This is a genomic window from Aeromonas bestiarum (assembly GCF_000819745.1).
In the GTDB taxonomy this organism is placed as follows: Bacteria; Pseudomonadota; Gammaproteobacteria; order Enterobacterales; family Aeromonadaceae; genus Aeromonas; species Aeromonas bestiarum.
The window spans coordinates 1-115343 of the sequence record NZ_CDDA01000025.1 but is presented as its reverse complement, the minus strand read 5'-3'; the positions used below and the strand labels follow the sequence as shown (position 1 = coordinate 115343).

The window sequence follows — 115343 nt, the reverse complement described above, 5'->3', positions numbered from 1 at the left end:
GTCGACCCAACCATGCCATGCACAGGGCCGACTCGTTTAACCATCAAGGAGGAGACATGGCACTGGAACAGCTTAAACGGGAGTTGGAGCAGTTTGGCGAATACAACGACAGCCAGCAGCAGGCCCGTGGCAGCAAGATGCTCAACATCACCCGCGATACCGGCGAACTGCTGGCGGTGCTGGTGCAGGCCAGGGGGGCAGACGCCGTGCTGGAGATAGGCACCTCCAACGGTTACTCCACCCTCTGGCTGGCCGAGGCGGTACGCAGGCTCGATGGCCGGGTCACCACCATCGAGCTTGATGAGGGCAAGCGGGTCATGGCTGCTGCCAACTTCCAGCGCGCCGGCCTAGGCCCCTGGATCACCCAGCTGGCGGGCGAGGCGGGGGCCCTGCTGGCCGAGCTGCCGACGGAAGGTTATCAGCTGGTCTTCCTGGATTCAGATCGTCAGCACTATCGGGCCTGGTGGCCGCAGATCCGGCGCCTGCTGGCCCCTCGTGGCCTGCTGGTGGTGGACAACGCCATCTCCCATCGGGACGAGATGGCCGAGTGGATGAGTGAGGTGCAGCGCGATCCGGCCTTCCAGAGCACGTTGGTGCCGGTGGGCAAGGGGGAGTGGCTGGTGGTGCGTCTGTAGGGAGAGTGAGCATGGAATTCAAGACCATGGAACCAAGAGCTGTGGTAGAGGCCTATTGGCAGGCCATGCAGAGCAACGATTTTGCCAAGGCTGCCAGGTGGTTGTGTGAGGATTATGTCTGTGACTGGCCGCAGTCCGGTGAGCGGATTGCGGGGCGCTGCAACTTCATCGAGGTCAACCGCCGCTATCCGGCGGCGGGCCCCTGGAATTTTGAGGTGGTCCGGCTGATGGAGCAGGGGCGGGAGGTGGTGACCGAGGTGTTGATCACCGATGGCCTGGTGCATGCCCGCGCCATCACCTTTCACACGGTGAGCGGGAATGCCATCCTGCACCAGACCGAGTTCTGGCCCGATCTCTACGAGGCCCCCCACTGGCGTCGTCCCTGGGTGACCCCGATCCCCCGGGAGTCGCAACTCGCCTGATCCCGGCCCCCAGGGTGAGCCATGCCGCCCTGGGGAAATGATTATTTTGTGTTGTTGCCTTACTCTCATCCATCTCATCCATCTCATCCATCTCATCCATCCTCGTTATCCATTATTTCGCTAAATATCCCCACATTTCATTGTTTGGCAATGGAATGGTCCGCGTTATGTTTTGTCCATGCCGATAGTCCGCAGAATTAATCTTTGATGTTGCAGCGAATGAAATTAATCAGCCGGCTATGGATTCAGGGTTGGAAAATAATGATTGCATGGCGCCAATGTTTTTATTTGGCAAGCGTTCTGGATATTTATAAATATAACGAGGTGGATCATGAAAAAAGTACGCTCCCTGTTTTTGCTGGCGGCGCTTCCGCTGGCTCTGATGACATCGGCCGAGGCCCAATCCAGCCTCGCCGCTATCCATAGCGCCGGGGTGATCAAGATCGGCACGGAAGGGGCCTATCCTCCGTTCACCTATCACGACAAGAGCGGCAAGCTGGTGGGTTTTGACGTTGAGATTGGCGAGCTGATTGCAAGCGGTCTCGGGGTGAAGCCGGAGTTTGTCGAAGGCAAGTGGGACGGGCTCATCGCCGGGGTGGATGCCAAACGCTACGATCTGGTGCTCAACGAAGTGGCTATCACCCCGGAGCGGCTGAAAAAGTATGACTTTTCAGATCCCTACATCACCTCCAAGGCAGTCGTGGTGGTGCACAGCGACAACAAAAGCATCAACAGCTTTGCGGATCTGAAGGGCAAGAAATCCTCCCAGTCCCTGACCAGCAACTTCGCCCAGCTGGCCAAGGCGTCGGGGGCCGAGGTGGTGGCTACAGAGGGTTTCAACCAGTCGCTGGCGCTGGTGCTGACCGGGCGGGTGGATGCGACCATCAACGACAGTCTCTCCTTCCTGGACTTCAAGAAGCAGAAGCCGGATGCCAAGTTGAAGGTGGCGGCGACCGAGGCGAAGGGGGATCAATCTGCCGTGCTGCTCGCCAAGGGGCAACCCGAATTGCTGGCCGCCATCAATCAGGCGCTGCGTACCGCGAAACAGGATGGCAGCTATCAAAAAATATCGGTTAAATATTTTGGCACCGACGTCTCGCAATAATATTGCGACAACATAATAACAATCGAGGGAATTAACGTGCCAGCTTGGTTACAGTTAATGATCGACTCTTTTTGGCCCCTGCTCAGTGCGGGGCTTATTTTTACCGTGCCCTTGACCCTGATCACTTTCGTATTGGGAATATTGCTCGGTTTCCTGGTGGCACTGGCAAGGTTATATGGTCCCACTCCGCTGGTCGTACTGGTGCGCTTTTATGTCTGGCTTATTCGGGGGACGCCGCTGCTGGTGCAACTCTTCCTTATTTTCTACGGCCTGCCGAGCGCCGGCATAGTGCTGGATGCCTTTACCGCCGCCGTCATCGGCTTCACCCTCAACATAGGTGCCTACAGCTCGGAGATCATCCGCGCCACCCTGGCGGCGATCCCGAAAGGGCAGTGGGAGGCAGCTTACTCCATCGGCATGAACTGGTCCCAGGTGATGTGGCGGGTGATCCTGCCACAGGCGGCGCGCATCGCTGTGCCGCCGCTCTCCAACACCTTCATCTCGCTGGTCAAGGACACCTCGCTGGCGGCGGCGGTGACTGTGCCCGAGCTGTTTCAGGCGGCCCAGCGACTCGCCTCCGTCACCTATGAGCCGCTCATCCTCTACATAGAGACGGCCATCATCTACCTGCTGTTCAGCTCTGTACTCTCCACCCTGCAAAACAGGCTGGAGCGTAGACTGACCCACAAAGAGACCCGGGAGCTTGCCCTATGATCCGATTGAGCGGCATCGAGAAACAGTTTGGCGGCCAGCGGGTGCTCAAGGGGATAGACCTTGCCATGGCAGCGGGCAGCGTCACCGCCCTGATAGGCCCCTCCGGCAGCGGCAAGAGCACCTTGCTGCGCTGCGTGAACCTGCTGGAGCGACCGGACGCGGGGCAGCTGGTGCTGGGGGGGAGCGAGCTCGACTTTGCCCATAACCTGTCCCGCCAGAGCGTGCTGAGCCTGCGTCAGCAGACCGGCATGGTGTTTCAGAACTTCCAGCTGTTCCCGCACATGACGGTGCTGGAAAACGTGACGGAGGGGCTGGTGACAGTGCTGAAGTGGCCCAAGGCGAAAGCGCAGGCGCGCGGCTTGCAACTGCTCGACAAGGTGGGGCTCAGGCACAAGGCCGAGGCGGTGCCCGCCACCCTCTCCGGCGGCCAGCAGCAGAGAGTCGCCATAGCACGGGCGCTGGCACCGGCGCCCAAGGTGCTGCTCTGTGACGAACCCACCTCGGCGCTGGATCCCGAGCTCGCGCTCGAGGTGGTGGCCGTGCTGCGCCAGCTGGCACGTGAAGGCACCACCATGCTGATCGCCACCCACGACTTGCGTCTGGCATCCCAGATAGCGCAACAGGTGATCTTTCTGGAATCCGGCGAGGTGGTGGAGGCGGGCAGTGCGCGCCAGATGTTCACCACTCCCAAGCGGACCCGCACCTTCGAGTACATCTCCACCCTGACCGAGCGGTTGCCGGAGAGCTGGAGCATCTAGCGGCGCTTGCCCGGACGACAGCCATATAAAAAAACAGCCCCGCAGATGCGGGGCTGTTTGCTTGGGGAAGCCTTGGACGGCAGCTTACACGGCCAGGTAGTCCATGATCCCCTCGGCGGCCTTGCGGCCCTCGTAGATGGCGGTGACCACCAGATCCGAGCCACGCACGGCGTCACCACCGGCGAACACCTTGGGGTTGCTGGTCTGGAAGGCATGTTCGGCCTGCTCGGGGGCCTTGATCCTGTCCCGGCTGTCGAGCTCTATGCCGTACTCCGCCATCCAGGGCTGGGGGTTGGGCTGGAAGCCGAACGCCATCACCACGGCATCGGCGGCCAGCACCTGCTCGGAGCCTTCGATCACCACAGGATTGCGGCGGCCGTTGGCATCGGGCGCACTGAGCTCGGTGCTCACCACCTTGATGCCGCAGGTACGGCCATGGGCATCGAGTTCGACGCCGACCGGCTGCAGGTTGAACATGAATTCCACCCCTTCCTCCTGGGCGTTCTTCACCTCCCGCTTGGAGCCCGGCATGTTCTCGGCGTCGCGACGGTAGGCGCAGATCACCTTGTCGGCGCCCTGGCGGATGGCGGTACGGACGCAGTCCATGGCGGTATCGCCGCCGCCGAGTACCACCACCTGCTTGCCGGCGAAGTCGATGTAATCGGCCTGTGCCTTCTCAAAGCCCAGCAGCCGGTTGGCGTTGGAGATGAGGTAGGGCAGGGCGTCGTACACACCGGGCGCCGTCTCGTTGTCGAAGCCACCCTTCATGTACTTGTAGGTGCCGACCCCGAGGAAGACGGCATCGAACTCGCCGAGCAGGTCGGCGAAGGTGACATCCTTGCCCACCTCGGTCTCGAGGCGGAACTCGATCCCCATGCCCTCGAAGATCTCGCGCCGACGCTGCATCACCTCTTTTTCCAGCTTGAAGGAGGGAATGCCGAAGGTGAGCAGGCCGCCGATCTCCGGATACTTGTCAAACACCACGGCGCTGACACCGCTGCGCGCCAGCACGTCGGCGCAGGCGAGCCCGGCTGGGCCCGCACCTATGACGGCGACCCGTTTGTCTGTCTTGATCACCTTGGAGAGATCCGGGCGCCAGCCCATCTCGAACGCCTTGTCGGTGATGTATTTTTCGATGTTGCCTATGGTGACGGCGCCGAAGCGATCGTTCAGGGTGCAAGCCCCTTCGCACAGTCTGTCTTGCGGGCAGACCCGGCCGCACACTTCCGGCAGGCTGTTGGTCTGGTGGGAGAGCTCCACCGCCTCCAGAATGCGCCCCTCGTTGGCCAGTTTCAGCCAGTTGGGGATGTAGTTGTGCACCGGGCACTTCCACTCGCAATAGGGGTTGCCGCAGTCGAGGCAGCGATCCGCCTGCATGCCGACCTGGGCCTGGTTGAAGGGCTCGTAGATCTCCACAAACTGGATCTTGCGGATCTTGAGCGGCTTCTTGGGCGGGTCGACCCGCTGGACATCGATAAACTGGAATACGTTCTGGCTCATAGGGTTCCCTCCTTATTGCGCCTGGATTCTGAGTTCTGCACTGGAACGGCTGGTGTGGCCAAGCAGGGACTTGACGTCGCTGGACTTGGGTTTGATCAGCCTGAACTTGGGCACATAGGCGTCGAAATGGGCCAGGATCTCCTCGGCGCGCGAGCTGCCGGTCTCATTGAGGTGCGCCGTTATGATACCGCGCAGGTGCTCCTGGTGGATGGCGAGATCCGCCACGTCCAGCAGTTCCACCAGCTCGGGGTTGGTGCGCTTGGCAAAGTTGCCGCACTCGTCCAGCACGTAGGCAAAACCGCCCGTCATGCCCGCCGCGAAGTTGACACCCGTGGTGCCGAGCACGGTGACGATACCGCCTGTCATGTATTCACAGCCGTTGTCGCCAATCCCCTCGACCACCGCCAGGGCGCCGGAGTTGCGCACCGCGAAGCGCTCGCCCGCCGTGCCTGCCGCGTAGAGCTTGCCGCCGGTGGCGCCATAGAGGCAGGTGTTGCCTATGATGGCCGCCTCGTGGGACTTGAACGCTACGCCGACGTGGGGTTTGACCACCAGCTTGCCGCCTGTCATGCCCTTGCCCACGTAGTCGTTGGCGTCACCCGTGAGTATCATCTCGAGGCCACCCGCGTTCCAGACGCCGAAGCTCTGGCCTGCGGTGCCGTTGAAGTGAACCCGTACCGGATCGGCCGCCATGCCCTGGTTGCCGTGGCGTTTGACTATCTCGCCGGAGAGACGGGCACCCACGGAGCGATCCGTGTTGCGGATGTCATAGCGGAATTCGCCGCCAGACTTGTGCTCGACCGCCTCCAGCAGGTCTTCCACCATCTTGAGGTTGAGCGGACCCTTGTCGAAGGTCGGGTTGTGCTGCTGGCTGAACAGGCTGGAGCCTGCCGGTGCCACCGGGCTCGCCAGCAGGCCGGAGAGATCCAGCTTGGCCTGACGAGCGGTGAGGCCGGGCAGGGCCTCAAGCAAATCGGTGCGACCGATCAGATCCGTCAGCTGGGTCACCCCCAGCTGGGCCATCAGCTCGCGTGTCTCCTCGGCGATGAACTGGAAGTAGTTCATCACCATCTCCGGCAGGCCGGTGAAGTGCTCGCGGCGCAGCTTCTCATCCTGAGTGGCGACGCCGGTGGCGCAGTTGTTCAGGTGACAGATGCGCAGGTATTTGCAACCGAGCGCCACCATGGGGCCTGTGCCGAAGCCGAAGCTCTCGGCGCCGAGGATGGCCGCCTTGATGATGTCCAGACCCGTTTTGAGGCCGCCATCCACCTGCAAGCGCACCTTGTGGCGCAGGCCGTTGGCTACCAGCGCCTGCTGGGTCTCGGCCAGGCCCAGCTCCCAGGGGGAGCCAGCATATTTGACCGAACTCAGCGGGCTGGCGCCTGTGCCGCCGTCATAACCCGAGACTGTGATGAAGTCGGCATAGGCCTTGGCCACGCCGCAGGCGATGGTGCCGACGCCGGGCTCGGAGACCAGTTTGACCGACACCAGGCAGTCCGGGTTGATCTGCTTGATGTCGAAGATGAGCTGGGCCAGGTCCTCGATGGAGTAGATGTCGTGGTGCGGCGGTGGCGAGATCAGGGTCACGCCGGGCACGGAATAACGCAGTTTGGCTATCTGGGCCGTGACCTTGTCACCGGGCAGCTGGCCGCCCTCACCGGGCTTGGCGCCCTGAGCCACCTTGATCTGCACCACGTCGGCGTTCATCAGGTAGTGGGGGGTGACGCCGAAGCGCCCCGAGGCCACCTGCTTGATACGCGAATTCTTCTCGGTACCGAAACGCTTGGGATCTTCGCCACCCTCGCCCGAGTTGCTCTTGCCGCCGAGCCGGTTCATGGCCACCGCCAGCGCTTCGTGGGCCTCAGGGCCCAGCGCGCCTATGGACATGGCGGCGGAGTCGAAGCGGGGGAACAGCTTGGCCGCAGGCTCCACCTGATCCAGCGCCACCGGGTTGTCGACCTTCTTCAGGGCGAGCAGATCGCGCAGGGTGGAGACAGGGCGCTCGTTCACCAGACGGGCGTACTCCTTGTAATCTGCGTAGTCGCCGGAGCGCACCGCGGTTTGCAGGGTCTGCACCACGTCCGGGTTGTAGGTGTGGTACTCGCCGCCGTGGACAAACTTGAGCAGGCCGCCCTGGGTGAGGGACTTGCGCGCCAACCAGGCCTGGCGGGCCAGATTGAGCTGATCCTGCTGGATGTCGGCAAAATCGGCGCCCTGGATGCGGCTGGAGACGCCGCGGAAGCACATGGCGACCACGGCGCTGGAGAGCCCCACCGCCTCGAACAGCTGGGAGCAGCGGTAGCTGGCGACCGTGCTGATGCCCATCTTGGACATCACCTTGTAGAGCCCCTTGTTGATGCCATTGCGGTAGTTGAGCATGGCTTGGCGCAGGCTCATCTTGAGCACGCCTTCCTCGACCTGCTTGGCCAGGGTCTCGTAGGCCAGATAGGGATAGATGGCGGTGGCGCCAAAGCCCAGCAGCACGGAGAAGTGGTGCGGATCGCGCACGCTCGCGGTCTCCACCAAAATGTTGGCGTCGCAGCGCAGGTTGTTGTCTACCAGGGTGCGTTGCACCGCGCCCACCGCCATGGCAGCCGGAATGGGCAGGGTATTGGCACTGACGTCCCGATCCGACAGGATCAGCAGCACTGTACCGCCGCGCGCCTTGTCGGCGGCGTCCTTGCACAGCCGTTCAAGGGCCGCTTGCAGCCCCTCTTCCGGCTGGTAGTTCAGGCTCAGCACCGCATGACGATAGTGTTCCCCTTCCAGCGCCAGCAGCTGGTGGAAGTCGGAGTAGAGCAGGATCGGCGACTGGAACAGCACCCGGTGGGCGTGGCCGAAGGTCTCGTTGAAGACGTTCTGCTCGCGACCGATACAGGTGGCCAGCGACATGACGTGGTTTTCCCGCAGCGGATCTATGGGCGGGTTGGTCACCTGGGCGAACATCTGGCGGAAGTAGTCATACAGGGTGCGCTGGCTGGAGGAGAGCACCGCCATCGGGGTGTCATCCCCCATGGAGCCCACCGCCTCCTGGCCGTTCTCGCCGAGCACGCGGATGATCTGATCCAGCTCCTCGTAGGAGTAGCCAAACAGCTTCTGGTAGGTCTTGAGCTGGTCGTCCGAGAACTCGCGGGCGCCTGTGCTGGCGTCATCCATCTGCTCGAACGGCACCAGCCGTTTGCAATGCTTGTCCATCCACTGCTTGTAGGTGTGACGGCTCTTGAGATCGTCATCGATTTCGAAGCTGGTCCACACCTTGCCGTTGCGGGTATCCACCACGAACAGCTCGCCCGGGCCGACCCGGCCCTTCTCCAGCACCTCGTCCGGGGTGTAGTCCCAAGTGCCGACCTCAGACGCGAGCGTGATGAACTTGTCCTTGGTGATGACATAGCGTGCCGGGCGCAGGCCGTTGCGGTCCAGCGCGCAGGTAGCGTAACGGCCATCTGTCATGACGATACCGGCCGGGCCGTCCCAGGGCTCCATGTGCATGGAGTTGAAGTCATAGAAGGCGCGCAGGTCGTCATCCATGTTCGGGTGTTTTTGCCATGCCGGCGGGATCAGCAGGCGCATGGCGCGGAACAGGTCCATGCCACCGGCGAGGAAGAGATCCAGCATGTTGTCGAGGCTGGAGGAATCCGACCCCGTGGTGTTGACGAAGGGGGCGGCCTCTTGCAGATCCGGAATGAGCGGGGTGGCGAACTTGTAGCTGCGCGCCTTGGCCCACTGGCGGTTGCCGGCGATGGTGTTGATTTCGCCGTTGTGGGCCAGGTAGCGGAACGGCTGGGCCAGCGGCCAGCGCGGGCTGGTGTTGGTGGAGAAACGTTGGTGGAACACGCAGATGGCTGCCTGCATGCGAATGTCGGCGAGATCCAGGTAGAAGCGCGGCAAATCCACCGGCATGCACAGTCCTTTGTAGACTGTGACCAGATTGGAGAGGCTGACCACGTAGAAGTAGTCGTCGCTGATGCGTTTTTCGATGCGGCGACGCACTATATAAAGGCGGCGCTCGAGATCCTTGTCGACCCAGCCGGGGGGCGCGTTGACAAAGACCTGCTCGATGCTTGGCAGGGAGGCTTTGGCAATGGGACCGAGCACATTGGTATCGATGGGCACCTTGCGCCAACCGACCAGACTCAAGGTCTCTCTTTCCAGCTCCTCGTCTATGATGTCGCGGGTCTGCTGGGCCAACAGGGGGTCCGGATTCAGGAACAGCATGCCGACCGCATAGTTGCGGCCCAGGTGCCATCCTTTCTCTTCGGCGATCGCGCGATAGAAGCTGTCCGGTTTTTGCAGCAGCAGACCGCAGCCATCGCCGGTCTTGCCATCGGCGGAGATGCCGCCGCGGTGCTGCATGCGAGCCAATGCTGACATCGCGAGACGGACAAGCTTGTGGCTGGCTTCACCTTCCATGTGGGCCAACAGGCCGAAGCCACAGTTATCCCTCTCCAGCTTTGGATCATATAGTGACATTGCATTTCTCCCTTGCTCGGCCTTGCATCGCAAACTGCATAAATTGCGATTGGCTCTTGTGGTTCCGTCCGCCTGACGTGGCGAATCTCCAAACTAATGGGATTTTTCGGCAAGGTCAATTGGACATCCCGGCTGTTTTCATTATTACAAAGTCATAACAAAATGTCGGGGTGCGGGTGTATATGGGGCTTGAATTGGCTATTGCTCTGGCTGTTTTTGTTTTTGCAGGATTTAATACTGATATCCTGGGTTTTGTTGGTTGACTCAGTGGGGGCGGGGATTTGTAGTAATTTTACCAATCAATCCGGCCAGTGAGAGGTGGCGATCACAATTACGCACCCTGTGTCTTGCATTTGTCGCCAACGGGGCTATGAGGAAAATTTCATTGCTCAACAGGTGGTTAGCTGGTCGTTATTCGGTTGTGGCCTGGGCGCTGTTTTTAGCTGACGGGTTTCGAAAGCGTCAATAACTACCCACTTGCAGATATTTATCCAAATATTGGTGAATATTTATATGTTTTCTGACCCTCGCCTCCCTTGATCCAGCTCAGCGCCCTGTTTGTGCAAGCTCGTACAATGGCGCTCCTTTAGCGGAGGTGTCATGCAGTTACACGAACTCGTCAATACATTCGGTCAGGATCTCAAGCAACGCCACGGCCAGAAGATCCACAAGCTCTCCATTCACGGCGCTTTTACCTGCCCCAATCGGGATGGCACCCTGGGCCGCGGTGGCTGCACCTTCTGCAATGTCTCCTCTTTTGCCGACGAGTCGGCCCAGCAGCTCTCCGTGGTGCAACAACTGCTGGCGCGCCGGGATGAAGTGACCCGTGCCAAGCGCTACCTCGCCTATTTTCAGGCTTATACCAGCACCTATGCCGAGGTTGAATATCTGCAGCGCATGTATGAAGAGGCGCTGTCGGTGAGCGACATGGTGGGCTTGTGTGTCGGCACTCGCCCCGATTGCGTGCCGGATGCTGTGCTGGACTTGCTGGCCGGCTATCAGGCCCGTGGCTATGAGGTATGGCTGGAGCTGGGGCTGCAGAGCGCCAATGACAAGACCTTGCAGCGCATCAATCGCGGGCACGGCTACGCAGCCTATGCCGATGCGGTCGAGCGTGCCCATCGGCGTGGCATCAAGGTCTGCGCCCACCTGATCGTCGGCCTGCCCGGTGAAGTACCCATGGACAGCCTGAATACGTTGCACCGCATAGTGGAGACGGGCGTGGAGGGAATAAAGCTGCACCCGCTGCACGTGGTGGAGGGGAGTACCCTCGGCAAGGCCTGGCAGGCAGGGCGGCTGGAGGTGCTGACTCTGGAACAATACGTGGAGGCGGCGGTGGCCATGATCCAGCACACGCCCCCCGAGGTGGTCTATCACCGCATCTCGGCTTCGGCTCGCCGTCCGACCCTGTTGGCGCCGGTCTGGTGCGAGAATCGCTGGACAGCCATGGCCGATATTGCTAGTGAACTGGCTCGCTCCGGCGCTCAGGGACACAGCCTGGGGCGACCTTTTTCCCTCGCAGGATGTATTGAGTGAGCAATCAAATTTCGTCAAAAAAACAGAGGGTTATTAGATGAAATTCAGTCTTTGCGGTATAGTTTCGGTAAAATTGTCTTGATATAGTACTGGGCTTGAAAAAGATATCATTATCAATAAGCTTGTATTATTTCCAATTTAGGCGGGATATATCGGACATGGCGCCATCTTGTGTCGCTATCGAGTGCCGTACCGCTTTTGGGCATAATGCCTCTCAGGTCTGACGATGACATCCAGTGTCATTTACCTGTGCTTTAACATTAATCAGGCTGTTGATCTCTTGCCGTGGAGTCCGGGTTATTTATTCCACGAGATCGCGTTCGCCGGACAGCGATGTGTGACCACCACAGTCGGCCTAATCATGCAGTGACAGGATGCTATGCAAGCAGAAACTAACCGTATTGATGAGTTGTTGGAGTGCCTGGTCTTCCTGACCCGCTTTTATGGCGTACCCAACAGCAGGGATGCCCTGACCACTGGATTGCCGCTGGTGTCCGGCCTGCTGACCCCGAACCTGTTCAGTCGCGCCGCCGAGCGGGGGGGACTGTCTGCACGAGAAGTGATCCAGCCCCTTGCCGATATCTCCTCCCTCTTGTTGCCTTGCGTGCTGCAGATGCGCAACGGCGGTGCCTGCATACTGCTGGAGTGGAACGAAGACAGAACCCAGGGCAAGGTGATTTTTCCTCAGGCAGGGGATGCGACCGAGTGGCTCGGCATTGCCCAGCTGGGTGATGAATATCTGGGTCGGCTTTTCTTCGTCAAAAAGCAGTTCAAGTTTGATGATCGTTCCCCCAAGGTGCTGGAGACCCGTGATGGACACTGGTTCTGGAGCACCTTGTTTGAATCCCGTGGCATCTATCGGGATGTGCTGATCGCCTCCGTCTTGATCAACCTGTTTGCGGTGGCCAGCCCGCTGTTCACCATGAACGTCTATGACAAGATAGTGCCCAACCTGGCGTTCGAGTCGCTCTGGGTGCTGGCGGTGGGCGCCATGGTGGTGTTTACCTTCGATTTCGTGATGCGTCAGTTGCGCAGCTATTTTATCGATATCGCAGGCAAGAAATCGGACGTGCTGCTGTCGGCCAAGATCTTCGCCAAGGTGATGGGCATGCGGATGGAGTCAAGACCGGCCTCCACCGGCGCCTTTGCCAAACATCTGCAGGAGTTCGAGTCGGTGCGGGAATTTTTCACTTCCGCGACGGTTTCTACCCTTATCGATCTGCCCTTTGCGGTCTTCTTCCTCTTTATAATCTGGATGTTTGCCGGCGTCATGGTGGTGGTGCCCATCGTCGCCATGTTGATCCTGGTGGCCTACAGCTTCTATATCCAGGCGCCCCTCAAGCAGTCCATCGAAGAGGGCTCGCGGCTCGCTTCCCAGAAAAATGCCAACCTCATCGAGAGTATTTCCGGGCTGGAGACCGTCAAGATCTTCGGCGCCGAGAGTATGTTCCAGCACCGCTGGGAGCAGGCTGTATCCCATATATCGACCTGGGGCGTGCAGACGCGCCGCATCACCAACTCAATGTCGTCCCTGGCCAGCTACATCCAGCAGGTGGTGACAGTGGGCCTGGTGATCGTTGGTGTCTATCAGATATCGGAAGGGCTGGTCACCATGGGCGGCATGATCGCCGCCGTCATGCTGTCGAGCCGCGCTATCGCCCCCATGGTGCAACTCTCTGTGCTCTCCACCCGCTACAACCAGGCCAAATCCGCGCTGGAGATCCTGGAGAAGATCATGATGACGCCGGGCGAGCAGGAGGAGGGTAAGCAGTACATTCATCACCCTGTCATCGCCGGCCGGATCGAATTTGACAATGTGTCGTTCAAGTACCCCGGGATGGAAAGCAGCACACTGCACAACATCAATCTGCGGATCGAGCCAGGCGAGAAGGTGGCCATCATAGGCCGGATCGGGGCGGGCAAGACGACCCTCGAGAAGATCCTGATGGGCCTGTATCGGCCGACCGATGGCTCGGTGCGCATCGACGGGTTCGAGCTGGATCAGCTGCCGGCATCCGTGATCCGGCGCAACATAGGCTGTGTGCCGCAAGACGTGACTCTGTTTTTTGGCTCGGTGCGCGACAACATAATGCTCGGCAACCCGCTGGTGGACGATGTGCGGGTCATGCGCGCGGCCAAACGAGCCGGGGTGACCAATTTTACCAACCGGGACCCGAACGGTCTGGACCGCCAGATAGGTGAAGGGGGGCGGCAGCTCTCCGGCGGTCAGCGTCAGGCAATCCTGCTGGCCCGGGCCCTGCTCAACGATCCCCCCATTCTGGTGATGGACGAACCCACTTCCAACATGGATAACCAGTCAGAGATGCAGGTCAAGCATGAGCTGGCACGACTGGGACCGGAGACGACCCTGATCCTCATCACTCACAAGACCTCCATGCTCGATGTCGCATCGCGGGTCATCGTCGTGGAGCAGGGGCAGATAGTGGCAGATGGACCCAAAGAGGTGGTGTTGCAACAGTTGAAGGAAGGCAAGGTGCGAGTGCAGGAGGCGTCCAATGGCTAGATTTGGCCTGTTCAAGAAGTCGCCGTCCGATACTGTGCTGCCTGCCCCCGAGCATCTGGAGTTTGTCGACGATGGCGCCGCCGCCGTCCTGCTGACTACCCCGACTCGGGCCAGAGCGCTGCTGTGGGCCTGCTTCCTGTTCTTCATGAGCGCCATCATCTGGGCAGCCTGGGCCGAGCTGGACGAGGTGACGGTCGGGCAGGGCAAGGTGATCCCGTCCCGTCAGCTGCAGGTGATCCAGAACCTGGAGGGTGGGATCGTCAAGGAGATCTTCGTCAAGGAGGGTGACATAGTCGAGAAAGGGCAGCCGCTGCTGCGCATCGATGACACCCGTTTCCGTTCCGATTTTCGGGAGCGTGAGCAGGAGCTGGTGATCCTCAAGGGCGATATCGCCCGGCTAAGGGCCGAGATCCAGAGTGTGGTGGTCAAGACCGCGCCCAATCTGGGCTGGCGTGAGCAAGTGGCCATTGACAAGCAGCCGATCGATTTTCCTGATGGATTCGAGAACGTGTTTGCCGAGTATGTTGCGCGTGAAAAGTCGGTACAGGATGAGCGACTCAACAACCTGAACAACCAGCTCTATATACTCGGCCAGCAGATCGAGCAAAAAGAGCAGGAGACCATAGAGCTCAACGCCAAGATCAGAACCGTCGGGCGCAGCGTGGATCTGGCTCGTCAGGAGCTGGATATCAGCCGCCCGCTGGCCAAGGAGGGGATAGTACCTCAGGTCGAGCTCATCAAGCTGGAGCGTCAGGTCAACGAGATGCAAGGGGAGCTGGAGAGCAACCGGCTGCTGATCCCCAAACTGAACTCAGTGCTGCGGGAGACCATCTCCAAGCGCAACGACATAGCGTTGAAGTTTCGGGCCGACTCACAGACGGAGCTCAACGAGCGGCAGGGGAAACTGAGCCAGCTCTCCGAGGGGCAGGTAGGGCTGCGGGACAGGGTCGACCGTACCAGCGTGATTGCGCCGCTCAAAGGCACCATCAAGAAGCTCAAGATCAATACCCTTGGGGGTGTGGTGCAACCTGGGATGGATCTGATGGAGATAGTGCCGCTGGAAGACACCCTGCTGGTCGAGGCCAAGGTCTCCCCGAAAGACATTGCATTCTTGCGGCCAGGGCTCGAGGCCGTGGTCAAGATCACTGCCTATGACTTCACTATCTATGGAGGATTACATGGAAAGGTTGAACAGATAAGTGCCGACTCCATCCAGGATGAGGAGGGGAACTCCTTCTACCTGGTACGAGTTCGCACCGAGAAAAGTTACTTGGGCGATGAGCTTAACGCACTTCCCATCATCCCCGGTATGTTAGCCAGTGCAGATATTATTACTGGTAAAAAAAGTGTCCTAGACTATTTGCTTAAGCCGATATTACGGGCTAGGCAGTCGGCACTGAGAGAACGATAAGCCAACAATCTAAAAACAACATGACTGGAGATACCATGAAGAAGACGATTGTTGCCATGTTAGTAAGTGGCGCCGTGCTGTTCCCGGGCCTTACCCAGGCTCAAACGCTGGAACAGTCAGTGGCACAGTCACTGGCTACCCATCCGAAAATCAAGGAAGCTTTTGACCTCTATCAGGCTCGACTGTATCAGCATGATGGCGCCAAAGGCGGTTATTACCCCACCATAGATCTGCGCGGTGGTGTCGGTTATGAAAAGACCGACAGCCCGTCCACCCGTGCAGCAGGTGCCAATTCGACCACCATAGATGACTCTATGACCCGTAAAGAGGCCGGGATCAGCCTGCGTCAGATGCTGTTTGACGGTTTCAATGTCAGCAGCAACGTGGCCCGGACCGATGCCGAAGCCAACGCTCAGCGTCTGGCCATGATCTCCGAGGCGGAGAACACGGCGCTGCGTGTGGCTGAGGTTTACCTCAACATGCTGCGCCAGCAGGAGATCCTGGAGCTGTCCAAGCAGAACCTGGAAACCCATGAGCAGATCCGCAGCGACATCAGCAAGCGGACCGACTCGGGCCTGGGCTCTACCGCAGACCAGACCCAGATCGATGGTCGTGTTGCCCGTGCCTATGCCAACCAGGCTGCCGCCGAGAACAACTACCGCGATGCCGAGAGTGAGTTCATTCGTGTCGTCAACGAGATGCCAAAGGATCTGGTACAACCCGTTCCCAATGGAGAACTTGTTCCCGCCAGTCTGGATGCCGCATTGAAAACGGCTACCGAAGTGCACCCGACTCTGCTCTCCTCTCTGCAGGATATCGAAGCGGCCAAGTACCAGCATGAGGGCTCCAAATCCGGTTTCTATCCGAATGTGTCGTTCGAAGTGGATCAGAACTGGAACGAGGATATAGATGCGGTCAAGGGACATAACGACGATCTGACCGCCATGGTGAGGATGCGTTACAACCTGTTCCGTGGTGGATCTGATCTGGCCGAAAGCAAGGCAACCTCGGCCCTTTACTCCCAGGCGAAAGACATTCACATGAATGCTTTCCGTCAGGTTGAAGAGGGAACACGCCTGGCCTGGAACGCCAAGGAGTCGCTGACCAAACAGAAGACCTTCCTGAAAGAGCACGTTGACGCCAGCTATGACACTGTACAGGCGTACAAGAAGCAGTTTGGTCTGGGCCAGCGTACCTTGCTTGACGTGTTGAACACCGAGAACGAACTGTTTGAGGCGCGCCGCAGCTACATCACCGCCGAGTATGACGCTCTGCTGGCTGACTATCGCATCCTCAACGCCACAGGCAGTCTGCTCAACGCGTTTAACGTCCAGCAGCCGGCTGACTGGCAAGCTAAACAGTAATGGAGATCGCATCAGGCTTGATGCGATTGAAAGGGATGGTTGCAGCCGTGCTGCCGCCATCCCTTGTCTCTCACGGTCACCCTAGACCGGGGCAGTGACTGTCATTGGATGCCAGAGGATGAGCGTGACTGTGTGGTGGAAGGCAAGCGGTTGCAGCAGGGGGTCAGCCTCAGGGTTGGGCCGGCGTTTACGCGCTCGCTGGTTGCGTTACTCGCTGTGGTTGCTGCTGGTTTCACTTCCGCTGCTGCTCTGTGCCAGTCAGCCTCTGACACCCGAAGATCTCAAATTGGTCCAGCGCGCTCAGGAAACCTATGGGGTCAGGGCGGGCAAGCGTGTGACGACCTGGCGTACGCTGGTCATGCAAAATCGTGCTGCAGGGCTGAACGAGCGCCAGAAGCTGGAGAAGGTAAACCAGTTTTTCAACCAGATGCGCTTCATCGATGACATCAAGTTGTGGCGCAAAAAAGATTACTGGGCCACCCCGCTGGAGTTTTTGGGGGCGGCAGGCGGTGATTGCGAAGACTTCAGCATTTCCAAGTATTTCACCCTGCTGGAGCTTGGCATTCCGGATGAAAAAATGCGGATGGTATATGTCAAGGCATTGGATTATAACCAGTTTCATATGGTTGTTGCCTACTATGACACGCCTTCCTCTGTGCCTGTGATTTTGGATAATTTGATCGGTTCGATCCGCCCTGCCAGTCAGCGCAGGGATCTGGTGCCGATATACAGCTTTAACGGTAGTCACTTGTGGTTGATGAAGGCGCGTGGCCAAGGGGAACTGGCCGGGCAGTCGTCACGCTTGGGATTATGGAGTGATTTACGCAATCGCATGACTTCAGGGCGATTGGCTCAGCCTGTGGTGAATTTGGATGATTAACCTATGACGCTCTACAGACAATTATTGGCAACCATGTTGATCCTGTTCGGATTGTTGTTTGCGGCCACTTATTGGGTGCAGTTCAATTCGACTCGAACCTATCTGGCGCAGCAACAGGAAACCACCGTCATCAATACCGCTACTTCGCTGGGGCTGGCGCTTACCCCGTATTTGGAAAACGGTGACAAGGTGGGGGCTGAATCAGTGATCCAGGCCATCTTTGATGGTGGTTATTACCGGTTGATCCGGCTGGATCTGCTGGCTTCCAAGGATGTCATCGAGCAGGAGAACACCAATAACATTCAGGGTGTGCCGCAATGGTTCATTGGTCTGGGTCTGTTTCCCGAGGTATCCAACGAGTCAATTCTGACCTCAGGCTGGCTGCAACTGGGCAAATTGAAAGTAGTGGGTCACCCGGGGCAGGCCTATTACGAGCTATGGCGAGGGATGAGTGAACTGGCAAGCTGGTTCCTGATCGGTTTTTTGATCACCACCATTTTGTTGATGAGAGCATTGAATTATCTGCTCAAGCCGCTCAAACAGATCTGTGAGCAGGCGGTGGAGATTGAACTGCACCACTTTGGCCACGCCATTCCAGAACCCAAGACCCATGAGTTGAAACAGGTGGTGCAGGCCATCAACACCCTCTCCAGCAAGCTGGCGCTGCAGTTTAAAGAGCAAGCGGAAGAGGCCGAAAAATTGCGGGAGCGTGTCTATGTGGACGCCGTTTCCGGCTTGGGTAACCGGGCCTATTTTGTCGGCCAGGTCAACGCATGGATTGCCGAAGCGGGGCAAGGTGGAGTCATGCTGGTGGCGGTCGATATGCTGGATGACCTGTACCGTGAAGAGGGCTTTGCCGCGCGGGACAACATGGTCAAGTCGATAGCACAGACCTTGAAAGAGCAGTTGAAGGGGTGGGATGGCTCGGCTTTGGCACGGATCTCCGCCACGGAATATGCGCTGCTGTGTCCTACCGATGACCTGGCTCAGCTGAAGGAGCTGGCCGAAGCCATCAACGCCCGTATTGCGGACCTGGTCGTGAATCCCATGGGAGAAGGGGATGCCCTCTCCGTCATCGGTATTGCGGGACGTGACGGTAATGACGATCTCTCGGCCTTGCTGACCAAGGCCGACAACGCCTTGGGCAAGGCGCGCAATGAGCGCCGTGGTGCCGTGGTGATGGAAGGTGGTACCGATCAGGGCTTGATGGGGCGTCTGGCCTGGCGCGATCTGGTGCAAGATGCCATTGTCCGGCACTTGTGGCGCTTCAAGGCCCAGCCGGCTTGCCGTTTCGACAATGGGGTTCGACTGCATGCCGAGTTGTTTGCCTCTATTTCACGCGACGGTACCGACTATTTTGCCGGCCAATTCTTGCCAGCCATCGAGCAGTTCAAGCTGGGCAGCGAGTTTGATCAGGCAGTACTGGATGCCTGCGTGCCCCTGTTTGAACGGCAATCAGATCTGGTGCTGGCCATCAATATCACGGCAGGCTCTCTCTGTTCTGATGAGTTTCTGACCTGGCTGACGGGGTATCTGTCGACTCACGCCGAATTGAAGGACAGGTTGCTGTTTGAGATACCTGAGGCCGCCATCATGAAGCACAAGGAACATGTGACCGCCTTGGTGAACACCTTGCAGGAGCATGGGTTCGAGTGGGGTGTCGATCATTATGGTCGTCACTTCCAGTCTCTGGGGTATCTGGAGGAGCTGGCGCCAGCCTATGTCAAGGTTGACCATGGTTATACCAGTCAGGTCATGGAGCCAGGGGCCGATACCTCCTTCCTGGCCGCAGTTTGCCGCGCCGCTCACAATGCGGGTGTGACTACCATCGCAACCCGTGTTGAGGATCAGCATCAGGTCGAGTTGCTCTCCAAGTTGCATATCGATGGTTATCAGGGCTTCGTACACCCCGCTTTTCCTTTGTCCTGAGCCATTAGCGCCAAGAATGGGCCCCATGAGGGCCCTTTTTTTATGCGAATTAAACATAAGTATTAAGACTTTCAGCTGAGTAATCGCGTAAGGGCTTACTCGAATCCCTATCAAGTGACTGATTCAACAATATAAAAAAAGACCCTTCGATTTAATGCGCAGCATTGCTCCCGGTTTGAACCCATCTTGTACATTTTTGCAACGGAAGCGAGGCGGACAGGCATCTATGGTGTAGACATCAAGATCTGTCATGTTGGAGCAATGGATATGCGTACCCAAGTAATCGACAAAACCGTGGTGGTTTCTTCTGTTGAAGGCAACGTTCAAATATTGCTGGCCGATGGTAGCAGTCGCCCTCTGCAGAAAGGTGAAATCCTTCAGCCCGGCGCCAAGCTCAATATTGCAGATGACGCCAAGCTGACACTGGCCCTCTATGACGATTCTCCTGCTTCCGCCACGCCAGATGCCGCAGCCCCGGATGCCCCGGTGCCGGGACAGCCACAGGCTCCGGATGCAGGGAGTGCGACCTCTCCTGATATTGCCGCATTGCAACAATCGATCTTGCAAGGGGTTGACCCGACGCAGAACTTTGAGGCATCTGCCGCCGGTGGGGCACCTGCTGCAGGTGGTGGTGGCGGTGGAATTGGTGGAGTCGCCGGCGCCAGTGGTAACGGCGGCTTTGTCACCATAGATAGAACCGGTGATGCAACGATTGCCGCAGCCGGGTTTGACACCACTTACCAGACCGAGCCAGTGGTCGATACTCAGCAGCTGGCGGAACCACTGCTGACCAACGAATTGGCGGATCAAGGTGAGCAGTTGACCGTTCCCGAAGATGGGGTACTGAATGGCAATGTTCTCACCAACACAGTCAACGCTGATGGTCCTGATGCGGCGTCTGTGCTGTTCTTCAGCTGGGGGGATAACGTCAACGTTGTTGTAGGTACCAGCGTCACAATTGATGGTGTCGGCAGCCTCGTCATTAACGCTGATGGCAGTTTCACTTTCACACCGGCCCCCAACTATGATGGCGCTGTACCTCCTGCCACTTATACCGTCACCGATGGCACTGACACGGTTCAGTCAACACTGGAACTGACAATTATTCCTGCCAATGATCTTTCCGATCAGAACGAAAGTGTTGTTGCGACAGAAGACACCCTCATCTCTGGCAACTTGTTGGCCAATACCATCGACAATGATGGACCGCAGGCTCCGTCTGTTACCGGGTTTAGCTGGGGCTCCATCATCAATCCTGCATTGGGCACACCCGTAACCCTGACTGGGGTGGGAACCTTGGTGGTCAATGCCGATGGCAGCTATTTGTTCACGCCGGCACCTAATTACGATGGGCCGGTTCCGACAGTGAATTATACCGTCACAGACGGCACAGACACGGTTCAGTCCACGCTCTCTATTGCCATCACTTCGGTTGATGAGCCGGTTGGGCTGGCTGGTTTGCAGCTGGAAGGCGGTGAGCTGACGCTAAATGAAGCTGCATTGGCAGATGGCAGCAACCCGAATGCAACCGCTCTTACACAAAGTGGCGTGTTCACCTTCAATGCGGCAGATGGTGTACAGAGTTTGACTCTGGGCGGTGTCACTCTGATCAGTAATGGGCAAGCTATTACGGTTTTCCCTCAGGCGATTACCAGCCCATTGGGTAATCAGCTGGTAGTGACCGGCATTAATTACAACCCGGTCACCGGGTTAGGCAGCGTTAATTACAGCTACACCCTGAGTGACAATGAAAATCATACCAAGCCTGTCAATGATGCGGCTCTGGGTGAAAGTTTCGGTGTGGTACTGGTGGACACCGATGGTGATAGTACCAGTGGCAGTCTGGATGTGGTGATCTTGGATGATGTACCGAGCGTCACGCTCACCTCTGGATCGGAAGGTGTGGGCAGTGTGTTCGTGGACGAAAGCCTGGTCAGCCTGGGTGGGGCGGGCAACGACGGGGTGGCCAGTGCCAGCCTGAGTGCTGCCAGCGTGCAGGCCCAGTTCAATCCGGCCTTCGGGGCCGATGGGGCGGGCACGATTGGTTACAGCCTGGCGCTCACGGGGAGCAACGTGGTCAGCGGCCTGTTTGCGGTAGATCCGCAGGCTCCCGATGGACAGGGCGAGGCCATCGTGCTGAACCAGGTGGGCAACGTTATCACCGGCAGTGCCGGTGGGGTGGATTACTTCACCCTGACCATCAACCCGAGCACCGGGGAAGTGACGCTGGCCCTGCTGGACAACGTCTGGCACGGCGACAGCGGCAATGCGGATGACAGCGTGGCGCTGAGCCTGGGCAGCGGGGTACTGACCCTGGTGCAAACCGTGACGGACGCGGATGGCGACAGCGCCAGTGCCGCCATTGATGTGGGTACTGGCGGGGTATTCCAGTTTGAAGATGACGGTCCGAGCGTGACCATCAATGCCGTGGTAGACGGTGGCATTAGCCTGACCACCCAGGATGCACAGACCATCGGTGCAGCCAGTGACACGGCGACCGGCAGCTTTGCGGCGGCGTTCCTGGCGGCGGCAGTGCCGAGCTATGGCGCGGACGGTCCGGGCACCACCACGGTGGGCAGTTACAGCCTGAGCGTGACCAACAGCAACAGCGAGCTGACCAGCAACGGGCTGGCCATCACCCTGACCAAGGTGGGCAGCGACATTGTCGGCTCGACCAGCGCGGGCGAGGTGTTCCGCATCAGCGTGGCGAGCAATGGTACCGTGACGCTGACCCAGTCGGCGGAGCTGGACCATCTGCCGGAGGACGTGGACAACAGCAATGACAACAACCTCATCAGCCTGGCCAATGGCAAGGTGCTGCTGAGTGCAACGGTGACGGTGGTGGATGGCGACAACGACACCGCGACTGGCACGGTGAGTGCAGATCTGGGTGGCAACATCAGCTTCGAGGACGATGTGCCGAGCGTCAGCAATAATCTCACCGTGCAACTCGATGACGATGCCCTGGCCAACGGCATTCCGGATGGTCCGAATGACGATGACAATGCGGTAAACACTAACGGTATCCTCGCTCATAACTTCGGGGCTGATGGTGCAGGCAGTGTGCAATGGCTGACTACGGGGGCGCCGGCTGGCTTTACTTATGAAACGAATCCCGCAGGTGCCCTGTTGGTCAAACAGGGGGCGACCACAGTGCTGACAGTAACCCTGAACTCGGCTACTGGGGCGTATAGCGTGACGCAGAATGCGCCTATTCAACATGCGAACGCTGATCAGGAGAACAACCAGGCGTTTACCCTGAACTATCAAGTGATCGATGGCGATGGCGATACAGCGAGCGGCACGCTGGCTATCAATGTCGATGACGATACGCCGGTGGCGAAGAACGACACGGCCATTGTTGCTGAGTCCAGTGACAAGGACTTCAATGTTGCCTTTGTGCTGGACTCCAGCGGCAGTATCAGCAACAGCGAGTTCACTACCATGATTAACGCCGTGAAGGCGGCGGGGCAGGCGCTGTTCAACGGTACCGATGGCGATGTGAAAATCACCATAGTGGCGTTCTCTTCGGACTCACTGGCATATGCTCCGGTGACATCGATCGCTGCGTTCAATGCTCTGGTTGATGACATCATTGCCAATAGACCGTTTAACGGCGACACCGACTTTACCGATGCTATCCAGCAAACCATGGTGTCTTATGCCCCGATTGAGGGCTGGAGCAACCAGGTTTTCTTTATCAGTGATGGCAACCCTAATGAGCAAACAGGTACAGGCGGCAACTCGCTGAGCAACGCAACGGCAACGGCGTGGAACACCTTTGTCGATAGCAATGCCATCAACGTCACCGCTATTGGTGTGGGGGACGGCATTAACACCACCCGCTTGCAGGATGTCGACCTCGATGGTAGTGGTGCTCCTATCCTGGTGACCGACTTTAATGGCTTGATCAATACATTGCTTGGTCAGATCTCGGGCAACTTCGTCAGCGGCAACGTTCTGCTTGGCAACAACAGCGTGGTAGGTGGCGGCGACGACGATTCATACGGTGCCGATGGTCCGGGGCGGATCATGTCCATCAAGATCAATGGCACGACCTACTCCTGGGATGGTGTCTTGGATGGCGATCAGCAACTGACCAACATCACAACGGCTCTGGGTGGCAAGCTGACCTTTAATTTCGCCACGGGCACATGGGGTTATACCTCGCCGCAAAGCGTTGCAGCGGACACCAGCGAAAGCTTCGACTATGTGATCGTCGACAAGGATGGCGATCAAGCGAGCGCTACTCTGACGATCAATATCGAGGATGCTGCACCGGTGATCGGTAAGGTGGACGAGGACGAATTGACTGGCGGCATCACCGATGGAGATGCCCAGACGACTACCGTCTCAGGAAGCCTGGTTGAACTATTGGTTGGTACGAACAGCGGCCAGTTCAGTCTGGATACCACCCCCAATGTCATGCCGTCCCTGACCTCGGACGGAGTGACTGTGACCTACGGCTTCTCTGGGAATACCCTGACGGCGATGGCTGGTGCGGCAACAGTCTTCACCCTGGTGGTGCAGAGCAATGGTTCCTACACCTTCACCCTGCTTGGGCCGTTGGATCACCAGAATGCCAATGGTGATGACAACGAGCTTCTGACGCTGAATCTGACCGGGGCCATTCGAGCTTCCGATGGGGTCAACCCGCTGCCGCTGGCTGGTGATCTGCTCATTCAGGTAGAAGATGATGTACCGACTATCCAGGCCAGCACCAACTTGGTGTACTCCAACAGCAGCAACCCGGGTGGTGGCACTGGTGTGTTCGATTACAGCACTGGTGCGGATAATCGCGGCACTGGGCCGTTCTCGTCGTCCGACTCGGATTTCAATGCCATCGGCCTGACGGGGACAGTGGGTGGCTCGGCCATCACGTCGCAATTGGTCACCTGGGTGTCGGAGAACGCTAGTACGGCCACCTTTGATATTGAGTTCAATTACGCGCCGAATCCGGCCAGTCCAGGAATCACGCAGGAGGCAACTGGTACCCTGACCTTCGACAAGCTCAACGGTACTTACACGGTATCGCTGGATGAACCGATCGAGGGCTTCAGTGTTCTCAAAACCAGTGCCTCGTTAAGTATCACGGGCTACGCATCTGGTGGCAGTGTGCCGGATAACTCGCAACCGGATGTGTCTGTGGCCAAGCTGGACAATGATTTTTATGTCCAGTTCAGGGGCGCTGCAGAGCCCGGTGGGGGTACCGGGACTAACAATCTGCAGACCGGTGGTGCCAACACCAGCGTATTCGCCAATGGCGAGTTGTTTACTCAGGCATCGTCTTGGGTCAGCGTCTCGAACTCGGCGAACGGCGTGGGTGGCGATACCATCGGCAAGGGTGAGGTGCTGGACTTGACATTCCACACTACCAACCCGACCGGTACCGTAGTCGCCAACCCTGATGGCCGGGCGGAGGGGATCTTCCTGAAGTTCGACGGTATCAATAGTGAAGACCTGGTGGTGGTGCTGAAACTGATCGGCACGGGTGGCATAACCACTACACGGGCTCTGGTGATCAGCAACAGTGATATCGTTAAATCTGGCAGTAGCGCTGCGACCCTGGCAGCCCTGTTGGCTTATGGCATTACCCTGGACAACAACGATGGGGCCATTGTCATCGAACACAATGACTACAACGGTGTAGGTGAGAACTGGCAGATCTACGGCGCGCAGATCCTGACCAGCGTGGAGGGCATTACCACCACCACAGCGCTGAACTTCAATGCGGCCTTCGGTGATACAGGTGGTTCGAATACGACTACGGACTTCACTGGCCAGACCGACAGCGACGTGGTGAAAGTCTCCGACATCGGCTTGATCACTTCGGAAAATACCACACTGGATGCCGAGTTGGACTTCCAGGTCGGGGTTAAGGATGCCGATAACGATGCTACTTCCAACACCAATCTGCATGTGACCATTGAGGCGGGCACCACTTTCATCGGTTCGGCGTTGGCGGATGTGATTCAGGGCGGTGAAGGGAACGACACTCTCTCTGGTTTGGCCGGTGACGATACGCTGATAGGTGGACTGGGAGATGACATTCTGATCGGTGGTCTGGGTAGCGATACCATGACGGGGGGGGCGGGCAGTGATACCTTCAAGTGGATTGCTGGTAATGCGGATGGCAGTACCGACAACATTACCGACTTTACGCTGGGCAGCCCTGCCAGTGGTGGCGATGTGCTGGATCTGTCGGATCTGCTGGTCGGCGTTCCCAGTGGTGGCAGCAACGAGGATTTGGCCACAGTGCTGGACAATTACCTGCAGTTTGATACTACGGCCAACAAGCTGACCATAGATACCAATGGACTTCCGAGTGGGGGTTCCCAGCTGACGGTGCAGTTCCAGGGTAGTCTCGATCTGGATCACAGTGGCGGTTTGACGACGAACCACGACATCATCAAGCAGCTGCTGGATGATGGCAACCTCAAGGTGGATCCGTAATCGAGTAATGGGGCCGGGCTATGCCTGGCCCCTGTTTTTTGACTGAGGGGGCGGCTAAGATAGCGGCAGTACAGGAGAGGGTCACCATGCAGTCATTCAATTGGGTCGATATCGATGGCATTCGCTATAGCTGGGATGGGCAGGGCAGCATTACCTGCACCGGCCAGTTTGGCTATCAGGCCACGATGGCAGGTGATCGGATCGATGCACTGGATCTTGAAAGCCAAGATGGCGAAGTGGCGGGTTCCCTCAATGTGGACTTCGCGGCCGCCACCATTGCCTTCACGCCGGCAGTAGATGCAGAGCCACCTCATATGGTGGTGCTGGTCGGGCATGATGAAGGGGAGCAGGAGTATTCACTGCAGAGTCTGAGCGATACCTGTCTGCAGGATCTGCTCATGCACTCCGACAGCATCGACTGTGTTCCACTCATAACATCCACGCCGGCAGACCCGGTGATCCCGCCGCAAGGACACGTTCTGTCGTGGGATTCCTTCCATTTCGATGATGACGTCGTGCTCGGTTCCCGCAGCGTCACACCGATGGCGCCCAGCCATCAAGAGCTGATGGGCAACGAGATCAGCATCAACATCGACATGACCAATCAGGTGCTGGATCAGATACCGCCATTGCACGATATATGAATCCCATTCGGCCACGGGCATAATGACCTCACTCTAATTGACTGAGGTTTTTTTCTATGTGGCGTCCCCTTCTTACCCTTTCCGCTCTGGTCGTCAGTGCCCCGTTATTCGCGCTTGAAGTACCACAAGCCCCGCATCTGGTGGTGAGTGGTTATGCCGAGCAGAAGGCCGAACCCGATATGCTGACCCTCAATGTGTCTGTGACTGCACTGGAAAAGCAGGGCATCAAGGCCAAGCAGCAGGTGGATGGCAAGGTCGCGGCCTTCTTTGGCCAACTGGAAGGGTTGGGCATAAAGCGCAGTGACGTGGAGGCGGGCAACCTGGTGATCTCCCCCGAATATCAGTATCCGCAGAACAAGAAGCCTGAACTGGTGGGCTACCGTGCCCAGCGTCAACTCGCGGTCAAACTCTACCAGCTCGACAAGCTGAGTGAGCTGATGGATACCGCCCTCAAGGCGGGTTTGGAGTCTGTGTCCCAGATAGAGTACGGCCTCAAGTCGCCGCAGATCATCAAGGAGCAGGCGCGTGTCGGTGCGGTAGAGGATGCCAAGACCAAGGCTGAATCCCTGGCCAAGGCGTTCGGCATGAAGCTTGGCAAGGTTTACAGCGTCGAGTACCGCAACAACACCCCCATGCCCATCTATAGTCGTGCACTCAAGGCGGCTGCCATGGCTGCACCTGCCGCCGACATGATGGAAAACAGCTATCAACAGCAGCAGATCAGCATCACGGACAACGTGGAAGCCGTCTTCCTGCTGGAATAAGGCGTTGGCCATCCGGCCTTGTCGATCTATCTCAAGCCCGAGGCTCATCCCCTCGGGCTTGTCGTTTCTGCCTGGCAAGCGGAACTGCAAGCGGGACTGAGTGTGCAGGCGAGAGCGGGGTAACCGGATGATGATGTGGCTGGCAGGATCCCGATCTATATGATGCCAGGATGGGTGGCGGAGTGTCCGGGCCGCCCGCGAGTTGCAGATGACGGATAGAAAGATGCCGGTCGGTGACCGGCATCTGATGGCGTAACGAGGTGGCGCGGATCAACCCAGGTTGGCGGCAACCCGTGCACGACGCTTCTGTTTGAGCTGATAGCCGATGGCCAGCACGACGATCCAGACCGGGATGAGCAGCACCGAGATCTGGATGCCCGGAGTCAGGTACATGATGACCAGGATACCGGCCATGAAGGCGAGGCAGAGGTAGTTACCGAACGGGTACCAGAATGCCTTGAACTTGGGTTCAACCCCTTCGGCCTGTTTGCTCTTGCGAAACTTCAGGTGCGCGAGGCTTATCATGGCCCAGTTGATGACCAGGGCCGAGACCACCAGCGCCATCAGCAGCTCGAACGCCTTGCCCGGCATCAGGTAGTTGATCAGCACGCACAGCAAGGTTGCCGCGGCGGAGACTGAGATGGCCACCACGGGCACACCGCTTTTGTTGGTCTTGAGCAGGCTGCGCGGGCCGTTGCCCTGCTTGGCCAGACCGAACAGCATGCGGCTGTTGCAGTAGACGCAGCTGTTGTAGACCGACAAGGCGGCGGTCAACACCACCATGTTGAGCACGGTCGCCACCAGGTTGCTGTCCAGCGCGTGGAATATCATCACGAAGGGACTGCCGCCTTCCACCACCTTGCCCCAAGGGTAGAGGGACATCAGCACGGCCAGGGCGCCAATGTAGAAAATGAGGATGCGGTAGATCACCTGATTGGTGGCCTTGGGAATGCTCTTCTCGGGGTCATCCGCCTCTGCGGCCGTGATCCCCACCAGCTCAAGACCGCCGAACGAGAACATGATCACCGCCATCGCCATCACCAGACCGCTGATGCCGTTGGGGAAGAAGCCGCCCTGGTCCCACAGGTTGGTGATGCTGGCATCCGGTCCGCCGTTGCCGCTGGCGAGCAGGTAGCCGCCAAAACCAATCATGCCGACGATGGCGACCACCTTGATGATGGCAAACCAGAACTCCATCTCGCCGAACGCCTTGACGTTGGAGAGGTTGATGGCGTTGATCAGCACGAAGAAGACGGCCGCCGACATCCAGGTCGGGATCTCGGGCCACCAGTACTGGACATAGATGCCGACCGCCGTCAGCTCGGCCATGCTCACCAGCACGTAGAGTACCCAGTAGTTCCAGCCGGAGGCGAAACCGGCGAAGTCACCCCAGTATTTGTAGGCAAAGTGGCTGAAGGAGCCCGCTACCGGCTCTTCCACCACCATCTCGCCCAGCTGGCGCATGATGAGGAAGGCGATAAAGCCGCCGATGGCATAGCCGAGCAGCACTGAGGGGCCCGCCATCTTGATGGTCTGGGCAATACCGAGAAACAGGCCGGTACCTATGGCACCGCCCAATGCGATGAGCTGGATATGGCGGTTTTTCAGGCCGCGCTTCAGCTCCTCGCCGTCTTGTTGAAGATCCATTCTTCCTTCCTTACGTCTCTGATGTCACTCGTCTGTCATTTCGCCCGTCGAGTCACTCCATGTGACCTCGCACTGCAAAGCGTGCTTGAAACGTGACGAAATCCGTATTTATTTCGTTACGGCAGGCCGCTTGTTGTTTTTTATGGCGGCTACCAACGGAAGCAGAATAGTGATAATCGGCCGTCCACGCACCTGTTTTCCTCATCATTCGCCGGTTTTTTCGGCACAAGACAGGTTTTTTATGATTCGAACGCGCTGGAGGGGAGTGATTGCGCGCAATATGCGCAATCGAACGCTGTCGGGTTGACTCTTTGGTGGATTCCTGTTTTATGAAGCCTCCTCCGTAAAAAGGATGTGATTCATGCAACGTATTATTGGCAGCCTGCTGGCCGTCGTGCTCTGGTTGACTGTCTGGCTCTCTCCCTTGTTGCTGACCATGGCGGCGGGATGCATGCTGGTCTGGGCAGTGCAGGGTGATGACTATCTGGTGATGCACTTTCGAACCGTGCTGCTGATCGCCGGCGCCGTCGGTTTGCTGCCATCGCTCTGGTTGACCGAACGGGTACGCCGGCGTCATGGCGTGCTCAACTTCTATGCCATGCTGATGAACAACAAGGAGTTGAACAGCACAACCCCCCGTTCCCGCCAATCATAAAAAACCGAGCCAGATGCGGCCGCATCTGGCTCGGTTTTCATGTCTGCCTGTCACTCTTGCTGCCTGTTACCCAGGGACCATGCCGGGCTCAGCTCCGGACCTCAGTCCGGTTCAATAGAGCTGACGGCGCATGCCGGTTGCCTCCAGAATTTTTGCGCTTATCTCCTCCACCGAATGAGAGCTGGTATCGAGGAAGCGGATCGCCTCCTGGCGAAACAGCCGCTCCACGCTCGCCAGCTCCTGTTCGCACTGCTCCAGCGATGAATAGCGGCTGTTGGCGCGGCGCTGGTTGCGGATCTCGTGCAACCGCTGCGGCGCTATGGTGAGGCCGAACAGCTTGTGGCGGTTGGCCTTGAGAGCGCTCGGCAAGTCCAGCGTGCCCATGTCCTGCTCGATGAAGGGGTAGTTGGCGGCCCGGATGCCAAATTGCAGCGCCAGATAGAGGCTGGTCGGAGTCTTGCCGCAGCGGGAGACCCCGATGAGGATGATGTCCGCCTCCTCATACTCCTTGGTGGTGATGCCGTCGTCGTTGGCTAGCGCGAAGTTCACCGCCTCGATGCGATCGTCATAGAGCTTGCGATTCTCCATGCCGTGAGTGCGATGCAGTCTGGGTTCGGCCTTGACCCCCAGTTCCTGTTCCAGCGGGCTGACGAAGGTGTTGAGAAAGTCGTGGCTGCTGGCCTGGGCCTTGAGCACCTCTTCCCGCACCAGGGGGTCGACTATGGTGTGAAACAGTATGGGGCGTATCCCGGTCTGGCGGAATTGCTCGTCGATGCGCGCCCGCACCTGCCTGGCTTTTTCCTGGGTCTCCACGAAGGGGATGGTGACTTGCTCAAACACCAGCGGAAACTGGCTCAAGACGGCGTGGCCGAACACCTCGGCCGTGATGGCGGTGCCGTCGGATACATAGAATACGGTGTGCACGATGCGCTCCTGTGGTACGGGTTGGCGAGGTTGCGAGCAGTCAGTATCTCTCGAAACCATACCGATTTTGTCAACCGATCTGCTGTGCCCAAGTTGTGAAGTGGCTTGCAAACCTGAGTCGTTACCTTTTTGTGTTGGCATTGTAGAATGTCTGTGTCATTCGGCCATCCCCAAATCTTGCTCGGGGATTTTTTTGACAACAAGTAGAAAACGTTTTCATGGTCGTTGGCAACAGTAGAAACGGACAATAACGCATATAACTCACGCACCTAATTTGGCGCAGAAGGTGCCACGGCACCCGAGCCCACCAACCTGGAGACATGCAAGTGCAACAGTACGTACTCTGGTACGAACAACTCGGTATGCAAGATGTAGAACGAGTTGGCGGCAAGAACGCATCCCTTGGCGAGATGATCAGCAACCTCTCTGGTGCCGGTGTATCCGTGCCGGGCGGCTTTGCGACCACGGCCTTTGCGTTTAATGAGTTTCTGGAGTTAAGCGGCCTCAACGGCAAGATCCATGATCTGCTCGATACCCTGGATGTGGACGACATAGCCGCCCTCAACCGGGCCGGTCAGCAGATCCGTGACTGGGTGATCGACGCCCCGTTTCAGCCTGCACTGGAGCAGGCGATCTGCGCCGCCTACGACAAGCTGAGTGCGGGTCTGGATGCCTCTTTCGCAGTGCGCTCCTCCGCCACCGCCGAGGATATGCCGGACGCTTCCTTTGCCGGTCAGCAGGAGACCTTCCTCAACGTACGCGGCATAGACGCCGTCATGATTGCCGTCAAGCATGTGTTTGCTTCACTGTTCAACGATCGCGCCATCTCCTACCGGGTGCATCAGGGGTATGACCACAAGGGCGTGGCGCTCTCGGCCGGGGTGCAGCGCATGGTGCGCTCGGATCTGGCCGCCTCCGGTGTCATGTTCACCCTGGATACCGAGTCGGGTTTCAACGACGTTGTCTTCATCACGGGTGCCCAGGGCCTGGGCGAGATGGTGGTGCAGGGGGCCGTCAACCCGGACGAGTTTTATGTGCACAAGCCCACCCTCAGGGGCGGGCGTCCTGCCGTGGTGCGCAAGACGCTCGGCTCCAAACTTATCAAGATGACCTACTCGGACGATGCTGGTCACGGCCGTCAGGTGAAGATAGTCGACACGACCGAGACCGAGCGCAGCCGCTTCTGCATCACGGATGAGGAGGTGATGGCGCTGGCGAAACAGGCGCTCATCATAGAGCAGCACTACGGTCGCCCCATGGATATCGAGTGGGCCAAGGATGGACAGGATGGCCAGCTCTACATAGTGCAGGCCCGTCCCGAGACGGTGCGCAGCCGCCAGGAGGCCAACACGCTCGAACGTTTTGCCCTCAAACAGGCGGGCAAGGTGCTGATCGAGGGGCGTGCCATCGGCCACAAGATTGGCGCGGGCCCGGCGCGGGTCATCTCCTCCATCAGCCAGATGGACGAGGTACAACCCGGCGATGTGCTGGTCACCGACATGACGGATCCGGACTGGGAGCCCATCATGAAGCGGGCCTCCGCCATCGTCACCAACCGTGGCGGGCGCACCTGTCACGCCGCCATCATAGCCCGCGAGCTGGGTATTCCGGCGGTGGTGGGTTGCGGCAACGCCACCGATCATATTGCCCCGGGTCAGCTCATTACCGTCTCCTGCGCGGAAGGGGATACCGGCTTCATCTATGACGGTGAACTCGATTTCGATGTGGCTGTGACCGAAGTGGGCAACATGCCGCGCCTGCCCATCAAGATCATGATGAATGTCGGCAATCCGGACCGGGCGTTTGATTTTGCCCAGTTGCCCAATGCCGGTGTGGGTCTGGCGCGGCTCGAATTCATCATCAACCGCATGATTGGCGTGCACCCCAAGGCCCTGCTGGAGTTCGACCAGCAGAACCCTGAACTGCAGGCCACCATCCGCAAGATGATCGCGGGTTACGACAGCCCCCGTGAGTTCTACGTGGCCAAGCTGACTGAAGGGATCGCCACCCTGGGCGCGGCCTTCTGGCCGGAGCGGGTGATAGTGCGGATGTCGGACTTCAAGTCCAACGAGTACGCCAACCTGGTGGGCGGCCGTGGCTACGAGCCTCACGAAGAGAACCCCATGATCGGGTTCCGTGGCGCATCCCGCTACATAGCCGACAGCTTCCGTCCCTGCTTTGCTCTCGAATGCGAGGCCATCAAGCGGGTGCGTGACGTCATGGGGTTGACCAACGTCGAGGTGATGATCCCCTTCGTGCGCACCGTGGGCGAAGTGGAGCAGGTGATCGACATCCTGGCCGAGAACGGGCTGCGCCGTGGCGAGCGGGGGCTCAAGGTGATCATGATGTGCGAGATCCCCTCCAACGCCCTGCTGGCGGATCAGTTCCTGCAGCATGTGGATGGCTTCTCCATCGGCTCCAATGACATGACCCAGCTCGCGCTCGGACTGGACCGGGACTCGGGCCTCATAGCCCACCTGTTCGACGAGCGCAACGAGGCGGTCAAGGCGCTGCTGTCGATGGCTATCCAGGCCGCGCGCAAGGCGGGCAAGTATGTCGGCATCTGTGGCCAGGGGCCATCCGATCACCCGGACTTCGCCGCCTGGCTGGTCGAGCAGGGCATAGACTCTGTGTCCCTCAACCCGGATACCGTAGTCGATACCTGGCTCTATCTGGCCGAGCAGCACAAGGCTGGCTGATCCTCGTCGGTTCCTGCCTGCGAATAATAAAAGTGGCGCCCCATGAGGGCGCCACTTTTATCGCGCAATAAACCCGATGGCGTTATTTGTCCGGGATATTTTTATTCCTGCTCAAAATAGGCGCGCCAGATCTTGGTTTTACACTCCGTTACATCTGTTCACTTCATCACCACCCCATAATAAGCCTGCCGACGAAGTGGGCGTATCACTATATTCACGTCATGTCGAGCAAGGCGGGATAAACAGGTTCCGCTCGCGTTCTATTTATCAATAAATACGTTGTTTGTTATTAATAGGGCCAGGGTAGGCAGATGTCACAGAGCGTATCAAATCAAGTGATCAGAAGAATGCTGACGGCCTGTCAGCAGCAAGGGGGAGATACGGATGCCATCCTGATGGCTGCCGGTCTGACGCCATTCGATATTCACCGTGAGCATGGCCGGATCCTGGCCCATAGCCATTACCGCATGCTGAGCCTGATGCAGCGGCATCTGAGCGGCTTTCACGAGGGCATACTGTCTTACGACATCGCCGAGCTCTACCAGCACTATCCGGCGCTCATCAGCCTCTGCCTGAACCAGCCGTCCCCTCGCGCCGCCATCGAAGCCCTGCTGGCCTATCGCACCGTCATCGGCAACTGTGACGATTTTGTGGTGCGAAGAGGGGCGCTGTTTAGCCAATATGAGTATATCAATCAAGGGCCTGCCGCCCTGGGCGCGAGTCAGGCCATCCCCAATTTCGTCATTCTCTACCGGATCCTGCGGGTCTATGCCCCCGGTCTTGGCGTCTCAGTGGGGTTCGTCGGCAAGCCGCTGACCCATCACCGCCAGCTGGATCACTTCTTTGGTACCCACTGCCGCTGGGATCAGCCGGGCAACACCCTGACCATAGACAATGCCCTGCTGGATAACCGCGCCGATAGCTACAACGGGCCGCTTTGCCGCCTGCAGACAAGCCAGCTCGCGCATATTTGCAGCGATATCGATGAGCGGGTGCCTTTTGCCAATCTGGTAGCGGACATGATCCGCCATAAAATCCGCGGCGGTGTCATGGAGAGCGATGACCATTTACTCAAGGATGTCTGTTCGGCCATGAATATCAGCCGCTGGACCCTGAACCGAAAATTGCAGGGGGAGGGCAGCAGCTTCTCTGCCATCTTGAAACGGGTCAAGATGATGGAGGCCTGCCGTTTATTGGGAGAGGGAGAGCAACCGCTGCAAAATATCAGCGATCTGGTGGGTTTTTCCTCCCAGAGTGCCTTCAATCGTTTCTTCAAGGCCAATACCAATATGACCCCGCTGGCCTATCGCAATACCCGCCAATAATAACGGGACCCGGCCTGCGCCTGACCCCGTCAAGGCTGAAGGCAACAAGGGGGGCGCACCCTGGTGCGCCCCCCATCACCTTCATTTCTTATCTGGGCTCGCTTATTTTGTCACAGTGGTGACTGTGGCTGCATCCACGCCGCTGGGCAGGGCCAGGGCGCCCGGGGTCGTGCTGCTCACCACTATCTCCTTGCTCACGGTGAAGGTGACCGGCGTGGTGGCGGAGACATCGGAAGAGGGGCTGATGTAGGCGCTGTAGCTGCCAGGTTCCACTATCCACTGGTTGCTGGCCTCATCGAAGCTGGCGAGTATGCTGGCCGGAATGGTGAAGCTCAGCAGCTCGCTGGCGCCCGGTGCCAGCTGTTTGGTCTTGGCAAAGGCCTTGAGCTCTATGGTCGGTTTTTGCAGTTTGACCTCGGGGGCGCTGACATAGACCTGGGCCGCCTCCTTGCCTGCCACGGCGCCCGTGTTGGTGATGGTGGCCGTCAGCACCAGACTGCCGGCCGCGCCCTTGGCCAGGGTATTGTTGGCGATGGCGGGGCTGGTGTAGCCGAAGCTGGTGTAGGAGAGACCAAAGCCGAACGGGTAGGAAACCGCCTTGTCGAAGGTGCTGTAGTAGCGGTAGCCCACATAGATCCCCTCGTTGTAGTAGAGATCGTCCGGCTCGCCGTCACCGTCGGTATCCTCACCCGGGAAGGTGCCGGCGGAGGGCACGCTGGCATAGCTGAGCGGGAAGCTCTGGGCCAGCTTGCCACTGGGGTTGACTGCCCCTGACAGCACATCCGCGACCGCATGGCCGGTTTCCTGACCCGCCATGTAGGCCAGCAGTATGGCGTCCACCTTGTGGCTCCACTGGGCTGTGTCGATGACGCCGTTGACGTTGAGCACCACCACCACCTTCTTGCCCTGGGCGTGGAAGGCGCTGCTCACCGCATCTATGAGGGCGATTTCGTCGTCGCCGAGCAGGTAGTCGCCCTTGCTCTCGGTGCGATCCGCTCCCTCACCGGCCTGACGACCCAGGCTGATGACGGCAACCTCCTGCTCGCTGGCGGCCGTGGTGATCAGGCTGGCGAGGGCCGGGCTGATGGCGGCCTCGTCGCAGGTGTAGTAGCCCTTGGCACCGAATTGCCCCTCGTGATAGACCTTGTTGGCTTCATAAAAATCGCCGTAGTAAGCCTGCAGCGCCCCGTTGACCGGGAAACGGCTGGCCAGCCCCTGGGCTATGGTGGTGGTGCTGGCGGCGTTCACATCCCCGCTGCCGGTCCCCCCCTTGTAGGTGTTGATCTGGTTGATGCCAAAGCTGGCTACCTTGCTGGTCGCGGCTATGGGCAGGGCGCTGGCTTCGTTGCGCAGCAGCACCATGCTTTCGGCCCCGGCCTGGCGAGCCAGTCTGGCGTGGGCGGCCAGATCCGGGCTGTTGCTGACGGCCAGCTGGTTGTAGGAGGGGCTCTTCATCGCCTGGGTCAGGATATGAATGGCGGCCTCGGTCACCTTGGCCTCGTCGAGATCCCCCTGCTCGATGGATTGCTGCAACTGCTCCTTGACGTTGCCAGGTTCAATCAAATCCTGCCCCGCCAGCACCTGCTTGTAGGCGTTGTTGGCCACATCGCCGGCAAACCAGTCGGACATCACCAGGCCGTCGAATTGCCACTCACCGCGCAGTACATCGGTTACGGCGTCCTTGCGTTCATTCACATAGGTGCCGTTGACCTTGTTGTAGGAGGTCATCACGGCCCAGGGCTGGGCCTCGTCCACCGCGATCTGGAAGCCGCGCAGATAGATTTCACGGAAGGTTCTCGGTTCACCTATGTCGTTGATCTGGTTGCGGTTGGTCTCTGAGTTGTTGCCAAAGTAGTGCTTGATGGTGGTGCCGACCCCGTTGCTCTCCACCCCGTTGACCATGGCGGCGCCTATCTTGCCGGTGAGCAGCGGGTCTTCCGAGTAGTACTCGAAGTTGCGGCCATTGAGCGGGTTGCGCTGAATGTTCATGCCGGGGGCCAGCAGGATGTCGACCCCGTACTGGCGCACCTCGTCCCCCATGGCTTCCCCGACGGACTTGACCAGGTTGACGTCCCAGCTGGAGGCGAGCAGGGAGCCGATGGGCCAGGCGGTGGCGTAATAGGTGGCGCTGTCGCCGTCGCCGTCGCGGTTGGCGCTGATCCGCAGGCCCGCCGGGCCATCGGCCAGTTTCAGGGCCGGAATGTCGATGCCGTCGGCACTGCGTGCCACCCCGTTGATGTAGCCCGCTACCCCGGCGACATCCTGCTTGACGTTGATGGCGCCGTTGGCGCTGCCATACCCTGGGCCGGAGAGCAGGCTCAGCTTCTCGTCCAGGGTGAGCTTGGCCACCATGGCTTCGGCCTGGCCGCGGTAATAGGCATCGTCCTTGACCAGGGGATCCGAATCGTTCTGGTTGCAGCCAACCAGCAGCCCGGCCAGCGCCAGGCTGACACAGAGTGAAACCGCTTTCATTTTTGTCGTGATAGGCATGAAGACGTCCTCGTAACTGTCTGAATAAAAAGGCAAGTGCGATATCGACACCGGCAAGTGATCGGGCCGGGCGGCCGCTCTGATGGCGGGTTCCCATGGATATCGATGACGGCTCAGGGTGGGCCAGGGTGCATGTGCAAGGGGGCAACCATGGCCAGAGCCGCAGGCAGGTTAGCAAGTCGGGCTGGCTGCGCCTTGCCTTGGCGGAGCGAGAAATGTGCAGTTGGGAGCAAGGGTGCCAAGTTGTGACAGGGGTCGCATCACAGGCTGCGCGGCAGGGAGGGGAAAGGGGAGGCTGGATGGCCCACCATTGCGGATGGCGGCAACAGGGTGGTTCGGCTTGGGTTGCGATTTGCCCTGAGGTGCGGGGCGCAGACACTCGGGCAGAAGAGAGGGGGCCAGCGGCCCCCTCTGCGTGTACAAGATACCTCGCGCTTGTCAGCGCAAGGGCTTGCTCACTTTGGCTGTTTCAGTGCACCGGCCAGTTCGATCTGCACCCGGACCCCTTGCTGCTTGAGCTGGGTGGCGATGGCGTTCAGATCCGTGCCTGGCTTGGCCTGCAGCAGGGCGATGCCACCGCTGCTCTGCTTGAACTGCAGGCCGTGGCGGCCCGCCAGCGCCTTGGCCTGATTGTCATCGGCCTCCACCAGCAGGGTGCCGCTGACGGTCAGCTCGGGGCTGGCGACCCCTTGCAGCAGGACGTCGCCGCTGCGCAGGGTCTGTTGTGGCACCTTGCCATCCAGGCTGCGGGCGATCCGTTTCTTGCTGCCGTTATCCGGCGTCAGGTAGGTCTTGCCATTCACCTCTACGGTGTTGTACTGCTTGCCATCGATCACCACCGATTCGTCGGCCGTTGCGTGCACGCAGACCGAGGCCAGCAGGCTTGCCAGGGCAAGGCTGAGTAAGCTGTGTTTCATGTTATGACTCCTCTGTGATCAGGAACGGGCTGCGTCGTGACCGAGTACCCGCAGGGACCAGTCGAGCAGTTGACCCGGCTGGCTGTTGTTGCGCTCGGTCAGGGTACTGCGGGTGTTGGTTCTGCGATCGAGCAGCGAGACCTGGCGGCTGCCATTGGCCACGTCGGTCACCTCCAGGCGCCACTCGCCCTGGGCCGGTTCGCCGTAGAACTTGTGGGAGAGCATGCGCATGTCACGCAGCCCCTTGGTGCGCACATAGCCCAGCTGCTGCCGGTCGAGGGATTGTCCCACCAGGCTGTTGTTGGGGTTGAGCAGCACGCTGCGGGTGCCGGATGGCGAGACCAGTTCGATCAGCAGATCGGGCAGCCGCTGGTGATCCAGGCTCACCATCACCTGCACGGCCTCGACCGTCAATGGCTGATCGACCTGCGTGCTGGAGCGGGTCGGGCTGCTGCCCACGTCCGGGATGGCACCGACGGCGCGATCCCGGACCGTCACCTTCTGCCAGGGCAACTGCACCAGTGGCGGCAGCGGATCATGGCTGGCGGCGCTGGCCAGGGTCTTGTTCACATCCACCAGGCCGAAACCATAGGTCGGGCTGTACCAGAGGCCGGCCGCGTTGCGCTCCCACCCCTCCAGACCCGTCACCTGGCGGCGCTGACCGTTGGCGGCCGTGTAACTTATCTGCACGGGCCCCTGATTGGCGTCGAGCCGGGTGGCGTTGCGGGCCAGCAGGTCGCGCAGATCCCGCACCGACAAGTCCGGATAGGCGGACATCAGCAGCGCCATGGCGCCTGTGGTGTTTGGAGTCGCCGAGGAGGTGCCGTTCATCACGCCGTTGTAGTCGCAGCTGGCATCCAGTTGCGGGTTGTTGTGCAGCCGGTTGGTGCTGGGATCGTCCACCCGGTTGTAACCCATGTCGCAGCCGGGCAGATCCGTGGTCACCATGGCGGGCGCATCCGTGCCGTATTCCCCGCCGGGGGCGCTCAGGAAGACGTTGCTGCCGACGCTGGAGTAGGAAGAACGTACCCCGTCTGCGTTGATGGCGCTCACCACCAGGTTCCAGAAGTTGCTGTTGGAGGGATCTATGTTGCTGTTCTCGAACGGCAGCTTGGGCAGGTTGCCGGTGCGGTTGAGCACATAGTCGCCGGATGCAATCCGGTTGAAGCCGTTGCCCGCCGCCTTGATATAGGCCGCCCCCTGCGCCTGCTGGGTCCGCTGTTCGAACAGGCGATCGAGCTGTACCTGATCCAGCCCGTTGGCCCCTTCAGGATCGACCAGGCTCATGCCATAGCTCTGGTTGAAGACCCGGTTGTCCGCGGTGACGGCGTTGCCGCCAAGGGCGTAGAGCCAATCTTTTTGCAACTGCTGGCTGTTGTCATCGAGCAGGTTGAAGCCTTGCAACTGGGCGCGGGGAGCTACCCCCAGGGTGCCTATGGTGTTGTCCACCGCGGCTATGATGCCGGATACCGAAGTGCCGTGGGCACTGTCCGGATCGGTCGGGGTAGGATCGCTGCCGCCGGTCACCACGTTTTTGGAACCGGGGCGCACATTGTCGGCCAGATCCGGGTGCGCTATGGCCATGCCATCGTCCACCACGGCCACGTTGATGCCCTGACCCAATACCTCGGTGCGGTGTGCCCACCAGAGGTTGAGGTCATTGCCCGCCACGCCACCGCGGGGGCTGAAGGCATTCTGGCCGCTGTTGAGCAGGTGCCACTGCTGGTCCTGCAGGGGATTGATGCCGGGCAGACAACGGATTGCGCTGCTGCGACCGGTATCGAGTCCGGCCTCTTTGCCGGTGAGCGGGGTGCAACTCTCATTAGCCTGAACTGAGGCGATAGGCAGGGCCGAGAGCAGGGCCGAGATTGCCAACGCCAACGATGTTTTTCTCATTAATAAACTCCATCTTATATCGCACCGTCCTGGGTGCGACTGGCATCTATACACGGGAAAAACAGAGCCAAAAAGCGCTCATTCCTGATCTGGGATAAGGCTCAAAAAAATCCCATCACAAACCGGTTTTCAACCATATGGGGGTTCCAGTGAATCCTTTTATATGTTGTATTGAGAACTTTTCTCACTTGCTGGCTATTGATTTTTGTCTTTATAGATCAGCATGTTATTAATGCATCATTAACACTGGATGCGGCTGTGCCGAGGCAGCCGCTTTGGGCCGGCCCTGATCGGATGTGGCTCATCCCCACACTGGCGCTATGTGGCTGGCAAGCCAGCCCTGCCGGGAGGCGGGTCTTGCACCCAGGCGGCAATGAAAACGGCGCCAGTGGCGCCGTGTTTATGTGAGGGGCTGGCCGCGAGTGGCCAGCCGTTATTTGATCAAGGCCAGGATCGGGCGAAACGCCGGATGACGACAATCCCCCAGCAGCTCGTAGAGGCACATCTCCACCGAGGTGAGCCGCGCGCCACGGGCGGCCAGCTGAGCGATGGCCAAGTCGCGGTTGGCGGCACTGCGGGACGACACCGCATCCACCACCAGGGAGACATCGGCGCCGCTGTCGAGCAGTCCCAGCACCGTCTGGTAAACGCAGATATGGGCCTCAATGCCGCACACCAGCCAGTGACGCCTGCCCGTCCGGGCCAGCGCAGCGGCCACTGCTGGCTCCCCCAGCGCGCCGAAGCTGAACTTGGTCAGCACGGGGGCGCCGCTTTGCAGTGGCTGCAGCTCGGGTACAGTCGGCCCCAGCTTGTCCGGATTTTGTTCCAGCCAGACAACCGGCAAGCCCAGTGCCTGGGCCCCTTGTACCAGCCGTGCGCTGTTGGCAATCAGGGCAGGGTTCCCCTCGACGAGCCGTGCCAGCTTGCCCTGAATATCGACGACCAGCAGGCCGGTGTTCGTGGTGGTCAGCATGATGGCTCCCTGGGTCAGATCAGTGGGTGGCGCCCAGTGGACGCATGACAGATGTACGCGACTGGTTCCACAGATAGATGAGGGTCAGCGCGATGGCGGTACCGATCGGCAAGGCGAACAGATGCAGCGCGATAAAGCACCAGAAGACAACTTTGAAGCCCTTCACCGGCTCGGTGAGCCCGCGATAGGCCACATAGTTGAATGCCATGACAAACAGCCCAATGGCCAGTGCGAGGCCGATGCTGACCCCCTGTGACGGGGCTGATCCGGCCGGGTGCAGCGGGCTGACCGTGACGACGGACCATGCAACAAACGCTATCATGGCCAAAGAAAAAAGCGTCGAAGCGATAAAGATGCCTTTGGCGATCAGCTGTTGTTTGGGGCTCATGAATACTCCTTGAATAGGCTGTGGTCTTGCTCCCTGCTCGTGATCTGGCGTGCCTTCCATGCCGTTCGCCATTGACATGGTGACGTATAAAATATGAGTTACGGCACCCTGTCGATAAGGCCCATAAACCTACCCGCAATGCCAGCGCCGGTCAAAAATAAAGTAATTCAAATTGTAAATATAGTGATGGAAATATCATTATGGAAAATACATGAGTAGTCTGGATAGGTAATTTTGTCGGCGCTTTCCTGTTGACCAGACCGAGCAACAATATATTTATGATATACGTATGTACTATGTTGATGGTTTCTCTTGTTTATGGGGCTGATTTTATATTTCATTTCTGTTTGTTCAGCTGGGATGCCCGTTTCTTATCTCTAACCCATAAGACTGAGTTGTCAGTCTTCTTCATCTCGAACAGGTCGATTGCCATGAATAGATCACTGAGCTTTTGAAAGCCGTAGTTCCGTTGATCAAAAGAAGCATGGTTTGATATATGATTTCCTATTGCTCCCAGCATTGCCCAACCACCTCCCTCCTCAACCGCATCGATGGCTTGACGTAGCAAATTAATGAGGCGAGTATCACTTTTAATATTCTTGATCTGCTTTGCTATCGGAAGTTCTTCTTTTATATCATTAGGTTCAGTATCAAGATAAAGAAAGCGAGAGCAGCTATTGACGAATGGCATTGAGGCCTTACGTTCGCCAAATCCGATCACAAATTTACCGTCTGCGAGGCAGCGAGTAACAAGAGGGGTAAAGTCACAGTCTGAAGAGACGAGACAGATGACGTCTACATCCTTGGTATAGAGCACATCCATCACATCAATCACCAACGCCATGTCGGTCGCATTTTTTCCTTTAGCCAAGTCAAATTGCTGCACCGGTTGGATGGCAAATTCATGCAACATTTCCTCCCATGATTTGAGGGTCGGATTCTTCCAGTTACCATAAGCTTTGCGGATATTGACTACGCCATAACGAGCCAGCTCGGACAATACCCTGTCAATCTTGCTGGCCGGTGCATTGTCTGCATCGATAAATACAGCAATTTTTTCTTTGTCCTTCAAATGACCTCCTGTCATTTAACGTCACCTGCTACACCGATTCTCTGAATGTAGATACTATTTTTAAAGGCGTGGCGACGTACCCGTCTTGCCAAAAGAGAGATTATCCGCCAAGGCGCTAGCCCGCCAGCAATCAGGGCCTGCAACGAGGTGGTGACAATTGGCCACAATAAGCCAGTTGCGGCCGGTTCGGGGAGGGGGCAAAAGCAATAACTGTGTGGTTTATCAAAGATTTTCTGCACGATAGCCCAACCGGGTTGAAAGCCGGGCTTAGCTGCCGCTTGGTTAAGCTTGCCCTGTTTTGTTGCTTGGCGACGGGAAGAGGCTCTGTTATGGTGGCATTAATTAGCCGTTTGGATGGCTAGATGGTTGTGGCAAATATATCCATGGTGGCAAGCGCCATCATAGGCCACCGTTTTGATCATGTTGACAAGGAGTTTCTTATGCAGCGTCGTTCCTTCTTCACCCTCTCCGCGCTGGCACTGCTGGCCAGCAGCCTGCCGTTTTCCGTTCTTGCCGCCGATCCGGCCAAGAAAGAGATAGTGATTGGCACGACAGTCGGGGACTTTGCCGACATGGTGACCGACTCCATCAAGCCGCAGCTGGAGGCCAAGGGCTACAAGGTCAAACTGGTGGAATTCACCGACTACGTGACCCCCAATATCGCGCTGGCCGATGGCTCGCTCGACGTGAACTGCTTCCAGCACAAACCCTATCTGGAGAGTTTCTCAAAAGACAGGGGCCTGTCGCTGGCTCCCATCACCCAGGTGCCGACCGGTCCCATGGGGCTCTACGCCGGCAAGCTGGGCGAGCTGAAGGCTCTGAAAGAAGGGAGCACGGTCGCCATTCCCAACGATCCGACCAATCAGGCGCGGGCTCTGCTGATGCTGCAGGATCTGGGCTGGCTCACCCTCAAGGAGGGGATCAATCCGCTCAAGGCGAGCGAGTTTGATGTGGCGAAAAATCCGCACAATATCAAGTTGATCCAGCTGGAAGCTGCGCAACTGCCGCGTTCGCGGGAAGATGTGGACTTCTCCGTCATCAACGGCAACTTCGCCGCCTCCAGTGGCATTGCGTTCAGCGAGGGCCTGATCCTCGAGCGCAGCTACAACTTCATCAACTGGGTGGTGGTGAAAAGCGCCGATGCCGGGCAGCCGTTTGCCAAGGACGTGGCGGCGGCCTACAACTCTCCCGAATTCAAGGCCTATGCCGCCAAGCGCTTCGTGGGTTACAAGTATCCCGAGGGCTGGCAGGGGCAGAGCGCCAGCAACTGAGCATGGCCATCGGTATGTGACACTATCGCATCAACAAGAACGGGCACCAGAAGGTGCCCGTTTTTGTTGGCGTCGTCACAGGCGTCAGTAGCGGCGCAGCCACCAGCGGGCGGCAACGAGTGCGGTCAGGCTGCCGAGCAGGGCGCTCGCCAGGACGTCCAGCGGCCAGTGCATGCCGATCAGCATGCGTGACAGGCCTATGCCCAGCGCCCACAGCGGCAGCAGCCAGACCCCGGCGGGGGCGCGGGCCAGCCAGATCAGGCCGAAGAACTGGGCCAGGCTCATGGCGGCGATGCTGTGGCCAGAGGGGAAGGCGTAGTTCACCTCCGCCTGCCAGTGGTTGCCGAGCCACTCGGGCAGGGCCAGCAAGAGGCTGGCCGCATGCACCTGCTCGCTGCGTACTTCCACCTTGCTGGCGTAGAACTGCTGGATGGCGGGGATCAGGTTCTGGCTCTCCAGCCAGATCAGATAGGGGCGCGGTTCCTGGGTCAGGTGTTTGACCAGGCTCTTGATGGCCCAGTCTCCCGCCAGCACGGCAAACAGGGCGCCACCGAGGGCCAGCGTGGCGGGCAGGCTCAGCGTCAGCTTGTGTCGGGTCAGCAGCAAGAGGGCGGCGATGCTGACGGCGAGGCCGGGCAGATCCACCATGCGGGTGAGGGCGTAGGGCCACCACAGCCAGCCCGATTGCAGAGCGTTGCTCATAAAGGGCTGCCAGGGGAGGCAGGTCAGCAGCAGCAGCGGCAGGATCAGGGCTGCGCTGAAACCAAGCACCTGGCGGCGCGGCAACGAAGAGGCATGAGTCGGCATAACAGGGCTCGTAACGGGTGCGTGTAACAGGGGCTGATAAAAAAGAGGCGCCATTGTGCCAGCCTCGGCTTGTCGGTCAAGTCGCACCGGCCGGACTGTAACATGGGGTTACAAATGAGTGTGGCCCGGGCCGAGATGGCGATATGGGCATGGGGCGTCAGCATCCGAACATCTTGGCGGTTTGGGCCGGCCTGGTGAATCGACTCTGGTGAAGGGGCATGGGCGCACCAGCGTCTGGGCATCTGGCCGCTTTGGGCAGGCCGGGCGGAGCGATTGTGGTGAAAGGGCTGGGGTGAACCTGCATCTGGGCATCTGGCCGCTTTGGGCAGGCCGGGTGAATCGACTCTGGTGAAGGGGCATGGGCGAACCCGCATCCGGGCATCTGACCGCTTTGGGCCGGCCGGGCGGAGCGAGTGTGGTGAAAGGAGATGGGCGAATAAGCATCTGAAAATTCGGTTGGTTTGGGCTAGAATGGCGCGCCTGTGGCCGGTTGCGAAGTGAGAGAGCCCGATGAAGATCGTCGTTGATGAAAATATGCCCCACGCCCTCGAGTTGTTTGCCGAATTTGGCGAGGTGATCCCCCTGCCAGGACGACAGATGCAGGCGGCGGATCTGCAAGATGCCGATGTGCTGCTGGTGCGCTCCGTGACCCGGGTCGATGCCGAACTGCTTGCCACCAGCCCGCGGCTCGGGTTTGTCGGCACCGCCACCATAGGCACGGATCACGTAGACAAGGCGCTGCTGGCCGAGCGGGGCATTCCCTTCTTCAGTGCGCCCGGCTGCAACAAGTATTCGGTCGGTGACTATGTGCTGAGTGCCTTGCTGGTGCTGGCCGAGCGTCATGAGCTGAATTTGAGCGAGATGAGTCTCGCCGTCATAGGCGCCGGCAACACGGGGGAATGCGTGGCGGGCAATGCCGAGGCCCTCGGCATGCGGGTGCTGCGCTGCGATCCGCCGCGCGCCCGGGCCGCCGCGCAGGCGGGAGAGGCGGGGGCGTTTGTCGACTACCAGAGCGCCCTTGGCGCCGACATCGTCAGCTTCCACGTGCCCATCACCCGCGAGGGGCCGGATGCCACTTTCCACCTGCTGGATGAGCGGGTGATCGCCGCGCGACCAGCCGGGCAGATCCTCGTCAACGCCTCCCGTGGCGAGGTGTGGGACAACCAGGCCCTGCTCGCTCGCCAGCAGAGCGATGCACCGTTGCGGCTGGTGATGGATGTGTGGGAAGGGGAGCCAGAGCCACTGCGTGCCCTGGTGCCCCATACCGAGATAGCGACCCCTCACATCGCAGGCTACAGCCTGGAGGGCAAGGCGCGCGGCACTTGGATGCTCTATCAGGCGCTGTGCCAGCAGCTGGGCCGCCCGGCGCGCCAGGATCTGCAATCCTTGCTGCCAGCCCCCGAGGTGCGTGCACTGACACCGGGTCAACCGGCGGATCAGGCGTTGATCAAGCAGCTGGTGCACCTTATTTATGACGTGCGTCGCGACGATGCCCGTTTTCGCAACCGGATTGAGCTGCCCGGCAGTTTCGATGAACAGCGCAAACACTACCCGGAGCGGCGCGAGCTATCCTCCTTGCATGTCTGTGGCCCTTTCGCCGGCGATACCCTGGCCCGGCTCGGCTTTGGCATTCAGGCCGGGTGAGCCGGGCTCAATCCCGAATTCAACACCAGAAAATGGGCGGATCCTGTGTCACACCCGGTTCCGCCCTTGTCCGGTTTGGCATGATGCCAAATCCCCTATCGGGCAGGTCAGCCTGCCAACTGTGATGCCAGCGTGCGTCAGCGACACCATGGATAGCGGCGGTTAACCGGCGCCATCCATGGGTAATTCCACAGGAGAGAACATCAGTGAGTCAGCAATTCAACGTAGCGGTATTGGGCGCCAGCGGCGCCGTGGGTCAGGCCATGATCGAAATTCTGGAGGAGCGCGCCTTCCCGGTCGGCACTCTCTATCCGCTGGCCTCCAGCCGCAGCGCGGGTGATACGGTGCGCTTTGGTGGCAAGAACCTCGAGATCAAGGATGTGGAAGAGTTTGACTGGAGCCAGGTGCAGATAGCGCTCTTCTCCGCCGGGGCCGAGGTCTCTGCCAAGTGGGCGCCCATCGCCGCCGAGCATGGCTGCATCGTCATCGACAACACCTCCTGCTTCCGTTATGACGCCGACATCCCGCTGGTGATCCCGGAAGTGAACCCGGACGCGCTGGCCGATTTTCGCAACCGCAACATCATCGCCAACCCGAACTGCTCCACCATCCAGATGCTGGTGGCGCTCAAGCCGCTGCACGACGAGGTGGGCATAGCCCGCATCAACGTGGCGACCTATCAGTCCGTCTCCGGTTCCGGCAAGGAGGGGGTGAGCGAGCTGGCCGGCCAGACCGCGCAGTTGCTCAACGGCCGTCCGGTGGAGCCGACCCTCTACCCGCAGCAGATCGCCTTCAACCTCATTCCGCAGATCGACAGCTTCACCGACAACGGTTACACCCGGGAAGAGATGAAGATGGTGTGGGAAACCCAGAAGATCCTGGGAGATGCCAGCATAGCCGTGAACCCCACCTGCGTGCGGGTGCCCGTGTTCTACGGTCACGCCGAGGCGGTCCACGTCGAGCTGCACCAGCCGCTGGATGCGGATCAGGTCAAGGAGCTGCTGCGCAATGCCCCGGGCGTCACCCTGTTCGATGACGAAGCTGACTATCCGACCCCGGTGCGCGACGCCACCGGCAAGGATGAGGTACTGGTCGGTCGGGTCCGTCAGGATATTTCTCACCCGAGTGGTATCAATATGTGGATCGTGGCCGATAACGTTCGTAAGGGTGCCGCGACCAACAGCGTGCAGATTGCCGAGCTGCTGGTGCGCGATTACCTCTGATCCGCGGATCGGCTGGCCCGATGGGGAAGGAGCCCCATCGGGCGTGAAACCTGCCACCCGCATGCGGTGTGGATGTGACCGGGGCCGCACTCTATGGCCCCGAGAATTTTTCGCGATATCAACTGATTAAGTTTTTTCCTACACTCAGAAACAAGTTGGGTGCTAAATGTGTCGGACTGCTGGCTTGCAACCTGAGCCTGATTTATATTGAACCGACTGTTTTGGGGTAACTATCCAGATTTTTCAATGCGATAGGGCCGTCATACGAAGGAACGAATATGGGACATTCCCGCATAACATTGGCAACGCTACTCGCATTGGGTCTGCTGGGCACCGCTCAGGCTGAAGACTCGGCGCGGGAGCCTTTTTTTGTTGAGCTCAAGGGCCCGGACGAACCGGCTCCGCCTGCCGTCAATTCCCAGCCGCTGGCGCAACCCGTCGCCGCTCCCCGCGCCACGTCCCAACCCAGCCCGGCCAGGGCCCAGCCCATAGTGCGGCAGGTTGCCACCAGCAATGCCGGCAGTTATGGCCCGATCCGTCCCACCGACACCCTCTGGAGCCTGGCGAGCAAGCACCGCCCCTCCAACAAGGTGAGCGTCTACCAGACCATGGTGGCGATCTACGAGAAGAATCCCCGCAGCTTTGCCGATGGCAACATCAACCACATACTGGTGGGATCCCGCATTCAGCTGCCAAGCGCCGCCGAGGCCAGCGTCATCACGGATGCGCAGGCTCGTCAGCGTTTCAACAGCGACAACGCCAGCTGGAAAGGGCTGAGCCCGAAATACCTGGCCAACAAACATGCCCAGCCTGCCAAGCCGGCGGAGACCAAGGTTGCCGCCGTGCCTGCCAAGGTGACTGCGCCCAAGGCCGCCCCCATTCCGGCACCCGTGCCCAAGGTGACCACGCCGCAACCGGCCACCGAGGTCAAAGAGATTGCCAAGGTGGCCGAACCCGTGCCAAGCCAGGCAGCAGCAACCAGCGCCGCCAGTGCGAGCGCGCCGGCTCCGCTGCCGGCCGATGTGGGCAAACCGGTCGGCAAGCCCTCCACCGAGATGGCGCTGGCGCTGGAAGATGCCAATGCCCAGCTCGGCCAGGTCACAGAGATGAACCACAGGCTCAAACTGCGTCTGCAATCCCTGACCGAAGAGGTGGAGACCCTCAAGGCCCAACTGCTGGATCAGACTGCGCTGCAAAAAGAGATTGCCGAGCTGAAAGCCAAGCCGGTACCACCGGTGGCGGCGGCTCCCGAGCCCAAGCAGAACTGGCTGATGGACCTGCTCGCCTCGCCGCTCAACCTTGCGATGATCATACTGCTGCCCGTGCTGCTGGTGCTGGCGCTGGTCACGCTCTGGCTGCGTTCCCGTGCCCGCCGTGAGCTGGAAGAGCAGGAGAAGAGCCTGTCCGAATCCACCGCCATGGTCATGGATCAGGAGAGCGGCGAATTTGACGAGCTGATGACGGTCGGCATCGCGGACGAGGAGCCGATGCGGCCGAGACCGGATCTCAACACGCCTGATGGTTATATGGCGGTGGCCGAGCCAGAGGCGCCGGCCGATCTGGTGTTCAGCGACGATGGCGAGATGGATCTGGCCAGTTTCGAGCCGGAACCTGCGCCGGCCGCCAAGGCTGCCATCCGTGACCCGGATCTGGTGCCCGAGCTGGATCTCGCCCATGACGAGTCCATCGAGCTCGATGCCGGGCCGGATCTCGATCTCGCCAGCGAGTTCAACCCGCCCAAGGGCGGTCATGAGGTCATGAGTGAAGAGGAGCTGCAGGCCGCGCTGTTTGCCGAGCTGGACGCCGATCTCACCGCCGATCTGGATCTGGATGCCGACGATGACGGCCAGCCGGATGCCGAGCCCGTGGTCAGCGACGAGGAGCTGGCCTCCTTTGACCTGAGCGACTTCGAAAGCGCCTTTGCCGAGCCTGCCGCTGGCAAGGAGAGTGCGCAGCAGAGCGCCGCCGATACCAGCGCCGACGAGATGCTGGCGGAACTGGGGTTGGCGCCGGCCAAGGGCAAGGCGGCCGAGCCGGATCTGGAGTGGGATCCCAACGAGCTGGCGCTCTCCGATTTTGAGGATGCCTTCGCCGAGGTGGAATCCCATCAGGGCGACGTGAAGCCACGGGAACAGGCGCAGGAGAGCGGCTACGTCGAGATCGACAAGCTGCTGGCCGAGGCCGATGCCAGCACCACTGAGCAGGAGCCTTATCAGGGCTTCTCGCTGGACGTGGGGCTGGATGGTTTCCCCGAGGTGCTGCCGGAATCCACCGGATTTGATGTGGATGCCGACGATGGCGGGGTGGGGGCCAAGCTGGATCTGGCCCGTGCCTACCTCGAGATCGATGACAAGGATAGTGCCCGCGAGCTGCTACAAGAGGCGGCGGAGCAGGGCACGGATCACCAGCGCGCCGAGGCCGAGAAGTTGCTCAAGCGGCTGGGATAACCCTTTGCATGATGTGATCAGGTAACGAAGGGCAGCCACAGGCTGCCCTTCTCTATTGGGGCCCTTGTCGAGCGGGATGCGGTTTTTGGGACTTTTCAGCCTGAGCGCGTATAATCCGCCCCGTTTCGTTTACCGCCCTTCTTTCACCATAAGACAAGTGTTATCCATGCGAATTGCCCTAGGTATTGAATATGACGGCAGCCGGTATTTCGGCTGGCAGCGTCAGCGAGAAGTGATCAGCGTGCAGGCCGAGCTGGAGAAGGCCCTCAGCCGGATTGCCAACCACCCTGTCTCCATCCAGTGCGCCGGTCGCACCGATGCCGGCGTGCATGCCACAGGTCAGGTGATCCACTTCGATACCGAGGCGAACCGTGCCGAGGGGGCCTGGACTTTGGGGCTCAATTCCAACCTGCCGCCGGACATCGCCGTGCGCTGGGTCAAGGAGGTGGACGAGAGCTTCCACGCCCGCTTCAGCGCCACCGCCCGTCGCTACCGTTATGTCATCTACAACCACAACTACCGTCCGGCGATCCTCGGCAGCGGCGTCAGCCACTACCACGAGACCATAGATGCCGAGCTGATGCACCAGGCGGGCCAGAGCCTGCTGGGGGAGCACGACTTCAGCACCTTCCGCGCGGTTGCCTGCCAATCCAACACCCCCTGGCGCAATGTGACGCATCTGTGCGTCAGCCGGCAGGGGCCCTATATAGTGCTGGATATTCGCGCCAACGCCTTCTTGCACCACATGGTGCGCAACATCACCGGCTCCCTGCTGCTGGTGGGGCAGGGACTCAAACCTGTGGAGTGGATTGCCGAGGTGCTGGCCGCCAGGGATCGCAACCTGGCCGGGCCCACCGCCAAGGCCGGTGGCCTCTATCTGGTGGACGTGGATTACCCGGCTGAATTCGCCCTGCCGCAGTTGCCGCTCGGCCCGCTCTGGCTGCCGGACTCGGCACCGGGTACGACCAGTTTTTAGTAACTGGCCCCGAAAATTTGTGGTTTAATGATCCGTCATTTATTGCCATCGAGCTATTAAGTCATTGAACAATCTAGGCTCGATGCGTTTTGTCAGGCACAAAAGCATTAAGGAATTCCATGAGCTGGCTTGAGAAGATCCTTCCCAAGAGCAAGATCACTACACCTCGTCGTCACAACATTCCGGAAGGGGTGTGGACCAAGTGCAGTGCTTGTGAACAGGTGCTCTACCGGGCAGAGTTGGAGCGCAATCTCGAAGTGTGCCCCAAGTGTGATCATCATATGCGCATCAGCGCTCGTGCCCGTCTCGAGAGTTTTCTCGATGAGCAGGGCCGCACCGAGATCGGTGCCGAGCTGGAGCCGCAGGATGTCTTGAAATTCAAGGATTCCAAGCGCTACAAGGATCGTTTGTCTGCCGCTCAGAAAGAGACGGGAGAAAAAGATGCGCTGGTGGTGATGAAGGGGACCCTCAAGGGGGTGCCGGTCGTCGCCTGTTCATTCGAGTTCTCCTTCATCGGTGGCTCCATGTCCTCCGTGGTCGGTGCCCGTTTCGTGCGTGCCGTCGAGGAGAGCATCAAGGAAGGTCGCGGTCTGGTCTGCTTCTCCGCCTCCGGCGGTGCCCGCATGCAGGAAGCGCTCTTCTCCCTGATGCAGATGGCCAAGACCAGTGCGGCGCTGGACCGGCTTACCAAGGCGGGTCTGCCCTATATCTCTGTGCTGACCGACCCCACCATGGGGGGCGTCTCTGCCAGTCTGGCCATGCTGGGTGACATCAACGTGGGCGAGCCCAAGGCGCTGATCGGCTTTGCCGGCCCGCGCGTCATCGAGCAGACGGTGCGCGAGAAACTGCCGGAAGGCTTCCAGCGCTCCGAGTTCCTGCTGGAGAAGGGCGCCATCGATCTCATCATAGATCGCCGCGAGATGCGCAACCGTCTGGCCAGCCTGCTCGCCAAAATGCTGAATACTCACGTCATCGAAGAGTGAAGATGAGTTCAAACATGCAACAATCCCAAAGCCGGTCGCTGGTCGACTGGCTTTCTTATTTGGAGCAGATCCACCCGGTCAACATCGACATGGGACTGGAGCGGGTCGGTGCCGTCGCCCGGCGCATGGGTCTTACCCAACTGCCGTTCAAGGTGATTACTGTGGCGGGCACCAACGGCAAGGGCTCCAGCTGTGCCATGGCGGCCAGCATATTGATGGCCGCGGGCTACAAGGTCGGCGTCTACTCCTCCCCCCATCTGCTGCGCTTTACCGAGCGGGTGCGCATCGACGGCGCCGAGCTGGCTGACGGCGATCACTGCGCCGCCTTTGCCGAGGTGGAAGCGGCCCGTGGCGAGATAGCGCTCACCTTCTTCGAGTTCGCCACCCTGGCGGGCTTGTGGCTCTTCTGCCGCGCCGCGCCGGACGTGCTGCTGCTGGAAGTGGGGCTGGGCGGTCGGCTCGATGCCACCAACGTGGTGGAGTCCGATGTGGCCATGATCACCTCCATCGCGCTCGATCACTGCGACTGGCTGGGAGATACCCGCGAAGCTGTGGCAGTGGAGAAGGCGGGAGTGTATCGCGCCGGCAAACCCGCCATCAGCGGCGAGCCCAACCCGCCAGCGACCATAGCCTCAGAGGCGCAGCGCCTCGGTGCCTACCTGCGTCAGGTCGGCCGCGACTTCCACGGCGATGAGCACGACACCGGCTGGGATTACCACGGCCTCAACCAGTGGCGGGATCTGCCAAAACCGGCCCTGCCGCTGATGAATGCGGTGACCGTGCTGGCGGCGCTGGAGTCGCTAGGCTTGCCTCTGCCGGAGTCTGCCATCCGTGCCGGGCTGGCCAATGCCAGGCTGGCTGGCCGGATGCAGCGGTTGCAAAGCGAGCCCCTGGTCATCGTCGATGTGGCGCACAATCCCCATTCGGCGGCCTATCTGGCGAGCCAGCTGCGCCAGATCCCCTGCGCAGGCGTGCGCCGCGCAGTGGTCGGCATGCTAAAAGACAAGGACATGGCGGGCTCGCTCGCCGAACTCGACGGCCTGATTGGCGAGTGGTATCTGGCCAGTCTCACCGGCCCGCGCGCCGCCACTGCCGAGCAGCTCGCTGCCGCGCTGGGGGAGGGCAAGGGGCCAGCTAGGGAGTTTGATGACGTCCGCACCGCCTACCAGGCAGCGTTGGCCGCATCGAGTCCTGATGATATGGTCATTGTGTTTGGTTCGTTTTACACTGTCGCCGACATTCTGGCAGGCACTGCGTCCTGATCGGCACTGGCAGGTTGAGCGGTACGGCCTAGGGCCGCGCCCTGTTCGGCGCGCCATAAGCCAAGCAACATGGGCAGGAATCAACCTGGCTTCGAGGTTGCAAAACAGCATGGCTTGAGGAGTCCGTCCGTTATTGTTGTCCGCAAAATTGCAATTAATTCTAAGTAACATGGGTGGGAATTAACTTGGCTTCGAAGTTTCAGAACAGATTGGTGGGGACCGTCATCCTGGTGGCCCTGGTTGTCATTTTTCTGCCGGATCTGATGGACGGCCACAAGCTGGAGCAAAAGGAAGAGGCGTTTGCCAAGATACCGCTGCGCCCCGAGCTTGAACCCGCCAAACCGGCGCTGCAGGTCTCTGCCGCCAGCGCCTTGCCGGCGGAACATCTGGCCAGCCAGCAGCAGGCCTCTGCCGCCGAGCAGTGGCAGGTCGAGGAAGTTTCGGATCCGGTCACACTCGCTGCCAACAAGACTCCGGCGACGCAGACCCAGCCGCCTGCCACCAAGCCGGTGACTCAGCCAGTCGTCAAGCCCAAGCCCGAGGTGATCGCCAAGAAGCCGGTCGAGCCGCCCAAGCCAAAGCCGGTACCGCCCAAGCCAGTGGAAGTGAAAAAACCGGTGGAGACCAAGCCGCAGGCGGGTCAGATCAAGTCGATGGATGATCTCATCGCCAGCAAGATGGTGCAGCCGACCACGCAGGCACCCGCCGCGGCCGTGCCGGCTCAGGGCAGCTGGATCCTGCAGCTCGGCGCCTTCAAGAACGTTGACAGCGTCAATGCCCTGGTGGGCAAATTGCGGGCGGCGGGCTACTCGGCTCACACCTCGCCAAGAACGCCGGTGCAGGGTCAGCTCAACCGCGTCTTCATCGGGCCGGATGTCTCCAAGGCCAAGCTGCAGGGCATGCAGGGTCGTATCGGCCAGATGACGGGGCTCAGTGGTTCAGTGGTGGCTTACAACCCCTGATGCGGGTTTGACGAACGCCGAATAAAAAATACCGCGCCAAGGCGCGGTATTTTTTTAGCACCTGCTCATGGTCTCTCAGCGAGAGGCAGGCCGGTTTTTAGATGCATTTCACCGGTTTTGGCAGGCCGCCTATCTTGGTGGCCTGCTTGGCGGGCCCTTCCGGGAACAGCTTGTAGAGATAGCGGCTGTTGCCCTTCTCGGGGCCATACTGCTTCTCCATCGCCTTGACCAGGGCGCGAATGGCGGGGGAGGTGTTGAACTCCAGGTAGAAGGCTCGCACGAAACGCACTACTTCCCAGTGGGGCTCCTCCAGCACTATGCCTTCCTGCTCGGCCAGCACCTGCGCCAGTTCCTCGCTCCAGTCGCTGCTGTTGAGCAGGTAGCCCTTGGCATCGGTTTCGATGCTGCGGCCGTTGAATGCCAGCTGATGCTCAGCCATAAGAGGGCTCCTCACAAATAGGGCTATCAGGATTGGGCGGGCATGGTAGCGCCTTGCTCCCCGGTGAGCAACCGGCTCTCGTTGGCCAGGGTAAGCAATTCATCCGCCAGCTGGCTGATGAGGGTGAGCTGCTGGGTCAGCATCAGCTGCTCCTCGCTGCTGTCCGGCGTGATGACAGGGCACTGGCCTTCGATCTGCGCTGGCATCTCCCCCGCCAGGTGACCGGCGGCGCGCTCCAGGGTATGGCTCAGGTGGCGGCTGATCTCGTCGAGCTCGCCTATGGCTTCCAGCTTGTCGCGATGGGCGCCCAGCGCCGAGATGTAGGAGAGCAGGGCGTGGTTGCGCCAGGTGAGGGTGAAGCAGAGATCGAGGAAGCGGCGACGCTTCTGTGGCTCCACCAGCATGCTTTGCCAGGCCATGGCCAGCTCGCTGTCCGCCAGATGGGCGCTCTTGCGGGCTACCCGGTAGTCGATGGATTCATCTCTTTGCTGTTGCAGGCTGGCGAGCACGGCCGCCAGATAGCGGGCGTTGGCTGACAGTGAGTTGGCGATGAGCGTCGGCAGCCGCTTGTACTGCCAGTCCGGCCACAGCCAGGCCACCAGGGCATAGGAGAGCAGGCAGCCGAGGAAGGTATCTAGCATGCGCGGTCCCAGGATGGCAAAACCTATGCCGTCCAGCAGGTTGAATGCCATCAGCACATAGAGGGTGATGAAGCAGACGGCGGCGCTGTAGTTGCTGCGTACCTGGGTGAAAAACAGGAAGGCCGCCAGCCCCATCACCACCAGCTGGACGTGCAGTTCGGGGAACAGCCAGAGCACGGGGATCCCCACCAGCAGGCCGGCGAAGGTGCCGAGCATGCGCTGCACCAGCCGGCGACGGGTGGCGCTGTAGCTCGGCTGGCAGACGAACAGCACCGTCAGCAGGATCCAGTAACCCTTGTCCAGATTGAAGGCCTGCAGTATGCCGTAGCCCACCACCAGCCCGAGCGACAGGCGCAGGGCGTGGCGAAACACCATGGAGTTCGGGGTCAGATGCTGCTTGAGCTGGGTCAGCAGCGGCAGGCGGGGCGGGCGCGCCAGGGCCGGCAGGCTTGCCTGTGCCTGGGCCGGGTTTTGCAGCTCCTCGGCACTGCCCAGCAGCTGGTTGATGCTGGCCAGGTTGCGGCGCAGGAACTTCATCGGCGTCAGCAGCGTCTTGGGATAGTGCTGCTTGAGGTGGGTGAACTCCAGCTGATCGCCGAGGGCCTCCAGGGTCCAGTGGATGCGCTTGTTGTGGGCATAGGGCTTGTGCACCAGGATGGCGTAACCGAGCCGCTGGCACGCCTCCGACAGCTGCAGGAACACCTCCTGGAAGCCGTCGAGGACTATGCCCTGCTTGAGTTCTTCTTCCAGTTTGCTGTAGGGGTAGTGGCTGGAGGTGGCCCGTTCGTGGATCTCCAGCGCCAGCAGGTAGAGGCGCAGCAGGCTGGCAAGCTCGGGCGCCGCCTGATGGCGGGTGCTGAGGCGGGCGTTGAGTGCCGACTTGGTGAGGGTCAGCGCATTGACCAGATTGATGTTGAGCTGGGCCAGATTGTGGCGAATGGCCTGGGCGCCGTGTTCGTCTGCCGGAAAGAAGCGGGATTTCTCCAGCAGATAGCGACCGAGGGCAAAGTAGCTCTGGGCCAGCTGCTCGTGCAACGTCTTGTAGGGCAGCAGCCAGAGCCAGATGAGGGAGACCAGGCCGTACCAGAGTGCGCCCGCGCCGAGCGCCAGCGGCTGGTAGAAGAGATCCGGTGCCTTGGCGGCCCCCAGCATGGTGTAGATGGCAATCAGTAGGGAGCCGAAGCTGATGGTGGCGTAACGCTGGCCCAGCGCCCCCACCATCACGAAGATGAAGGTCGACCCGGCGAGCCCCAGGGCAAACAGCCAGGGCGTCGGGAAGAGGTACTGGACGCAGAGCGAGGCAAACAGGAAGCAGAGCAGCGTCATACCGAGGTTCTTGACCCGGCCCCACAGGCTGTCGTCGGTTTCGGCGATGGCGCCGGCCACCACCCCGAGGGAGAGCAGCACTGTGAGCTGGATGTTGCCCGTCGCCAGGGTGAAGGCCAGCAGCCCCACCATGGCCAGCAACACCTTGAGGGCGAAATAGATGTGACTGTCAGTCAGCAGTCGGCGTAACAAACCAGAGAAGTCCATGGGCATGCTAGGCACCACCCTTGAGCGAAGCAAAATCGATGTAACTGTCAGTCAGCAGTCGGTGTAACAAACCAGAGAAGTCCATGGGCATGCTAGGCACCACCCTTGAGCGAAGCAAAATCGATGTGACTGTCAGTCAGCAGTCGGCGCAGCAGGCCAGAGAAATCCATCGGCATGAGACAAGAGCAACCCTTGAACGAAACGAGAACGGGATACTAACCCGCCAAGCGCGAAGCGGCCCTGATTTGGATCAGGGCCGCTTAGCTTCATATCCTTGATTTACAACTTATCCTGACAGAAACAGGCATCAATAAAAACCCCGCCGAAGCGGGGTTGTTCATCAGTTGCGGTTGCCGCCAAGCAGGCTCAGCAGGCTCAGGAAGATGTTGTAGATGGAGACATACAGGGTCACGGTGGCGGAGATGTAGTTGGTCTCGCCGCCCCGGATGATCTGCTGGGTGGTCAGCAGTATGGCACCGGAGGAGAACAGCATGAACATGGCCGACAGGGCCAGGCTCAGGGCGCTCATCTGCAGGAAGATGTTGGCGACCATGGCCACCAGCAGCACCCAGAAACCGACGAACAGCATGCCACCGATGAAGGAGAGGTCACGCTTGGTGGTCAGGGCATAGGCGGACAGACCGAAGAAAGTCAGCGCCGTGCCGCCCAGGGCCGTCATCACTATCTCGCCACCACCATTGTTCATGTACATGTTGATGATGGGGCCCAGGCTGTAGCCGAGCAGGCCGGTCAGGGCGAAGGTGAACACCAGCCCCATGCCGTTTTCGCGGTTCTTCTGGGTCAGGAACATCAGACCATACACACCGATAAGGAACACGGCCCAGTGCAGGGGCGGCATGTTCATCACGGTGGCGACCCCGGCCACAACGGCAGAGAAGCCAAGAGTGAGGGAGAGCAGCATATAGGTGTTGCGCAGCACCTTGTTGGTATCGCGCGCGGCACTCTGGGTGCCAGTGTAGATAGAACGGGTATCCATCTTGGGTGTCCTCTTGATTTCCGGTTGAGGCGGCAGATTCCGCTTCGTTATCGCATTGTATGCACTGAATGTGGGGATGACGAGCGCTGATTTCAAGCGCTACCCCAGCCTGTTGCCCCCTACTATCCCAGAACAAATATGTATTGCATATGAACAAGGGCTTGACGTAGTATGCACGCCGTTCGGAGGGGTGGCAGAGCGGCTGAATGCACCGGTCTTGAAAACCGGCGATGGGCGACCATCCGTGGGTTCAAATCCCACCTCCTCCGCCATCTTCATAAAAGACCCAGACAACCTCGTTGTCTGGGTCTTTTTGCTGCCTGTGATTGGGCTTTTCATCCGTTGTCAGGGGTTGAGCCTGTTCGCCAGAGCAGTATCAGCAGGGTGAGCAGGCAGAAGGCCGCGCCCGTGTAGAAGGTAAAGGCCGGGCCCAGGCTATCCCACATCCAGCCCGCCACCAGGCTGGCCAGCAGCATGGCGAGGCCGCTGACCAGATTGAAGAGACCATAGGCGGTGCCGCGCAGATCAGCGGGTGCCGTGGCGGCCACCATGGCGGCCAGCAGCCCCTGGGTCATCCCCATGTGCACGCCCCACAGTGCCACCCCCGCCAGCATGACGGCCCAGTGGGTACTCGCGGCCAGGGTCAGGTCGGCCGCGATCAACACCAACATTCCCCATATCAGCAGCCAGGTGTGAGGCAGGCGATCCGAGAGGCGACCGAACGGGTAGGCCGACAGGGCATAGACCAGGTTCATCGCCACCATGACCAGCGGCACCAGGGCCAGCGGCATGCCGGTCTGCTGGGCGCGCAGCACCAGAAAGGCTTCGCTGAAGCGGGCCAGGGTGAACAGGGCGCCGATGACGACGACCCACACGTACCTCACTCCCAGCCGGCGCACATTGTCGCGCCGCAAGGGATTGCTGCGCACGGCGGGCCCGGGCTGTGCGGGTTCGCGCAGGCCGATGGCGAGCAGGGCGACCGAAGCCAGCCCGGGTATGACGGCCAGCCAGAAGATGGCGCGAAAATCGTCGTGCCAGAGCAGCATCAATCCCACCGCCAGCAGGGGGCCGAGCAAGGCGCCGACCGTGTCGAGGGATTGGCGCAGGCCGAAGGCGGCGCCGCGCAGCGCCGCCGGGGTGAGGTCGGCTACCAGCGCATCGCGGGGTGCGCCCCGAATGCCCTTGCCGACTCGGTCCAGCAGTCGCGCCGCGAGTACGAGTCCGCTGCCGGATGCCATGGCAAACAGCGGCTTGGTGAAGGCACCCAGCCCGTAACCCAGCAGGGCCAGCCCCTTGCGTCGCCCCAGATAGTCGCTCAGGGTGCCGGAGAAGACCTTGACCATCAGCGCCGTGGCTTCCGCCGCCCCTTCGATGAGGCCGACTGTGAGGGCGCTGCTGCCGAGCACAGTCACCATGAAGAGTGGCAACAGGCTGTGGATCATCTCGGACGAGATATCCATCAGCATGCTGACGAAGCCCAATACCCAGACACCGCGCGGGATCTGGCTCAGGGGTGTGTGACGGGACGAGTGCGGGATCATGGTGATTTGCCTTGCACGGAAGCGGCTCTCTCAGAGCATAGTCAGCCGCGCTGCCCGCCGAAGGTTGAGGGCTGCACCGTCTGATCAGGAGCGCAGACAAATGGGACAGGCTGGCGCAGCAGCCTGTCCCGGTGGCAGGGGTTATTGCTCTATATCGAGCTCTGCATTGGCCAGGCGTCTGTGCTGGATGGTCGAGACCAGCACTGTACATACTGACCATCCACAGATAGTCGGGGCGGCCTTTGTGCATATCCATGGCGGTGGGCGCTCTTTTTTTGAGCGGCCATTTATCATGGGCTGCTTAATTTTTCCTTAAGTATTGTGGGTTAGCCTGCATCTTTATTGGTGTTTATTGACATGACTCACATTATCAGGGGCGTCTGAAAATATCCTGCCCGGTGTCTTCATGGCTCTGTTACCATCCGGCGCCAAATATTTAAACACCAACATGAATAAGTATTTTAACGGTGTAATAAAGAAGTGTAATAGGGAGATATACATGCCTTCTTTTCTTAAAATAAGAATTGTTCCATTTGTTTTTCTGTTGGCATTAATCTTTTCCTTTCTGCTCAACTGGTCAGTTTTGCTGCATTTCTATGAAATATTGACCCAACTTGAACACGTCAAGCTCGGGTTTGCCATTTCCATTCCCATCGTATTGGTTGCGGCCCTGAACTTTGTATTCATACCCTTTTCCATACGTTATTTCATCAAGCCTTTCTTTGCCTTCCTGTTTATCACGGGGGCCATCGCCAGCTACACCATGATGAAATATCGGGTGCTGTTTGATGGCAACATGATCCAGAACATCTTTGAAACCAACCAGAGCGAGGCTCACTCCTACCTGAGCATGCCTCTCGTCAGCTGGGTGCTGCTGGCCGGGGTTTTGCCCGCCGTGCTGCTGTTTTTCATCAAGATTGAGTATCCGGCGAAGTGGTATCAGGGTCTGCTGCAACGGGGACTCTCCATGCTGGTATCCCTGCTGGTATTGGGGCTGATAGCCACGGCTTATTATCAGGATTACGCCTCGGTCGGTCGCAACAACCAGACCCTGAATCGGGAGATAGTCCCGGCCAACTACATGTACAGCACCACCAAATACCTCTACAAGCGCTATCTGGCCGAACCCATCCCCTTCAAGCGCATGGGGGATGATGCCAAACGGGTGAGCAAGGCCGACAAGCCGACCATGATGTTCCTGGTGGTGGGGGAGACGGCCCGCGGCAAGAACTTCTCCATGAATGGCTATCACAAGGAGACCAATCCCTTCACCAGCAAGCAGGCGGGGATCATCTCCTTCAAGGATGTGCGCTCCTGCGGCACGGCGACGGCTGTCTCTGTGCCCTGCATGTTCTCCAACATGGGGCGCAACGAGTTTGATGGCAATGTGGCGCGCAACAGCGAAGGCTTGCTGGATGTGCTGCAAAAGAGCGGCATCTCCATCTTCTGGAAAGAAAACGACGGCGGTTGCAAGGGGGTCTGTGATCGGGTGCCCAACATGGTGGTGAAGCCGCAGGATCACCCCAAATTCTGTGACAAGAACACCTGCTATGACGAAGTGGTGCTGGAGGGGCTGGACGATGAACTGGCCGCCATGAAAGGGGACAAGCTGGTGGGTTTCCATCTGATTGGCAGCCATGGGCCTACCTATTACAAACGTTATCCGGGTTCCCATCGCCATTTCCTGCCGGACTGCCAGCGTAGCGATATCGAGAATTGCACCGATCAGGAGCTGGAAAATACCTACGACAACACCATACGTTATACCGATTACGTGGTCGCCAGCATGATCGACAAGCTGAAGAAATACGAAGACAAATACAATACTGTGCTGGTCTATATTTCGGACCATGGTGAATCATTGGGGGCCCTGGGTCTTTATCTGCACGGCACGCCCTATAAATTTGCCCCGGACGATCAGACCCGGGTGCCCATGCAGGTGTGGATGTCGCCCGATTTTTCCCGGGACAAGGGGGTCAATCTCGATTGCCTGCAGCAACATGCGGCCAGCACTCGCTACTCTCATGACAATATATTCTCGTCCGTGCTGGGCATATGGGATGTCGATACGGCGGTATATGACAAGCAGCTGGATATGTTCAGCCAGTGTCGAACGGTTCAATAATGAGCCAATGATAAAAAGGGGAGCCTGGCTCCCCTCTTTATTTGGGGGTTGCCGGGCCATGGCTGTTGTCTGGCTGATGTGTGTTCCTGCTGGTCGTTTGTTGGACCGCGTGTATGATGAACCTGCTGGCTATTTATTCACCAGTGAAGGCGGTGTGATTCACGGGGAGCAAGCCACCTTATTGCAGGCGAATTAATCTGCCTGCGACTGAGTAATTTATTCTTCTGCCAAGGCTCGTCTTTTCCAAAAAAGTCGATATAAAGTGGGATGTCATGACAAGCCGGGTTCGCGTGACGGGGCAGGGTACATATTGCATGTGCCATATGCCGGTCGCGGGCTCGCAACATGGTCAATCAAAGGTCAAGGCACGGGGCATTCCCCGTCGCTGGCGGCAGTTTTCAGCAACATGATGCGGGCAGCCATGATCCGCGTCGGTAGGAATTGGCAATGCGGCGTCATCTGTTCACTTGGTTAGGCCCGTTATGTAGCTTGTTGTTGTTGGGGGCGGCACTGGCCGTCCTCTATCGTCTGACTCACCTCTGGCACTGGCACGATATCCGGCTGGCCATCTGGTCCTTGCCGATGCCGCTGCTGGGCGGGGCCCTGTTGCTGACGCTGCTCAGCTATGCCTGTCTCTGCTGCTATGACATGCTGGCGGTGCATGTCCTCGGCAAGCGCCTTCCCTGGCAGCAGGTGGGGGTTACCTCCTTCATCGCCTACACCTTCTCCAATACCCTGGGGTTTGCCCTGCTGACCGGCTCGTCGGTGCGCTATCGCATCTACTCCTCGCTCGGGCTCGGCACCGGGGAGGTGGCCCGGGTCATCGTCTTCTGCTCAGTCACCTTCTTCCTCGGCCTGCTGGCCTGGGGTGGCAGCGCTCTGCTGGTGGGGCAGGCCTCCACCCTGTTGCCGAGCTGGCCGCTGTGGGCCGATCGACTGCTCAATCTGGCGGGGGGAATGGCGTTGCTGGCCGTGCTGGCCTACCTGTTCTGGCCAAAACCGGCGCTGGCCTGGCGTGGTCACCAACTGGTGCTGCCTGTGTTCAGGACGCGGCTGCTGCAACTGCTGGTGGCGCTGCTGGACTGGATGGCGGCGGCCGCCGTGCTCTATGTGCTGCTGCCGGCGGACAGCGTCCCCTATCCGGTGCTGCTCGGCGCCTTCGTGCTGGCCAGTTTTCTCGGGGTGCTGGCCCATGTGCCCGGCGGGATCGGGGTGTTCGAGGCGAGCATGAGCCTGCTGCTCGCCAAGTATCTGCCGGTGGACAAGCTGCTGGCCTCCCTGCTGCTCTATCGCTGCATCTATTACGTGCTGCCCTTCCTCTGTGCCCTCTTGCTGTTTACCAGCCAGGAGCTGTTGCAGCAGCGGGCCCGCTGGAGCCGCCTGCAGGGCATAATGGCGGCGGTGCGCGAGTTTCTGCCGGCGTTGATCAGCCTGGGCGCCTTTGCGGCGGGCAGCCTGCTGCTCTGTTCGGGCATGATCCCCACCATGCGCGGGCGCATCGAGATCCTCTTGCAGGTATTGCCGCTGCACCTGTTGGAGCTCTCCCACGTGCTCGGCAGCGTCAGCGGCGTGCTGTTGATCCTGCTGGCGCGCAGCCTCTACCGGCGCCACGATGCCGCGTTTCGCATCACCCAGCTGCTGCTGGCGCTGGGGATGATCTTCTCCCTGCTCAAGGGGTTTGACTGGGAATCGGCCCTGCTGCTCGGGCTGTTTTTGCTCATCATCACCCCCTGTCGCGCCCTGTTCTATCGCAAGGGCTCCCTGCTCCACGCCCAGTTCACCCCGGGCTGGCTCATCTCGGTGGGGGCCGTGCTGCTGGGGGCGCTCTGGCTGCTGCTCTTCTCCTACCGGCAGGTGGAGTATGACCACGCCCTCTGGTTCCACTTCTCGCCCCATGGCGCCGCCTCCCGCGGCCTGCGGGCCATGGGCAGCGTGGTGGCCGTGCTGGCCGTGGTCGGGGTGGCGCAACTGCTGGCGCCGCTGCGGGTCTCGGGTCGCAAGCCGGAGCCGGAGGAGCTGGCCCGGGCCCAGGCGCTGGTGGTGCGCGAAGGGGGCTGTCATGGCTACCTGGCCCAGCTTGGTGACAAGTCGCTGCTGTTTCACCCCGGCGGCGAGGCGTTTCTCATGTATGGCGTCGAGGGGAATGGCTGGATCGTGATGGGGGACCCCATCGGTCAGCCCGAGCTTATCGAGGAGCTGCTGTGGCAGTTTCGGGAGTTGTGCGACCAGCACGATGCCAGCCCGGTGTTCTATCAGGTGTCGGCCCGCTACCTGCCGTTCTATCTCGAACTGGGGCTGATCCCGTTCAAGCTGGGGGAGGAGGCCATCGTCGACCTGCCGGCCTTCGATCTGGCTGGCAGCCGGCTGCGCAACCTGCGCCAGAGCCATGCCAAGGGCAAGCGGGAGGGGCTGTCGTTCGAGGTGGTGGCGGCAGATCAGCTACCGGCGCTGCTGCCCAGGTTGAAGGAGGTCTCCGATACCTGGCTGCAGAGCAAGCAGGGCAAGGAGAAGGGCTTCTCGGTCGGCAGTTTCGAACCCGACTACCTCAGCCTGAGCCCGGCAGCGCTGGTGCGGCACAGCGGGCAGATAGTCGGTTTTGCCAACCTCTGGGTCAGCGACAACAAGGAGAGCCTCTCCATCGATCTGATGCGCTACAGCCTGGACACGGGCACGGCGCCCATCATGGACTTTCTGTTCGTCGAGCTGCTGCTGTGGGGCAAGGCCGAGGGCTATGCCAGCTTCAACCTCGGCATGGCGCCCATGTCCGGCTTCAACGACCACCCCTTGAGCGGTTACTGGACCCGGCTTGGCAACACCATCTTTACCCGTGGCAGCCGTTTCTACAATTTCCAGGGGCTCAGACGCTACAAGGAGAAGTTCTCTCCGCGCTGGGAGCCCCGTTATCTGCTCTGCACCGGCAAGCTGGTGCTGCCCAGAACCCTGACCAACTTGATTTCCCTGATAAGCCGAGGCCCGTTCGGGCTGATAAAGAAATAGGAGTCGGCCATGAGAGCCCTGTTATTGCTGTTGGCGTGCTGTGCATTTCCGCTCTTTGCCGCGTCGGTGAAAGAGGATCTGGGTCTGGTGGAGCTGCCGGTGGCGCAAGCCTTGGCGGCACCCATGGTGGTGTTTCTCAGCGGGGATGGTGGCTGGGCGGCGCTCGACAAGGGGCTGAGTGCCCAGTTTCAGCAGCACGGCATGCCGGTGGTGGGCTGGAGCTCGCTTACCTACTACTGGAAGAAGAAGGATCCGCAGCAGGTTACCGCCGATCTGGTGCGCGTGCTGGCGGATTACCAGTCCCGCTGGGGGCGCCAGCGCTGGCTGCTGGTGGGCTTCTCCTTCGGGGCCGAGATAGTGCCCTTCGTCATCAACCGGTTGCCCGAGCCCTATCGCAAGAGTCTGGTGGGGGCCGTGATGCTCTCCCCCTCGACTGCCTCCGATTTCGAGATTCATGTCAGCGACATGGTGGCGCACGACAAGGCGGGCAGCTACCCCACCCAGCCCGAGGTCAATGCCATCCACACCCTGCCCATGCTCTGCATGCAGGGGGCGGATGACGACTCTCCGGTGCGGCTCTGCCCCCGGTTGCAGCAGCCCAACGTGACCACTGTGACCCTGCCCGGCTCGCACCATTTCGAGGATGATTATCCGGTACTGTTCAAGGCCATCACCAGTCACCTCTCCTTGCCGTGATGGTCGGACCTGATGTGGCGCTAGCTCAAGTTTGGCCACTCTTCCTGCTAAATGTTGTTTAGGTATCCCTTGTCACACTCTGCTCACGCCGCCCTTTACAGGGTCTGACCACTTCCCAACACTTTGTTGAGCAATGGCTCAGAAGGGAGTGCGATATGCGTGAACAAAAGACCCATCTTGTTGATCAGGAAGTGGATTTCCCTGCCGATGAACAGCTGGTCTCCACCACGGATCTGCAGGGGGTGATCACCTATGCCAACGATCATTTCTGCCAGGTGGCCGGTTACAGCCGCGCCGAACTGGTGGGCCAGCACCACAACATGGTGCGCCACCCCGACATGCCCAAGGCGGCGTTTGCCGATCTGTGGGGCAAGCTCAAGCAGGGCCAGCCGTGGCGCGGCATGGTGAAGAACCGCTGCCAGGATGGCCGCTACTACTGGGTGGATGCCTATGTCACCCCCATCTTCGAGCAGGGCAAGGTCAACGGTTATCAGTCGGTGCGCTGCCGCGCCGATCCGCAGATGAAGGACATTGCCGCCCGCACCTATGCCCGCTTGCGCGCCGCCGAACAAGGGGGTCGCCAGCCCCGTCTTTCCCTGTCACGGCTGCGCCACGGGGTCGCCGGGGCTGGGCTGCTGGCGCTGGGCTGGTTGGGGGCCGTGCAGCTTGGCTCCTGGGCGCCACTCTATATGGCGTTGCCGCTGGTGCTGCTGGGCCTGCTCTATCGCCACGAGCTCATCACTACCCCCCGTTATCTGCAGCAGCTGGCCGAGGAGTATGACAGCCTGACCCGGCTCATCTATTCGGGGCAGGAGCCGAGTGCCATCGCCGATTTTCACATCAAGCTGCTGCAGGCCCGCATCCGGACCGTGCTGGGGCGGGTGGATGATGCCACCCACGCCCTGCAGGATCTGGCGGTGCACCTGAAGAGTGCCTCCAGCGAGGCCAGCTCGGACATTGCCGAGCAGGATGCCCAGACCCAGCAGATGGCGGCGGCCATCACTCAGATGGCGAGCACGGCGCAGGAGATAGCCCGCAACATCCAGGACACCAACAGCCAGATAGCCCAGGCCAAGACCCATTGCCAGCACACGGATCGCCAGCTCATCGACACGGAACGCAAGATCACCGAGCTGGCGACGGAGGCGGAGCACGCCTTTGCCTCGGCGGTGGCGCTGGCCAGCGAATCGGATCGCATCGGGGTCTTGATGGGGGAGATCCAGGGCATAGCCGATCAGACCAACCTGCTGGCGCTCAACGCCGCCATCGAAGCGGCCAGGGCGGGCGAGCAGGGGCGCGGCTTTGCTGTGGTGGCGGACGAGGTGCGCACCCTGTCGACCCGTACCCACAAGGCGACCGAGCAGATCCAGAGCAGCATCAGCCAGATCCAGCGCACCCTGAATGGCTGGAAGGGCATGATGCAGAACAACCTGCAACAGACCCAGGCCTGTGTGGAGATGACCCGGCAGGGCTCCGGCAGCCTGCATCAGGTGCTGGCCGAAATCGAGCTGGTGATGGACTTCTCGGCCCAGATCTCGGCGGCGGCGGAGCAGCAACAGGCGGTGGTCGAGGACATCAGCCAGAACGTCAACCTCATCTCCCAGCACTCCCACGCCAACAGTAACAAGATGCAGGATGTGGACGAGTCGAGCGAGATCCTGCTGACCAAGGCCAGACAGCTCAAATCTCTGGGGCAGACCTTCGGCTAAGTCTGCCTGCGCCCTTGGTGTTGATAACCACAAGGCCACCCCGCGGGGTGGCCTTGTGGCGTTGGAGCCGGTCTGACGCCGTCAGTCAGGCAGAGCTTGACCCTGGCCGGCATTAGCGGGGGCCAGCTCGATCCCCTTGTCGTTGTACATGGCGCGATCGGCGTGGATCAGCCACTGCTCGGCGCGCCACCCCGGCTGGTATTGGCTGATCCCGACGCTGATGCCGATCGCCAGCAGATGCTCGTTGACCTGAAAAGGCTGGGCCATGGCCATCCGGATCACCTCGGCTATGGTCTCGGCTTCGCCCAGATCCTGATCGGGCAGCAAGAGCACGAACTCGTCACCGGCCAGTCTGGCGAAGAAGCGCTGGTGGTTGAGGCTGCGGGTGATCCGCTCCGCCAGTTGGCAGAGGATGGCATCCCCGTGGCTGTGGCCAAAGCCGTCGTTGACCTGCTTGAAGTTGTTGAGATCGCAAAACAGCAGACAACCTGGGCTGGGGCTCATGATCTGCGCCTCCAGTCGCTCCATCAGGCTCAGGCGGTTGGGCAGGCCGGTGAGGGGATCTCGCCGTGCCAGCTGCAATATCTCCTCTTCCCGCTGCTGGCGCAGGGCGATCTCGCGATTGAGGCGCTTGTTGCACACCAGCAGGTAGACAGCCAGCAGCAGGATCAGCGCGCAAGCCGTCAGACTCAGCAAAAACCAGGGGCGCCAGAAGACCCATTGTTCGGAGGGGGCCTGATAGAGAAAGCCGGTCAGCGGCACCGGCTTGGGAATGAGGCCGATCTCGGCCAGCTGCTGCATGATGTGGGTGACGCGATCCGGGTTCATATACCCGATCTCCACATAGAGCGGCTGGATCATCTCCTTGCTCACCTGCAGCTCGTACTCCATGTGGGCCTGACTGCGGTTGACGCCATACGCCTTGCGCAGCAGGGCTATGGCCTCCTGGGGGTGGGCGAGGGCATAGCGCCACCCCTCGAGACTGGCGGCGCGAAAACGCGCCACCCGGTCCGGGTGGGCCTGCTCCTGCGCCTGAGTGGTGAACAGTATGTCGCTGTAGAAGTCGATGCCGTAATTGCGCGGGTTGATGACGGAGACGGGGATGCCGCGCTCTTCCAGATAGAAGGGCTCGTTGCTGAGGTAGGCGTTGAAGATATCGACCCGGCCCTCGATGAGATCCTCGATATTGACCGAAGTCTGGATCGGGGTGAGCTGGTGCTCATTGAGGCCCTGATAGTAAAGGGTGGCCAGCAACTCGGCGTCCTGATGGGCGGAAAACATCATGATCCGTTTGCCACGCATGCCATCAACGGTGAGAATGCCGCTGTCACGGCGGGCCAGAAAGATGGACGGGGAGTGCTGAAAGACGCAGGCGAGCGCCAGCAAGGGCGTGCCCTTGGCATAGGCGGTCAGCACCTCTGTGTTGCCCACGCCAAAGTCGGCGCGACCGCTTTGCACCTCCTCCACCGGGCTTATGCCCTTGCCACCCGGCCTTATCTCCACGTCCAGTCCGGCCCTGGCATAGAAGCCCTTGGCCTTGGCCATGTGGTAGCCCACAAACTGGGGCTGGTGCAGCCAGCGCAGCTGGAGCACCACATGTTCCGGCGCTTCAAGCGGGGATTCGCTGGCCCGTAGGGGCATGGCGTGACTGGCGCCAATCAGCAGCAACCAAAGCAAGCATCTCTTCATCCGTGCGAGTCTTGTTCTGAGTGTTCATGGGGTGCGACCCCTTGAGAGGGTCATATTCTTGTAATGAAACAGATTCTAAAGGGTTATTGATGTACCGGATACTAGCGCAGCACAAAGATTTCATGGTGATCAACAAGGGGCCCGGCCTTGGCATGCACGACGAGACCGACGAGTCCGGTCTGGTCAATCCGGGCCTGGTCAGTCGGGTCAAGGCCGACACAGGGCTCGTTCTCTATCCCGTCCATCGGCTCGACAAGATGACCTCCGGGCTGGTGTTGCTGGCGCGTACCACGGCGGCGAACCGGGCGCTCAGCATGGCGTTTGCGGACCGGCAGGTGAGCAAGCAGTATCTGGCCCTCTCCGATCGCAAGCCCAAGAAGAAGCAGGGCTGGGTCAAGGGGGACATGCAAAAAGGGCGTGGCGGCAGCTGGATGCTGGCGCGCAGCCAGGACAACCCCGCCATCAGCTGGTTCGACTCGGTGCCGGTGCGCGAGGGCTTGCGGCTCTACCGCATCAAGCCCCAGACCGGCAAGACCCACCAGATCCGGGTCGCCCTCAAAAGCATAGGGGCGCCCATTCTGGGGGATGAGCGCTACGGCGGCACGGTGGCCGATCGCGGCTACCTGCACGCCTGGCGTCTGAGTTTCACCCTGGGAGACGAAGCATTCGATTTTATCTGCCCCCCCGATGAGGGTGAGATGTTTCTCGCCCCCGATCTCGATGCCGCCATCGCGGGGTTGAGCGAATGAGCGGCGCTCAGGAGCTGCCGGAGAACCCGGTGCCCGCCAGCGGCTGGATCCTGGCAGATTTTGACGACACCCTGGCCCCGGGCGACAGCCATGCCGGCCTGCTGCGTTACATATTGCGTCGCCGCCTCTGGCCGCTGTTGCTGCTGCCGGTGATCGCGCTGGGTGGCCTGGTGTACCTTGTACCCAGCCAGCGCAGGCGGGGGATTTCACTTATCTGGTGGGCCATCACCCTGGGGCTCTCGCCCCTTGGCTGGCGCAAACTGGTGCGGGCCTACTGCCGCACCCGGCCCGGCCTGTTTCGCGAGGCGCGCGCCTTGCTGGCGGACGTGCACGAGCGCTGCTGGGTGATCTCCGCCAGCCCCCGCGCCCTGGTACGCGCCCAGCTCTATCAACAACTGCCCGGCACGCTGCCCCATTGCACCCTGGGCTCGCGGATGCATTACCGCTGCGGCGGTCTGATGCCGCGTTTTTACTGCCACGGCCGCCACAAGATCCTGCCCGAGATCCGCGCCCTCGCCGCGGTACTCAGCTTGAGCGACAGCCTGCACGATCTGCCGCTGCTGGCGCTGGGGGCACAGGCCTGGCTCATCAACCCCACCCCCCTTCGTCTGCAAAAAGCGCAGGCGCGCTTGCCCCACCTAGTGCCCAAACAGTGGCGGCTGTAAGGGAAAGCTGACAGCCTGCCGGGTCGCCGTGGGGCGATCCGCAAGGCTACGGCCTCAATGTCACAATCTATTTACATCTTTTGGCGAGGGGGCGGGGAAACTATCTGAAACCCGCCTCTTCTCTTCTGCCGCGCACCTGCTTCTAATGAAACAAGTTGTTAACAATGGACCGATTGGTGCCGTGGCCGGCCTGACAGTGCGCCGCTGCGTCAACCCGCTTTAACCACTTTCAGTCATCAGCACATTGCAAGGAGCGCATCATGACGACCACTTCCTCTTCCCGTTCCCATACCATCAATCCCCTCGGCACCGATGGTTTCGAATTCGTCGAGTACACGGCGCCGGATGCCAAAGGCATAGCCGCCCTCAAGGCGCTGTTTGTCTCGCTGGGGTTCGCCGAGGTGGCGCAACACAAGCACAAGCAGTGCTGGCTCTACCGCCAGGGCGACATCAACTTCGTGGTCAACGCCGAGCCTCACTCCCAGGCGGAGCAGTTCGCCAGCCTGCACGGGCCGAGCGTCTGCGGCATGGCGTTTCGGGTGAGCGATGCGGGCAAGGCCCAGCAGTTTGCCATCACCAAGGGCGCCAAGCCCTTCGTCGGCAAGATAGGGCCCATGGAGCTCAACATCCCCGCCATCTACGGCATAGGCGAGAGCACGCTGTCGTTTGTCGACCGCTACGGCGACAAGGGCTCCATCTATGACGTGGATTTCGTCTTCTACCCGGACTGGCAGGCACGCATGGCCGAGGTGGATGCCGGGCTTTACGAGATAGATCACCTGACCCACAACGTTCAACGCGGCAACATGGATGTCTGGTCGAACTTCTATGAGCGGATCGGCAACTTTCGCGAAATTCGCTACTTCGACATCGAAGGCAAGCTGACCGGCCTGCATTCCCGTGCCATGACGGCCCCCTGTGGCAAAATTCGGATCCCCATCAACGAATCCTCCGACGACAAGTCCCAGATCGAGGAGTACCTGCGTCAGTACAAGGGGGAGGGGATCCAGCACATAGCCCTGGCCTCCAGCGACATCTACCAGACCATACGCACCCTGCGTGGCCGCGGCACCGGCTTTATGCCAACGCCGGACACCTATTACGAGAAGGTCAACAGCCGGGTCGAGGGCCATCAGGAGGATCTGGAGGCGCTCAAAGCGCTGCGGATCCTGATCGACGGCTCGCCGACGAAAGATGGCATCCTGTTGCAGATCTTCACCGACACCGTCATAGGCCCGGTGTTCTTCGAGATCATCCAGCGCAAGGGCAACGAGGGGTTCGGCGAGGGCAACTTCCAGGCACTGTTCGAATCCATTGAACTGGATCAGATCCGCCGTGGCGTCTTGAGCGGAGAGCCCAGCGATGCGTAACGGGATCCGACTTCATCGAACCATGCTCCACTCATGCGAGGTATTTGGCGATGCGTAACTGGATAAGTTTTCCCCATCGGGAGGGGACCCACTCCCGCCAGGCTCATGCCGATCTGCCCGAGCAGGCCATCTATGAGCGTGAACTGGGGCGGGCCGGTTTCTTCGGTCCCGCCACCCACATGCACCACAAGCATGCTCCCACCGACTGGACCAACTGGGAGGGGCCGCTGCGGCCGAGGGCGTTTGACTTGAACGGTCTGCAGGAGGAGGTGAGCTCCCTCTCCCCCTGGGTGATGCCGGATATTCTGCACAATGCCCACTGCCGCTACCGGATGTGGCGCCTGCAGGAGGCGATGCCGTTTCTGGTGCGCAACGCCGACGGCGACGAGCTGCTGTTCATCCACGAGGGGAGCGGAGAGTTCTACTGCGACTACGGCCACCTGACCTTGCGGGACGGCGACTATGTGGTGATCCCCCGTGGCACCATGTGGCGCATCGAACCCACGGCGCCCCTGTTCATCCTGATGATAGAGGCGACCAACGACAGCTATCAGCTGCCGGACAAGGGGCTGGTGGGCAATCATGCCATCTTCGATCCGGCGGCGCTGGATGTACCTGCCATAGACCCGGCCTTTCTGGCCCAGCAGGATGAAAATCCCTGGTCGCTGCAGGTCAAGCGCCACAACCAGGTCTCCGTCATCACCTGGCCCTTCAACCCGCTGGATGCGCTGGGCTGGCACGGGGACTTGTGCGTGGTGCGCCTCAACTGGCGCGACATTCGCCCGCTGATGAGCCACCGCTACCACTTGCCGCCCTCGGCCCACTCCACCTTCGTGGCGAGCCGGTTCGTCGTCTGCACCTTCGTGCCGCGCCCCATAGAGAGCGACCCCGGCGCCCTCAAGGTGCCCTTCTATCACAGCAATGACGACTACGACGAGGTGCTCTTCTACCACGCCGGGGACTTCTTCAGCCGGGACAACATCGAGCGGGGCATGGTCACCTTCCACCCCGCCGGTTTTACCCACGGCCCCCATCCCAAGGCGTTTGCGGCGGGGCAGGCCTATGCCAAGAAGTTCACCGACGAGGTGGCCGTGATGCTGGATACCCGCGATGCGCTCAATGTTGGCGGCCTGTGCGAAGGGGTGGAGAACCCGCGCTACGTCAGCAGCTGGCAGCGCCCGGACCTCATGACTGCCACCAGCAAATAAGGATTTTTATGAAACTTGCAACCTTGAACAACGGCAAGCGCGATGGCGCCCTGGTAGTGGTCAGTCGGGATTTGAGCCGTGCGGTGCGGGTGGCGTCCATCGCCCCCACCCTGCAGGCGGCCCTCGATGAGTGGGCCGAGACCGAGCCCAAGCTGGCCGCCGTCTATCAGACCCTCAACGATGGCACCTGTGCCGATGCCTTCCCGTTTGATGAGAGTGAGAGTCTCTCGCCCTTGCCCCGTGCCTACCAGTGGGCCGACGGCAGCGCCTACGTCAACCACGTGGAGCTGGTGCGCAAGGCCCGCGGCGCCGAGATGCCGGAAAGCTTCTGGCACGATCCCCTGATCTACCAGGGCGGCTCGGATTGCTTCCTGGCCCCCCGCGGCCCCATAGTGATGGGTTCCGAGGAGTGGGGTATCGATTTCGAGTCGGAGGTGGCCATCATCACCGACGACGTGCCCATGGGGACGAGCCCGCAGGCGGCGGCCGCCCACGTCAAGCTGCTGATGCTGGTGAACGACGTGAGCCTGCGCAACCTGATCCCGGGCGAGCTTGCCAAGGGCTTTGGCTTCTTCCAGTCCAAACCGTCGAGCGCCTTCTCGCCGGTGGCCATCACCCCGGACGAGCTGGGGAGCGACTGGCAGGAGGGCAAGGTGCATCTGCCGCTGGAAACTTATCTCAACGGCGCCCTGTTCGGTGCCCCCAATGCCGGGGTGGACATGACCTTCAACTTCCATGAGCTGGTCGCCCACGCCGCCAAAACCCGGCCGCTCGGGGCTGGCTGCATCATAGGCTCGGGGACCGTCTCCAACTATGACCGCAGTGCCGGGTCCTCCTGCCTAGCCGAGCTGCGCATGTTGGAAATTATCGAGTCAGGTCAAGCCACTACACCCTTTCTGCGCTTTGGTGATACAGTGTCCATCGCGATGCAGGATCGCAACGGGATGAGTCTGTTTGGCACCATTTTGCAAAAAGTCACGCAACAGGATGTCAGCCAGATGACGTGAAGGAGCCAGTGCGGGCACAGGGCCGACTGGTGAACGGCAGGTGCCCTTGCACCTGCCAACACAGGGACAGATTATGTTGCAGTTGTTTGGATATTGGCGTTCATCGGCAAGCTATCGGGTGCGGATCGTGATGCAGCTCAAGGGGCTCGATTACGAGCATCACCCAGTCAACCTGCGGCAGGGCGAGCAGCGCGAGAAGGCCTATCATCGCATCAACCCCCAGGGGCTGGTGCCCTTCCTCATCGACGGGGATGTGCAGTTCGGTCAGTCGGTTGCCATCATGGAGTACCTCGACGAGACCTATCCCGCCTATCCGCTGATGCCCTCGGCCGCCCAGGCGCGAGCCAGGGTGCGCCAGATAGTCAACATGATCGCCTGCGACACGCACCCGCTCGACAACCTGCGGGTGCTCAACTATCTGGAGCAGGAGCTGGGGCTGGGCAAGGCGCAGCGTGATGCCTGGTATCGCCACTGGATTGACGAGACCTTCAGGGTACTCGAACCCTTGTTGATGACCACGGCCGGCGTCTATTGCGTCGGCAACGAGGTTACCCTGGCCGACTGCATGCTGGTGCCCCAGGTCTACAACGCCCGCCGCTATGACATGACCCTGGATGAGTACCCCACCATCGCCCGCATCGTCGCCAACTGCGAGCAGCTGCAGGCCTTTATCAAGGCCGCCCCGGAGCTGCAGCCGGATGCGCAGGTCTGACATTGTGCATGCGGGTTGGGCTGCATGACACCGGCCCAACCCGCACTGCTCAACGCTGTTGTCCCCCTCCCGCTCGATTCATCTCATGGCGTCCCGTTGCATCCATACAGGCAAAAGCCGGGCCGTTCACTCAATCGCTGGTAGTAGTCATTCACGGCCGGCAGTGGTGGCCGGTCAAACGGCGTTTCCAGCCAGCGGTTGACCGACAGGCCGATGGGAATATCCGCGAGCGAGAAGCGGCTCCCAGCCACATAAGCACCGGTTGCCTGGAGATGTCGATCCAGGATCTGCATGTATCTGGACCAATCCGCACATCCCGCGCTGAGTGCCCGGCTGTCCTGATGCAAGGGCGAATGCCTGACCAGCGACATGAAGGCGTAGCGCCAGGCGGCGTTCAAATCCGATGCTTGCCAATCGATCCATTGATCGACCATGGCCCTCGCGCGTGCCTCGGCTGGATAGAGAGCGGCTTGGCCGTAGCGCGCCGCCAGGTAGCGGATGATGGTATTTGATTCCCACAGTGTGAAGTCGCCATCCTGAATGACAGGCACCATGGCGTTCGGGTTCATTGCCAGGAATTCGGGGGTATCCGTCGGCTTGAAGCCCGCTCCCCACTCCTCCAGCTCGAAAGGGAGACCCGTCTCGGCGCAGGTCCACAGCACCTTGCGCACATTGATTGACGAGGCCTTGCCCAATATCCGTATCATCTCTTCGTCCTTGTGTGGTGAGTCTGGGCTTATCCATGACAGGGTTTCATCGATTGGCGGGTCAGCTGCGGGCCGTCTTGGGCTGGAAGAAGGCGATAAACTTGCCGAATTTCGCCTCGTCGTAGCTCTTTCCCTTCTCCAGCAGCCCTGTGTTGAAAGACTCCAGCAACTTGCCTTCGGCATCCAGCACGTAGAAGTGGGGCACCCCAAGATACTCGGGGTAGCGTTTTAGGAAGGGCTCGTTCTTGTTCGCCTTGCTGACGTTCACCTTGACCACCACGAAGGTCTGGTTGAGCTGGCTGGCAAGGGCTGGCTCCCGGTCCAGGAAGTGGTTCATCTCCTGGCACCAGCTGCACCACTCACCGCCCACCAGCAGCAGGACCTTCTTGCCCTCGGCACTGGCTTTGGTGGTTGCGGCGGCCAGATCCTGCACCGGATCCCGCCGCTCGTCATACCCCTGGCTGTAATCGGGCAGTGTGCTGGCCCAGAGATGGCCGGTGCTGTACGCCTCGCCATGGAACAGGGCCGTGCCAAGCAGCAGCGGCAATAGCAGTCGCTTCATCCTCTTCTCCTTGTGTTGTTGTTCGTTGCTTCCAAGCCGCAACAATGTGACACGAGCGAACCCCTTCGCCAAGCGGCAAGAGTGGCAGGGCATATGCGAAAAATGGGAATGATGGATTAGAAAGGTGCCTTTGTCGGTGTGGCCGTGTTGGCCGCTGGCTGCTTCAGGGAATGAAATGGGGAGAGTGGAATACAGCTCCCGTCCCTTGGGATATTGATGCGGGAAAATGGCGAATAATAAGTGGCCGTCGTGTGCACGCTTGTATTCAGCGCCATAGAACATAATACCCGTCACGCTGGTGATAAAGGTGGATTTCATATCTCTGTATATTTGACCGAACCCATATATAAAATATTGTTTTGCTGAGGTTCCATCTGTGTTGGTGATACAGCTGTGGTTCAGTTCACTCCTTGGCTAGCACCGGAAAGTGTTATGCTTGTGCTGTGTTGGTTGTTTGTATCGATACTTTAAATTGATATTTAATATATTTTTGGTGTTTTGATCCTGTTATCACGTTTATGACAGTCGATAAAACCTAACATCGTCGCACCCATAATAGATGCGAACCGGTTGCGTATCGAGAATTAACCTTCCTTTGAAAATTGTCATGGGCATAACAGTTAGCGGTATTGATAACCCGTCGACAGGGCTCATGGCATTCAGGTTTATCGAGCGTGTCACCCTGTCAGCTATATCCATCACTAGATGGGAAGGGGCATTTCACGTTAATTTTGCAACAAGGAGATATCATGCATTCCTTCAAGAAGTGCGTCGTCGCACTCTCCATCAACCTTGCTCTCTTCTCGTCGGCGTTCGCCTGCACGACCCTGTTGGTAGGCAGCGAGGCCAGCGCCGATGGCTCCATGATGGTGGCCCGCAGCGCCGACAGCGATGCGCTGAAAGCCCAGCATTTCGTGATCCATCCGGCTAAACAGGGGCAGAGCGGTGTGCACAGTTCCAAGGCTCACAACGGCGCCAATGATTTTAGCTACCCCTTGCCGAAAAACTCCCTGCGTTACACCACTGTGCCGAACTGGAAGACCCAGCTGCACGGCGCCACAGGTTTCAACGAGAAAGGGGTGGGGGTGAGCGGCACCGAGTCCATTTTCGCGTCGCCCGAGGCGCTCGCCTTCGATCCCTATGTCGAGGACAAGGGCATCACCGAGGATGACATTCCCGATGTGCTGCTTTCGCGCACCACCTCGGCTCGCGAGGCGGTCGCCCTGCTGGGCAACATCATAGAGACCCTGGGGGCGGGGGAGGGGTTTGGCGTCGCCGTGGTGGATGATAATGAGCTCTGGTATCTGGAGACAGCCACCGGTCACCACTGGATGGCGCAGCGCCTGCCCAAGGATCAGTATTTTGCCTCTGGCAATCAGGGGCGCCTGCAGCACTACGATCCCAAGAGTGCCGACATGATGGGCTCGAAAAATCTGGTCGAGTTTGCCACCGAGAAGGGGCTCTACCAGCCACAAAAGGATGGGAAGTTCAATTTCTCGCAGGCCTATACCCGCGACGACGAGCGGGATCGTACCTATAACGATCCCCGGGTCTGGACCATACAGCAGATGTTCAACCCCTCGCTCAAGCAGGCGGTGGATGCCGGTCGCCAATTCCCTGTCACCCTGACCCCCGAGAAGAAGATGACCCTGGATGAGGTCAAGGCGGTGCTGCGCAATCACTATGACGGCACCGAGCACGACCCCTATGGCAAAGGGTTGAACGGCCAGGAGCCGTGGCGCCCCATCAGCGTATTTCGCACCTATGAGGCCCATGTGATGCAAGTGCGCCCCTGGATGCCGCGCGAGGTGGGGGAGGTGACCTATGTGGGCCTCGGCATGGCAGACCTGACCGCCTTCGTTCCCTATTACAGCGGTCTGGAAGCCTATCCAGCCCACTATGCCCTGGGCAGCGACAAGGCGGACAGCGACTCCATCTACTGGAAATATCGCAAACTGCAGACCCTGGTGATGACCGATTACCCCAAGCTGGCGCCCATGGTGAAGCAGGCTTACCAGAGCTGGGAGGCGAAGATCGCCAACGAGCAGAAAGAGATGGAAGCCAGCTATCTGAAAACGGTCAAAACAGACAAGGCCGCCGCCAACCGTATGCTCAACGACTTCAATCTGCGGGTGATGAAGGATGCGGAAGCACTGACCGACGATCTGACCAACCAGGTCTTCACCGTCCGCACTCAGGATATTCAGGCCGATATCTTCTTTGCCAACAAGGCGAAAAAGGATTGATGTCGCTCAACGCGGCAACATCGGCCAGCTGAGCTGACGAGCGCCATCGCCATGGCCAAAAAATAAAAGCCCCTCGCGAGGGGCTTTGTTGTTGGCTGGTTGGCCAGGATATCCGTCAGCGGATCAGTAACTCTGCTGGTGGACGTCCATCACGGCGCGACCGGACGGGTCGGCCATCTCCTTGAACTTGGCATCCCACTCCAAGGCGGTCGGGGTGGAGCAGGCGACCGACTTGCCGTAGGGCACGGTACGGGCGGCGGACTCCAGCGGGAAGTGCTCGTCGAAGATGGCGCGGTAGTAGTAGGCCTCCTTGGTGAGCGGGGTGTTGACGGGGAAGCGGAACGCCGCCGCCTCGAACATCTGATCCGTCACTTCGGTTTCGACCATGGCCTTGAGGCTGTCAATCCAGGAGTAACCCACGCCGTCGGAGAACTGCTCCTTCTGGCGCCAGGCCACTTCGTGGGGCAACAGCTCCTCGAAGGCTTCGCGCAGTATGTGTTTCTCGATCTTGCCGTTGCCGCACATCTTGTCGGCAGGGTTGAGGCGCATCGCCACGTCCATGAACTCCTTGTCGAGGAAGGGCACGCGACCCTCCACGCCCCAGGCGGCCATGGACTTGTTGGCCCGCAGGCAGTCATACAGATGCAGGGAGGCGAGCTTGCGCACGTTCTCCTCGTGGAACTCGCGGGCGTTCGGCGCCTTGTGGAAGTAGAGGTAACCGCCAAACAGCTCGTCCGAACCCTCGCCGGAGAGCACCATCTTGATCCCCATCGCCTTGATATAACGGGCCATCAGGTACATGGGGGTGGAGGCACGTATGGTGGTGACGTCATAGGTCTCGAGGTGATAGATGACGTCGCGCAGGGCATCCAGCCCCTCCTGCACTGTGAAGTGGATCTGGTGGTGAATGGTGCCGAGGTGATCGGCCACCTTGCGGGCGGCGGCGAGATCCGGCGAGCCTTCCAGGCCGACGGCGAAGGAGTGCAGCTGGGGCCACCAGGCCTCGCTCTTGCCATCGTCTTCCACCCGGCGGGCGGCATAGATCTTGGTGATGGCGGAGATGACGGACGAGTCCAGACCGCCGGAGAGCAGCACGCCATAGGGCACGTCGCACATCAGCTGGCGCTTGACCGCCGCTTCCAGCGCGGCTTTCAGTTCAGCCCGGTCGCTGACCTTGTGCTCGACCGCTGCGTACTCCATCCAGTCGCGTTTGTACCACTGTTTGAGCTCGCCATCCTTGCTCCACAGGTAATGTCCCGGCGGGAAGGTTTCGACGCTCTTGCAGACCGGCACCAGGGCTTTCATCTCGGAGGCGACATAGAAGTTGCCGTGCTCGTCGCGACCGGTATAGAGGGGGATGATCCCCATGTGGTCACGACCAATCAGGTAGGCATCCTGCTCTGCGTCATAGAGGATGAAGGCGAAGATGCCGTTCAGATCGTCCAAAAAGGCGGGGCCCTTCTCCTTGTAGAGCGCCAGCAGCACCTCGCAATCGGAGTGGGTCTGGAACTGGAAGTCGACCTTGAGGTTCTTCTCGAGTTCCTTGTGGTTGTAGATCTCGCCGTTGACGGCCAATACGTGAGTGCGCTCCGGGTTGTAGAGCGGCTGGGCGCCATTGCCCGGATCGACGATGGCCAGGCGCTCGTGCACCAGTATGGCTTTGTCTGTGCTGTAGACGCCGGACCAGTCAGGACCGCGGTGACGCAATCGCTTGGACATCTCCAGGGCCGATTTGCGCAAGGCTGCTGCATCGGATTTGATGTCCAGAATGCCGAAAATAGAACACATTGGCGGTAATCCTCTTGATTTTTATAGGAGCCCCCCACGAACGGGCTCGAAATTCCATTTACATTCCTCGCCAATCACAATGCCTAGCGCAAAAACCTTTTGCAAGCGGGAAAACCGCACAAAATCATGCCGCAAACGTCAAGCCGACGGGGGCATCAAGCGGCGGGTACAGAGGGGCGACTTGACGCGCGCGTCAAGCGGTGGCGGGCTCGAAGATCACATAGAGCTTGCGACAGGGGGTGAGTGTCTCCCACTGCCCGACAAAGCCTGCCGGAATAATGAACTGATCCCCCGGTTTGAGGGCAAGCTGGCTGCCCTGACTGTCGTGGATCACCACATCCCCTTCCAGCAGCTGGCAATACTCGTGCTCCGTGTAGTGGATGGCCCAGCGGCCGGGCTCGCAGGCCCAGAAGCCCACGTGAAACTGCTGGCTCGGATCCGAGTAGTGGTTCCAGACAGTTTGCGCCGGGTTGCCTGCTTTAATGCGCTCGGGGGCGGGCATCAGCGGGATGGGGGCGGCCTGGTGGCTGCTGAGCAGGATCCAGTCGTTGAGGGTCTTCATGGTGCCTCCTTGGCAAGGATATAAAAGCGGGACCATACGGTCCCGCGTTTGTTCGTTTTATTAAACACAGTTGTGCATAACGTAAACGATACGTCTCACCTTGCCAAGCGCCGTCAGCGTGGCTGCAACCGCTTGATGACATGGCGGGCGAAGCCGCTGCCCGCCTCGTCGTAGACGTTGAACACAGCATCCACCCCCTGTTCGCGCAGGGAGGCGATGTCATCCTCGAAGCGGACTATGGCCGCTATCTTGCCGCCAAAGCCGTGGCTGCGCAGCTTCTCGATGGCGTAGAGATTACCCGAGTGGTGGGGCATGGCCAGCAGCACCAGGTTGACCTGGTTGGAGAGCAGCACCTTGTCCCAGAAGTCGGTATCGGTGGCGTCTCCTTCGATGACGTTCATCCCCTGGGCGCGCAGGGTGGGCAGCTTCTCGCTGTCGTTCTCCACCCCGAGGATCACTGTGCCGTACTTGTTCTCCAGCTCGAAGTAGGCCCCCTGGCCGATGCGGCCCATGCCGAGGATGATCACCTCGGCATCGCCGAGCTCGATGGGCCTGTCCTCCGGGTGCAGGGTGTTGGCCTGGATCCCGCGCAGCCAGCTGCCGAGTCTGTGGTAGATCCGCTCGCTCTGGCTGTTGAGCGGTGCCGAGATCATGAAGCTTGCCGCCAGCGCCAGTGAAAGGGCGACCAGCCACTCATGGGAGATCCACCCCGCCTTGGCGGCGATGGCGGCCACGATCAGGCCAAACTCCGAGAAGTTGGTGAGCGCCAGGGTGGAGAGCAGGGCTGTACGCCCCCGCAGGTGGGCACCGCTGTAGACCAGGTAGTAGAGCGCGCTCTTGAGCGGCAGCGCCAGCACCAATGCCAGCGCCAGCAGCATGGTATCGTGGGTCGGCAGGCCGTTGAGACCTATGGTCAGGAAGAAGCAGACGAGGAAGAGGTCTTTGAGATTGAACAGCGCCTTGGCCAGCCCGGCGGCGGCCGGGTGGGAGGCCAGCATCATGCCGATGATGAGCGCCCCCAGATCGGGCTTGAGCCCCACCACCTCAAAACCGGCGGCGCCCACCACCAGCGCCAGGAAGATCCCGAACAGCACCTGCAGCTCGCCGTGGCCGGCGCGCTCCAGGAGCTTGAACAGCAAGGGGCGCAGCAGCGGCAAGCCGAGCACCCAGAGTGCCCAGATGCTGGGCCACTGGCCGCTGGAAAACGCCAGAAAGGCCACCGCGAACACATCCTGCATGATCAGCACCCCGATGGCGAGCCGGGCATAGAGGGCATTCATGTCGCTGCGATCCTCCAGCACCTTGACCGCAAAGACGGTGCTGGAGAAGGAGAGGGCAAAGCCGAGCAGCAGCGCCAGCTTCCAGTCCAGCGACAGGGCCAGCGCGAGCCCCAGCCCCTTGCACACCAGCAGAATCACGGCAAACAGCAGGGTGGAGCAGAGCAGGTGGACGCTGGTAGTGCCCCACACATCGCGCCGCATCAGGGTCTTGACGTTGAGCTTGAGACCTATGGTGAACAGCAGCAGGGTGACCCCGAGATCGGCGACCTCGTTCAGTGCCAGGGTGTTGTGATAGCCCATGCCGTTGAGGAGGAAGCCGGCGGCCAGAAAGCCCAGCAGGGGTGGCAACCCTATGAGGTTGACCAGCATGCCGCACCCGAAGGCCACGGCGATCATCATTGGTTCCATTTCGCGTCCTTCGGGGGCTGCGGGTCAGCCCCGGCTAGATGCTGGTGACGGCCTGACGACGGGCATGGCGGCGCCATGCCCGGGCCGGCGATCAGACGATGTCTATGTCCACGACCGAGTCGAAGATGTGGTTCGGGCGAAACGGCATGCGATCGATATCCGCCACCTTGCTCACCCCGGAGAGCACCAGCACGGTTTCGAGACCGGCCTGGAAGCCCGCCAGAATATCGGTGCGCAGGTTGTCGCCTATGATGACGGTGTCATCGGAGTGGGCCTCCATCCGGTTGAGTGCCGCCCGAATGATCCAGGCGCTCGGCTTGCCCACATAGAAGGGCTTCTTGCCGGTCATCCGCTCTATGGGGGCGCAGAGGGCGCCGCAGGCCGGGTGCATCATGGGGCCGTGGGTATCCGGGTTGGTGGCGATGAAGCGGGCCCCCTGATCGACGAACTTGGCGCCCAGCTGCATCATGGTCCAGTTGTAGTTGCGGGTCTCGCCCACCACCACGAAGTCGGGGTCTATGTCGGTGATGGTGAAGCCGGCCTTGTAGAGCTCATGGGTCAGGGCTCCCTCGCCAATCACATAGGCCTTCTTGCCATCCTGGCGTTTGAGAAAATCGGCGGTGCCCATGGCGGAGGTGTAGAAGCACTCTTCCGGCACCTCGATCCCGGCGGAGCGGAAGCGGTTTTGCAGATCTTTCTGGGTCTGGGCCGGATAGTTGGTGAGGAACAACAGCTTGCTGCCCTGCTCCAGCAGGCGATGGACGAAGCGGTCAGCACCGGGCACCAGATCGTTGTTGTGCAGTATGACGCCGTCGATGTCACAGATGACACTTTTCTTCATGGGGACTCCTTGTGTAGGCGCAAGAGGCGGCGGAAAGTTGCGCCAACTCTTAATATCTTCAATCAGTTATGTTGTTTTTGTGACGCCATTATAAGTCTGTTTGATGACAAGTCTCCCCCACAATCAGAGATAGGTGCACAATGAGCAGAAGAGGGGAGGGATCCGCTCTGCGAGTGGCAGATCCCGCGGTCTGTGTGTTGATGGAGCCATCATCATGGATAACTTTATTGCCGGTTTGCCCAAGCTGGAGTTGCACCTGCATATCGAAGGGACGCTCGAGCCTGAGCTGATGTTTGCCCTGGCCAAACGCAACGGGGTGGCCCTGCCCTGGCCCGATGTGGAGAGCGTGCGCGCCGCCTATGATTTTGACTGTCTGCAAACCTTTCTCGATCTCTACTACCTGGGCGCCAGCGTGCTCGTCACCGAGCAGGATTTCTTCGACCTCACCTGGGCCTATCTGGAACGCTGCGCCGCCGACAAGGTGGTGCACGTGGAGATCTTCTTCGACCCCCAGACCCACACCGCCCGCAGCGTGCCCTTCGCCTCCGTGCTGGGGGGAATAGAGCGCGCGCTGCAGGCGGGGGAGCGGGAGTTGGGCATCAGCTGGCGCCTTATCATGAGCTTTCTGCGCCACCTGAGCGAAGAGGCCGCCTTCGCCACCCTGGCTGAGGCGATGCCGTTCCTCGCCCGCATTCACGGTATCGGCCTCGACTCGGGGGAGAAGGGCAATCCGCCCAGCAAGTTTGCCCGGGTGTTTGCCCGCTGCCGCGAGCTGGGGCTGCCGGTGGTGGCCCACGCGGGTGAAGAGGGGCCTGCCGAGTACATCTGGCAGGCCATCAATGAGTTGGAGGTGCGGCGCATCGATCACGGGGTACGCTCGGCAGAGGATCCCGAACTGCTGCGCTATCTCGCCGATACCCGGCTGCCGCTTACCGTCTGCCCCCTCTCCAACACCCGGCTCAAGGTGTTTGACCGCATGGCCCATCACAATGTGCTCACCCTGCTGGAGCAGGGGCTCTGCGTCACCATCAACTCCGACGATCCCGCCTACTTCGGCGGTTACATGGCGGCCAATTTCCACGCCCTGGCCCATGACCTTGGTGCCAGCATGAATCAGCTCTGCCGCTTGTCGCTCAATGCCGTCGAGGCGAGCTGGCTCAGCCTGGCGGACAAGGCACGGCTCACCCGGGAGATCAGGAGCTATGCCGCCTGTTACGGGGTCGCCCTCTACTAGTCTCGTGCGGCCGGTTGCGTCGGCGACACAAAACAGCAGGCCCGCCAGTGATGGCGGGCCTGCTTGGTTTCGACGGGCTGATGCGCCGACAGGGGCCGCTGGCCGGTATCAGGCCGATTGCGGCTCGGTGGCCTCTTGATAGGTCGGGTAGTCGGTCAGCCCCTGTTCGCCACCACCAAACAGGGTGGCCGGATCGTGGGGGGCGAACGGGTAGCCGTGGCGCAGCCGGTTCGGCAGATCCGGGTTGGCCACGAAGGGGCGACCAAAGCCAATCATGTCGGCCCAACCGGCCTGGAGGGCGGCCCGGGCTCGCTCGCCATCGTATTTGCCCGCATAGATGAGGGTGTTGGGGAAGGCGTCCCGCAGCCCCTGCTTGAAGTTTTCCGGCATCAGGGGGGCATCGTCCCAGTCCGCCTCGGCGATGTGCAGGTAGACGACATCAAGCTCCCCCAGCAAGCGGGCGGCGGCCAGATAGGTCTGCTGCGGGTTGGCATCGACGGTGCCGTTGAGGGTGGTGAGCGGCGCGAGGCGCACGCCGACGCGGTCTGCTCCGATTTCGGCACTGACCGCCTCTGTCATCTCTTTCAGGAAGCGCAGGCGATTTTCCAGCGAGCCGCCGTAGTTGTCGGTGCGGGTGTTGGACTCGGAGTCGAGGAACTGGTTGATGAGATAGCCGTTGGCGGCGTGCAGCTCTATGCCGTCGAAGCCGGCCAGCATGGCGTTGCGGGCCGCCTGGCGGAACTGGCCCACCACTGCATCTATGTCTTGCTGGGTCATGGCGCGCGGGGTGACCGTCTCCACGAAGCCGGGGGCATCGCTGCCGTTATCGACGAACACCTTGACACCCACGGCCTTGATGGCCGACGAGGAGATAGGCTGGGCGCCGCCCAGGTTGTCGGTATGGGTGACCCGGCCCACGTGCCAGAGCTGGGCGAAGATGGTGCCGCCCTTGGCGTGTACCGCGTCTGTCACCCCCTTCCAGCCGGCCACTTGCTCGGCGCTGTGGATCCCCGGGGTCCAGGCATAGCCCTTGCCCATGGGGTCTACCTGGGTACCTTCGCTGATGATGAGGCCGGCCCCGGCGCGCTGGGCGTAATAGGTGGCCATCATGGCATTGGCCACATCACCGGGCTGGCTGGCACGGGAGCGGGTCATGGGGGGCATGACGATACGGTTGTTAAGGTGCAACTGGCCCAGACGCAGCGGGCAGAACAGGTGATCGTGGCTCATTTTGAGTTCCTCATGGTGGGAGTGAGGCCACTCTAGCCCTGCGGCTTGTTGTGAAAAAGGGGGGTAATTGCAGAAAAGAATTGCAGTGATGGCATCAATCCATCGGCACAGGGTCTGGATGGCGCTCGCTGGCGAGCCAGCGGGCAGCTGAAGGAGAGCTGGCTGCGGTGTCGTGCAATAAAAAGTGCAACAACAGCGCAATAAAAAGAGGGCCTGCTTGGCCCTCCCTGTTCACGCGACCGGGGCTCAGGTCCCCAGCGGCATGACCCGTACCCGTTCGATGCGGCGCTCGCTCACCTCGACCACCTCGAAGCAGAGCTGCTGCAGTTGCAGCTGCTGGCCCGGGGTGGGCAAGGAGCCGAAGTGGGAGAGCAGCATGCCCGCCAGGGTCACGTATTCATCGCTCTCGCTCACCAGCCCCTCGTGTTCCAGCACCTGCTCCACATGATGGATGTTGGTGCTGCCGTTGATGAGCCAGCCTTCTCCGTCGCGCACCATGTCCGGGGTCTCGTCCTCGTCCGGCAGTTCGCCGACGATGGCCTCCAGCAGGTCGTGGGTGGTGACCAGCCCCTGAATGACGCCAAACTCGTCGGAGACCAGGATCAGGCTGCCTTTCGCCTTGCGCAGCTCCGCCAGCAGCCGGATCACGTTGATGGTCTGCGGCACTATGATGGGGTCGTTCTGCTTGGCCAGCTCGCTCAACGGTTGCCCTTCGTTGAGGGCAAACAGCAGATCCCGCGCCTTGACCACGCCTATGATCTCGTCCAGATCACCGTCACAGACAGGGAACAGGCTGTGAGGCTCCTGTTGCAGCAGGGCGCGGATCTCCTCGGGCGAGTCGTTGACATCGATCCAGGCCATGTCGGAGCGCGGCGTCATTATGGTGCGGATGGAGCGCTCGGCCAGCGACAAGACCCCGGTCACCATGTAACGCTCCTCCTCGCCAAAGCTCAGCGGCGCAGGCGCCGGCGCATCCAGATCATCGTCCGGTCTGTCCTGATATGCCTTGCTGCCCATCAGCTTGAAGATGGCAGCCGTGGTGCGCTCGCGCAGGGGCTGCTTGGCCTCGTGGCGCTCGGCGCTGCGCTGGGAGAGCTGGTTGAAGAACTCGATCAGCACCGAGAAGCCGATGGCCGCGTAGAGGTAGCCCTTGGGAATATGGAAGCCAAACCCTTCCGCCACCAGACTGAAGCCGATCATCAGCAGGAAGCTCAGGCAGAGCACCACCACGGTCGGGTGGGCGTTGACGAACTGGGTCAGGGGCTTGGAGGCGAGCACCATCACCAGCATGGCGATGGTCACGGCCGCCATCATGACGCCAAGGTGTTCCACCATGCCCACCGCAGTGATGATGGAATCCAGCGAGAAGACGGCATCCAGCACCAGGATCTGCGCCACCACAACCCCGAAACTGGCGTAGACGCCGCTGTGGCCGCCGGACTCGGGGTTGGCCTCCAGCCGCTCGTGCAGCTCTGTGGTGGCCTTGAACAGCAGGAACAGGCCGCCGCCCATCAGGATGAGATCCCGACCGGAGAAGACGAGCTCGCCGAGCTGAAGAATGGGGGCGGTCAGGGTCACCAGCCACGACATCACCGCCAGCAGGCCCAGACGCATCAGCAGGGCCAGCGACAGGCCTATGATGCGGGCCTTGTCCCGCTGGGCGGGGGGCAGTTTTTTCACCAGGATGGCGATGAAGACCAGGTTGTCGATCCCCAGCACGATTTCCAGAATGATCAGGGTAAACAGACCCACCCAGATGTGGGGATCCAGCAGCAATTCCATGTAATGACCTCAATAAAAAACAGACAGAGCGGGTGTCAGTGACGGCGAACTATGGCCGTGGGAGCACGAAGCTTGAGTGTTTTCAGAGGCGCTGGTGGAGCAATAACAGATACATTTTGACAGGGAGAAACGAAGGGCAACTTCGGGGATTGTCCATGATGGGCAATAAAACCTCGGGTTAAAAATGAGCCCTGATGATAGCGGGAATCGGCGCATTGGCAAGCGCAGGGCGATTAATTTGACAAGCACAGGGCGATCAAGATGTGAGGACGCAGGGGGAGGCGACCGGGTCGCACTCCCCCGACCGGTCTTTACAACCAGCGTTTCTCGCGGGTGAAGCAGACCGAGAGCCAGGCATCCCCCAGGGTATCGCCGAGGCGGGACCAGAGCTCCTGGCGCAGGGCATCCTGGCGCTCGATGGGCCACTCCTGCCCCGGCGCCACCAGAATGTTCAATTCCAGATCGAAGCGGCGGCCGCTTTTCGCCAGATGGCTGTAGCACTCGATGCCATGGCGCAGGCGCAGGGCCTCGATCTCCTGCTCAACTTGCCGGGGCACATCGCCCTTGGGGGCTATCTTCAACACCTCCCGCAGGTTGCGGCCCAGCACCTTGATGGGGATCAGGGTGGCACAGAGGGCCAGCAGGGTGACCAGCACGGGATCTATGTAGCGGTTGTAGTGGCCGTAGCCGAGGGCATCGAGCCCGATGGCCACCACGAAACCGATCAGCAGGGTGGCGCTGAGCAGGGTATCCACCAGCCACTCCTTGGAGTCGACCCGCACCAGCTCGGAGTCAATCTGCTCGGCGACCCGGGCTTCGATGCGATAGATGATGGCGCAGAAGAAGGTGCAGACGGCGGCGTAGACGAGGGCGTGGCCGAGATCGATCTCCCGGCCTCCTGCCAGCAGGGAGGTGATACCGCTGTAGAAGGCGCCGAGGCAGAGCAGCAGAATGATGGCGCCGTTGATGACGTTGGTGATGGGCTCGAAGTGGGCGTAGCCGTACTGGAAGCGATCATCTGAGGGGCGGGTAACCAGGTAGGCGGTGATGAGCCCGAGCCCCGTCATGCCCATGCTGAACAGGGTGAAGATGCCATCGAGCATGATGGCGTTGGAGCCGACGAACAGGCCATAGCCGATGCCGAAGATGGCAAAGGTGATGCAACCGAACAGCGACAGGGTCAGCGCCTGTTTTTCGGTGCGGATCAGCGTACTGATAACATGGCTGTAATGAGCCATAAAAGTCCTCCTTTCAAATGGTGAAGATTGCGCGCGCAAGCGGTTTTCTAGCTGATATACTGCCCGCTCACATGTGAGCGGACTGGTTCGGGGGCCCGCGAAGAGGCTGGCCCGAACGGTCGTTGTCGCCGGAGTACCGGCATCAAGCAAAGGATGGGAACAAGGATTCATGATCCCGAGACTCGATTACCAGGACAGTTTGTCACCCGCAACCCTGCAGTTTCTTGAGTTGCTAGAGCGCAGCGCATTTCGTGGTGATATCGAAAAGTCTTATGCAAGCCGGTTGGCGATGGCGACGGATAACAGCGTCTATCAGGTTGTACCTCAGGCGGTTCTCTATCCGCGCAGTGCGGACGATATTGCGGTGATGCTCAAGCTGGCCCAGGGGCCCGAGTACGCGACCTTGAGTTTCTTCCCTCGCGGCGGCGGTACCGGCACCAATGGTCAATCCTTGGGCGGCGGCATTATCGTCGATCTCTCGCGCCATATGAACCAGATCATGGAAATTAATCTGGAAGAGGGCTGGGTGCGGGCCCAGGCTGGTGTGGTGAAAGACCAGCTCAACGCCTATCTCAAACCCCACGGTTACTTCTTCTCGCCGGATCTCTCCACCTCCAACCGCGCCACCCTGGGCGGCATGGTCAACACAGATGCCTCGGGGCAGGGGTCGCTGGTCTACGGCAAGACCTCGGATCACGTGCTTGGCCTGAAAGCAGTGCTGGAGAACGGCGATCTCATGGCGACCGAGCCGGTCACGGGGGCGCGTCTCGCCGACAAGCTGGCGCTTGAAAGCCGGGAGGGGGAGATCTATCGCACCCTCTACCGCATCGGTAAAGAGCGCCGCGCCGACATAGAGGCGACCTTCCCCAAGCTCAACCGCTTCTTGACCGGTTACGATCTCAAGCATCTTTATATTCCCGAGACCGACACACTGGACATAAGCCGGGTGCTGTGCGGCTCGGAAGGATCTCTTGGCTTCATCACCGAGGCCCGCCTCAACATCACGGCCATTCCGCGCTACCGAACGCTCGTCAACGTCAAGTACGACAGCTTCCCGTCGGCTCTGCGCAATGCCCCCTTTATGGTGGAGGCGCAGGCCCTGTCGGTGGAGACGGTGGACTCCCGGGTGCTGGGGCTGGCTCGCGCCGACATCATCTGGCATTCGGTCAAGGCCTTCATTGAGGACGTGCCCGGCAAGGATCTGCAGGGGCTCAACATCGTCGAGTTTGCCGACACAGATGAGGACAAGCACCAAGCCAAGGTGGCCGAGCTGTGCCGCCGTATCGACGATCTGTTGGCGCGTGGCGAGGCGGGCATCATCGGCTATCAGGTGTGCAGCCATCTGCCGAGCATCGAGACCATCTACGCCATGCGCAAGAAGTCGGTAGGGCTGCTTGGCAACGCCGAGGGACGCAAGAAGCCGGTGGCCTTCACCGAAGATACTGCCGTGCCGCCGGAATCCCTGGCCGATTTCATCATGGAGTTTCGCGCCCTGCTCGATGGCCATGGCCTCGACTACGGCATGTTCGGTCACGTCGATGCGGGCGTGCTGCACGTGCGCCCGGCGCTGGATTTGTGCGATCCCGAGCAGGAGGTGCTGCTGCGACGCATCTCGGATCAGGTGGTGGCGCTCACCGCCAAATATGGCGGCCTGATGTGGGGCGAGCACGGCAAGGGTTTTCGCTCCGAATACAGCCCCGCCTTCTTCGGCGAGTTGTGGGAAGAGCTGCAACGGGTCAAGGGGGCCTTTGACCCCGCCAACCGCATCAACCCGGGCAAGATCTGCATGCCTTATGGCAGCGGGGCCGAACTGGTGTCGGTGGACGGGCCCAAGCGCGGCAAGTTCGACCGCCAGATCCCGATTGCGGTGCGGGAAAGCTATACCCGCGCCATGGATTGCAACGGCAACGGCCTCTGTTTCACCTTCGAGACCGACTCCCCCATGTGCCCCTCGGTCAAGATCAGCCGCGACCGTCGCCACTCGCCGAAAGGGCGGGCCGGGCTGATGCGCGAATGGCTGCGCCAGCTGGCACAGCAGGGCTTCGATCCCCTGGCCGAGGAGGTGGCGCTGCAAAGCGGCGGTCTGCGTTTCAAGAGCATTGTCGACAAGTTTCGCAACACCCTGGCCCGTGCCCGCGGCCAGTATGACTTCTCCCACGAGGTGATGGAGGCGATGGAAGGGTGCCTGGCGTGCAAGGCCTGCACCAGCCAGTGCCCCATCAAGGTGGATGTGCCCACCTTCCGCGCCCGTTTCATGCAGCTTTATCACAGCCGCTACCTGCGGGGCCCCAAGGATTACTTCGTCGGCACAGTCGAAAGCTATGCCCCCCTGCTGGCCAGAGCGCCGAAACTGGTCAACTTCTTCCTCGAGAAAGAGTGGGCCCAGAAGGCGACCGAGAAGAGCATCGGCATGGTGGATGTGCCGCTATTGAGCGTGCCGACCCTGGCCGAATCCCTGCACGACAACAAGGCGCGCTATTTCGACCTGCCGGGCCTCGAGGCCATGAGCCCGGAGCAGCGTGCCAACGTGGTGCTCATAGTGCAGGATCCCTTCACCAGTTATTACGACGCCCCCGTGGTGCGGGACTTGGTGAAGCTTGCCAGCAAGCTTGGGCTGCAACCCTATCTGCTGCCATTCAAGCCCAACGGCAAGCCCCAGCACGTGAAGGGGTTCCTGCGCGCTTTTGCCCGCACCGCGGCCAACAGTGCCCAGTTCCTCAACAAGATAGCGGCGCTGGGCATTCCCATGGTGGGAGTCGATCCTTCACTGGTGCTTTGCTATCGGGACGAGTATGCCAAGGCCCTGGGTTCGGCCCGTGGCGACTTTCAGGTGCTGCTGCCCCAGGAGTGGCTGCTCTCTTTACCCGCTCCTGAGAGCAGGGTGAGCGAGGGTGAGCAGGCCGAGCCCTGGTATCTGTTTGCCCACTGCACTGAGAAGACCGCCAAGCCGTCGACTCACGGTGACTGGGGCACCTTGTTCCAGCGTTTTGGGGGCCGCTTGCAGCCTGTGTCCGTGGGTTGCTGCGGCATGGCCGGCACCTATGGCCACGACGCCAAACAGGTGGAAAATTCCAAGGGGATCTACGGGCTTAGCTGGGCAGAGCCGCTCTCCCGCCTGCCCAAAGAGCGCTGTCTGGCCACAGGTTACTCGTGCCGCAGCCAGGTCAAGCGGATGGAGGGGGATAAACTCAAGCATCCGCTGCAGGCCCTGCTGGAACTGCTCTGATGCTGACGCTGCCCAAGCGGTTTCGGGTGCCACAAGCCTTTCGGCACCCGCACTTCCTGCTGTTGTCTGTCGCCCAGAGCCAGGCTGTGGTGGAGTTTGTGGCCATGCAGCGCGAGCGGGAGCAGCTGCACCAGTTGTTTCGCCCGGATGACGTCTGGCCCTCTGCCCAGTTCAGTCTGGGCCAGCACGAGGGGGATCTGGAGTGGCAGCGTTCCGAGTTTCTGGCCAAGCGCTCCTTCGCCTATGGCCTCTGGAGCCCGGAGCGGGAGCCGCAATTTTGGGGCGGGGTCTATCTCTACCCCTCGGTGCTGCCGGAGGTGGCGGTGGAGCTCTTCTTCTGGAGGCTGGCCGAGGCCCCCCTCACCGATGTTGAGCTGGAAGCCGAACTGCGGCTCTGGCTGGGCAAGGTGTGGCACTGGCCCGACCCCTGCTTGCCGGGGAGGGAGCAGCCCTGGGCCGAGTGGCCCGGCGTGACCTATCCCTGGTGAGAGTCCGGCATCAGGAGCTGGCTTGGCAAGATGCCCCCTGATAGGGGCATCTTCTTTTCCAGCCCTTTTTCGCCGACACTGCTCATGTATAACCCGTTGATCACACAAGGAGTCTGCTCGCCATGAGTCAAGAAAACAGCGCCATCTGGCGCAAGCCCATGAGCCTGGAGGGGCTCAATGCCAGTTCCCGCAACACCCTGATGGCCCACTTGGACATCGTCTACACCGCCTTTGGCCCTGACTGGCTGGCGGCCACCATGCCGGTGGATCACCGCACCCATCAGCCCCTTGGCATGCTGCACGGCGGTGCGTCCGTTGTGCTGGCAGAGACGCTGGGATCCCTGGCCGCCAATATGGCGGTGGGCGCGGACAGCTACTGTGTGGGACTGGAAGTGAATGCCAACCATCTGCGGGCCAAGCGGGAAGGGGTGGTGACGGGGCGTTGCTCGCCACTGCATCTGGGGGCAACGACCCAGGTGTGGCAGATTGAAATTCGAGACGAACGTGAGCGTTTACTGTGCACCAGTCGATTGACCATGGCAGTGCTCAAACACAAGCGGGGCAAGGACTCCAGCGAGGAGTGATCTGCAATAACGCACCATGAGTGCAAAATAAGCAAGCCATAGTCGCGAGATCCCTCTATAATTGCCAACGTCTTGAGAGGCTTATCACATTTTTCAAGACAGCAGAACAAAGTGGCGCTATAATCGCCGCCTTTTTGCTATTCCGCGGTGCTTAGCCGCCTGCCTTAATCTGGAAGAATCTATGTCTGATACCGAACAACTGCCCCTTTTTAGTGAGCTTGGACTGGCCGCGCCTGTATTGAAAGCGCTGCAGGACGTGGGCTATGAGCGCCCGTCACCGATCCAGGCCGCAGCAATTCCCCACCTGATGGCGGGACACGATCTGCTGGGGCAGGCGCAAACCGGTACAGGGAAGACCGCTGCTTTTGCCTTGCCTCTGTTGTCTCGTCTGGAAGCTGGTAACCGCAATACCCAGGTTTTGGTGCTGGCACCGACCCGTGAACTGGCGCTGCAGGTTGCCGAGGCGTGCCAACGTTACGCCAAGCACATGCCGGACTTCCATGTCCTGCCCATCTACGGTGGTTCCTCTTACGAAACCCAGACCCGCGCCCTGCGTCGTGGTGCTCAGGTTGTCGTCGGTACCCCTGGCCGTGTGATGGACCTGATCCGTCGCAAGAACCTGGACCTCTCCGGCCTGAAAGCCCTGGTTCTGGACGAAGCCGATGAAATGCTGCGTATGGGCTTCATCGACGACGTGGACTGGATCATGGAACAGTGCCCGGCCACCCGTCAGGTCGCGCTCTTCTCTGCCACCATGCCGGACCAGATCCGTCGTGTTGCCCAGAAGCACCTGAAGCAGCCGAAAGAGATCAAGATCATCACCAAGACGTCCACCGCACCGACCATCCGCCAGCGCTACTGGCAGGTAACCGGTCTGCACAAGCTGGACGCCATGACCCGTCTGCTGGAAGTCGAGCCGTACGAAGCCGTACTGGTCTTCGTGCGCACCAAGAACGCGGCCGAAGAGCTGGCTGGCAAACTGGCCGCCCGTGGTCACGCCTGTGAAGCGCTGCACGGTGACATCCCGCAGAAGCTGCGTGAGCGTACCGTCGACAAGCTGCGTCAAGGCCAGCTGGACATCCTGATCGCCACCGACGTCGTCGCCCGTGGTCTGGACGTTGAGCGCATCACTCACGTGGTGAACTACGACATTCCGTACGATACCGAATCCTACGTACACCGTATCGGCCGTACCGGCCGTGCTGGTCGCAAGGGTGAGGCCATCCTGTTTGTTGCTCCCCGTGAGCGCCGCATGCTGCGCGCCATCGAGCACGCCACTCGTCAGGCCATCGAGCCGATGAAGATGCCGAGCACCGAGGACATCAACCAGCACCGCATGACCAAGTTCAAAGAGCGCATCCGGGAAACCATGATGGGCGAAGAGCTTGAGATCTACCACAACCTGGTGAACGAGCTGATCGAAGAAGATTCTGCCGATCCGCTGGAGCTGGCTGCCGCACTGGCCAAGCTGGTGCAGGGTGACCAACCGCTGCTGCTGGATGAGTCCATCGCAGAGCCGCAGTTCAACCCGAGCAACGATCGTGGTGGCCGTGACTTCGAACGCCGTGACGGTGGTCGTGACTTCGCCGACCGTGGTGATCGTCCTGCCCGTCGCATGCCGTCTCTCGAGCCGCGTCCGCTGAAAGACAATCCTGATGTAGAGATGGAGCGTTACCGCGTAGACGTGGGTGCCCATCACGGTGTCAAGCCGGGCCAGATCGTGGGCGCCATCGCCAACGAAGCGAACATCGAGAGCCGTTTCATCGGCAACATCGACATCGCCGATGACTTCTCCACCGTCGATCTGCCCAAGGGCATGACCGCCGATGTGCTGGAAGTGATCAAGAAAGCCCGTGTTTGTCAGCGTCCGCTGATGATCACCCGCTACACCGAAGTGCCGGCCGGCAGCAACACTGCCCCCCGTCCTCCGCGCAGCGATCGTCCTTTCAACAAGGATCGCCGCCCCAGCGGTGACCGTCCGTTCAACAAGAGCGGGGAGCGCCGTGAAGGTGGCTTCAACAAGGATCGCAAGTTCGGTGGCAACAAGCGCCGCGACAGCTAAGTCCTGATAGTCTTGATAAAAAGGCCGCTCATTGAGCGGCCTTTTTGTTGCCTGTCATTTGGTTGGTTGATGGGTCTGGACTGGCCCCGCTCAGAGGCCGGGATTGTGTTGGCTAGGGAGAGCTAGCATATTGCCTCTGCCTCTGCCTCTGCCTCTGCCCTGTCGCCTGCAGTCTGTGACACCTGTGTTGGGGCAAGCCAGCCGTGGTGGCAATAGCCTGGGCCGGAGTTGAGAGGGGATCCCGAGCCAAGCGAGTGCCTGCCAGCAGGACACCTGTGCCAAGCCCTGGCTGGAGGACGGGTTGCACATGACGGACAACGAAAAGGCGACCCTGAGGTCGCCTTTTGCGTATTTGCATCTATCTTGTCCGGGGGCTCAGAGCACCATGGCGGCAATCCAGCCGAAGATGATGAGCGGTATGTTGTAGTGGATGAAGGTGGGCACCACGCTGTCCCAGATGTGGTCGTGCTGGCCGTCGGCGTTGAGGCCGGAGGTGGGGCCGAGCGTCGAGTCGGAGGCGGGGGAACCCGCATCCCCCAGCGCACCGGCTGCACCCACCAGGGCTATGGTGGCCATGGGCGAGAAGCCGAGGTGGATGCACAGGGGCACATAGATAGTGGCTATGATGGGCACTGTGGAGAAGGAGGAGCCTATCCCCATGGTGATCAAGAGGCCGACCAGCAGCATCAGGAAGGCGGCGAGGCCCTTCTGGTCCCCAATCACCGCGGAGACGGACTGCACCAGGCTCTCCACCCCGTGGGTGGCCTTCATCACGGCGGCGAAGCCGGCGGCCGAGATCATGATGAAGCCGATGAGAGACATCATGCGCACGCCCTGGGTGAAGGCGTCCTGGCTCTCGCGAAACTTGATGACACCGCCGCAGGTGAAGATGACGAAACCGGCCAGCGCCCCCAGCACTATGCTGTTGGTCATCAACTGCAGCCCCAGGGCCACGCCTATGGCCAGCAGGGCCACCCAGATGTGATTGAGGTTGAGCTCCACCGCTTCCGGCTCGGCGGCCAGGATTTTTTCCAGATCATATTGGCGCGGCTTGCGGTAGCTGATGAAGACAGCGATCAAGAGACCGACGAACATGCCCAGCACAGGAATGGCCATCGCCAGCGGCAACTGGCCGTGCTCGACCGGCACGCCGTTGTCGATCAGATTCTTGGCCAGGATGTTGTTGAGGAAGATGCCGCCAAAACCGACCGGCAACAGCATATAGGTTGCGGTCAGGCCGAAGGTGATGACGCAGGCCACCTGACGGCGGTCGATCTGCATCTGGGCCATGACGTGCAGCAGCGGCGGGATCAGGATGGGAATGAAGGCGATGTGGACCGGGATCAGGTTCTGGGAGGAGATGGAGACCGCCAGTACCGAGGTGAGCAGCAGGCTCTTGACCCAGAGAATGCGAGAGCTGCTGGCATCCTTGCCCAACTGGCTGATCACCTTGCGGGCCAGCAGGTCGGTGATGCCGGAGCGGGAGATGGCGACCGCAAAGGCCCCCAGCATGGCATAGGAGAGGGCGATTTCGGCGCCGCCACCCAGACCACCGGTAAAGGTGCTGAGTGTCTCCTGCAGTGAGAGTCCGCCGATCAGGCCGCCGACGATGGCGCCGATGGAGAGGGAGACCACCACATTGATCCGCAGCAGGCTGAGCACCAGCATCAGCGCAACTGCGATAACAACAGGATTCATTTGATTTCCTTATGGATTGTGTTGCTGTCTGTCATGTGAAAGGCCGTTAGTTTGCGAAAAACGTGACAAATGTCGAGTAAAAAATCAGGCAAAACGCCTGTTGGCAGCATTCTTGGCTGGGCTGGGGGAGCAAGACGGGCGTGGGGGTGAAAAACGGCCTTGTATGGGCCTGTTTTCGCCATTCTGGTCAAACCAGCTTGATACTGCCAACCCAATAGAAGAAGGCTGCCAGGGCAGCCTTCTTGCTCATTGCTCAAACCGGTTATTCGCTTGCATCGTCGGTGGGGGCATCGTCCGGATGGGCCGGTGGCCAGCCACCCAGGCTCTTCCAGCGGTTGACGATATGACAAAACAGCTCGGTAGTGCGTTCTGTGTCATACAGGGCTGAGTGCGCCTCTTTATTGTCAAACGGGATGCGGGCGCTCTGACACGCCTTGGCCAGCACGGTTTGTCCCAGTGCCAGGCCGGAGAGGGCGGCGGTATCGAAGGTGGCAAACGGATGGAACGGATTGCGCTTGAGGCCGGCACGTTCGGCGGCGGCCATCACGAAGCCGTGATCGAAGGTGGCGTTGTGGGCCACTATGATGGCGCGGCCGCAGTCGTGCTCCTTCATCCCCTTGCGAATGCCCTTGAAGATCTCGGTCAGCGCTTCTCTCTCGCTGACGGCACCGCGCAGCGGATTGAAGGGATCTATGCCGGTGAACTCCAGCGCCGCCTTCTCCAGGTTGGCGCCTTCGAATGGCTCGACGTGAAAATGAAAGATCTGGTCGGGCAGAAGCCAGCCATCCTCATCCATCTTGAGGGTATAGGCGGCGATTTCCAGCAAGGCGTCGGTTCTGGCATTGAACCCGGCGGTTTCAACATCGATGACGACGGGGTAAAAGCCACGAAAACGGCCCTTGAGGGTGTGAACAGCGTCGGTCATGGTATCTCGGTCGGCGTGAAATGAGGCGGCATTATGGCAAAAAAGCCGGCCCTTGTCCCTCATCCGCAGCCATGAGACAGGTGTCTGATTCTATTATCGACACTCGGGCTTATAATTGACCACTTCAACAATGGAATGGGGAGCGACGATGAATAAGCTGGGATTGGCGCACAAGATGTTGCTGGTGGTCTGCCTGCCGCTGCTGGCTTTGCTGTTTTTCTCCGGCCGATACGTGTATGAGCGTTATCGGGTCGAGCAGAAGATGGCGCAGGCGCAGGTCGCGCTCGAGGTGGTGCGGGAGGCGGCGCAACTGGCCCACGAGCTGCAAAAGGAGCGCGGCATGTCGGCGGGTTTTTTGGGCTCCGGCGGCAACAAGTTCCGCGACGCTCTGCCCGCCCAGCGCAAGCTGGTCGATACCCTGCTGGCACGTTTTCACGAGGAGCCCGCCCTGCTGGCGCTGGGAGAGGTGCAACAGGCACTGACCGGGCTTGTCGCCATGCGTGAACGGGTCGGTGCGCTGGGGGTCGAGGTGGCGGAGCAGGTCAGCTTCTACAGTCGTCTCATCAGTCAGCTGCTGGCCGTGGTGGATCAGGTCAGCCTCAACAGCCAGGATGCCGACATAGCGCTGCAGACCAATGCCTATGCCGCCTTCTTGCAGAGCAAGGAGCGCATGGGGCTGGAGCGGGCGACCCTGAGCAATGTGTTCGGTCGTGACGGCTTCACCCCCGCGCTGTTGCAGCAATTCATCTCCCTGCTGGCGGCCCAGAATACCTATCTCGAGCGTTTCCAGGCGGTGGCCAGCCCGTCACAGCGTCAGCTGCTGGCCGACAGCCTGGCCTCTCCCGTGGTGGCCAAGGTGGCGGCTATGGAAAAACTGGCGCTGGACAAGGCGGCCACCGGGGGCTTCGGGATCGATGCCGAGGCCTGGTTTGCCTTGAGTACCGACAAGATTGGCCTGCTCAAGGAGAGTGAGGATCGCCTCTACCAGCAGCTGTCCGAGCGGGTCGGCCAGATGCGGGCCCAAAGTGCCAGCGACTTCTGGTGGGCGGCTATCGGGGTCTTGCTGTGCGTGGCGCTGACCACCTTCGTCTGCTGGCGGGTGGTGCGGGATCTGCATCTGGGCTTCATGGCCCTGCACCAGACCTTCAAACGGCTGGTGCAGGAGAATGACCTGACGGTGCGGGTCAACTGGCAATCCGGTGACGAGCTGGGCGCGCTGGCACGGGATCTGAACCATTTCCTCGCACATCTCGAGGGGCTGCTGCTGGCGGTACGCCGCTCCTGCGAGGTGCTGGCCCGCAGCGCCGCCGCGTCGGCAGACGTGATAGCCGAGGTCAACGCCGGCGTGGTCAGGGGCTTTGGTCAGGTGGATCTGGTGGCGACCGCCGCCACCGAGATGGCTTCCACCGTGGCCGAGATTGCGCGCAACGCGACCCAGACCTCGCTGGCGACCCAGCAGGCCATAGGCCGGGCCCGCCAGGGTGATAAAGAGGTGGATCAGACCATAGACGCCATCCAGCAGGTGGCGGGCACCCTGATCGATACCCAGCAACTGGTGGACAGCCTGCATCAGGATACAGAGTCGGTCGGCGAGGCGCTCAACCTCATCAAGCAGATCTCGGATCGCACCAATTTGCTGGCCCTCAACGCCGCCATCGAAGCGGCCCGTGCCGGTGAGTCAGGCCGCGGTTTTGCGGTGGTGGCCGAAGAGGTGAGGGCGCTCGCCTCCCGTACCCAGCAGGCGGCGGATGACATAGCGCGTATGCTGGTCCGTTTGCGCCAGGGCGCCAATCAGGCGGTCACCGCCATGCACCTGGGCACAGAGCAGGCGGGCCTGAGCGTGACCGAGGCCAAGCGGGCGGGCAGCGAGCTGACCGACATAGTCAACGAGGTGCGCAAGGTGAGCGACATGACGGCCCAGGTGGCGACGGCCACTGAGGAGCAGCGCTACGTCACCGACGACATACAGCACAACGTGATGACCATACGCGAGGTGTACGAGGCCCATCGCCTGCACTCGGAAACCTTGCAGCAGAACAGCGCCGAGCTGGATCTGCTGGCTCGCGAGCTGGCGGGCCGCATCGCCAGTTTCAAGCTGATGGAGCGTCCTGCACCCCACTGAGTGGTTTGCCCTAAAGCTTGTCCTGCCCTTGCCGATACCTAACGTGAGATCGTGTGGAGGGCAGGCAGTTGAACGCTTGGATGTTAGGGTTGGTCAGCATATCCGTGAGTATGCAGTTACAGGCGGGCGTCACCGAGTTTGGTGCCGGCCTGGATCAATCCGTCTGGCGCCTGACCTCGGACACGCAAGTGGAGTGTCGCCTAGAACACCCTATTCCCAACTGGGGTACGGGGGCCTTCGTCAGTCGGGCCGGCCGCAAGATCAATCTGGATTTCGAACTCAAGGGGCTGCGTCAGCAGGCTCAGACCCAGACGGTCAGTCTGGGGATCATGCCGCCAGTCTGGCGTCCCGGCATCGCCGGACGGGAAGTGAGCCAGCTGCGTTTCTACCAGCAGTTCGATGGCCTGGTGGAGGGGCAGACCGCCTGGACCATGCTGGACGAGCTGGAGGGGGGGCGTATGCCGACCTTCCAGTACCGCGACTGGTATCGCCAGAACCGGCCGGTGCGGGTGTCGCTCTCCTCGGTCAACTTCCGGGTCAAGTATCAGGCTTTCGTGGATTGCCTGAACGGCCTGCTGCCATACAGCTTCAACGACATCGCCTTCAGCGTGCTCACCTATGACAAGAACAGCGACCAGCTGTCGCTGGCTTCCAAACGGCGGCTGGCGATGATCGGCGAGTATGTGAAGGTCGACAAGAGTATCGATGTGGTGGTGATCGACGCCTACAGCGACAGCTATGGCGGTCGCTGGCCGAACCAGAAACTCTCCGAGAAACGGGCCGATGCCATCAAGAAGGTGTTTGTGGATCTGGGTATCGAACCTGGCAAGGTCTCGGTCGAGGGGCATGGCGAGAAGCAGCACGTCGCCTCCAACGAAACCGAAGATGGCCGCGCCAGGAACCGGCGTGTGGTGATCAACATGGGCCGTAATGGCGCCATCTGATGGGCGGATATCATTCAATGAAAAAGAGCGCCTTGGCGCTCTTTTTTATGGGGATCTTGTCCTGACCATGCCTTAGAAGCTGTCACCCAGGCCTGTGCCTGCATCTTTCTTGGCGATCAGTTCAATCTTGTAACCATCCGGATCTTCCACGAAGGCGATGACCGTCTTGCCACCCTTGACCGGGCCCGGCTCGCGGGTGATCTTGGCGCCGGCGGCACGCAGCGCATCGCAGGTGCCATAGATGTCGTCCGCTTCCAGCGCGATGTGGCCGTAGGCCGATCCCAGCTCATACTCGCTCACGCCCCAGTTGTAGGTGAGCTCGATGACGGCCTCATCCTTCTCGTCGCCGTAACCGACGAAGGCCAGGGTGTACTTGTATTCGCTGTTCTCGCTCTTGCGCAACAGCTTCATCCCCAGCACCCGGGTGTAGAAGTCGATGGAGCGTTGCAGATCGCCGACGCGCAGCATGGTGTGCAGAATTCTCATGGCTTAATTCTCCCCTTGGGATTCACGATTCTGTAATCAGGCAGGAGGAGGCAATGGTTGCCTAGCTCTCCGGGTAGATCTTCTCTTTGTACTCGCAAAGGTCCTCGATGATACAGGAACCACAGCGGGGTTTGCGAGCCAGACAGGTGTAACGGCCGTGCAGGATCAACCAGTGGTGCACGTCCAGCTTGAACTCGGCGGGCACCACCTTCAGCAGTTTCTCTTCCACCTGATCCACGTTCTTGCCCACCGCGAAACCGGTGCGATTCGACACCCGAAAGATGTGGGTATCAACGGCTATGGTAGGCCAGCCGAAGGCGGTGTTGAGCACCACGTTGGCGGTCTTGCGACCGACGCCGGGCAGGGCTTCCAGCGCCTCGCGGTTCTCCGGCACCTCGCCGCCGTGGCGCTCCAGCAGGATGGCGCAGGTCTTGATGACGTTCTCGGCCTTGGTGTTGAACAGGCCTATGGTCTTGATGTACGACTTGAGCCCGTCTACCCCCAGATCCAGCATGGCCTGGGGCGTGTTGGCCACCGGATAGAGCTTGTCGGTGGCCTTGTTGACGCTCACGTCTGTGGCCTGGGCCGACAACAGCACGGCGATCAGCAGCTCGAACGGTGTCTTGAAGTTGAGCTCTGTGGTCGGGTGGGGATTGTCATCCCGCAGCCGCTCCAGGATCTGCCTGCGTTTCTGGTTGTTCATGGCTCCCTCTTGTCTCAGAGCTGGGTCGCGCGGGCGCCCGCTGCCGGCACGGCGCAGTGGGCCTTGTCGGCGGCCTGCTTGCGGCCCAGCCGGTCGTTGATGGCGTTCTTGCCGGCGATCATCAGGCCCAGCCCGATGAAGCCGCCGGGAGGCAGGATCGCCAGCAGCAGGCTGGCGTCGGCGTGGAACAGCTCGATGCGCAATGACTTGGCCCAGTCCCCCAGCAGCAGGTCGGCGCCGTCGAACAGGGTACCCATGCCGATGATCTCCCGCAGCCCCCCGAGCACCAGCAGCACCAGGGTAAAGCCCAGCCCCATCATGAAGCCGTCGAGGGCCGCCAGCAGCGGCGGGTTCTTGGAGGCATAGGCCTCGGCCCGGCCTATGATGACGCAGTTGGTGACGATCAGGGCGATGAAGATGCCGAGCGCCTGATAGAGGCCATAGGTGTAGGCGTTCATCAACAGCTGCACGCTGGTCACCAGGGCGGCGATGATCATCACGTAGACCGGGATGCGGATATCCTTGGGCACCAGGTTGCGCACCAGGGAGATGGCGAGGTTGGAGCTGACCAGTACCACCATGGTGGCCAATCCCAGCCCCAGGGCATTGGTGAAGGTGGAGGAGACCGCCAGGGTGGGGCAGAGCCCCAGCACCTGTACCAGGGAGGGGTTGTTCTTCCACAGCCCCTGCAGCATCAGCTCCTTGAGCTCTTCGCGGCGGCCATTGCCTTCGTTGGCGAGGCTCTGGCCGTCAATCACATCAACTTGTTCCATGGCTTGTGCTCCGGCGTTATGGGGTGGCGTCACAGGAGGGGGCATCCCGCAGCAATTCAGGGTGTTCCTGCTGCAACAGCAGCAGGTTCTTCACCGCCTTGACCACGGCGCGGGGTGTGATGGTGGCGCCGGTGAAGGCATCGAATTCACCACCATCCTTCTTCACCGCCCAGTTGGCCTCGTTGTCGCGGTTGAGGAACTTGCCGACAAAACTGTTGATCCAGCTCGATTTCTTCAACTCTATCTTGTCACCCAGGCCCGGCGTCTCATTGTGGGCCAGTACCCGCACCGCGCTGACGTTGCCCTTGGCATCTGTGCCGACGATGAGGCGGATGGCCCCACTGTAGCCGTCGGGGGCCACGGTTTCCAGCGCATAGCCTGTGGTCTCGCCCTGCAGGGTCGCTGTGTAGAGCGGCATGGCCTGATCGCTGCCCAGATAGGTCTTGCTCTGCACCCGCTTGCAGCTGGCCACCAGATCATTGTCATAGCTCCCCTCCGGCAACAGGGCCGAGAGGGTGCGCAGCTTCTCCAGCTGCTGCTGATGGGCGATCCTGTCGCGGGTCAGCTCATTGGTCAGCACCACGACGGCGGTGCAGGCCAGGGCAAACAGCGCCAGGGTGACGCCGTTCTTGCGCATGCTCTTTAACATTGAATCTTTCCTGAGAGTGAGGTGTGCGCCGGGGTCATTTGCGGCGTGCTCCATAGACCTTGGGACGTGTCAGGCTGTCGATCAGCGGTACGCACAAGTTGGCCAGCAGCACGGCGAAGGCGAAGGCATCCGGGTAGCCGCCAAAGCGGCGGATGAGGTAGACCAGCACGCCGATCAGTACGCCATAGACCAGACGGCCACGGGGTGTGGTGCTGGCACTCACCGGATCGGTGGCGATGAAGAAGGCCCCCAGCATGGTGGCGCCGCTGAACAGGTGGAACATGGGGGTGGCGGTGGCATCCGGCGTCATCAGATAACCCAGGGTGGCCGCCAGCAGCAAGGCGCCCAGGATGGCTCCCGGAATGCGCCAGTTGATCACCTTCTGTTGCAGCAGGAACAGGCCGCCCAGCAGGTAACCGAGGTTGACCCAGCTCCAGCCGATGCCGCCCCAGCCCTCGAACACGGCGTGGGTCATCACCTCGCCGGCGGTGAGCCCCTGGGTCAGCCCTGTTTTCAGGGTATCGAGCGGTGTGGCCATGGTGAGGCCATCCACCCCCTGCTTGAGCTGCGCCATGCTGTAGCCGTCCAGGCTGAAGCCGGTGAAGATGACGGATGCCGCATCGCCGAAGCCGATGTCATAGGCGGCTATGCTGGACGGCGGCAACCAGCTGGTCATCTGTACCGGGAAGGAGACCAGCAGCAGCACATAGGCCACCATGGCCGGATTGAACAGGTTCTGGCCCAGCCCGCCGTAGAGGTGCTTGGCGATGATGATGGCAAAGGCGGTGCCGAGTACCAGCATCCACCAGGGCAGCAGGGGCGGCAGGGAGAGGCCGATCAGCACGGCGGTCAGCGCCGCGCTGCCATCCATCAGGGCGGGTTTGATGGGACGGTGGCGCAACTTGAGTACCAAGGCCTCTGCACCCAGCGCCGTCACCAGCGCCAGCAGGATCTGGATCAGGGTGCCCCAGCCGAAGAACCAGGTCTGCGCCAGAAAACCGGGCAGACATGCCAGGATCACCAGCAACATCAGGGTCTGGGTCTGTTTGCGGTTATGGGCAAACGGCGCACTCGCGATATTGAACATGGATCAGTGGCTCTTGTCAGTCGATGGAGAAGGGGAAGCCTGGGCAGCCGCCTCGGCCGCCAGTTTCCGGGCCTTGGCGCGGGCCACGGCGGCGGCAATGGCTGCTTTCTTGGGGGCGGCGTCGGCGGCGTCAGGCTGCGGTGCTGCGGCAGGGGTTGCAGCGACGATGTCTTCACCCTCGGTCACGGCCGCATCACCTTGCGCCTGAGCGGCTTTCTTGGCCTTGGCACGGGCAATGGCGGCAGCGATGGCCACCTTCTTGGGATCGGCGTCAGGCTGCGGTGCTGTGGCAGGGGTTGCAGCGACGGCGTCTTCACCCTCGGTCACGGCCGCGTCACCTTGTGCCTGAACGGCCTTCTTGGCCTTGGCACGGGCAATGGCGGCAGCGATGGCCGCCTTCTTGGGATCCGCGTCAGCGGCGGAGTCAGACTGTGGCGCGGCGACAGGGCTATCCGCAACAGCTTCGTCACCTTGCGAGCCAGCTGCCTTTTTGGCCTTGGCACGGGCGATGGCGGCGACAATGGCCGCCTTTTTGGGATCGACTTCTGCGGCAGCCGGGGCGGATCCGATGGCCGGCTCGGCTTCGACAGCGATAGCCCCGGGTTCGGCGACCTTGTCATCCGCAACTTGAGCGGCCTTTTTGGCCTTGGCACGGGCCAAGGCTGCAGCGATGGCTGCTTTTTTCGGATCCTGTGCCGCTGGTGTTGGTGCAACATCTGTGTGCTCATCGCCGCTGGCCGCCTTGGCTGCGCGCCGAGCGATGGCTTCCTGCTTGCGCGCCTCGCGGGCGGCAATCATGGCGCTGTTGTCGGGCTGATCAGCCGCCCCGCTGGCGGTTGCCTCCTGCTTGGCCTTGATACGGGCCAGGGCGGCGGCGACCGGATCTTCGCCACCGGCGGCCGTCATGGCCTGGCGGCGCTGGGCCGCTGCTTCGGCGTGGCGAGCCTCGCGGGCCGCTTTTTCCCGCTCGAAGCGGGCCTGCTTGGCCTCGAAACGCTGCTTGGCACGCTCGGCCTTCTCGGCCTCGGCGCGCGCCTCGCGGATGTCATCCTTGGCAATCTTGTAGTACTGCACCAGGGGGATCTCGCTCGGGCAGACCCAGGCGCAGGCGCCGCACTCGATGCAATCGAACAGGTTGAATCCTTCGGCCTTGTCGTACTCCTTGGCTCGGCTGTACCAGTAGAGCTCCTGGGGCAGCAGGTTGGCCGGGCAGGCGTCGGCGCAGGCGCTGCAGCGAATGCAGGCCTGTTCCGGGCCGGGCGGTGGCAGCTCGGCCCGGGTGGGGGAGAGCAGGCAGTTGGTGGCCTTGACCACGGGCACCATGGCGTGGGGCAGGGTGAAGCCCATCATGGGGCCCCCCATGATGACCCTCTGGTCCGCCTCGGGTTGCAGCTCGAAACGCTGCAGCAACCAGCGCACCGGGGTACCCAGCAGCACCCAGGCGTTGCCCGGTTTCTTGAAGGCGTCGCCGGTGAGGGTGACGATGCGGGAGATGAGCGGCTCGCCGTCGATGATGGCGCGCTTGATGGCAAACACTGTGGCCACGTTGAGCACCATGATGCCCATGTCCACGGCGCGGCCCCCCTTGGGCACCTGACGGCCCGTGAGCAGCTCTATGGTCTGCTTGGCGCCGCCCGAGGGGTACTTGGTCGGCACCGTCTTGACCAGCACGTCTTCGTCGGTGGCGTGACGGGTCAGCTCGCCGATGGCGGCCGGCTTGTTGTCTTCCACCCCGATCAGGGTCAGCTTGGGCTTGAGCAGGTGCTTGAGCACCCGGATGCCGTCCATGATCTCGTCGGCATACTCCTGCATCAGCCGATCGTCGGTGCTGATGTAGGGCTCGCACTCCAGCCCGTTGACGATCAGGATCTCGGTCAGCTGACCGCGACCGTCCAGCTTGCTGTGGGTCGGGAACACGGCGCCGCCGAGGCCCGCAATGCCCGCCTGCTGGATGCGTTCCAGCAGCTCGCCCCGCTCCAGGTTCCAGTAGTCGCTGCGGCCCTGGCGCTCACCCCAGGCATCTTCCCCATCCGGGGTGAGGGTGATGCAGAGATCATCGAGGCCGGAGGGGTGAGCCACCGTGTGGTGGCCGATGGCGGTGATGGTGCCCGAGGTGGAGGCGTGCACCGGCACTATGCGACCCTTGTCGTAGCGGGTCAGCGGCTGACCCTTCTTGACCTTGTCGCCGACCTGCACCAGCAGATCGCCGGCCGGGCCCGCGTGCTGGCGTACCGGGATTATGAGCTGGGGCGGCAGGCCCGCGTCCACCACAGGGGTCAGACTGGATTGATCTTTGTTTTCGGGAGGATGAATGCCGCCGTGAAAATCCCACAGGGTGCCGGCTTTGATGCGTTCGAGTAAGGACTGCATGGTTACTCCACTATCTTGACCGGAATGGCGACGCTGGCCAGATCCCACTTCCAGTTGTCGACCGTGGTCGGCACAGGGATCATTTCGATACAGTCGGTTGGGCAGGGATCGACACAGAGATCGCAGCCGGTGCACTCGTCTTTGATCACGGTGTGCATCGCCTTGGTGGCACCGACGATGGCATCGACCGGACAGGCCTGGATGCACTTGGTGCAGCCGATGCATTGATCTTCATGGATGAAGGCGACTCTCTTTACCGGGACGGCGGCTTCGCCACCGCCCAGCGGCTGGGGCTCTACCCCCATGAGGTCGGCAATCTTGCGCATGGTGGCATCGCCACCGGGCACGCACTTGTTGATCTGATCGCCGTTGGCCAGGGCCTCGGCATAAGGCTTGCAACCCGGGTAGCCGCACTGGCCGCACTGGGTCTGTGGCAACAGGGCATCGAGCTGATCGACGATGGGATCGGCTTCCACATGAAACTTGACGGCGGCAAAGCCCAGAATGATGCCGAAGGCCAGGGCCAGCAGAGCCAACACCAGAACGGCAAAGAGTATGTGAGTCATAGCGCTATATCTTGATGAGGCCGGTAAAGCCCATAAAGGCCAGCGACATCAGGCCGGCGGTGATCATGGCGATGGAGACGCCGCGAAACGGAGTGGGGACGTCGGCCGCCACCAGGCGCTCACGCATGGCGGCAAACAGGATCAGCACCAGCGAGAAGCCACAGGCAGCCCCGAAGCCGTAGATGATGCTCTGGATGAAGTTGTGACGCTCGTTGATGCTCAGCAGCGCCACCCCCAGCACGGCACAGTTGGTGGTGATGAGCGGCAGGAAGATGCCCAGCAGGCGATAGAGGGTCGGGCTGCTCTTGCGGATAACCATCTCGGTGAACTGAACCACGACGGCGATCACAAGAATGAAGGCGAGCGTGCGCAGGTAGGCGATGTTCAACGGGATCAGGATATAGTGTTCCATCAGATAGGAACAGGCGCTGGCCAGCGTCATCACGAAGGTGGTGGCCAGCCCCATGCCGATGGCTGTCTCCAGTTTGCCAGAGACGCCCATGAAGGGGCACAGGCCGAGAAACTTCACCAGCACGAAGTTGTTAATCAGCACTGTGCCGACCAATAAAAGCAGGTACTCAGTCATTGAAGGTTGGTTATCCGGTTTGAGGGCGGCGGTATTATCTGATTTTAGGTGCCTTTAAACAACCGCAAGGCCGCATGGTTATTATTCAAATGGCCAATTTCATGGAGGAAATGTGCGCCCTTTACCTATCTTTACCCTCACCCTGGCGATGCTGCTCTGGTCCAGCTCCTTCATCGCGCTCAAGCACGTGCTGGGGATCTGGGGCTTCGGCCAGGTGCTCTTCATGCGCATGAGCGTGGCCGCGCTCTGCTGGCTGCTCTGCTACCGCTACCTGGGCAATTTTTGCTATCAAAAGGGAGACTGGCGCTGGCTGGCCCTGATGGGGGGACTGGAGCCTTGCCTCTATTTCCTGTTGGAGGTGAATGCTCTGCGCTACACCAGCGCCGGTCAGGCGGGCATGGTCTGCGCCTTGTTGCCGCTGATCGTGGCCCTGGTGGCCTTCGTGCTGCTCAGGGAACGGGTGAGTCGCCGCCAGTTGCTCGGGTTTGCCATCGCCATCTTCGGCATAGCCCTGTTGGGGTTGGGCGGCGGGGTGGACGAGTTTGCCCCCAACGCCCTGCTCGGCAACAGCCTGGAGATGGCGGCCATGTTGTGCGCCGCCACCTATTCGGTGGTATTCAAGAAGCTCTCCAGTCGCTACAGCGTGCTCACCCTGACCGCCCTGCAGGCCTTCGTTGGCACCCTCTTTTTTGCCCCCTTCGCCGTCAGCGAGCCCTGGCCGACGGCCTGGGCCTGGCAGGACATGGCGGTCATCGTCTTCCTCGGTGCCTTCGTGACGCTCGGGGCTTACCTGCTCTACAACTGGTCTGTGACCCAGGTCAAGGTGACGCTGGCGGCGGCCTATGTGAACCTCATTCCTGTCTTTACCCTGTTGCTGGCTTATCTGCTGTTGGGGGAAACCCTGACGTCGCTGCAGTGGCTCGCCTGTGGCGCCGTGCTGTTCGGCATAGTGGTGGGACAACTGCCCGCGCGGCACAAGGTTCGCGCGCCTGTCATCGCCGACAGCTGATCTGTCCTGCACTACGCTGGCAGCATGGCTGGCGCCGAGCGGCTTATCGGCTACAGTCTGCACAGACAGGTCAGGCAGGATCCGGGAGAGCACAGATGAACGGCATGATGTTATTGACCAGGGCGCAGGCCCTGCTGGCGCACAATCCCTTTACCCTGGCCGATGCCAGGGCGCTGGAGGCCTTGGAGGAAGCGGCCGTGGGAGAGGAAGGACTCTTGATCGCCGAGTTGTGGGAAACGGCCCTGGTACTGGCCGATGAGGAGGCTCGCCGCTATATGGGCGAGGCCTGATGGCCGGGCTATGCCCGTGCTTCGCGCAATCTTGATGAAGCACCGCTTCCTGCCCGCCATCTCCGCTGCCACTCCTTTCTGCCCCTCGCATTTATTTCCTTCACATCACGGCAGGCAACAAGGCTTGCTGCGCTTTCACATGGGCGCAATGAAACAGATGATGGATTCTATGTTCTTCGACTGCTGATTGAGATTGTTATCACCTTGCCTCCCTGGTTGAAGATGGGGTTGTAGGTGGCTTCCAGCCAGATCTTTTCACCGTGGCGACCAAGGCGTATGGAGAGGCTGGACTTACCGACCTATGAGATAGAGGTTTAATGCTGGTTTAACGGGCTTATCAAACTCGGCGGTTCCTGTGCCACCAAGTTTGATAAAAGTACCAAGGGCACGGTTTTTCGTTTCAGGCAGAAAGATGTTTCATTTTTCGCGGCGGGATAAAGAGGGTAATCATATGTTTTTATTATATTTATTCTGTCTGCCATGGGGGATCAGACTCGGGGGTGCGGCTGGCACCTGCTTCATGCCCAGGCTTTTCCAACCGTCATTCCCCTGGCGCCGGCCCGGTTTTGGCGGTGCGGATACCGTGAATCTGTTCGTTTTCCCCGCAGTTCAACACATCAGAGCACCCTAGGGCGGCAAGATGAGGTATCTTATGCCCCGATTTCATCCATTTAACGGATCCGAGACCCCTATATGATTATCAAACCCAAGGTTCGCGGCTTTATCTGCACCACCACTCACCCGGTTGGCTGTGAGGCCAATGTTCGTCGCCAGATCGCTTACACCCAGGAGCAGGGCATGATTGCCAATGGCCCCAAGCGGGTGCTGGTGATCGGCGCTTCCACCGGTTATGGTCTGGCTTCCCGGATTGCCACTGCCTTCGGTAGCGGCGCTGCCACCATAGGCGTCTTCTTCGAGAAAGCCGGCAGCGAAACCAAGACGGCGACTGCGGGCTGGTACAACTCCGCCGCCTTCGACAAGGCTGCCAAAGAGGCGGGTCTGTATGCGAAAAGCGTCAACGGCGATGCCTTCTCCAACGAGTGCCGCGCCAAGGTCATCGAGCTCATCAAGGCCGATCTGGGCCAGATCGATCTGGTGGTCTACTCCCTGGCCTCGCCGGTGCGCAAGATGCCGGAGACAGGTGAAGTGGTGCGCTCTGCCCTGAAACCCATCGGCGAGACCTACACCACCACCGCCATCGATACCAACAAGGATCAGATCATCACAGCCACCGTCGAGCCGGCGAACGAGGAAGAGATCCAGAACACCATCACCGTCATGGGCGGCCAGGATTGGGAACTGTGGATGGCTGCCCTGCGTGATGCTGGTGTGCTGGCCGAGGGCGCCAAGTCCGTGGCTTACTCCTATATCGGCACCGACCTGACCTGGCCCATCTACTGGCACGGTACCCTGGGCCGCGCCAAGGAAGATCTGGATCGCGCCGCCACCGCCATCCGTGGCGATCTGGCTGCCAAGGGCGGCACCGCTCACGTGGCCGTGCTCAAATCCGTGGTGACCCAGGCCTCTTCTGCCATTCCTGTGATGCCGCTCTACATCTCCATGGCCTTCAAGATCATGAAGGAGAAGGGGATTCACGAAGGTTGCATGGAGCAGGTCTATCGCATGATGCGCACCCGCCTCTATGGCGAGGAGCTGGCGCTGGACGAGCAGGCCCGCATCCGCATGGACGACTGGGAACTGCGTGAAGACGTGCAGCAGACCTGCCGCGATCTCTGGCCTTCCATCACCACCGAGAACCTCTCCGAGTTGACCGACTACACCGGCTACAAGCAGGAGTTCCTGCGCCTGTTCGGTTTCGGCCTGGCCGAGGTGGATTACGAGGCGGATGTGAACCCGGACGTGAAATTCGACGTGGTCGAGCTCTGATCCTGACTCAAGTGAAAACAGGGCCCCGCGGGGCCCTGTTTTTTTATCAAAAACTCCGCCAAGTTGCGGAATTTTATTATCCGCGATCACCTTTTTCCCATATCAAACCCGCTAGTCTTGCGCTGATCGGATCACAGACGGCATTGCCGAGGAACGGAAGCTATGACCACTCCAAACGAGGCGCCCAAGAAGCGCCAACTCCCCACTGTCTATACCCTGCTTTTCATCATCATCGCCCTGATGGCGGCCCTCACCTGGGTGCTGCCGGCGGGCAAATACAACTATGTGACGGCCAAGACCCAGCAGCCTGTCGCGGCGGCGGCGGTGGCTGACTACAGCGGCGATGAGCGATTGCTGCCTGTGCCCGGCAGCTACACCGAGCTGCCCTCCCACCCGCAGGGGGTGTTCGAGGTGCTCAAGGCCCCCATCCAGGGCTTCCACAAGGCGGCCGACGTGGCGCTGTTCGTGCTCATCATAGGCGGCTTTCTGGCGGTGACCATGCAAAGCGGGGCGCTCGATGCCGGGGTAGGGGCCATAGTGCGCGCCTTCGCCGGCCGCGAGCGGCTGCTGATCCCCGTGCTGATCGCCCTGTTTGCCCTCGGTGGCTCCACCTTCGGCATGGCGGAGGAGACGGTGGCCTTCTGGGCGCTGATCGTGCCTGTCATGATGGCGGCGGGCTTCGATCGCATGGTGGCGGCGGGGATCATCTTGCTCGGCTCCGGCGTCGGTGTGCTTGCCTCCACCGTCAACCCCTTTGCCACCGGCATCGCCTCCGGTTTTGCCGGCATTCCCATCGGCGAGGGGATAGGCCTGCGGGTCATCCAGTGGCTGCTGCTGGTGATCTTCGCCTCCTGGTTCGTGATGCGTTATGCCAAGCAGGTGCAGCAGGACAAGTCCCGATCCGTGCTGGCCGACATCTCCTATGACGACGAATTCTCCCAGATGAAGCGCAGCGACTCGGCCTTCACTGGCAAGCAGAAGCTCACCATGCTGGTGTTCTTCGGCACCTTCCTGCTGATGATCTATGCGGTGGTGCCCTGGTCGGATCTGGGGATCGATTTTCTGCCAACCCTTGGCTGGTGGTTTGACGAGCTTTCCACCCTGTTCTTCAGCGCCTCCATCCTGATCGCGCTGATCAACCGCATGCCGGAGTCCAACTACGTAGCCACCTTCCTCAACGGGGCGCGGGATCTCATCGGGGTGGCGCTGGTGGTGGCGGTGGCGCGCGGCATCTATGTGGTGATGGAGCAGGGCGTCATCATAGACACCATCTTGCACTGGGCCGAGGGGCTGGTGACCGGCCTCTCCTCGTCGGTCTTCATCCTGATGGCCTATCTGGTGCACATCATTCTTAGCTTCTTCATCCCCTCCACCTCGGGGCTGGCGACCGTCTCCATGCCGCTGATGGGGCCGCTGGCGGACTTCTCCGGGATCTCGCGGGATCTGGTGATCACCGCCTATCAGTCCGCCTCCGGCTGGATCAACCTGTTCGCCCCCACCGCCGCCCATCTGGTGGCGGGGCTGGCGCTGGCCAGGATCCCCTACGATCGCTTCGTGCGCTGGGTGCTGCCCTTCATCGTCGGGGTGGCCCTCATCACCATGGCGGTGCTGGTGGCGGGAACCCTGTTGCACGGCTGATGATTCAGCTGCAAACGACAGATAACAAAAAGGCTCCCGCGGGAGCCTTTTTCATGAGCCGTGCTTACTGCTTGTAGCCCTTGAGGAAGCGGGCGAGACGACCGATGGCCTCTTCCAGCTCCTCTTCACGGGGCAGGAACACCAGCCGGAAGTGATCCGGCGCCGGCCAGTTGAAGCCTGTGCCCTGCACCAGCAGCAGTTTCTCCTGCTGCAGCAGGTCGAACACCATCTTCTGGTCGTCGCGAATGTCGTACACCTTGGGATCCAGGCGCGGGAACATGTAGAGCGCCCCCTTGGGCTTGACGCAGGAGACGCCGGGGATCTCGTTCAGGAGCTCCCACGCCTTGTCCCGCTGCTTGCGCAGGCGGCCGCCCGGCAGGATCAGCTCGTTGATGCTCTGGTAACCGCCCAGCGCAGTCTGGATGGCGTGCTGCATCGGCACGTTGGCACACAGTCGCATGGAGGCCAGCATCTCCAGCCCCTCGATGTACCCCTTGGCACGGCCCTTGGGCCCGGTGATGACCATCCAGCCCTGACGGAAGCCGCAGGCGCGGTAGGCCTTGGAGAGGCCGTTGAAGGTCACCACCATCACATCGTCACACAGGGTGCAGACGCTGGTGTGGGAGATGTCGTCGTAGAGGATCTTGTCGTAGATCTCGTCGGCGAAGATGATGAGGTTGTGCTGGCGGGCTATCTCGATCACCTCCAGCAGGAACTCGCTGCCGTAGACGGCCCCGGTCGGGTTGTTGGGGTTGATCAGCACCAGGCCGCGGGTGCGCGGTGTGATGCGGGCGCGGATGTCGTCCAGGTCTGGATACCAGTCGGCCCCTTCGTCGCAGCGGTAGTGCACCGCATGGCCACCGGAGAGGGTCACTGCCGCGGTCCACAGCGGATAGTCGGGGGAGGGCACCAGCATCTCGTCGCCGTTGTTGAGCAGCGCCTGCATGGCCATCACGATCAGTTCGCTGGCGCCATTGCCGATGTAGATGTCATCGATATCGACCTTGCGCATCCCTTTTTGCTGGTAGTACTGCATCACTGCCTTGCGGGCCGAGAAGAGCCCCTTGGAGTCGCAGTAGCCCTGGCTCAGCGGCATGTTGAGGATCACATCCTTGATGATCTCTTCCGGCGCATCGAAACCGAACGGGGCCGGGTTGCCGATATTGAGCTTGATGATGCGGTGGCCTTCGTCTTCGAGACGGCGAGCCTCTTTATGCACCGGGCCGCGAATGTCATAGCAGACATCGTCGAGCTTGTGCGACTTGTCGATAGTGAACATGGTGAGTGTGCTTCCTTCCCCGTGGGGACGCGTTGGCGAAAAAGGCGATTTTTAGTATCAAATTTCTTTTCCCCTATTCTTCACAGAATTGAATGCTAGAACAATCTTCTTTTTAGTAGAATTCCCTGATTTTTAGCCCTAAAACAGGGTTGCTGAAACGTTAAATTCAGCACGATCGTTTGTGTGAACCGAGGTTCACCAGTGAAAGATGAGGGGCTGATTAACAAAGCTACCCGACTGTGTTGAAATATTCGCATCCAATGGCACGATTGGCTTGCGTAAAAAATCGTGGCCTGTCGCCCTTGCGGGGTCTTGGCACATCGTCGCCGGGCCCATTTTCATCATCTGTCGAGGTATCTCCATGCACGCACCCGCGCCCGGCCGTTATCGCCACTTCAAGGGAGGCTATTATCAGGTGCTCACCCTGGCCCTGCACACCGAAACCCAGGAGCAGCTGGTGATCTATCAATCCGAGCAGGATGGAGCCGTCTATGCCCGCCCTGTGGCCATGTTCATGGAGTGGATCGAGCATCAGGGCCAGGTGGTGAGCCGCTTCACCCCGACCGCGGGCTGAGCGGCGGTTTGCACCATAAAAAAAGGCGCCATCAGGCGCCTTTTTTCCATGCGGGGGGAGCTTACTGGTAGAGACCCAGGTTTTCTTTGGCATAGGCTTCGAAATCGGTGCAGCCACCGATGTGCTGCTCGTCCAGGAAGATTTGCGGCACTGTGTTGACCGGCTTGCCGGCACTCTTGGCCAGATCTTCCTTGGTGATGCCTTCGGCGTGGATGTCCACGTAGCGGAATTTGAAATCGTCACGCTGCTCAACCAGCTGCTCGGCGATCTGCTTGGCACGGACACAATAGGGGCAACCGGGACGACCAAAAATCACTGCAAACATGTTCTCTCTCCGTTGATATGAAGCAGGGCACAGCATAGCCCCGCCTCGTGGCTAGTCAAAGTGGAAATTGTCGATACGGCCGTTCGCCATATCCGATAAGCCACCTTGCTGGCAACGTGGCTCCCCACATTACTGCTCGATGATCTGGATGGGTTGTTGCTGGTAGATGCTCTCCAGCACGCCCTTTTCGAACACTGTCCAGGGCCAGACGGCCTTGCTGGCACGGTAGCGCTCGTGGGTGGCGGGATCCTGCGACAGGCCGCGCTGGAACATCACGAAGGCCTTGCGCTGCCCCCCGGCGGTATCGATGAAACCGGCCAGGTTGGAGGTACCCGTGATGGTGCCTGTTTTGGCATGCACCTTGTTTTTCATCATGGGGGCGGTGACGCTGCGCCGCCAGGCCAGGGTGCCATCCACCTGAGAGCTGGGCAGCAGCTTGATGAAGCCGAGTTCGGCGTCATTTTTCTGGATGAAGGTGAGCACAGACAGCATCTGGCGGGCGCTGATGAGGTTGTGGGCCGAGAGCCCCGAGCCGTCGGCCAGGGTGGCGTTGCCCAAGTCTATGCCGTTCTTGGTCAGAATGGCGCGCACCGCCATGGTGCCGCTGCGATAGCTGCCCGGCTTGTTGTAGTAATGGCGGCCCACGGTTTTGAGGAAGGTGTCGGCGTAGAGGTTGTCGGATTTTTTGAGCATCTTGGAGAGCATGATGGGCAATGAGACCGAATAGTGGGTGCCCAGGGTCTCGGCCCCTTCCGGTGCCTTGTGGGTCACGCGCAGCAGTCCCTCATGCTTGATGCCGGCTCTGTCCATGGCCCAGCGAATGTTGTCCCAGCCCCAGGCTTCCACGTCGTGAATGGCAAAACGCAGACCCTGTGGCTCCTTGTTCGGGGTGATGCAGCCCTTGAGCTCGTAGAAGTTGCCCTTGGCCATGTCCACTTCCAGGGCGCAGAACTGGCGCGCCATGTCGCCATAGCTCATCACTTCCACGTTGTCGGCGCCGATGCCGATGGGCACGCCTGTGGCCACGTTGCCGGTGGCGGGTTTGCCAATCTGGGTGGCCGTGATGGTGCCATAGGCGCAGTTCTTGTCGATGATGACGGAGGAGACGGGGGCGGCGAAGCAGAGAGTCTGATCCCCCCACGACCAGCCGTTGCCGCGCTCATAGCCGTTGTAGGCGCCTGTGTTGACGTAGACGTTGCCCTGGATGCGGTTGACCCCGAGCTGCTTGAACAGGGCCAGCAGATCCATCCGTGACAGGGTGGGGTCGCCGACGAAGTTGATCCAGATGTCGCCCTTGATGGCGTCACCCTGCTTGGCGCCAGGCTGGGCCTGGATGTCGGTGGCGAAGCGGAAGTCGGCGCCGAGCTCGAGGCGGGCGGCGAGCGCGGTCAGCACCTTCATGGTGGAGGCGGGCGCTATCATGTCATCGGCGTGGCGGGCAAACTC

General features: G+C 60.6%; 86 protein-coding genes, 1 tRNA gene and 1 pseudogene. 49 read left to right on the top strand and 39 right to left on the bottom strand.

Annotation, left to right across the window (positions count from 1 at the left end):
* Window positions 1-56: 56 nt before the first annotated feature.
* The 5 genes from BN1118_RS13095 (at window position 57) to BN1118_RS13075 (ending at window position 3634) form a co-directional block, all read left to right on the top strand.
* Complete coding sequence (locus tag BN1118_RS13095) at window positions 57-635, top strand: O-methyltransferase (RefSeq protein WP_043556520.1); 579 nt, start codon at window positions 57-59, stop codon at window positions 633-635.
* A gap of 11 nt (window positions 636-646) precedes the next feature.
* Window positions 647-1057 carry a nuclear transport factor 2 family protein gene (locus BN1118_RS13090; protein WP_042866248.1) on the top strand — a complete coding sequence of 137 codons (411 nt, stop codon included), beginning with the start codon at window positions 647-649 and terminating at the stop codon, window positions 1055-1057.
* A 331-nt stretch (window positions 1058-1388) separates the two neighbouring features.
* Window positions 1389-2162 (top strand): amino acid ABC transporter substrate-binding protein, encoded by a 774-nt coding sequence (locus BN1118_RS13085; protein WP_042866249.1) that lies wholly within the window; start codon window positions 1389-1391, stop codon window positions 2160-2162.
* Between the two features lie 57 nt (window positions 2163-2219).
* The gene (locus BN1118_RS13080) at window positions 2220-2876 is read left to right on the top strand and encodes an amino acid ABC transporter permease (protein WP_244463612.1); all 657 of its coding nucleotides are present in this window, start codon (window positions 2220-2222) and stop codon (window positions 2874-2876) included.
* Window positions 2873-3634 carry an amino acid ABC transporter ATP-binding protein gene (locus tag BN1118_RS13075; protein ID WP_043556515.1) on the top strand — a complete coding sequence of 254 codons (762 nt, stop codon included), beginning with the start codon at window positions 2873-2875 and terminating at the stop codon, window positions 3632-3634. Before BN1118_RS13080 ends, BN1118_RS13075 begins: the two co-directional genes overlap by 4 nt.
* Before the next feature lie 84 nt (window positions 3635-3718).
* Here the strand turns inward: BN1118_RS13075 and BN1118_RS13070 are convergent, their stop codons facing one another.
* Together BN1118_RS13070 and gltB are read right to left on the bottom strand one after the other, a co-directional pair.
* Complete coding sequence (locus tag BN1118_RS13070) at window positions 3719-5134, bottom strand: FAD-dependent oxidoreductase (RefSeq protein WP_043556513.1); 1416 nt, start codon at window positions 5132-5134, stop codon at window positions 3719-3721.
* Window positions 5135-5146: 12 nt separating this feature from the next.
* Window positions 5147-9604, bottom strand: a complete 4458-nt coding sequence (gltB, locus tag BN1118_RS13065; RefSeq protein WP_043556511.1) for a glutamate synthase large subunit — start codon at window positions 9602-9604, stop codon at window positions 5147-5149.
* Window positions 9605-10204: 600 nt separating this feature from the next.
* Between gltB and mnmL the strand changes: the two genes are divergently transcribed.
* The 9 genes from mnmL (at window position 10205) to BN1118_RS13015 (ending at window position 27109) form a co-directional block, all read left to right on the top strand.
* Window positions 10205-11140 (top strand): tRNA modification radical SAM protein MnmL/YtqA, encoded by a 936-nt coding sequence (gene mnmL / locus BN1118_RS13060; RefSeq protein ID WP_043556510.1) that lies wholly within the window; start codon window positions 10205-10207, stop codon window positions 11138-11140.
* 379 nt (window positions 11141-11519) lie between these two features.
* Window positions 11520-13664 carry a type I secretion system permease/ATPase gene (locus BN1118_RS13055; protein ID WP_043556508.1) on the top strand — a complete coding sequence of 715 codons (2145 nt, stop codon included), beginning with the start codon at window positions 11520-11522 and terminating at the stop codon, window positions 13662-13664.
* Window positions 13657-15075: an HlyD family type I secretion periplasmic adaptor subunit gene (locus tag BN1118_RS13050; RefSeq protein WP_043139311.1), complete on the top strand. Its 1419-nt coding sequence runs from the start codon at window positions 13657-13659 to the stop codon at window positions 15073-15075. Before BN1118_RS13055 ends, BN1118_RS13050 begins: the two co-directional genes overlap by 8 nt.
* Window positions 15076-15110: 35 nt before the next feature.
* Window positions 15111-16439 carry a TolC family outer membrane protein gene (locus BN1118_RS13045; RefSeq protein WP_043139314.1) on the top strand — a complete coding sequence of 443 codons (1329 nt, stop codon included), beginning with the start codon at window positions 15111-15113 and terminating at the stop codon, window positions 16437-16439.
* Window positions 16440-16557: 118 nt separating this feature from the next.
* Window positions 16558-17319, top strand: coding sequence for a transglutaminase-like cysteine peptidase (locus tag BN1118_RS13040; RefSeq protein ID WP_043556506.1), 762 nt, complete (start codon window positions 16558-16560; stop codon window positions 17317-17319).
* Between the two features lie 3 nt (window positions 17320-17322).
* Window positions 17323-19248, top strand: a complete 1926-nt coding sequence (locus tag BN1118_RS13035) for an EAL domain-containing protein (protein ID WP_043556504.1) — start codon at window positions 17323-17325, stop codon at window positions 19246-19248.
* Between the two features lie 267 nt (window positions 19249-19515).
* Window positions 19516-25701 carry a retention module-containing protein gene (locus tag BN1118_RS22290; RefSeq protein ID WP_244463611.1) on the top strand — a complete coding sequence of 2062 codons (6186 nt, stop codon included), beginning with the start codon at window positions 19516-19518 and terminating at the stop codon, window positions 25699-25701.
* Between the two features lie 86 nt (window positions 25702-25787).
* The gene (locus BN1118_RS13020; protein ID WP_043556503.1) at window positions 25788-26345 is read left to right on the top strand and encodes a hypothetical protein; all 558 of its coding nucleotides are present in this window, start codon (window positions 25788-25790) and stop codon (window positions 26343-26345) included.
* A gap of 56 nt (window positions 26346-26401) precedes the next feature.
* Window positions 26402-27109: an SIMPL domain-containing protein gene (locus BN1118_RS13015; RefSeq protein ID WP_043556502.1), complete on the top strand. Its 708-nt coding sequence runs from the start codon at window positions 26402-26404 to the stop codon at window positions 27107-27109.
* A 270-nt stretch (window positions 27110-27379) separates the two neighbouring features.
* Here the strand turns inward: BN1118_RS13015 and BN1118_RS13010 are convergent, their stop codons facing one another.
* The gene (locus BN1118_RS13010) at window positions 27380-28756 is read right to left on the bottom strand and encodes an amino acid permease (protein WP_042866081.1); all 1377 of its coding nucleotides are present in this window, start codon (window positions 28754-28756) and stop codon (window positions 27380-27382) included.
* A gap of 361 nt (window positions 28757-29117) precedes the next feature.
* Between BN1118_RS13010 and BN1118_RS13005 the strand changes: the two genes are divergently transcribed.
* Complete coding sequence (locus BN1118_RS13005) at window positions 29118-29411, top strand: hypothetical protein (protein ID WP_043139329.1); 294 nt, start codon at window positions 29118-29120, stop codon at window positions 29409-29411.
* Window positions 29412-29522: 111 nt separating this feature from the next.
* Here the strand turns inward: BN1118_RS13005 and ppsR are convergent, their stop codons facing one another.
* The gene (gene ppsR, locus BN1118_RS13000; protein ID WP_080741146.1) at window positions 29523-30335 is read right to left on the bottom strand and encodes a posphoenolpyruvate synthetase regulatory kinase/phosphorylase PpsR; all 813 of its coding nucleotides are present in this window, start codon (window positions 30333-30335) and stop codon (window positions 29523-29525) included.
* Window positions 30336-30655: 320 nt separating this feature from the next.
* Between ppsR and ppsA the strand changes: the two genes are divergently transcribed.
* On the top strand, window positions 30656-33034 hold the full coding sequence (gene ppsA / locus BN1118_RS12995) for a phosphoenolpyruvate synthase (RefSeq protein WP_043556501.1): 2379 nt from the start codon (window positions 30656-30658) through the stop codon (window positions 33032-33034).
* Window positions 33035-33381: 347 nt separating this feature from the next.
* Entirely contained in the window at window positions 33382-34359 is a 978-nt protein-coding gene (locus tag BN1118_RS12990) for an AraC family transcriptional regulator (protein WP_043556500.1), read from the top strand.
* A 102-nt stretch (window positions 34360-34461) separates the two neighbouring features.
* Here BN1118_RS12990 and BN1118_RS12985 read toward each other — a convergent pair whose 3' ends face one another.
* From BN1118_RS12985 to BN1118_RS12960, 6 genes are all read right to left on the bottom strand, one after another.
* Complete coding sequence (locus tag BN1118_RS12985) at window positions 34462-36849, bottom strand: beta-glucosidase (RefSeq protein WP_043556499.1); 2388 nt, start codon at window positions 36847-36849, stop codon at window positions 34462-34464.
* Between the two features lie 455 nt (window positions 36850-37304).
* Window positions 37305-37766: a serine protease chaperone gene (locus tag BN1118_RS12980; RefSeq protein ID WP_043556498.1), complete on the bottom strand. Its 462-nt coding sequence runs from the start codon at window positions 37764-37766 to the stop codon at window positions 37305-37307.
* 18 nt (window positions 37767-37784) lie between these two features.
* A complete protein-coding gene (gene asp / locus BN1118_RS12975; protein ID WP_043556497.1) occupies window positions 37785-39662 on the bottom strand; it encodes a serine protease Asp in 1878 nt (625 codons plus the stop codon).
* Window positions 39663-40095: 433 nt separating this feature from the next.
* On the bottom strand, window positions 40096-40635 hold the full coding sequence (locus BN1118_RS12970; protein WP_043556495.1) for a hydrolase: 540 nt from the start codon (window positions 40633-40635) through the stop codon (window positions 40096-40098).
* 19 nt (window positions 40636-40654) lie between these two features.
* The gene (locus tag BN1118_RS12965; RefSeq protein WP_043556494.1) at window positions 40655-41023 is read right to left on the bottom strand and encodes a hypothetical protein; all 369 of its coding nucleotides are present in this window, start codon (window positions 41021-41023) and stop codon (window positions 40655-40657) included.
* A gap of 337 nt (window positions 41024-41360) precedes the next feature.
* Entirely contained in the window at window positions 41361-42095 is a 735-nt protein-coding gene (locus BN1118_RS12960) for an NYN domain-containing protein (protein WP_043556492.1), read from the bottom strand.
* Between the two features lie 440 nt (window positions 42096-42535).
* On the opposite strand from BN1118_RS12960, the gene BN1118_RS12955 reads away from it, so the two are divergent.
* Window positions 42536-43366, top strand: coding sequence for a MetQ/NlpA family ABC transporter substrate-binding protein (locus tag BN1118_RS12955; RefSeq protein WP_043556491.1), 831 nt, complete (start codon window positions 42536-42538; stop codon window positions 43364-43366).
* Between the two features lie 84 nt (window positions 43367-43450).
* Here the strand turns inward: BN1118_RS12955 and BN1118_RS12950 are convergent, their stop codons facing one another.
* Window positions 43451-44173 (bottom strand): phosphatase PAP2 family protein, encoded by a 723-nt coding sequence (locus BN1118_RS12950; RefSeq protein ID WP_043556490.1) that lies wholly within the window; start codon window positions 44171-44173, stop codon window positions 43451-43453.
* Window positions 44174-44683: 510 nt separating this feature from the next.
* Here BN1118_RS12950 and BN1118_RS12945 point away from each other — a divergent pair.
* From BN1118_RS12945 to dedD, 7 genes are all read left to right on the top strand, one after another.
* Window positions 44684-45817 carry a 4-phosphoerythronate dehydrogenase gene (locus BN1118_RS12945; protein ID WP_043139360.1) on the top strand — a complete coding sequence of 378 codons (1134 nt, stop codon included), beginning with the start codon at window positions 44684-44686 and terminating at the stop codon, window positions 45815-45817.
* A gap of 206 nt (window positions 45818-46023) precedes the next feature.
* Entirely contained in the window at window positions 46024-47040 is a 1017-nt protein-coding gene (locus BN1118_RS12940) for an aspartate-semialdehyde dehydrogenase (protein WP_042866095.1), read from the top strand.
* Window positions 47041-47318: 278 nt separating this feature from the next.
* Window positions 47319-49487, top strand: coding sequence for a FimV/HubP family polar landmark protein (locus BN1118_RS12935; protein WP_043556489.1), 2169 nt, complete (start codon window positions 47319-47321; stop codon window positions 49485-49487).
* A 166-nt stretch (window positions 49488-49653) separates the two neighbouring features.
* Window positions 49654-50463 (top strand): tRNA pseudouridine(38-40) synthase TruA, encoded by an 810-nt coding sequence (truA, locus tag BN1118_RS12930; protein WP_043556488.1) that lies wholly within the window; start codon window positions 49654-49656, stop codon window positions 50461-50463.
* A 119-nt stretch (window positions 50464-50582) separates the two neighbouring features.
* A complete protein-coding gene (gene accD / locus BN1118_RS12925; RefSeq protein ID WP_042866098.1) occupies window positions 50583-51446 on the top strand; it encodes an acetyl-CoA carboxylase, carboxyltransferase subunit beta in 864 nt (287 codons plus the stop codon).
* Window positions 51447-51448: 2 nt separating this feature from the next.
* Window positions 51449-52708, top strand: a complete 1260-nt coding sequence (gene folC, locus BN1118_RS12920) for a bifunctional tetrahydrofolate synthase/dihydrofolate synthase (RefSeq protein ID WP_043556487.1) — start codon at window positions 51449-51451, stop codon at window positions 52706-52708.
* A gap of 185 nt (window positions 52709-52893) precedes the next feature.
* On the top strand, window positions 52894-53670 hold the full coding sequence (gene dedD / locus BN1118_RS12915) for a cell division protein DedD (RefSeq protein ID WP_043556486.1): 777 nt from the start codon (window positions 52894-52896) through the stop codon (window positions 53668-53670).
* Window positions 53671-53767: 97 nt separating this feature from the next.
* On the opposite strand, the gene BN1118_RS12910 is transcribed toward dedD, so the two are convergent.
* The 3 genes from BN1118_RS12910 to BN1118_RS12900 all read right to left on the bottom strand — a co-directional run bounded on the left by BN1118_RS12910 (window position 53768) and on the right by BN1118_RS12900 (window position 57280).
* A complete protein-coding gene (locus BN1118_RS12910) occupies window positions 53768-54109 on the bottom strand; it encodes a TusE/DsrC/DsvC family sulfur relay protein (RefSeq protein ID WP_043556483.1) in 342 nt (113 codons plus the stop codon).
* Between the two features lie 26 nt (window positions 54110-54135).
* Window positions 54136-56289: a YccS family putative transporter gene (yccS, locus tag BN1118_RS12905; protein ID WP_043556482.1), complete on the bottom strand. Its 2154-nt coding sequence runs from the start codon at window positions 56287-56289 to the stop codon at window positions 54136-54138.
* Window positions 56290-56623: 334 nt separating this feature from the next.
* Window positions 56624-57280, bottom strand: coding sequence for a Bax inhibitor-1/YccA family protein (locus BN1118_RS12900; RefSeq protein WP_042652487.1), 657 nt, complete (start codon window positions 57278-57280; stop codon window positions 56624-56626).
* 184 nt (window positions 57281-57464) lie between these two features.
* Here BN1118_RS12900 and BN1118_RS12895 point away from each other — a divergent pair.
* Window positions 57465-57552: transfer RNA gene (locus tag BN1118_RS12895), tRNA-Ser, on the top strand.
* Window positions 57553-57615: 63 nt separating this feature from the next.
* On the opposite strand, the gene BN1118_RS12890 is transcribed toward BN1118_RS12895, so the two are convergent.
* Window positions 57616-58821: an MFS transporter gene (locus BN1118_RS12890; RefSeq protein ID WP_043556479.1), complete on the bottom strand. Its 1206-nt coding sequence runs from the start codon at window positions 58819-58821 to the stop codon at window positions 57616-57618.
* Window positions 58822-59320: 499 nt separating this feature from the next.
* Here BN1118_RS12890 and BN1118_RS12885 point away from each other — a divergent pair, with 499 nt between their 5' ends.
* The 4 genes from BN1118_RS12885 (at window position 59321) to BN1118_RS12870 (ending at window position 66348) form a co-directional block, all read left to right on the top strand.
* The gene (locus BN1118_RS12885; protein ID WP_043556478.1) at window positions 59321-60946 is read left to right on the top strand and encodes an MCR-3-related phosphoethanolamine--lipid A transferase; all 1626 of its coding nucleotides are present in this window, start codon (window positions 59321-59323) and stop codon (window positions 60944-60946) included.
* A gap of 447 nt (window positions 60947-61393) precedes the next feature.
* Window positions 61394-63943 (top strand): bifunctional lysylphosphatidylglycerol flippase/synthetase MprF, encoded by a 2550-nt coding sequence (gene mprF, locus BN1118_RS12880; protein WP_043556476.1) that lies wholly within the window; start codon window positions 61394-61396, stop codon window positions 63941-63943.
* 9 nt (window positions 63944-63952) lie between these two features.
* Window positions 63953-64639, top strand: coding sequence for an AcvB/VirJ family lysyl-phosphatidylglycerol hydrolase (locus tag BN1118_RS12875; protein WP_043556474.1), 687 nt, complete (start codon window positions 63953-63955; stop codon window positions 64637-64639).
* Window positions 64640-64794: 155 nt separating this feature from the next.
* Window positions 64795-66348, top strand: coding sequence for a methyl-accepting chemotaxis protein (locus tag BN1118_RS12870; protein ID WP_043556473.1), 1554 nt, complete (start codon window positions 64795-64797; stop codon window positions 66346-66348).
* A gap of 81 nt (window positions 66349-66429) precedes the next feature.
* On the opposite strand, the gene BN1118_RS12865 is transcribed toward BN1118_RS12870, so the two are convergent.
* Window positions 66430-68037, bottom strand: coding sequence for a GGDEF domain-containing protein (locus BN1118_RS12865; protein WP_043556472.1), 1608 nt, complete (start codon window positions 68035-68037; stop codon window positions 66430-66432).
* A gap of 89 nt (window positions 68038-68126) precedes the next feature.
* On the opposite strand from BN1118_RS12865, the gene BN1118_RS12860 reads away from it, so the two are divergent.
* The 6 genes from BN1118_RS12860 to maiA all read left to right on the top strand — a co-directional run bounded on the left by BN1118_RS12860 (window position 68127) and on the right by maiA (window position 73748).
* Window positions 68127-68786 carry a TIGR01621 family pseudouridine synthase gene (locus BN1118_RS12860; RefSeq protein ID WP_043556471.1) on the top strand — a complete coding sequence of 220 codons (660 nt, stop codon included), beginning with the start codon at window positions 68127-68129 and terminating at the stop codon, window positions 68784-68786.
* Window positions 68783-69451 carry an HAD family hydrolase gene (locus BN1118_RS12855; RefSeq protein ID WP_052449198.1) on the top strand — a complete coding sequence of 223 codons (669 nt, stop codon included), beginning with the start codon at window positions 68783-68785 and terminating at the stop codon, window positions 69449-69451. Before BN1118_RS12860 ends, BN1118_RS12855 begins: the two co-directional genes overlap by 4 nt.
* A gap of 260 nt (window positions 69452-69711) precedes the next feature.
* A complete protein-coding gene (gene hppD / locus BN1118_RS12850; protein ID WP_043556469.1) occupies window positions 69712-70821 on the top strand; it encodes a 4-hydroxyphenylpyruvate dioxygenase in 1110 nt (369 codons plus the stop codon).
* A gap of 50 nt (window positions 70822-70871) precedes the next feature.
* Window positions 70872-72029 (top strand): homogentisate 1,2-dioxygenase, encoded by a 1158-nt coding sequence (locus BN1118_RS12845; protein ID WP_043556468.1) that lies wholly within the window; start codon window positions 70872-70874, stop codon window positions 72027-72029.
* A gap of 8 nt (window positions 72030-72037) precedes the next feature.
* Entirely contained in the window at window positions 72038-73036 is a 999-nt protein-coding gene (locus tag BN1118_RS12840; RefSeq protein ID WP_043556466.1) for a fumarylacetoacetate hydrolase family protein, read from the top strand.
* A gap of 73 nt (window positions 73037-73109) precedes the next feature.
* Window positions 73110-73748, top strand: a complete 639-nt coding sequence (gene maiA, locus BN1118_RS12835) for a maleylacetoacetate isomerase (RefSeq protein ID WP_043556465.1) — start codon at window positions 73110-73112, stop codon at window positions 73746-73748.
* Between the two features lie 83 nt (window positions 73749-73831).
* Here the strand turns inward: maiA and BN1118_RS12830 are convergent, their stop codons facing one another.
* Together BN1118_RS12830 and BN1118_RS12825 are read right to left on the bottom strand one after the other, a co-directional pair.
* Window positions 73832-74455, bottom strand: a complete 624-nt coding sequence (locus tag BN1118_RS12830; protein WP_043556464.1) for a glutathione S-transferase family protein — start codon at window positions 74453-74455, stop codon at window positions 73832-73834.
* A 61-nt stretch (window positions 74456-74516) separates the two neighbouring features.
* Entirely contained in the window at window positions 74517-75017 is a 501-nt protein-coding gene (locus BN1118_RS12825; protein WP_043556463.1) for a thioredoxin family protein, read from the bottom strand.
* Between the two features lie 749 nt (window positions 75018-75766).
* Between BN1118_RS12825 and BN1118_RS12820 the strand changes: the two genes are divergently transcribed.
* Entirely contained in the window at window positions 75767-77263 is a 1497-nt protein-coding gene (locus BN1118_RS12820; RefSeq protein ID WP_043556461.1) for a C69 family dipeptidase, read from the top strand.
* Between the two features lie 123 nt (window positions 77264-77386).
* On the opposite strand, the gene asnB is transcribed toward BN1118_RS12820, so the two are convergent.
* The 4 genes from asnB to BN1118_RS12800 form a co-directional block, all read right to left on the bottom strand.
* Entirely contained in the window at window positions 77387-79051 is a 1665-nt protein-coding gene (asnB, locus tag BN1118_RS12815; RefSeq protein WP_043556458.1) for an asparagine synthase B, read from the bottom strand.
* Window positions 79052-79244: 193 nt separating this feature from the next.
* Window positions 79245-79613 (bottom strand): cupin domain-containing protein, encoded by a 369-nt coding sequence (locus BN1118_RS12810; RefSeq protein ID WP_043556456.1) that lies wholly within the window; start codon window positions 79611-79613, stop codon window positions 79245-79247.
* Between the two features lie 113 nt (window positions 79614-79726).
* Window positions 79727-81301, bottom strand: coding sequence for a cation:proton antiporter family protein (locus tag BN1118_RS12805; protein WP_043556454.1), 1575 nt, complete (start codon window positions 81299-81301; stop codon window positions 79727-79729).
* Window positions 81302-81392: 91 nt separating this feature from the next.
* On the bottom strand, window positions 81393-82142 hold the full coding sequence (locus BN1118_RS12800) for an HAD-IIA family hydrolase (protein ID WP_043139434.1): 750 nt from the start codon (window positions 82140-82142) through the stop codon (window positions 81393-81395).
* 214 nt (window positions 82143-82356) lie between these two features.
* Here BN1118_RS12800 and BN1118_RS12795 point away from each other — a divergent pair, with 214 nt between their 5' ends.
* On the top strand, window positions 82357-83376 hold the full coding sequence (locus tag BN1118_RS12795) for an adenosine deaminase (RefSeq protein WP_043556452.1): 1020 nt from the start codon (window positions 82357-82359) through the stop codon (window positions 83374-83376).
* A 108-nt stretch (window positions 83377-83484) separates the two neighbouring features.
* Here BN1118_RS12795 and BN1118_RS12790 read toward each other — a convergent pair whose 3' ends face one another.
* The 3 genes from BN1118_RS12790 to BN1118_RS12780 all read right to left on the bottom strand — a co-directional run bounded on the left by BN1118_RS12790 (window position 83485) and on the right by BN1118_RS12780 (window position 87626).
* Window positions 83485-84606 (bottom strand): alkene reductase, encoded by a 1122-nt coding sequence (locus BN1118_RS12790; protein ID WP_043556449.1) that lies wholly within the window; start codon window positions 84604-84606, stop codon window positions 83485-83487.
* A 246-nt stretch (window positions 84607-84852) separates the two neighbouring features.
* A complete protein-coding gene (locus BN1118_RS12785) occupies window positions 84853-86388 on the bottom strand; it encodes a TerC family protein (protein ID WP_043556447.1) in 1536 nt (511 codons plus the stop codon).
* A 311-nt stretch (window positions 86389-86699) separates the two neighbouring features.
* Window positions 86700-87626 carry a cation diffusion facilitator family transporter gene (locus BN1118_RS12780; protein ID WP_043139443.1) on the bottom strand — a complete coding sequence of 309 codons (927 nt, stop codon included), beginning with the start codon at window positions 87624-87626 and terminating at the stop codon, window positions 86700-86702.
* Between the two features lie 169 nt (window positions 87627-87795).
* Here BN1118_RS12780 and ydiJ point away from each other — a divergent pair, with 169 nt between their 5' ends.
* The 4 genes from ydiJ (at window position 87796) to BN1118_RS12760 (ending at window position 93986) form a co-directional block, all read left to right on the top strand.
* Window positions 87796-90852, top strand: coding sequence for a D-2-hydroxyglutarate dehydrogenase YdiJ (gene ydiJ / locus BN1118_RS12775; protein WP_043556445.1), 3057 nt, complete (start codon window positions 87796-87798; stop codon window positions 90850-90852).
* Entirely contained in the window at window positions 90852-91340 is a 489-nt protein-coding gene (locus BN1118_RS12770) for a hypothetical protein (RefSeq protein WP_043556443.1), read from the top strand. The genes ydiJ and BN1118_RS12770 overlap by 1 nt, the downstream gene beginning before the upstream one ends.
* A 122-nt stretch (window positions 91341-91462) precedes the next feature.
* The gene (locus tag BN1118_RS12765; RefSeq protein WP_043556441.1) at window positions 91463-91924 is read left to right on the top strand and encodes a hotdog fold thioesterase; all 462 of its coding nucleotides are present in this window, start codon (window positions 91463-91465) and stop codon (window positions 91922-91924) included.
* A gap of 181 nt (window positions 91925-92105) precedes the next feature.
* A complete protein-coding gene (locus BN1118_RS12760; RefSeq protein ID WP_043556440.1) occupies window positions 92106-93986 on the top strand; it encodes a DEAD/DEAH box helicase in 1881 nt (626 codons plus the stop codon).
* 375 nt (window positions 93987-94361) lie between these two features.
* On the opposite strand, the gene BN1118_RS12755 is transcribed toward BN1118_RS12760, so the two are convergent.
* Entirely contained in the window at window positions 94362-95684 is a 1323-nt protein-coding gene (locus BN1118_RS12755) for a Na+/H+ antiporter family protein (protein ID WP_043141290.1), read from the bottom strand.
* Window positions 95685-95946: 262 nt separating this feature from the next.
* On the bottom strand, window positions 95947-96609 hold the full coding sequence (gene rnt, locus BN1118_RS12750; RefSeq protein WP_043141287.1) for a ribonuclease T: 663 nt from the start codon (window positions 96607-96609) through the stop codon (window positions 95947-95949).
* 148 nt (window positions 96610-96757) lie between these two features.
* Between rnt and BN1118_RS12745 the strand changes: the two genes are divergently transcribed.
* Complete coding sequence (locus BN1118_RS12745; protein ID WP_043141285.1) at window positions 96758-98731, top strand: methyl-accepting chemotaxis protein; 1974 nt, start codon at window positions 96758-96760, stop codon at window positions 98729-98731.
* A 68-nt stretch (window positions 98732-98799) separates the two neighbouring features.
* Complete coding sequence (locus tag BN1118_RS12740) at window positions 98800-99675, top strand: flagellar protein MotY (RefSeq protein WP_043141282.1); 876 nt, start codon at window positions 98800-98802, stop codon at window positions 99673-99675.
* A gap of 72 nt (window positions 99676-99747) precedes the next feature.
* Here BN1118_RS12740 and gloA read toward each other — a convergent pair whose 3' ends face one another.
* From gloA to rsxA, 8 genes are all read right to left on the bottom strand, one after another.
* The gene (gloA, locus tag BN1118_RS12735; RefSeq protein WP_042869625.1) at window positions 99748-100161 is read right to left on the bottom strand and encodes a lactoylglutathione lyase; all 414 of its coding nucleotides are present in this window, start codon (window positions 100159-100161) and stop codon (window positions 99748-99750) included.
* Between the two features lie 61 nt (window positions 100162-100222).
* Complete coding sequence (gene nth, locus BN1118_RS12730) at window positions 100223-100864, bottom strand: endonuclease III (protein WP_043556437.1); 642 nt, start codon at window positions 100862-100864, stop codon at window positions 100223-100225.
* A 14-nt stretch (window positions 100865-100878) separates the two neighbouring features.
* Entirely contained in the window at window positions 100879-101637 is a 759-nt protein-coding gene (locus BN1118_RS12725; protein ID WP_043141276.1) for an electron transport complex subunit E, read from the bottom strand.
* Between the two features lie 16 nt (window positions 101638-101653).
* Entirely contained in the window at window positions 101654-102286 is a 633-nt protein-coding gene (gene rsxG / locus BN1118_RS12720) for an electron transport complex subunit RsxG (RefSeq protein WP_043556436.1), read from the bottom strand.
* A gap of 34 nt (window positions 102287-102320) precedes the next feature.
* The gene (rsxD, locus tag BN1118_RS12715; protein ID WP_043556435.1) at window positions 102321-103373 is read right to left on the bottom strand and encodes an electron transport complex subunit RsxD; all 1053 of its coding nucleotides are present in this window, start codon (window positions 103371-103373) and stop codon (window positions 102321-102323) included.
* 3 nt (window positions 103374-103376) lie between these two features.
* Entirely contained in the window at window positions 103377-105743 is a 2367-nt protein-coding gene (gene rsxC, locus BN1118_RS12710) for an electron transport complex subunit RsxC (protein ID WP_043556434.1), read from the bottom strand.
* A 2-nt stretch (window positions 105744-105745) separates the two neighbouring features.
* A complete protein-coding gene (rsxB, locus tag BN1118_RS12705; protein WP_043141265.1) occupies window positions 105746-106309 on the bottom strand; it encodes an electron transport complex subunit RsxB in 564 nt (187 codons plus the stop codon).
* A 4-nt stretch (window positions 106310-106313) separates the two neighbouring features.
* Window positions 106314-106895, bottom strand: a complete 582-nt coding sequence (gene rsxA / locus BN1118_RS12700) for an electron transport complex subunit RsxA (RefSeq protein ID WP_042869638.1) — start codon at window positions 106893-106895, stop codon at window positions 106314-106316.
* 112 nt (window positions 106896-107007) lie between these two features.
* Here rsxA and BN1118_RS12695 point away from each other — a divergent pair, with 112 nt between their 5' ends.
* Together BN1118_RS12695 and BN1118_RS12690 are read left to right on the top strand one after the other, a co-directional pair.
* Window positions 107008-107904, top strand: a complete 897-nt coding sequence (locus BN1118_RS12695) for a DMT family transporter (RefSeq protein ID WP_043556431.1) — start codon at window positions 107008-107010, stop codon at window positions 107902-107904.
* A 95-nt stretch (window positions 107905-107999) separates the two neighbouring features.
* Window positions 108000-108194, top strand: a complete 195-nt coding sequence (locus BN1118_RS12690; protein WP_043141260.1) for a hypothetical protein — start codon at window positions 108000-108002, stop codon at window positions 108192-108194.
* Window positions 108195-108385: 191 nt separating this feature from the next.
* Here BN1118_RS12690 and BN1118_RS22455 read toward each other — a convergent pair.
* Window positions 108386-108487, bottom strand: a pseudogene (locus tag BN1118_RS22455) (methyl-accepting chemotaxis protein); the annotation flags it as partial.
* Window positions 108488-108887: 400 nt separating this feature from the next.
* Between BN1118_RS22455 and fabV the strand changes: the two are divergent.
* Window positions 108888-110081, top strand: a complete 1194-nt coding sequence (gene fabV, locus BN1118_RS12685) for an enoyl-ACP reductase FabV (protein WP_043556430.1) — start codon at window positions 108888-108890, stop codon at window positions 110079-110081.
* A 162-nt stretch (window positions 110082-110243) separates the two neighbouring features.
* A complete protein-coding gene (locus BN1118_RS12680; RefSeq protein WP_043556429.1) occupies window positions 110244-111719 on the top strand; it encodes a YfcC family protein in 1476 nt (491 codons plus the stop codon).
* A 64-nt stretch (window positions 111720-111783) separates the two neighbouring features.
* Here the strand turns inward: BN1118_RS12680 and BN1118_RS12675 are convergent, their stop codons facing one another.
* Entirely contained in the window at window positions 111784-112998 is a 1215-nt protein-coding gene (locus BN1118_RS12675) for a pyridoxal phosphate-dependent aminotransferase (RefSeq protein WP_005314784.1), read from the bottom strand.
* 361 nt (window positions 112999-113359) lie between these two features.
* Here BN1118_RS12675 and BN1118_RS12670 point away from each other — a divergent pair, with 361 nt between their 5' ends.
* Window positions 113360-113572, top strand: a complete 213-nt coding sequence (locus BN1118_RS12670) for a DUF1653 domain-containing protein (RefSeq protein ID WP_043556427.1) — start codon at window positions 113360-113362, stop codon at window positions 113570-113572.
* Window positions 113573-113633: 61 nt separating this feature from the next.
* On the opposite strand, the gene BN1118_RS12665 is transcribed toward BN1118_RS12670, so the two are convergent.
* Window positions 113634-113897: a GrxA family glutaredoxin gene (locus tag BN1118_RS12665; RefSeq protein WP_010633640.1), complete on the bottom strand. Its 264-nt coding sequence runs from the start codon at window positions 113895-113897 to the stop codon at window positions 113634-113636.
* A 129-nt stretch (window positions 113898-114026) separates the two neighbouring features.
* Window positions 114027-115343, bottom strand: a 1317-nt coding sequence (gene dacB / locus BN1118_RS12660) for a D-alanyl-D-alanine carboxypeptidase/D-alanyl-D-alanine endopeptidase (RefSeq protein WP_043556426.1), incomplete at its 5' end; no start/stop codon positions are given.

Coding starts and splice junctions, on each gene's coding strand:
- BN1118_RS12670 (WP_043556427.1), top strand. CDS start 113,360: ATGCACGCACCCGCGCCCGGCCGTTATCGCCACTTCAAGGGAGGCTAT.
- BN1118_RS12855 (WP_052449198.1), top strand. CDS start 68,783: ATGAGCGGCGCTCAGGAGCTGCCGGAGAACCCGGTGCCCGCCAGCGGC.
- BN1118_RS12665 (WP_010633640.1), bottom strand. CDS start 113,897: ATGTTTGCAGTGATTTTTGGTCGTCCCGGTTGCCCCTATTGTGTCCGT.
- BN1118_RS12675 (WP_005314784.1), bottom strand. CDS start 112,998: ATGTTCACTATCGACAAGTCGCACAAGCTCGACGATGTCTGCTATGAC.
- BN1118_RS13040 (WP_043556506.1), top strand. CDS start 16,558: ATGAGCGTGACTGTGTGGTGGAAGGCAAGCGGTTGCAGCAGGGGGTCA.
- BN1118_RS22290 (WP_244463611.1), top strand. CDS start 19,516: ATGCGTACCCAAGTAATCGACAAAACCGTGGTGGTTTCTTCTGTTGAA.
- BN1118_RS13020 (WP_043556503.1), top strand. CDS start 25,788: ATGCAGTCATTCAATTGGGTCGATATCGATGGCATTCGCTATAGCTGG.
- BN1118_RS12810 (WP_043556456.1), bottom strand. CDS start 79,613: ATGAAGACCCTCAACGACTGGATCCTGCTCAGCAGCCACCAGGCCGCC.
- BN1118_RS12825 (WP_043556463.1), bottom strand. CDS start 75,017: ATGAAGCGACTGCTATTGCCGCTGCTGCTTGGCACGGCCCTGTTCCAT.
- BN1118_RS12990 (WP_043556500.1), top strand. CDS start 33,382: ATGCTGACGGCCTGTCAGCAGCAAGGGGGAGATACGGATGCCATCCTG.
- BN1118_RS12845 (WP_043556468.1), top strand. CDS start 70,872: ATGCGTAACTGGATAAGTTTTCCCCATCGGGAGGGGACCCACTCCCGC.
- BN1118_RS12870 (WP_043556473.1), top strand. CDS start 64,795: ATGCGTGAACAAAAGACCCATCTTGTTGATCAGGAAGTGGATTTCCCT.
- BN1118_RS12785 (WP_043556447.1), bottom strand. CDS start 86,388: ATGGAATTGCTGCTGGATCCCCACATCTGGGTGGGTCTGTTTACCCTG.
- BN1118_RS12820 (WP_043556461.1), top strand. CDS start 75,767: ATGCATTCCTTCAAGAAGTGCGTCGTCGCACTCTCCATCAACCTTGCT.
- BN1118_RS12945 (WP_043139360.1), top strand. CDS start 44,684: ATGAAGATCGTCGTTGATGAAAATATGCCCCACGCCCTCGAGTTGTTT.
- BN1118_RS13070 (WP_043556513.1), bottom strand. CDS start 5,134: ATGAGCCAGAACGTATTCCAGTTTATCGATGTCCAGCGGGTCGACCCG.
- BN1118_RS12965 (WP_043556494.1), bottom strand. CDS start 41,023: ATGAGCCCCAAACAACAGCTGATCGCCAAAGGCATCTTTATCGCTTCG.
- mprF (WP_043556476.1), top strand. CDS start 61,394: ATGCGGCGTCATCTGTTCACTTGGTTAGGCCCGTTATGTAGCTTGTTG.
- rnt (WP_043141287.1), bottom strand. CDS start 96,609: ATGACCGACGCTGTTCACACCCTCAAGGGCCGTTTTCGTGGCTTTTAC.
- BN1118_RS12985 (WP_043556499.1), bottom strand. CDS start 36,849: ATGCCTATCACGACAAAAATGAAAGCGGTTTCACTCTGTGTCAGCCTG.
- asnB (WP_043556458.1), bottom strand. CDS start 79,051: ATGTGTTCTATTTTCGGCATTCTGGACATCAAATCCGATGCAGCAGCC.
- BN1118_RS12840 (WP_043556466.1), top strand. CDS start 72,038: ATGAAACTTGCAACCTTGAACAACGGCAAGCGCGATGGCGCCCTGGTA.
- BN1118_RS13035 (WP_043556504.1), top strand. CDS start 17,323: ATGACGCTCTACAGACAATTATTGGCAACCATGTTGATCCTGTTCGGA.
- BN1118_RS13010 (WP_042866081.1), bottom strand. CDS start 28,756: ATGGATCTTCAACAAGACGGCGAGGAGCTGAAGCGCGGCCTGAAAAAC.
- rsxB (WP_043141265.1), bottom strand. CDS start 106,309: ATGACTCACATACTCTTTGCCGTTCTGGTGTTGGCTCTGCTGGCCCTG.
- rsxC (WP_043556434.1), bottom strand. CDS start 105,743: ATGCAGTCCTTACTCGAACGCATCAAAGCCGGCACCCTGTGGGATTTT.
- BN1118_RS13015 (WP_043556502.1), top strand. CDS start 26,402: ATGTGGCGTCCCCTTCTTACCCTTTCCGCTCTGGTCGTCAGTGCCCCG.
- BN1118_RS13090 (WP_042866248.1), top strand. CDS start 647: ATGGAATTCAAGACCATGGAACCAAGAGCTGTGGTAGAGGCCTATTGG.
- BN1118_RS12795 (WP_043556452.1), top strand. CDS start 82,357: ATGGATAACTTTATTGCCGGTTTGCCCAAGCTGGAGTTGCACCTGCAT.
- BN1118_RS13055 (WP_043556508.1), top strand. CDS start 11,520: ATGCAAGCAGAAACTAACCGTATTGATGAGTTGTTGGAGTGCCTGGTC.
- fabV (WP_043556430.1), top strand. CDS start 108,888: ATGATTATCAAACCCAAGGTTCGCGGCTTTATCTGCACCACCACTCAC.
- BN1118_RS12910 (WP_043556483.1), bottom strand. CDS start 54,109: ATGGCTGAGCATCAGCTGGCATTCAACGGCCGCAGCATCGAAACCGAT.
- BN1118_RS12680 (WP_043556429.1), top strand. CDS start 110,244: ATGACCACTCCAAACGAGGCGCCCAAGAAGCGCCAACTCCCCACTGTC.
- rsxG (WP_043556436.1), bottom strand. CDS start 102,286: ATGTTAAAGAGCATGCGCAAGAACGGCGTCACCCTGGCGCTGTTTGCC.
- BN1118_RS12745 (WP_043141285.1), top strand. CDS start 96,758: ATGAATAAGCTGGGATTGGCGCACAAGATGTTGCTGGTGGTCTGCCTG.
- BN1118_RS12800 (WP_043139434.1), bottom strand. CDS start 82,142: ATGAAGAAAAGTGTCATCTGTGACATCGACGGCGTCATACTGCACAAC.
- BN1118_RS12865 (WP_043556472.1), bottom strand. CDS start 68,037: ATGAAGAGATGCTTGCTTTGGTTGCTGCTGATTGGCGCCAGTCACGCC.
- BN1118_RS12805 (WP_043556454.1), bottom strand. CDS start 81,301: ATGGAACCAATGATGATCGCCGTGGCCTTCGGGTGCGGCATGCTGGTC.
- rsxA (WP_042869638.1), bottom strand. CDS start 106,895: ATGACTGAGTACCTGCTTTTATTGGTCGGCACAGTGCTGATTAACAAC.
- rsxD (WP_043556435.1), bottom strand. CDS start 103,373: ATGTTCAATATCGCGAGTGCGCCGTTTGCCCATAACCGCAAACAGACC.
- BN1118_RS12875 (WP_043556474.1), top strand. CDS start 63,953: ATGAGAGCCCTGTTATTGCTGTTGGCGTGCTGTGCATTTCCGCTCTTT.
- BN1118_RS12830 (WP_043556464.1), bottom strand. CDS start 74,455: ATGATACGGATATTGGGCAAGGCCTCGTCAATCAATGTGCGCAAGGTG.
- folC (WP_043556487.1), top strand. CDS start 51,449: ATGAGTTCAAACATGCAACAATCCCAAAGCCGGTCGCTGGTCGACTGG.
- BN1118_RS12890 (WP_043556479.1), bottom strand. CDS start 58,821: ATGATCCCGCACTCGTCCCGTCACACACCCCTGAGCCAGATCCCGCGC.
- BN1118_RS12725 (WP_043141276.1), bottom strand. CDS start 101,637: ATGGAACAAGTTGATGTGATTGACGGCCAGAGCCTCGCCAACGAAGGC.
- BN1118_RS12885 (WP_043556478.1), top strand. CDS start 59,321: ATGCCTTCTTTTCTTAAAATAAGAATTGTTCCATTTGTTTTTCTGTTG.
- truA (WP_043556488.1), top strand. CDS start 49,654: ATGCGAATTGCCCTAGGTATTGAATATGACGGCAGCCGGTATTTCGGC.
- BN1118_RS13085 (WP_042866249.1), top strand. CDS start 1,389: ATGAAAAAAGTACGCTCCCTGTTTTTGCTGGCGGCGCTTCCGCTGGCT.
- BN1118_RS12980 (WP_043556498.1), bottom strand. CDS start 37,766: ATGAAACACAGCTTACTCAGCCTTGCCCTGGCAAGCCTGCTGGCCTCG.
- BN1118_RS12765 (WP_043556441.1), top strand. CDS start 91,463: ATGAGTCAAGAAAACAGCGCCATCTGGCGCAAGCCCATGAGCCTGGAG.
- ppsA (WP_043556501.1), top strand. CDS start 30,656: ATGCAAGTGCAACAGTACGTACTCTGGTACGAACAACTCGGTATGCAA.
- BN1118_RS12970 (WP_043556495.1), bottom strand. CDS start 40,635: ATGCTGACCACCACGAACACCGGCCTGCTGGTCGTCGATATTCAGGGC.
- nth (WP_043556437.1), bottom strand. CDS start 100,864: ATGAACAACCAGAAACGCAGGCAGATCCTGGAGCGGCTGCGGGATGAC.
- yccS (WP_043556482.1), bottom strand. CDS start 56,289: ATGCCCATGGACTTCTCTGGTTTGTTACGCCGACTGCTGACTGACAGT.
- maiA (WP_043556465.1), top strand. CDS start 73,110: ATGTTGCAGTTGTTTGGATATTGGCGTTCATCGGCAAGCTATCGGGTG.
- asp (WP_043556497.1), bottom strand. CDS start 39,662: ATGAGAAAAACATCGTTGGCGTTGGCAATCTCGGCCCTGCTCTCGGCC.
- BN1118_RS12690 (WP_043141260.1), top strand. CDS start 108,000: ATGAACGGCATGATGTTATTGACCAGGGCGCAGGCCCTGCTGGCGCAC.
- gloA (WP_042869625.1), bottom strand. CDS start 100,161: ATGAGAATTCTGCACACCATGCTGCGCGTCGGCGATCTGCAACGCTCC.
- accD (WP_042866098.1), top strand. CDS start 50,583: ATGAGCTGGCTTGAGAAGATCCTTCCCAAGAGCAAGATCACTACACCT.
- BN1118_RS12780 (WP_043139443.1), bottom strand. CDS start 87,626: ATGGCTCATTACAGCCATGTTATCAGTACGCTGATCCGCACCGAAAAA.
- BN1118_RS12755 (WP_043141290.1), bottom strand. CDS start 95,684: ATGAATCCTGTTGTTATCGCAGTTGCGCTGATGCTGGTGCTCAGCCTG.
- BN1118_RS13005 (WP_043139329.1), top strand. CDS start 29,118: ATGCAACGTATTATTGGCAGCCTGCTGGCCGTCGTGCTCTGGTTGACT.
- BN1118_RS12860 (WP_043556471.1), top strand. CDS start 68,127: ATGTACCGGATACTAGCGCAGCACAAAGATTTCATGGTGATCAACAAG.
- gltB (WP_043556511.1), bottom strand. CDS start 9,604: ATGTCACTATATGATCCAAAGCTGGAGAGGGATAACTGTGGCTTCGGC.
- BN1118_RS13075 (WP_043556515.1), top strand. CDS start 2,873: ATGATCCGATTGAGCGGCATCGAGAAACAGTTTGGCGGCCAGCGGGTG.
- hppD (WP_043556469.1), top strand. CDS start 69,712: ATGACGACCACTTCCTCTTCCCGTTCCCATACCATCAATCCCCTCGGC.
- BN1118_RS13095 (WP_043556520.1), top strand. CDS start 57: ATGGCACTGGAACAGCTTAAACGGGAGTTGGAGCAGTTTGGCGAATAC.
- BN1118_RS13045 (WP_043139314.1), top strand. CDS start 15,111: ATGAAGAAGACGATTGTTGCCATGTTAGTAAGTGGCGCCGTGCTGTTC.
- BN1118_RS13050 (WP_043139311.1), top strand. CDS start 13,657: ATGGCTAGATTTGGCCTGTTCAAGAAGTCGCCGTCCGATACTGTGCTG.
- BN1118_RS12900 (WP_042652487.1), bottom strand. CDS start 57,280: ATGGATACCCGTTCTATCTACACTGGCACCCAGAGTGCCGCGCGCGAT.
- BN1118_RS12950 (WP_043556490.1), bottom strand. CDS start 44,173: ATGCCGACTCATGCCTCTTCGTTGCCGCGCCGCCAGGTGCTTGGTTTC.
- BN1118_RS13080 (WP_244463612.1), top strand. CDS start 2,220: ATGATCGACTCTTTTTGGCCCCTGCTCAGTGCGGGGCTTATTTTTACC.
- ydiJ (WP_043556445.1), top strand. CDS start 87,796: ATGATCCCGAGACTCGATTACCAGGACAGTTTGTCACCCGCAACCCTG.
- mnmL (WP_043556510.1), top strand. CDS start 10,205: ATGCAGTTACACGAACTCGTCAATACATTCGGTCAGGATCTCAAGCAA.
- BN1118_RS12935 (WP_043556489.1), top strand. CDS start 47,319: ATGGGACATTCCCGCATAACATTGGCAACGCTACTCGCATTGGGTCTG.
- BN1118_RS12790 (WP_043556449.1), bottom strand. CDS start 84,606: ATGAGCCACGATCACCTGTTCTGCCCGCTGCGTCTGGGCCAGTTGCAC.
- BN1118_RS12760 (WP_043556440.1), top strand. CDS start 92,106: ATGTCTGATACCGAACAACTGCCCCTTTTTAGTGAGCTTGGACTGGCC.
- BN1118_RS12955 (WP_043556491.1), top strand. CDS start 42,536: ATGCAGCGTCGTTCCTTCTTCACCCTCTCCGCGCTGGCACTGCTGGCC.
- BN1118_RS12770 (WP_043556443.1), top strand. CDS start 90,852: ATGCTGACGCTGCCCAAGCGGTTTCGGGTGCCACAAGCCTTTCGGCAC.